The sequence below is a fragment of the Lysobacter sp. ISL-50 genome (assembly GCF_018612875.1).
Classification (GTDB): Bacteria; Pseudomonadota; Gammaproteobacteria; order Xanthomonadales; family Xanthomonadaceae; genus Lysobacter.
This window is the reverse complement of sequence record NZ_JAGGRI010000004.1, coordinates 57,549-172,440: the sequence shown is the minus strand read 5'-3', so window position 1 is coordinate 172,440 and position 114,892 is coordinate 57,549. Positions and strand designations below refer to the sequence as shown.

The window sequence follows — 114,892 nt, the reverse complement described above, 5'->3', positions numbered from 1 at the left end:
CCGCCGGCATTGACCACGATCTGCTTCGCCAGCGACAGGCCCAGGCCGTTGGACAGGCCGTCGTCCGCGTCGGCGTCGTGCAGGCGCACGAACGGCTTGAACAGCTCGCGTTGGCGCGCGAGCGGAATGCCCGGGCCGCGGTCGGCGACGATCAGCTGCCAGAAGCCCGGCGCGCTGTTGCGCGCGGCCAGCAGCAGATCGCTATTGGGCGCGTACTTCATCGCGTTGGTGACCAGGTTCTCGCTGACCTGGCGCAGTACGCGCGGGTCCATCGCGACCTGCGCCGCGCCGTTGGCCGGCGGCTGCACTTCCACGCGGATGCCGCGCGCGTCCAACTGCATTTCGTAGCGGCGCACCAGCCACACCAGGGTCTCGGCCAGATCGGCGCGGCCGGTCTGCTCGGCGCGCTCGCGCGTGCCGGCCTGGCTTTCCAGGTAATGGCGGATGTAGCCCAGCGCGTCGTCGGCGCTTTCGTGGATCATCTGCAGGTAGCGCGGTATGCGCTCGGGCTTGCAGCCGTTGTTGATCAACAGGTCGCTGGCGAACAGCACGCTGGTCAGCGGATTCTTCAGATCGTGCGCGACCAGGTTGACCAGTTCCTCGCGTTCGCGCGCGACCCGCTCCAGGCGGTCGCGGGTCAGCTTCAGGCCGACGTGGGCGTTGACCCGCGCCAGCAGTTCTTCCGGCAGGAACGGCTTGGTGACGTAATCGACCACGCCGGCGTCGAAGGCGCGCAGCAACAGGTCGCGATCGTGCGCCGCAGTGACGAACACCACCGGCACCCGCAGCGGCGAGCCGGCGCGCAGCGCGGCCATGACTTCGAAGCCGTCCATGCCCGGCATCATCACGTCGAGCAGGATCAGGTCCGGCGGCGCGGCGGCGTACAGCTCCAGGGCCTCGTCGCCGGTCGAAGCGGACACCACTTCGTAGCCCTGGCGGGACAATAGGGCGGTCACCACGCGGAGATTTGCGGCCTGATCGTCGACGACGAGGATGCGGCCGGTGGATGTCGCGGGTGTACTCATACGTCCTGTAGGTCCCCGTTGAGGCGCTGGATCGCTACGAATTTCACGTCAATTTCGCATACGTGAACCGCGTGGAAATCGTGTGGAAAGTTAACAGAAACCTTCACGCAAAGGCGGGACGGTCTCCGAAAAAGCTGAATCGTTCACGCCTGTGTGACGACCTGCCGCAGTCAGCAAGGCAACGTTGCAATTTCGGTGTGACTGGCGCTTTTGCGGCGGCGCATCATGACCGCCCCGGCATTAAGGAAACCGCAATGAATCCGCGTCCCCGCGGTCGTTCCTTCCAGTACATGGCGTCGCTGACCTGCGCAGGCAACGGGTTCGGCTGCAGTGCCGCCCGCTTCGCCCTGCTCGATGCCTTCACCGGGGCCGGGTTTTCGCTGGTCGATACCGCCGAGGTGTACTCGGCCCCGGGGACCGGGCAACCGGGGCGGCGCGCCGGAAACCCTGGCCGGGCGCCGGCCGGCGGCGCGCGGGTTCTGTACGGGTCGATTACGCCGTCAACTGACGCTGTATCCATGCCACCGCACCGCCTAGGCTGTGCCTACCCGAACCTGCCATCGCCATGAACACCGCGAACACCGCGACCTGCGCCCCCGCTTCCGCCACCGCATCCAACGCCCGCCGCGCCGGCATGGCGATGGCCGCGGCCGGCGCGATCCTGTTTTCGGCCAAGGCCATCCTGGCCAAGCTGCAATACCGCTACGGTGTGGATTCGCTGCAGGTGCTGGCCCTGCGCATGGCGTTTTCGCTGCCGCTGTTCGCCGCGCTCGGCATCCGCGAGACCCATCGCGCCCGCGCCCGCAAGGCGCTGCCGTCGCGGCGCGATCTGGGCTGGATCGTGATCCTCGGCGTGCTGGGCTATTACCTGTCGAGCCTGCTCGACTTCTGGGGCCTGGAGTACGTGCCGGTGTCGCTGGAGCGGTTGATCCTGTTCCTCAATCCGACCATCGTGCTGCTGATCGGCTTGTTCGCGTTCAAGCGCAAGGTCGCGGGGAAGGAATGGATCGCGCTGGCGGTGAGCTACGCCGGCGTGGTGCTGGTGATGGTCGAGAACCTGCGCGTGCAGGGCGATCACGTCCTGTTCGGCAGCGCGCTGGTGCTGGGCGCGGCGATCAGCTACGCGCTGTACCTGGCGATGTCGGGCGAGTTGATCAAGCGCCTGGGCACGATGCAGCTGGTCGCCTACGCGATGATCGTCTCCACCGCGGCGGTGATGACCCATTACCTGATCGCGCGCGATCCGGCCGCGCTGTTCGGCCTGCCCTGGCAGGTGTACGCGCTGGCCGCGGCCAACGCGGTGTTCTGCACGTTCCTGCCGGTCACCTTCACCATGGCCGCGGTGGCGCGCCTGGGCGCCGGCACCGCCGCGCAGTTCTCGGTGATCGGGCCGGTGTCGCTGGTGTTCCTGGGCGCCTGGGTGCTCGGGGAAAAGATCACCCTCATCCAATTGATCGGCACCGCCGTGGTGCTGGGCGGCGTGGTGTTGCTGAGCCGGCCGGGCGCGAACTCGGTGCCGTTGCCGCCGCCGGCGTCGAAATAGTCCGCGACAAAAAAGGGAGACGCCCGCAGGCGTCTCCCTCGGATCCCCCTGGACCGGTACGGCTCAGTCGGTCGCCAGCAGCGGCTGGAAGTTGGCTTCCTGGAACACGCCGCTGGTCCGGCACAGGCTGCTTTGCAAGGTGGACAGATCGCCCTGGCGGCGCAGCAGATCGCCGTAGGTGCGCGGGGTGGCGGCGACGATCGGATCGGCCATGGTGAAGGTGGTCGGGGCCGCCAGCGTGCCGTTGCCGAGCAGGAACCGCGACAACGCCGCCTGCGCGCCGGACGCGCGCGGCGCCACGTGCAGGAAACTGGTGGTCAGGGTTTCGCGGCCGTGGCAGGCGTCGCAGGTGTTGAGCGAGAACTTGTTGCGGGCGTTGTTGTTGACGATGCCCGGCGCGCGCCACACCTGCTGCGGGCTGGGATTGAGCACCGATCCGGTCAGGAACGGCGTGCCCAGATAGCTCAGCGGCACGCTGTAGGTTCCGGCCAGGATCTGCGCCTGATTGGTGTTGATGTAGTTGGCCAGCAGCGCGGTGTTGTTGTGGGTGTGATGCGGGGTCTGCTTGGCCGGCACGATCGACAACTGGGTGTTGCCGCGCACGATGTTGAACTCGCGCAGTTCCCACGGGTTCTGCAGGAACTCGTTGGTGCGGATCTGGTTGATCGCGCTGCGGTTGGGTTTGTTCGGCGCGGCGTTGGCGTTGGTGAACTGGTCGGTGATGGCCTGCAGCGAAGCGTTGTAGGTCGGTGAGCCCAGCACCAGGGTGCCGAGGTTGCCCCATTGCTGGGCGTAGCTGCGCACCGCCGGGCAGGTGCTGATCGGCACCCCGTATTCCAGGATCACGGTGAAGCGATGCACGGTGCAGGTGCCGGTGCTGCTGCGGCGGATCACGCCGAACACGAAGCGGCCTTCGCCGGCACTGCCGCCGCCGTAGGCGGTGTTGGTGCGCAGATCGACGCGGTTGACGATCGCCAGTAGGCGCATCGGCGAACGGGTCAGGTCGAGCTTGCCGGTGGACAGGCGCGGCCAGGTGTTGAGCACTTGCGTGATCACCGGCGAGCGCGCCGGCACCGGGAAGGTGTTGATGGTGGTCGAGGTGCCCCAGGTGCGCATCCAGTTCTCGACGAAATCGGACGGGTCCACGCCGGTGAGCGGCTGGTTGGCCATGTTGGTCATGAGCCGGTTGAAGGTCCACGCGCCGTTCGGGTTGCCGGTGTTGGTGCAGGCGTCGAAGGTGCGGATCGGGTCTTCGACCACCAGCGGATCGGTGACCATCAGCGAGCGCTCCGGGCGCACCGCCAGCGACGGCCACGGCAGCACCACGCCGGGAATGCGGATGGCGACGCGGGAGGCGATCTGCTCGCGCAGCTTGTTCGGCTCCAGGAACTGCACGGTCTCCTCGCCGAGGAATTCGCGGCCGTCGAACAGCGGCACCGTCGCCTTTTGCTCGGCCAGTTTCTGCCGCTGCTCCTGTTCCTTGACGAAGCCGTCGAAGTCGAACCCGATCGTGGCCGTGTACAGCTGCGGGTCCTTGTCGTCGCGCTTGAGCAGCACCGGCTTGTCGCCGACGTTGAAGCTGAGCTCGGCCGGCAGGTCCTGGCCCTTGGCGTAGGTCAGCTGCAGCAGGGCGTTGGCGTCCGGGTCCTGGCCGGTGGCGGTGATGTGGATGTCTTCGACCACCGGCGGAATGCGCTCGAAGTCGGATGGCTCTTCGGCGGCGGCGCGCACGGTGGCGCTGTCGGCGGTGGCGGGGAACAGCAGATAGGCGGCGCCGACACTGAGGACAGCGCTGATGCCGAGGGAAAGCGAACGCAGGGTGGACATGGTCGGGCTCCTCCGATGAGCAGACCGCGGTGGCGTAGCGCCAGGCGCGTAGCTAACCGACGACGCTAGAGCCCGCGCGCGGTGGCCGCCAGCGCGAGTACGGGATCAAACCGGGACGATTTCTCAAAGACGGCGGCGATTGGCGGCGCTCCTGCGATGGGCGTCGCAGATGGTGCGTGCAGGCCGGCGCAACTCGATTTAGCCGCGATCGCGGGCGTCGTCGAGCACGGCGCGAATGCCGCGTTGCGGGCGGGTGCCGGCGTGTTTCAGCCGTGCATCAATCCGTCCGGCGCGGTGCGTCCGGCGATGGCGTGAGCCGACGACGAAACGGGCCGGCGTGCGCGCCGCGGCCGGATCAAAGCGGCCGCCATTGTCCCGGTTGCAGATCGTCCAGCCGGTACGGCCCGATCGCCGCGCGCACCAGGCGCAGGGTCGGCAGTCCGACCGCCGCGGTCATGCGCCGGACCTGACGGTTGCGGCCTTCGCCGATGGTGATCGCCAGCCAGGCGTCGGGCACGGTCTTGCGAAAGCGCACCGGCGGGTCGCGCGGCCACAGCGCCGGCGGGTCGATGCGCTCGGCCTGCGCGGGCAGGGTCGGGCCGTCGTTGAGCTCGACGCCGCGACGCAGCGCCTGCAACTGGTCGTCCCGCGGCTCGCCTTCGACCTGCACCCAATAGGTCTTGGGTTGCTTGTGCTTCGGATCGGTGAGCCGATGGGCGAGATCGCCGTCGTCGGTCAGCAGCAGCAGGCCTTCGCTGTCGTGGTCCAGGCGGCCGGCGGCGTAGACGTTCTTCGGCAGGCCGAAGCCGGCCAGGGTCGGCTTCGGCGGCACGCTGCGATCGGTGAACTGCGACAGCACGCCGTAGGGCTTGTTCAAGGCGATCAGCATGTGCGCTCGACAGCGGATGCGGGTGAGGCGGGGCCGGCGTCATGCGTGGCGACCCAGGTGCGAAGGCTTCGGCGCTTCGCACGCGGCCGCGGCGACCACGAAGCGCCGGGCGTGCCCGGCGCTTCGCGGAATTCATCGCATCAACGCGGCTTGCGGAAGCGCAGGGTCATGCGGTCGCTTTCGCCGATGGCCTGGTACTTGGCGTCGTCGGCCGCGTCGTGCTTGTTGACCGGCGGCAAGGTCCATACCCCGTTCGGGTAGTCCTTGCTGTCGCGCGGGTTGGCGTTGATCTCGCTCTTGCCGTCGAGCTTGAAGCCGGCCGCTTCGGCCAGCGCGATCACCTGCGCGGTGCCCACATAACCGGACTTGTCGTCGGCCGGCACGTCGGTCTTGGCGCGATGCTCGACCACGCCGAGCACGCCGCCGGGCTTGAGCACGTCAAAGAAGCCCTTGAACATCACCTCGGCCTGTCCGGCCGAACGCCAGTTGTGCACGTTGCGGAAGGTCAGCACCAGGTCGGCCGAGTCGGCCGTGCCGAACGCCGGCTTGTACGTGTCGTAGGCGGCGACGGCGACCTTGCCGTACTGCGCCGGCGAGGCGGCGAACTTCTGTTCCAGCGAGGTCTTGGCCTTGGCGTAGTACTTGCGCGAGCCGTCCTGGGTCTGGGTGTCGGGATCGACCACCGCGGCGACGTAGCGGCCCTTGTCGGCCAGATACGGGGCGAGGATTTCCGAGTACCAGCCGCCGCCCGGCGTGATCTCGACCACGGTCTGGTCCGGACGCAAGCCGAAGAAGGTCAGCGTTTCCAGCGGATGGCGATAGCCGTCGCGGGCGACGTTCTTCGGGTCGCGCCAGCTGCCGGCGATGACGGTCTTGAGCGCGCTGGAACCGGCGGCTTCGCGCGCGGCGGGCGCGGCCTTGCCCTTGGCGCTTTTGGCGGATTTGGCCGCGGGCTTGACGGCTTCGGCGGCCGGCTTGGCGGCGTCGGCGGGTTCGGGTTTTTCCTGTGCGTAGGCGGTCACGGCCAGGCTGGGCAGCAGCGCGGCGAGCAGCAGTCGGGCAAGACGTTGTCGTTCCATGCAACGAACTCCGGAGGCATTCGGGGAGGCCGTCAGCCTACCGCAAGCGTTCAGTTTGGGGGGTGCCGTGGCTGTGCCGGTCGCGGTGCATTCAGCGCCGCTTACGCCGCGGCTTGGCGACGGCGGGCGCATCGGGCAGGCCGCAGGCGCCGTCGTCGGTGACGGCGACTTCGCGTGTGGCCAGGTCCGATTCCATCTGGTCGATGTAGGCGCGCGCCTGCTGGTGCAGCCAGGTGCGGAAGGATTCCAGTCCGCCGTGATCGACCGAGCGCTGCGGATAGACCAGGTAATGGCCCCAGTCGATCTTCAGCCGACCCTGGCTCAGCGGCACCAGCTGGCCGCTGCGGATCAGCAGGCGGGTGCGCGCCAACCGCCCCAGCGCCACGCCCAGGCCTTCGACCGCGGCGCGGTGCATGGTTTCGGAATCGTCGAAGTGGGCGACGAAGCGGGTCGGGCGCTTGCCGCCGCCGTAGCGGTCGAACCAGTCCTGCCAATACGTGGACAGATCGCCGAGCAGGGGCCAGCGGTGCAGGTCGTCCTGCGCCGGCAGCCCGCCCATGCGCTCGACCAGGGCGGGGCTGGCGACCGGCACCAGGGTTTCGTCGAACAGATGCTCGATCACCAGCCCGGGCCAGCGGCCGTAGCCGCCGCGCATGGCCGCGTCGATGCCGGGCTCGCGATCGAAATCGACCAGCGCCGCGCTGGAGAACAGGTTGAGTTCCAACTGCGGATACAGGGCGACGAAGCTGCCCAGCCGCGGCACCAGCCAGGACGAGGCCATCGACGCCATCAGGCTCAGGGTCAGCACGTCGTCGCGGCGCGGGCTGTACGGGCGCAGGGCGTGGTCGAGCGCGTCCAGGTGCGGGGCGACCACCGACAGCAGGCGCTCGCCGTCGGCGGTCAGGCTGACCCCGCGCGGCCCGCGTTCGAACAGGCGCCGGCCCAGGCGTTCTTCCAGGGTGCGGATCTGGTGGCTGAGCGCGCTGACGGTCAGGTGCATCTGCTCGGCGGCGCGGGTCAGGTTGCTGGTGCGCGCGGCGGTGGCGAAACCCAGCAGGGCGTGCAGCGGCGGTCGGTTCATCGCGAAGGGTCCAAGACGGCGGCTACCGGGACGGAGTCGGATCGACAGCAGTGTTTAACCTGATTCAACCCTGGCTTGCAAACGTGTCGCTTTTTTGCCGATTCTGGCGAGCGTAACTTGCGAATCACTCAATAGGCCAGCCCCGCCCCTCTGCGTGGCCCGGCCCGATTCGCAAGGAGATGAGGCCATGAATATCTACAAGAATCTGATGTTCCTGCACGGCCATTTCGTCGATCCGCGCGAGGCCGACGACGAAACCGCCGCCCCGGCCGTTGCGCGGACCCCGGCGCAGATTCCGGCGCGTGTCGCGGCCGGCGCCGTTTCCAGCCGCGCTCAAGCCTCGCGCCCTCGCGCCAGCGGCTGGCGTACCTGGTTGCAGCTGTGGCCGCGCGAGACGGCGAAGGTGGAAGTGGATTGCGATGCGCGTGGGTGTGTTTGAGGGTTCGGCTTTGGTGTGATCCCTCCAGGCCGTCATTCCCGCGAATGCGGGAATCCAGAAACTTCAGCGCCATCTTTCCAGGCCGTCATTCCCGCGAATGCGGGAATCCAGAGCCTTCAGCGCCATCCTTCCAGGCCGTCATTCCCGAAGGCGGGAATCCAGTGACTTCAGCGCCATCCTTCCAGCCCGTCATTCCCGCGAAGGCGGGAATCCAGTGACTTCAAGCGTTCTCGCACGAAAGGCCCTGGATATTCGGCTCCGCCGAAGTAAAGCGGAGCCCGCGTTCGCGGGAATGACGAGCGAAAAAAGCGAAGCATCCCGAACACGACCCACGCCAACTCGTGCCCGCCGCGCCCAGCGCCCATCCCTCAAGGCAACCGCCGCTGCGACGGATACGGCGCCACATCGTTGCGCTGCCCGCTCGCCAGCCCCGCCTGCACCTGCTGCCACCACTCCATGCGGAAGATGTCGCCGTGCGCGTGCATCAACGCGCCCAGCAACGGCGGCGACAAACCCAGAAAACGCGGGAACTGCTCCGGGAACACGTCGTTGCCGTGAGCGTAGAACCACGCGCCCGATTCCATCTCTTCCTCGTGATTGCGCGGCGCCGGCACCGCGCGGAAGCGGCAGTCGGTGACCAGACACAGCTCGTCGTAGTCGTAGAAGATCGCGCGCCCGTGCCGCGACACGCCGAAGTTCTTCAACAGCAAATCGCCCGGAAAAATATTGCTCAACGCCAGATCGCGGATCGCCTGACCGTAATCGATCACCGTCGCGCGCGCCGCCTCGGCCGGCTGTTCGCGCACATACAGATTCAACGGCCGCAGACGCCGCTCGACATAGCACAGGTGCAATACCAAATCGTCGCCGTCCTGACTGATGCTGCCCGCGCAGGTACTCAGCAACTCATCGAGCAGATCCGGTTCGAATCGCGAGCGCGGAAAACGCAGGAACCGGAACGGCTGCGCATCCACCAGCCGGCCGACGCGATCGTGATGGAACACCAGCGAGTACTTGGCCTCGACCTCCTCGCGCGCGACTTCCTTCGGATAAGCGAAACGATCGCGGATGATCTTGAACACCAGCGCGTAACTGGGCAGCGTGAACACCGCCATGACCATGCCGCGTTCGCCGTCGGCGCGCACCAGACGCTCGCCGGGCTGGGCGGCGAACTGGCGGAAGAAGGTGCGGTAGCGCTCGGTCTTGCCCTGCTTGGCGCGGCCGAGCACGGTGTAGAGCTCGTCGATCGGCTTGCCCGGCAGCAGCGTGCGCAGGAACACCACCGCATCGCCGACCGTGCCCAGGTCGGCATGGAAATAACTGCGCGAGTAACTGAACAACTGCACGACTTCGCTGCGCAAGGTCAGCACCGCATCGACCTTGAGCGCGCCGCCCTCGTTGACCAGGGCGATCACGCACGGCGAGAACGCGCGTTCGCCGAACACGCGGCCGATCAGATACGCGCGCTGCTCGCGATAGAACACGGTGTTGAGCAATTCCACCGCGCGCACCGGATGCGGCCCCCAATGCTGCAAGTCCTCCTGCAGCCGCACCGCGATTCCCGCCGCGCAGCGGGTGCGGTGCGCGTACGGCACCGCGAACGGATAGTCGTCGAGCACCCGCATGAAGGTTTCGACCAGGCGATCTTCCGACACCGCATAGCTGTGGCGCGCGACCGGATGGGTGATCGCATCGGTCGGCTCGATGTCGAGCGCGACGAATTCCATCGCCGGATCGACGCCGCGGGTCTTGAAGAAACGCCGCGTAAGCGTGTTGAAGAAGGTCTTGTACAGCTCGCCGTCGAGCAAGGGCGCGACCGCCTGCGCATAGGCCGTATGCACCTGCGACCAGAACGCGCGATCGCGCGCCTGCTCGCCCAGCCGCGCTTCCAGCGCGGCGCTGGCTTCGGCGATGCAACGGTCGTACAGCTCGATGCGTTCGACCGCGTCGTCGCGCGCGCCGTTCCAGTCGCAGCGCTCGAAGCGGCCTTGCGCGCGGCGGGTGATCGCGGCGAAGCGGGCGTGGTAATCGGCGAAGGCGTCGCGGATCTGGCCGGCGACGGCAACGGCTTCGGCGAGGGCGGCGGAGTCGGCGGACATGGCCGCAGTGTACGGCGGCGGCGTGGGGCGTCCAGCGGGTGCAAGCGGTCGCGCAGTGGCGATGCGCCAAAACGATGCCGCGCGCGCGACTATCGCGTTACCATCCGGCCGAAGGTGCAAGGACGCAACCCGCGCCGACAGGAACGGCCCGATGGGGACATATCCGGCCGCCATGGCCCGGACCGCATCGCCGAGGCCAGTCGTCGCGCGTGTCTTTGCGCTCGCAGCCGGGGCCGCTGTCCCGCGTCAGTCCAGACCAGAGCCATTCCATGCTGCAGAAGATCCTCATCGGCATTCTGGCCGCGGCCCTGATCTCGGTCTGTTCGATCTGGGGCTACACGATCTGGCAACGAACCCAGGCGCCGCCCACGGCTGTCGTGGCGCAGCCCAAGCCGGTCGATCTCGCCAAAGCGGACCCCGTGATCGCCCCGGTCGCGGCGACGATGCCGTTCGAACCAGCCGACGGCACTCACTTCACCTACAGCTACCAGCCGCCGCGCGATCCCGATCTGCTGGCGATGTACGACATGGCGCGCAAGATCGACGTGCTGCGGCAACTGCCCGAGATCGATCAGCTCGACGGTTGGCTGATGCTGCCGCGTCCGGTCAACTACGTCGCCGCGCAATGCGACACGGTCAACATCTTCTACGACCGCGACAAGGGCGATATCGTCCTGTGCTACGAAATGCTGGAACTGCTGGTGCGCCAGGGCCTGGCGATCGCCCAGGCCAACGGCGGCAGCGCCCGCGACCAGCTCGATTACCTGCTGGCGAACCTGCGCTTCCTGCTGCTGCACGAAACCGGCCACGCCCTGGTCGATCTGCTCGACCTGCCCACGACCGGACGCGAGGAAGACGCGGTGGACCAGCTGGCGACCACGCTGATGCTGTCGTTCGTCAGCACCGACGAATCGCGGGGCGACATCGCGCGGAAGCTGCAGCTGGCGTCGAATTTCTTCCTGATCACCGACGACGGCCAGCACGACATGGCCCGTTACGCCGACGAGCATTCGGTCGGCGCGCAGCGTTTCTTCAACCTGCAGTGCATGGTCTACGGCAGCGACCCGGGCAAGTACCCGAGCATCGTCGCCAGCGGCCGCCTGCCCGCGGCGCGCGCGCTGCGGTGCGCGCAAGAAAGCCGGCGGATCACCCGCAACTGGATGCGCCTGATCGAGCCGCACATCGCGCCCAGGCACCGCATGAGCGCGGAGGAAGAGCAGGCCAGGATCGAGGAGATCGAACGCAAGCAGGCGCAGAATCGGAACGCGGCCGATGCGCGCTGAGCGATGCTTCGCCGGACTGCATCGGTGACGTAAGCTTCGCGCCGCCGCGGTCTGAATCCGGACGCCGCGGCCCCCGCACCTTGGAGTAGAGAATGAACTATCGCTCGATCGTATTCGCGGCCGCGGCGCTTGCGCTCACCGCGTGTTCCCAGCCGCCGCCGCCGTCCGCGCAGGACGCCAAGGCCGCGTTCCTGCGCGCCTGCGAGCGGCGCCTGCAAAACCGGACGAACCTCAGCGCTCGGCAGATCGCGTCTTTCTGCCCCTGCTTCGCCAGCGCCGCTTCGGCCAAGCACGATATGAACCGGCTCAATGCCGAAATGGAATCCGGCAGCGACGACATTTTCAAATCGACCTTGCAGGCCGAATTCGATCAGTGCAAACGCACCATGTGACCGGGGCGGTGTCGATCGGGTCGTGACGGCGCCGCATCGCCGCAAAAAACAAAGGGCGCCGAAGCGCCCTTTGTTTTGTCTCGATCGTCCAGCGCCCGGTTACAGGTGCTTGATGATCTCGTCGGCGAACTCCGAGCACTTGACCTCGGTCGCGCCGTCCATCAGACGGGCGAAATCGTAAGTCACGCGCTTGCTGGCGATGGCCTTGTCCATCGCGGCGATGATCGCATCGGCCGCTTCGGTCCAGCCCAGGTAACGCAGCATCATCTCGCCCGACAGGATCACCGAACCCGGGTTGACCTTGTCCAGATCGGCGTACTTCGGCGCGGTGCCGTGGGTCGCCTCGAACACGGCGTGGCCGGTCACGTAGTTGATGTTCGCGCCCGGCGCGATGCCGATGCCGCCGACCTGCGCGGCGAGCGCGTCGGACAGGTAGTCGCCGTTGAGGTTCAAGGTCGCCGAGACGTCGTATTCCTTCGGGCGCAGCAGGATCTGCTGCAGGAAGGCGTCGGCGATGGCGTCCTTGATGATCAGGCCCGCGCCCGGCTTGCCTTCCGGAATCACGTGCCACGGGCCGCCGTCGAGCTCGACCGCGCCGAAGGCTTCGCGCGCGACCTGGTAACCCCAGTCGCGGAAGCCGCCTTCGGTGTACTTCATGATGTTGCCCTTGTGCACCAGGGTCACCGACTTACGCTTGTTCTCGATCGCGTATTCGATGGCCGCGTGCACCAGGCGCGTGGTGCCCAGGAAGGAAACCGGCTTGATGCCGATGCCGACCTCGACGCCCAGCTCGCGGCGCGGCGCGCCGACTTCGACCAGCGCGTCCTGCCAGGCGTCGATCTTGGCCTGGGTGCCGAAGCGGATCTTGTCGAACGCCTGCGGGAATTCCTTTTGCAGGAAGTCCAGCACCTTCTTCGAGTCGGCGCTGCCGCCGGCCCATTCGATGCCGGCGTAGATGTCCTCGGTGTTCTCGCGGAAGATCACCATGTCCACGTCGCCCGGCTTCTTGACCGGCGAGGGCACGCCCTCGAACCAGCGCACCGGGCGCAGGCAGACGTACAGGTCCAGCATCTGGCGCAGCGCCACGTTGAGCGAGCGGATGCCGCCGCCGACCGGCGTGGTCAGCGGGCCCTTGATGCTGACGAGGTAATCGCGGCACGCTTGGACGGTGCCGTCCGGCAGCCAGGTGCCGTAGGTGTTGTTGGCTTTCTCGCCGGCATAGACCTCGAGCCACTCGATCTTCTTGGCGCCGCCGTAGGCCTTGGCGACCGCGGCGTCGAGCACGCGCACCGAAGCGCGCCAGATGTCCGGGCCAGTGCCGTCGCCTTCGATGAACGGGATGATCGGGCGATCCGGCACGTTCAGGCCGGTCGGGGTCTTGGTGATCTTGGCGCCGCCTGCGGGCGGCGTCGCTACGAACTCGGTCATTACGATCTCCAGTGGGGCCTCCGGGCGCGGGCGCACGGGGCGGAGCAGGGTCCTTGCGGGACGCGATGGCGCTGCGACCCGGCCCGCCATTGTCGCGGTTCGGACGGGGCGAGGCAAAGACCCGGGCGGTATGAGGCTGGGCGGCGCGGTGGAATGATGAGTTCCGCGCCGAAAGCCATCGAGCCGAGCGCAGATACGTGCGTTGGAGTGGAACCACCCGCGGCGATCAACCGCGACGACGCGATGCGTCTCGTGCAGGCGCCGCCGCGATCAATGCGTTGAGTACCGGCAGCGGCGGTAACCGCTCACCGCGAAGGCGAAGAAGCATTCGGATCGACGCTGCGCTGGCTATGGCTTCAGGTACTTTCCTGATCGTGCATCCGGTCCGGCAAGCGCGCGGCCGCGGCGATCTCAACGGCAGTGCCCGCGTCGCCGCTCAGCGAGTTCCAGACAGCCGGCGTCAACGGCGCCATCCCATGCGCCGCCCGCGCCTTGTCGCACTGCGGACTCGCGGTTCCGTCTTCCCACGCCGGCTTGAGCGCATGGCACGGAGACGGCCGCAGCGCGTAGACGCCGCAATGCGCGTCCACGCCGATGTCGCCGCGCAGTTGCTCGCAGCGCACGCTCTGGCCGCCGTAGGTGCCGCGCATGACCACGCGGTGCGGGTCGAGGGTTTCGGTCAGCGCGCTCGGCGTGATCCCGCCTTCGCAGGCGTCGGTTTCGCTCCAGTGGAAGGCGACGCGGAAGTGGGCGCAGCAGGCGCCGCAGCTCAGGCAGGGATGAGGGGTGGGCATGGCGCGATGGACCGAAGTCGTGGTGTCCGTCGATGCGGCGGCGGTCAGCTTTGTCGCAGGTATTTGACCACCGCGATCGCGCTTATGAACATCGCGAGCAGGCCGAAACGTGCGCGAACCCTACTCGACCGATGTTGCGGCCCGCCAGTGCGCTCAGGCGCCGTGGCACTTCTTGTACTTCTTGCCGCTGCCGCAGGGGCACGGCTCGTTGCGATCGGGCGTGTCGGCGCGGCGCAGCGGTTCGCGCGGAGTCAGCGCTTCGATGCGATGGTGGTGCAGGTCGGCCAGCATCCCGGGCAGGCTGGCGACGATTTCCAGGCGCTCGCGATAGCCGATCGGCGTGGCCGGCGCGGTCGGGTCTTCGGCCAGCACTTCGCCGCTGGCGAGGCGGTCGAACAGGCCGAAGATTTCGTCGATCCAGTCGTTGTCGTCCAGCCACTTGTCCCAGGCCGCTTCGTTCAACTCCACGCCGCGGAAGAAGCCGAAGGCCCAGTCGCGGCCGACGTCGAGTTCGTCGGGCTGTTCGTTGTCGGGTTCTTCCGGCAGCCACAGCAGCGGCGCGAGGTGGTCGGGCAGGTCGTCGTCGCCGTAGCGCACGCGCGCGCTGACCATGTTCCAGTGACCCAGCAGCAGCGCCTGCACCTGCGCGGCTTCGGCTTCGTCGTTCCAGCGCGGCTCCTTGCCGCCCCAGACCGGCGGCTGCCATTGCTCGGGCGCGGGCTGCTGCGGGCCGACCGCCAGGGCCGACAGGTAGCCGTCCAGCGCTTCCAGGTTGAAGCCCTTGTACGGCACGGCGCGTTGGTCGAGCAGGTCGGCCAGGCGTTCGATCTGCTCGTCGTCGAGGTAGGCGGGCGCTTTCATGGCGGGACTCGGGCAGCGGGTGGGGACGCGCATGGTAGTCGCAGCGGCGTGTCTGCGCTGAAAATACCGTCATGAGCGCCCGAACCGATCCGCCCGCCGCCTGTCCCTGCGACCCGTCGCGCCGCTATGCCGCCTGTTGCGGGCGGCTGCATGGCGGGGCGGCGGCGGAGTCGGCCGAGGCCCTGATGCGCTCGCGCTACAGCGCCTATGTCCTGGGCGATGCGGACTATCTGCGGGCCAGCTGGCATCCGCGGACCTGCCCGGCGCAGTTGGATTTCGACCCGGCGGTGCGTTGGCTGGGGTTGCAGGTGAGGGCGCACGGCCTCAGGGCGATGCCGCGGTGGTCGAGTTCGTCGCGCGCTACCGCGTCGGCGGCGGTTCGGCGGTGCGTTTGCATGAGGTCAGCCGGTTCGAGCGGGTCGAGGGGCGATGGCTGTATGTGGACGGAGAGTTTCCGTCGGGGGAGTGACGTGGTCGGGGACGGCGGCGCGCGAACTATGCCCCCTTTGAAAAAGGGGGCGAGCGCCCGGCGCAGGTTTCGTTTCGCGGGGTAAAGCGGAGCGCGGGGGATTTGCTTTGCGGCGAAGCAAAAGCTGAATCCCCCCTGCCCCCCTTTTCCAAAGGGGGGAACTGCCTTGGGGGTTCGGGATGTGCTTGGGTATTGAGCGACGTTGCGGCGCCCGAAACGCAGACAAAAAAAGGGCGCGGCATGTAGCCGCGCCCTGGGCTTGCCCGCCCATAGTGGCGGAGAGAGCCTTACTTCTTGACGTCGAATTCCTTCGTCTGGACGACGTTGCCGTCCTGAGTGATTTCGACCTTGTACTTGCCTTCCGGGAAACCCTTCGGGCTGTTGATGTGGAACTCGGTCACGCCGCCGTTGGTGGCCTGCACGTCGGCGGCCGGGTCTTCGTGAACGGTCTGGCCGTCCTGGAAGGTCCACTTGGCGCCGAGCTTGGTCGGAACGGTTGCGGCCGGATCGGAGGTGCTGGTGGAGACCGAGGCGTAGATCGTGTCCTTCGGCTTGAACGAGGCGGCGGCCGCGGAGACCTTCTTGTCGGCGCCGATCGCGCTGCCCAGGTCCACGCTGGCGACGCTTGCGGTCGCGGCGGGCATCGGAGCGGGCTCGGCCGGGGCGGGCGCCGGAGCCGGGGTTTCGGCGGCGGGCGGCGGCGTGGGAGCCGGCTCTTCCTTCTTCTTGCAGCCGGCCAGCGCCAGCGCGGCGACCAGGGCGGCAGCGACGGCGTAATGCGTGCGATTGCGGATCAGCATGGTGGATCTCCTGAAAAGACGAAGTAGGTGATGTTGAAACGCACGCGCGATCAGTCGCTGGCGGCGGGAATCTTGAGAACCTGGCCGGGCTGGATCTTGTCGGGGTCGTCGAGCTGGTCGCGATTGGCTTCGAAGATCGCGTTCCACTTGCTCGACTTGCCGTAGAACTGCTTGGCGATATGCGAAAGCGTGTCGCCCTTCTCGACCGTGTAGGTCTGCTCGCCACCGCCGGTAATTTCGTCGGTCGAGCTCACGCCGCCTTGCACGTCGCTGAAATCGGCTTTCTCTTTGATCTCGTCCGTGCTCGACGCTCCGCCTTGCACATCGGAAAAATCGGCTTTCTTGTCCGGGGTAGTCATGGGTTGAGGGCTCCTGCCGAAGTGGCGGAACGGAACATGACATGGCGCTTGTTAAAAAGACATAGCGCCCGCGTGAACTTTCATGACGAAACTGAATGAGCGAATTCCGTGAACCGCTCCCTGGCACAAGCCGTGTGCAGGGCCTGTGCGAGCGCGATTACTGCCGTTCGTCGCGACCCGCCGGCGGCGGCGCCAGGCCGTGGCTGCCGCGCCACGGATTGATGTCCAGACCGCCGCGCCGGGTGTAGCGCGCTTCCACCGACAGCCATTGCGGCCGGGCGTGGCGTTGCAGGTCGGAATGGATGCGTTCGACGCATTGTTCGTGGAATTCGGCGTGATCGCGGAACGAGATGAGATAGCGCAGCAGCGCGGCGCGATCCAGGCGCGGGCCGCGGTAGGCGACGATCACGCGGGCCCAGTCGGGCTGGCCGGTGACCGGGCAGTTGGACTTGAGCAGGGCGCTGGTCAGGGTCTCTTCGACGATCGCGCCGGGGTCGGCGCGCAGGTGGCCGGCGTTGGGCGGGCCGTAGTCGTCGATGGCCACGTCGAGCTCGTCGATCGACTCGGCGCCGTCGTTATTTCCGATGGACGGCAGGCCGAAAGCGACCTCGACCGGGGCGCCGGCGGCCGCGGACAGGTCGGCGGCGATGGTCGCGCGCACGATTTCGTCGCTGTCGAAGCGGGTCGAGTTGAACGAGTTGAGGTAGAGCTTGAGCGACTTGGACTCGATCAAGTGCGGCGACCCGGCCGGCACCGTCACCGTCGCGGTGGCCGCGCGCGGCTTGCCGCGGGCATCGAGCCAGCTCAGTTCGTAAGCGTTCCAGCGGTCGAAACCGGTGAACGGCAGGGCGTCGTCGCTCAGGCCGATGTGAGCGCGGCCGAGCGAGCGGGCGATCGGGAACAGCAGCGAGGCGTCGTACTCGCGCGGGTAATCGACGTGGCGGCCGAGGGGGAGGTCATGCGTGGTCATGGGGCGATTTTAGCTGCTTCGGGTGGGGGGATCGGCAAGAGCAAATCCCCCGCGCTCCGATCTAAACCCAGCTGAGCTGGTTCCGCCGGGCAAAGATTCGTGTCCGCCGGCGATTTCCCCGCCGCTGTCGAACAGTTCCCCCCTTTGAAAAAGGGGGGCTAGGGGGGATTTGCTTTTGCGTTCCGATCGCAGCGTGTCACCGCCAAGAGCAAATCCCCCGCGCTCCGATCCAAGTCCAGCTGAGCCGGTTTCGCCGGGCGCTCGCCCCCTTTTCCAAAGGGGGCAAAGATTCGTGTTCGCCGGTGTTCGAGAACGCCAGGCCCTCTCAACCTGCTTTGGACCCATTCAAATAATCCAACGTCACCTGCAGCATCGCCCGCAGCCCCACATCCAGCGAGCTCTCATCGAGCTTGAACTTCGGCGAATGATTGCTGGGCGCCGTGGACGGATCCACGCCCGGCTCGGTCGCGCCGACGAAGAAGAACATCGCCGGCACTTCCTTGGCGTAGTAGGAGAAATCCTCCGCGCCCATCACCAGCGGCATCTCGATTACGTTCTTGTCGCCGGCCACGGCCTTGAGGCTGGGCAGCATGCGCGCGGTCAGCGCCGGATCGTTGTAGGTGACCGGGTTGCCGTCCTGATCGGGCACCTGGCTTTCGGCGTGGGCGCCGTGGGCGAGGCTGACGTGCTCGGCGACGTTCTTGAGGTCCTTGAAGATCGCCTGGCGCATGCCTTCGTCGAAGGTGCGGATGGTGCCGACCATCTCCACTTCGTCGGGAATGATGTTGTAGCGGATGCCGCCCTTGATCGCGCCGAAGGTCACCACCGCCGGCAGCTTGGCGATGTTGGTGCGGCGGCTGACGATGGTCTGCGCGCTGCCGATCACGTCGGCCGCGGCGACGATCGGGTCCACGCCGGCCCACGGCGCCGAGCCGTGGGTCTGGCGGCCCTTGATCTTGATGCTGAAACGATCCGACGCCGCCATCAGCGGCCCCTGGCGCACGCCGAGCTGGCCGGCCGGCAGGGTCGAGAACACGTGCAGGCCGAACATGGCCTCGGGCTTGTAGTCCTTGAACAGCCCGTCCTTGAGCATCAGCGAGGCGCCGCCTTCCTCGTTGGCCGGCGCGCCTTCCTCGGCCGGCTGGAACACCAGCATGACCTGGCCCGGCAGGTCCTTCTTCATCGCCACCAGCGCGTCGGCGATGCCGAGCAGGATGCTGGTGTGGGCGTCGTGGCCGCAGGCGTGCATGACGCCGACGGTTTCGCCGCGAAAGGTCGCGGTGGCCTTGGACGCGAACGGCAGATCGACCTGCTCGGTCACCGGCAGCGCATCCATGTCGGCGCGCAGGGCGATCTTCGGGCCGGGCTTGCCGCCTTCGATGATCGCGACCACGCCGTGGCGGGCGATGCCGGTGCGCGGCTTCAGGCCGAGCTTGCGCAGATGCTCGACGACCTTGGCCGAGGTGCGTTCCTCGCGGTTGGACAGCTCCGGATGCTCGTGGAAGTCGCGGCGCCAGGTGACCACGTCGGCCTTGACCTTGGCCGCGGCCGAGGCGACCTCGGGGCGTTCGCCCGATTGCGCGGCGGCGGCCAGCGGCAGGGCGGCGAGGACGCTGAAACTCAGGGCGCAACGCAACGCGACGGACAGCGGACGCTTCATCGACGGGACTCCGGGCGGGAAAGGTCCGATGCTAGCCGATGGGGGCGGGATGGGGATGCGCGACGTTGGTCGGCTTTGGGGGCTCGCGGCCGGGGCGCGGACACGCGACACGCCCGCTTGCGCCTGCACGATTTGCCGTCCCACCTTTTCCCGCGCCGCCTGAACGCCGTCATTCCCGCGAAGGCGGGAATCCAGAGACTTCAGCGCCATCTTTCCAGGTCGTCATTCCCGCGAAGGCGGGAATCCAGAGACTTCAGCGCCACCTTTCCAGACCGTCATTCCTGCGTTCTCGGGAATGACGGCGGGAGAGAATGTCGGCACACGTCCAACCAACCTCGCCGGCAGCCGCAACCTCAGCCGCAACAGCGCGAATGCAATGGTGGCGGGCGAAGAATTCACATCGCCCACCGCGCCGTCCGCGATGAATGCATCGCGCCACAACGCGGTTTCGTCCCTGCCTCAAGGCCCGTGCAGGTAATCCAGCGCGACCTGCAGCATGCTCCGGGTGCCGACTTCCAGCGCGCCTTCGTCGAGCATGAAGTTCGGCGAATGGTTGATCGGCGCCTTCGCCGCGTCGGTTCCCTTCGCGGTGGAGCCGACGAAGAAATAGAAGCCCGGCACGGTGTTGGCGAACTGCGAGAAGTCCTCGGCCACCGTCACCAGTCCGGACTCGGCGACATTGCTCTCGCCGGCCGCGCGCTGCAGCGAGGGCAGCACGCGCCGGGTCAGCGCCGGGTCGTTGACGGTGGCCGGCGCGTTGTTGACCACCTGCAACTCGGCGGTGGCGCCGGCCGCGTGCGCGTAGTCGTCGGCGGTGCGGCGCAGGCGCGCGATCACGTCCTCGCGCACGCCGGCGTCGAAGGTGCGCAGGGTGCCGACCAGCCGGGCTTCGTCGGGAATGATGTTGAAACGCACGCCGCTGTTGAACTGGCCGGCGGTCAGCACCACCGGCGTCGCGGCGATGTTGACCTGGCGCGCGATCAGGCTCTGGCTGGCGAGCAGGATCTGCGCGCCGACGGTGATCGGGTCCACGCCGTCCCACGGCCGCGAACCGTGGGTCTGCTTGCCGCGCACGGTCAGGCTCCATTCGTCGGCGCTGGCCAGCATCGGCCCGCTGCGATAACCGACCTGGCCGACGTTCAGGCCGGCCCATACGTGCAGGCCGAACACGGCTTCGGGTTTGAAATCCTTGAACACGCCCTCGTCGAGCATCAGCTTGGCGCCGAACGGCTCGCCCGCCGTCGGCGGGCCTTCCTCGGCCGGCTGGAACACGAACATCACCTCGCCCGGCAGCTGATCCTTCTGCGCCGCCAGCGCCGTCGCCACGCCGAGCAGGATCGCCACGTGGGCATCGTGGCCGCAGGCGTGCATGACGCCGACCGGCTGGCCGCGATAGTCGGCGCTGACCTTGGACGCGAACGCCAGCCCGGCCGGTTCGGTCACCGGCAGCGCGTCCATGTCGGCGCGGATGGCGATCCTCGGCCCCGGCTTGCCGCCCTTGAGCACCGCGGTCACGCCGGTGTGGGCGATGCCGGTGCGCGGCTGCAGGCCGAGTTTGCGCAACTGATCGGCGATCAGCTTGGCCGTGCGCACTTCGTGCTGGCCCAGTTCGGGATGCTGGTGAATGTCGCGGCGCCAGGCCACGACCTGCGCCTGCACCTGTTGCGCGGCCTGGGCGGTGCCGGCCGGATCGGCGGCTTGCGCCGACGCGGCCACGGGCAACGCGGCGGCCAGACACAGGGCCAGCACGGACAGCGGGAGCGGCAGACGATCGAACCGGGGCATCACGGACTCCGTGCGGTGAACAAGGCAGTCGATGCTAAGACGTATCGGCGTGGGGCGATATCTCCACAAGGCATGAGCGCATGCAACACATCCCCTGCACGCTCACAGCTACCGCTGTTGCCGTTCCCCCCTTTGAAAAAGGGGGGCAGGGGGGATTCGCTTTTCGCTTCACCGCAAGCAAAAGCAAATCCCCCGCGCTGTCCGCGTCGGTTCGACTTCGTGATGGCGCCGGGCGCCGCCCCCTTTTTCAAAGGGGGCGATCTGACGCGCTTGTTCTGAATTTTTGGCGGTGCAAAAAAACAACGGGCCGGAGCGCTTGCGCTCCGGCCCGCCGAGCGGCGATCAGCGTCCGATCAACGCCATGCCCACTGCGGTGTAACGGTCGCCGGCGATAGCGTCCGGAGCGAACAGCGTGTCCAGCTGCGCCTGTTCCGCCGCCGATAACGACACCGTCAGCGCGCCGAGGTTGTCTTCCAGATACTTGCGCCGCTTGGTGCCCGGGATCGGCACCAGATGCTCGCCCTGCGCCAGCACCCAGGCCAGCGCCAGCTGCGCCGGCGTGCAGCCCTGGTCGGCGGCGATGCGCTTGACCTGCTCGGCCAGCGCCAGGTTCTTCGCGAAGTTGTCGCCCTGGAAGCGCGGCGTGCTCAGGCGGAAATCGTCGCTCTGCAGTTCGCTGGCGCTGGTGATGTTGCCAGTCAGGAAGCCGCGGCCCAGCGGGCTGTAGGGAACGAAGCCGATCCCCAGGCGCTCGCAGACTTCGAATACGCCGTTGTGCTCGGGATCGCGCGTCCACAGCGAATACTCGCTTTGCACCGCGGTGATCGGATGCACGGCGTGCGCGCGCTCCAGGGTCTGCGCCGACGGCTCCGACAGGCCCAGGTAACGCACCTTGCCCTGGCGGACCAGTTCGGCCATCGCGCCGACGGTCTCTTCGATCGGCACCGAGGCGTCCACGCGGTGCTGGTAGTACAAATCGACGTGGTCGGTGCCCAGGCGCTTCAGGCTGCCTTCGATCGAACTGCGCACGTACTCGGGACGGCCGTTGACGCCGCGCGCGCCCGGGTTGGCCGGATCGAAGACGATGCCGAACTTGGTCGCCAGGAACACTCGCTCGCGGCGGCCTTTGAGGGCGCGGCCGAGCAAATCCTCGTTGCTGTACGGGCCATAGATGTCCGCGGTGTCGAGGAAGCTCACGCCCAGTTCCAGCGCGCGGTCCAGGGTCGCCAGCGATTCGGTTTCGTCCGCGGCGCCGTAGGCGAAGCTCATGCCCATGCAGCCCAGGCCCAGGGCGGAGACGGCGGGGCCGTTGCGGCCGAGGCGGCGGGTCGGAAGAGTGCTCATGGTGGGTCTCCTGATCGGAAGGCAGTGCGCGGCCGTGGGGGAGGGGCCGCGGCGCCCGGCGGGGCGTGGTGTGAACTCTAGGCTCGCGCGATTGATCGAAAAACCGGCGTTGTCCGAATGGCTTATGAAGGTTTGCTTCATAATTGGGCCGACTGTCCTGGCTTCGGAGACGTTATGGCCGTCCATCCTCTGCCTGCTGTGTTGGCCTTCGCCCGCGTCGCCCATTTCGGCAGCTTCACCCGTGCCGCGGCCGAGCTGGAGATCTCGCCGTCGGCGCTGTCGCAGACCGTCCGCGGCCTGGAGAGCAAGCTCGGCGTGCGCCTGCTCAACCGCACCACCCGCCAGGTCGGCCTGACCGAGCACGGGGCGCGCTTCCTGGATCAGATCGGCCCGGGGCTGGCGCAGATCGAGGCTGCGTTCGACGACCTCGACGCGGTCCGCCACCGTCCCACCGGCCGCCTGCGCATCAATGTCGGACGCACCGCGGCGAAGGTGCTGGTCGAGCCGCGGCTGCCGGAATTCCTCGCGCGCTATCCCGAACTGGAAGTGGAGTTGTTCGCCGACGACACGCTGGCCGATCTGGTCGCCGGCGGTTTCGACGCCGGCATCCGGCTCGGCGAATGCCTGGCGCGCGACATGATCGCGCTGCCGGTCGGCGGGATGCAGCGGCAGGTGATCGTGGCGACGCCGGCGTACTTCGAGCGTCGCGACAAGCCGCGCACGCCGCAGGAACTGGTCGGCCACGAATGCATCCGCTTGCGCCTGCCGGGCAGCCGGCGTCTGTATCCGTGGGAATTCAGCCGCGACGGCCGCGATTTCGAAGTGGACGTGGAAGGGCGGCTGATCTTCAACGACGGCGTGATGATCCTCAGCGCCGCGCGCGCGGGCCTGGGGATGGCGCAGTTGTTCGAGCCGATCGCGCGCGAGGATGTGCGCGCGGGGCGGCTGGTGCAGGTGCTGGACGATTATCAGCCGCCGTTTCCGGGGTTCTACATCTATTACCCGGCGCGCAAGCAGTTGCCGACGAAGTTGCGGGTGTTCGTGGATTTCATGCGCGAGCTGATGTAAGGGCGCGACGAACCCCCAGCCCCGCGAAACAGTTCCCCCCTTTGAAAAAGGGGGGTTAGGGGGGATTTGCTTTTGACTGCGATGGGCAGCGAAGTTTGGCGGGGCGGTTTATAAGCAAAAGCGAATCCCCCCTGCCCCCCTTTTTCAAAGGGGGGAACGGCAACAGCAACAGCAACGGCAACAACGTCGGCCACTGCGACCCTCGTCGCCTTTGCTGCACCTCACCTCGCCTTTCCCCAGCCGCCATGCGAGGCTGCGGCCGATCCGCCGGGAAGTCGCCATGACCGCATCGCCCGTTCCGTCTCCTCCGCCTTCGGCCCTGCAAGGCGAAGCCGCCCTGGTCCGCGCGCTGGGGCCGTTCCAGCTCGCCGCGTCGATCATCAACATCATCGTCGGCGCCGGCATCTTCATGCTGCCGGCCCTGCTGATGAGCCGCATGGGCGCGAGCGCGCCGCTGGTGTTCGTGGCCGGGGCGATCGCGATCGTGCCGATCGCGCTGTGCTTTTCCGCCGTCGGCAGCCGCGCTTCGGCGACCGGCGGGCCGTACACCTTCGTCGGCGCGGCGTTCGGACCATTCGCGGGATTCCTCGCCGGCGCGCTGATGTGGATCTGCAATACCTCCTCAAGCGCGGGCGTGGCCGCGGCCCTGGCCGAACAGGCCGGCAACGCTTGCAACGTGCTGCGCGAACCGCTGCCGCGCGCGCTCTTCATCGCCGCGACTTATGCGCTGCTGTTCGCCCTCAACGCCTTCGGGGTCAAGCTCGGCGCGCGCATGATCGTGCTGCTGGCCACGCTGAAGCTCACGCCGCTGTTCCTGCTCGCCAGCGTCGGCCTGCTGTTCGTGGACTGGAGTCATGTCGGCTTCGCGCAGCTGCCGCCGTGGAGCGCGCTGGGGCCGTCGATGGTGCTGGTGGTGTTCGCCTATTCCGGCATGGAGACCGCGCTGGTGCCGACCGGCGAGGTGCGCGATCCCTCGCGCCACGTGCCGCGCGCGACGCTGTCGGCGATCGTGGTGGTGGTGCTGCTGTACATCGGCATCCAGATCGCCTGCCAGGGCTTGCTCGGCCCGCGCCTGGACGCCAGCACCGCGCCGGTCGCCGACGCCGCCGGCGCGATCTGGTCGCCCGCGCACGGTCTGCTGCTGATCACCGCCGGCGTGTCGATGACCGGTTTCCTGATGGGCAATCTGTTCTCGTCCTCGCGCCTGTTGTTCGCGCTGGGCCGCGACGGCTATCTGCCGCAGGCCTTCGGCCGCGTCGATGCGCGCTATCACGTGCCGCGGGTGGCCCTGGCCGCGCACGCCGGCATCGCCCTGGCGCTGGCCCTGATCGGTAATTTCGAAACCCTGGCGCTGATCTCCGGCGGTGCTATCTGCCTACTGTTCGCGGCGGTGTCGGTGTCGGCGTGGCGCGCGCAGGCGCTGGATTTGCGCGGCGCCGGCGAACCGTTCCGCCTGCCCGGCGGCAGCTGGCCGATGCCGCTGCTGGCGGTGGCGATCATGATCGCGATCCTGGCGACGATGACGCCGGCGCAATGGGCGGCGATCGTGGTGTCGCTGATCGTGCTGGTGGCCTTGTACGGCGTGCTGACCTTGCGACGTCGCCGCGCGCCGTAGCGGTTTCGCCGCCGTCCTCACGCCGCGAGCACACCGGGCCGCGCATTTCAGCGCGAAACGAACAGCGGACCGACACGCGCGCGCTTGATCCCGGGCCGCCGCCTGTTGCCTACTAGGGCCTGCAAGGGAACAGCGGGAGCCACGCGCCTCGATCATGGCCAGCACCGCCGCCACCGAACCGACCGTTCAAGCGCCCGCCGCCGCGCCGCCGCCGGCCGATGTCGCCCCGCCCGGCCCGCCGCTCGCGCCCACGCCGATGTCGCGTTGGCGCATCGCCGGTTTCGTCTCCATCTCGCTGCTGCTCGGCCTCACGCAAAGCCTGGGCATGAACCTGGTCGCGTCCAACCTGCAGCAGGTGCAGGGCGCGCTCGGCGCCACCAGCGCCGAGGCGACGTGGCTGCTGACCGCGTACTTCGCCACCAATATTCCCGCCAGCCTGCTGCTGACCAAGTTCCGCCTGCATTACGGCCTGCGCCTGTTCGCCGATCTGGGTATCGGCCTGTTCGTGGTCGCCGCGGTCGTGCACCTGCTCGCGAACGATCTGGACTCGGCCATCGCCGCGCGCGCCGCGCTCGGCATCGCCGCCGCGCCGCTGAGCTCGCTGACCATCCTGTACATGGCGGAAGTGTTCACCGGGCCGAAGAAGATCGTCGGCCTGATGTTCGGCTTCGCCGCGCTGCAGACCGGCGCGCCGATCTCGCGCATCGTCGCGGAAACCTTGCTGCTCAACGCGCAGTGGCACGGCATCGTGATGTTCGAACTGGGGCTGGCACTGGCCTGCCTGGCCGCGATCAATCTGCTGCGGGTGACGCCGGTGCCGCGCCAGAACATGTTCGATCGCTGGGACATCGCCAGTTTTCCGCTGTACGCCAGCGCGATCGCGCTGGTGTGCGTGGTGCTTACCCAGGGCCGGTTGCGCTGGTGGCTGGACACGCCGTGGCTGGGGCATTGCCTGGTGGCGGCGGTGCTGTGCGCGGGCGCGTTCGTGATGATCGAGATGAATCGCTCCAGGCCGATGGTCAACATCCGCTGGCTGCTGCACGGCGGCTACATGGTGCGGCTGGGGCTGGCGATCGTGCTGTCGCGCATGGTGCTGTCGGAGCAGTCGGTCGGCGCGGTCGGGCTGCTCAACGTGCTGGGCCTGCTCAACGACCAGATGCATACGCTGTTCTGGCTGGTGCTGATCGGCACCGTCGCCGGCTTCGTGGTGACGCTGCCGTTCTTGCCCAGGCAGCGTTTCGACATGCTCGGGCTGATCGCGGTGGCGATCGTCGGCGTGTGCGCCTACATCGATTCGCACGCCACCAACCTGACCCGGCCGGCGAACTTCTACATCACCCAGACCTTGATCGCGATGGCCGCGTCGATGTTCCTGGCCAGTTCGATCCTGCTCGCGCTGGTGCGCGTGGTCGCCGACGGCGTGCGCAATCTGGTGACCTTCATCGTCTTGTTCAGCACCACCAATGCCCTCGGCGGCCTGCTCGGCTCGGCCGTGCTCGGCACCTATCTGGCCCAGCGCCAGACCGCGCATTACCAGCATCTGATGCAGCAGCTCACCCTCGGCGATCCGCAGGTGGTGCTGCGCACCCAGCAGCTCGGCGGCGCGGTCGCGCGGGTGGTCGGCGATCCGGCCGCGCGCGGCAATCAGGCGCTGACCTCGCTGAGCCAGCAGGTCACGCGCGAGTCGTGGGTGCTGGCTTACAACGACGTGTTCCTGTCGGTGGCGTGGCTGGCGGTCGTGGTGCTGGTCTGGGTGTTGTTGCTGAAATGGCATCTGTGGCGGCGCGGCCACACCGTGGTGAGTTTCGCCGCGCAAGTGCCCGGGCCGTTCGGGCCGCCGGCCGCGGCGGCGCCCGATCCGCCTCGCGACGCGCCTGTGACGGCCGCTCCGCTTCAATCCTCGCCAGCCCCGTCCGCGCCGGCGCTTCCCGCCGCGCCTGTTTCCTGATCCGAAGGACGCCCCAATGCCCTTGAAGACGCCCTTCCAGTCCAAAGCCACGATCCCGGCGATCGTGATCGCCATCGTCGGCGTGCTGCTGATTCTCTACGCCTGGCGGCTGTGGCCGTTCTCCAGCGCGCGCCAGACCACCGAGAACGCCTATGTGCGCGGCAGCGTCACCGTGGTCGCGCCCAAGGTCGATGGCTATGTCGCCCAGGTGCGCGTGCAGGACTACATGCGGGTCAAGGCCGGGCAGGTGCTGGTCGAACTGGACGATCGCAACTATCGCCAGCGCGTCGATCAGGCCCGCGCCAATCTGGCCGCGCAGCAGGCCAACCTGTCCAACTCGACCCAGGCCCGGCGCGTGCGCGAAGCCGCGGTGGCCAACGTCGAGGCGCAGCTCAAGGCCGCGCAGGCCAACCTCGCCCGCGCCCAGGCCGACATGCGCCGCGCCAGCGCGCTGGTCGGCGACGGCTCGCTGTCGCAGCGCGAACGCGACCAGACCCTGGCGACCCTGCGTCAAGCCGAAGCCGGCCTGGGCCAGGCCCAGGCGGCGCGGCGCTCGGCCGACGAGGACGTGCGCTCGGTGATCGTCAACCGCGATGCGCTGACCGCCGCGGTCGCCAACGCCGAAGCCGCCTTGCGTCTGGCCGAGATCGATCTGGCCAACACCCGCATCCACGCGCCGCAGGACGGCCAGCTCGGCGAGATCGGCGTGCGCCTGGGCCAGTACGTCACCCCGGGTACGCAGCTGATGCAACTGGTGCCGCAGCGGGTGTGGGTGGTGGCGAACTTCAAGGAATCGCAGACCGCGCGCATCCGTCCCGGCCAGTCGGCCTCGTTCCGCATCGACGCGCTCGACGGCGCGACCCTGCGCGGCCATGTCGAACGCCTGTCGCCGGCCACCGGTTCGGAATTCAGCGTGATCAAGACCGACAACGCCACCGGCAACTTCACCAAGGTCGCGCAACGGCTGCCGGTGCGCATCTCGATCGATCCCGATCAGGAACCGGCGGCGCGCCTGCGTCCGGGCATGTCGGTGGAAGCCACGGTCGATACCGCCAGCAAGATCGACGAAGAGGCGGTGCGCCGCGACGAACAGGCCTCCGCGGCGAACGCGGCGCGCGATGCGGCGGTGCCGGCGGTAGCGGGCGGCGCGTCGGACGCGCCCGCGCTGCCTGCCGATCCGGGCGACAGGAATCCCCGTCGATGAAGGCATCGCATGCCCGATTCCGGCTCATCGCGTTGGCGGCCGCGGCGAGCCTGCTCGCCGCCTGCGTCAGCATCGCGCCGCCGCCGGACGTGGCCGCGCCGCCGCCGGCCTGGCGCGACGCGCCCGGCGCCGGCGTCGCGGTGCAGCGCGACTGGTGGCGCGGCTACAACGATCCGGTGCTGGCCGAACTGGTCCACACCGCGCTCATCCACAACACCGACCTGCGCCTGGCGGCCTCGCGCGTGGCCGAAGCGCGCGCGTTGCTGGACGCGCAAGGCGCGGCGCAATGGCCGACCCTGGACCTGGGCGCCAGCGCCACGCGTTCGCGCAGCGTCAGCGCCGCCACCGGCCGCGCGAACATTTCCAATGTCAGCCAGCCGCAGTTCCAGGCCGCGTACGAAGTCGATCTGTGGGGCCGGCTCAGCGCACTGACGGATGCGGCGCGCGCCAATCTGCTGGCCAGCGAAACCGGCGCCGACAGCGTGCGCCTGAGCATCGCCGCCGCGGTCGCCTCGGCCTACCTGGGCCTGCGCACCAGCGACGCCCGGCTGGAGGTCGCGCAACGCACGCTGGTGTCGCGCGAGAACGCGCTCAAGCTGGCCCAGCGCCGTTTCGACACCGGCTACACCTCGCGCCTGGAACTGGCCCAGGCCCAGGCCGAATACCGCGCCACCGCGCAGGTCGTGCCGCAGCTGCAGCTGGCGATCCGGCGCCAGGAAGACGCGCTGTCGGTGCTGCTGGGCCGCGCGCCGCAGGCCATCGCCCGCGGCAAGGCGCTGGTGGACATCGCCGCGCCGGCCTTGCCCGCGGCCGGCGTGCCTTCGCAACTGCTGCGCCGCCGTCCCGACATCGCCCAGGCCGAAGCGCAGATCGCCGCCAGCGACGCCACTCTCGCCGCCGCGCGCGCGCAGTTGCTGCCGTCGCTGCGTTTGACCGGTTCGCTGGGCAGTCTGGAATCGAGCCTACTGCACGGCGATCCGATCCGCGTATGGAGCGTCGGCGGCAGCGTGCTGGCGCCGTTGTTCAACCACGGCCGCCTGCGCGCGCAGGCCCAGGCCAGCGCCGCGCGCCGCGATCAGGCCGTGCTCGGTTACCAGAAGACCGTGCTGACCGCATTTTCCGAAGTCGAAGACGCGCTCGCCGCGATCGGTTATCTGCATGAGCAGCGCGATCAGGCGCAGCAGCAACAGCAGGCCCTGGCCGAGGCGTTGCGGATCGCGCGCAACCGCTACAACGAGGGGTATGCCTCGTATCTGGAAGAACTGGATGCGCAGCGCAATCTGTTCAACGCCGAGCTGACGGTGCTGCAGTTGCAGGGCGATGCGCTGACCGCCGAGGTGAATTTGTACAAGGCGCTGGGGGGCGGTTGGGAAGAAACTGCGGTTCGATGAGTCGCTGCGTTGAGCTCCCTCTCCCGCGTGCGGGAGAGGGCTGGGGTGAGGGCGCGCGAAGCGGAAAATTCACCGCGCAACTGACGTACAGCGAGTCTCGTGGACTGTCGGCTGCCGAGCATGCGTAGCGTCTGGCTGCCCTCACCCCAACCCTCTCCCGCAAGCGGGAGAGGGAGCAGAACAGCAGTTCGGCAGAAGCAGAGATACGCAGCAACCTCAACCCCGATCCAACTCCGCCAACGCCTTGCCGATAATCTCCAACTCCTTCCCGCACTCATCCTCGTCGCTGATGAACCACGCCGCCGACAAGCCCTGAAACGCGGCGATCCACTGCAACAGGCGACGCCGCTCGATCCGTCCGTGTTCCACCACCAACGCCAGCCGGCGTTCGAACGTGCCCGGCGCCAGCGCGGTCTCTTCGTCCGGATCGGTGAATAAAATGGCGAAGTCGAACCCGCGCTCGCCGATCACGCGCTTGGGATCGATCGCGATCCAGCCGCGCCCGGGGCCGGCGTCGAGCACGTTTTCATGATGGAGGTCGGCGTGCAGCGGCATCACCTCGCGCGGCTGCGCCAGCAGTTCCTGCGCGATCTGCCAACTGCGCACCAGCACGCCGCCATGGCTGCGCGAATAGGTTTCCAGATCGGCGAACCAGGTCCGCAGCGGCACCAGATCGGCCGGCACCGGCGCGGCGCGCGGCGCATGCAACCGCTCCAGGGTTTCGCACAGGATGCGCGTGGCCTCGTCGTCGCGGCCGTTGCGCGCCATGTGCGCGAGCGACCGCGGGCCGCAGGCGCGTTCGAGCAGCAAGGCTTCCTCGTCGTGCGCGTACACGCGCGCGGCGCCGTCGCCGTTCCACCACCGCATCATCGCGCCGCCATATTTTTCTTCGGCGTCGCGCGGGATCTTCAACATGGCCGGCTGCGCGCCATGGCGGACCGGCAGCAGGTCGCTGCTGTGGGTGCGGATCGGCGCGCCGTCGGCGCGCAGATTCCAAAGCGAGAGGTGGCGATCGAAGGGCGTCATGCGGGGCCGGCGCGAGGGCGATGCCTGTCGATGTCGGGACGCGCGCGCGCAAGGCAAGCGCGCCGGCGCCGGCCGGATGTTTCTTTGTGTAGCTTCGTGCGCCGGCGCGAAACCGATCGCGCGCGCGCCGGCTCAGTCGGCTTCGGCTTCCTGCGCCGCCGCCGATTCCTCGCGCTCCTTGATCACCGGCGCGGCCTCGGCGTCGGCGGCGACGCGATGGCGCAGGGACTTGCAGCGCTCCACGCCGGCGTCGGTCAGCGACAGCGTGTCGCCGTCTTCATCGAGCTGGGCCAGCGCGGCGTCGATCAGGCGATCGCGCAGGTCCGATGCATGACGGCCGGGAGCCTGCCCCTGGTCGATGCGTTGCAGGACATCCAGCAGGGCCAAGTCTTCCAGGCTGATCGGATCCACGACGATGCTCCACGACAACAACGCGCACTATGCCACGCACCGCGACGTCGCAAACCCGGCCGGCAGGCCGGGCCGCGCGGCCGGATGACGCATTCATACTTCATGCAAAGTGTGTGCACCGATCCGGACAAGCGCGGCGCGAGAGCCGGCGCGGATCGGCCTGATTTTCAGGAGTCGCGCGTGCGCTCGGCCGGCTCGATCGCGGCGCCCGAAAAACAGAACGCCGCCCGAAGGCGGCGTCCGCTGCAGCGATGATGCGGCGGGCCAGGCCACGCCGCATCGGCGGTCATCAGGCCGCGGCGTCCTTCAACTTCTTGAGCGGACGGACCTTGACCTTCACCGTGGCCGGCTTGGCGGCGAACCACTGCTCTTCCTTGGTGAACGGGTTGATGCCCTTGCGCTTCGGCTTGGCGGCGACGCTGACGGCGGTGATCTTCAGCAGGCCCGGCAGGGTGAACGCGCCGGCGCCCTTCTTGTTGATCGACGCGTGCACGGCGCCTTCAAGCGCGGCGAGCACCGAGCGGATGTCCTTGGCGACCACGCCGGTGGTCTCGGCCAGGTGCGCAACCAGACCCGACTTGCTCAACACTTCCTTGATGGGCTTCGCAGCAGCCGGCTTGGCGGCGGCCTTCGGAGCGGCCTTCTTCTTTGCAGCGGTTTTTTTCGTAGCCATAGTTTTTTCCGGTAGCACTCGTTGGATGGATGGGTTGCCTGGATAACCCCTCGGCAAGGCGGAATGTAGGGCAAGCTCGACGCGCCGCCAAGAGTTTTGACGCAAAAATATGCGTGTTTTTCAGCCGCACGTGTCCGTTCGTCGGCGCGGCGCTCTGGAAATCCCCGCTGCGGCAGGGTTTTTTCGCCCAATGCCGCGCCGACGCGGCCGTCGCGAGAATCGAAAAAATCCCTGAAAAACCAGGCCGATTGCGATTCCTGCGGCGGCGCAGCGTGAGTTTGCGCGCGCCCGAGCGCTCGCTCGCACGCCGCGCCGATGCCGGCATAGGGGCATTCAGTCGCGGTGCGGCCTGTCGGACGCGCGTATCCGCGAACGGCGGCCGATCGGGGCTGCGATGCGCGGCACGAATGTGCCTGTGGGTGGATAAACACCGTGGTGGCGGTCCGGTGCGTCATCACGCGGCGCATACGCCGCGGGCGGATTCGTCATGGTGCGCGGCGGTGGCATCGGCTTCGCCGCCGCGGCGCGGGCGAACCGGCGGCGCTCAGCCGCGGTGTTCCAGCGCCAGGTACTCGGCCGACTGCATTTCGATCAGGCGCGAGGCGGTGCGCTCGAACGCGCCGCTCAGGCGGTGGCCCTGGTACAGGGCGGTCGGCGCGTCGGCCGCGGTGCACACCAGATTGACGTGGCGGTCGTAGAACTCGTCGATCAGATTGATGAAGCGCCGCGCCGCGTCGTCGTGGATGCCGCCGGGGAAAATCGGAATGCCGCCGAGCAGCACGGTGTGGTATTCGGTGGCGATCTCGATGTAGTCGCCGGCCGCGCGCGGGCCTTCGCACAGCGCGGCGAAGTCGAACCAGGCATGGCCGTCGGCCAGCGCGCGCACCGGGATATCGCGTCCGTCGATGCGCAACGGCCCGGTTTCCGGCGTGCAACCGGCGGCCAGTTCCTTCCAGCGCCCGCTCAGCCAGGCGTCGGAATCGGCGTCCAGCGGCGCGCGATAGACCGGCGAGCGGGTCAGCGCGCGCAGCCGGTAATCCTGCGCGCTGTCGAGCAACAGCACCGCGCAATGGCGCTGGATCAGCTCGATCGCCGGCTTGAAGCGGTCGCGCTGCAGGCCTTCGGCGTACAGATTGGGCGGCGCGGTGTTGGAGGTGGTCACCAGGGTCACGCCCTCGGCGAACAGGCGGTCGAGCAGGCGCCCGAGCAGCATCGCATCGCCGATGTCGATCACGAAGAATTCGTCCAGCACCAGCACGCGCAGCTGATCGCGCCACTGGCGCACGATCTTGGCCAGCGGATCGCTCTCGCCGGCGTGCGCGCGCAGTTGCGCGTGGACCTCGCGCATGAAGCGGTGGAAGTGGGTGCGGCGTTTCTCGGCGATCGGCAGCTGTTCGTAGAACAGGTCGATCAGGAAAGTCTTGCCGCGGCCGACGCCGCCCCACAGATACAGCCCGGGCACGCCTTCGCGCGGCTTGCCGCGCAGGCGGTCGAACAGGCCTTGCGAGGGCGGATCGAGCACGCCGGCATGGATGCGGTCGAGTTCGCGCAGGGCCGGATGCTGCGCCGGATCATCGCTCCAGTCGCCGCGCGCGACGCCGGCGGCGTAGGCCTGCGACGGCGTCAGGGCGGCGTGCTGCGGGGCTGCGCTCACGGTTGGCTCAGCATGCGGCCGCCGGCCGACATCAGCCGCACCGGCACGTGCTCCTGGTAGCCGTCGGACCAGTTGTCGATGGTGGTGGGCAGTTTCGCCGCCCAGGCCGGATCGTTGCTGTAGTAGCGCAGCTCGGGCTTGTCCTGCTTGTTGTCGGCGCGGATCGCGACCCAGAACTTTCCGTCGGCGGTCTGCATCAGCAGCGCGCGCATGGCGTTGGCCAGGCCGCGCACGTAGCCGTTGGTGACGGTGGCGTTGAGGCCTTCCTGGTCGGCGCGGGTATCGATCACGTCCAGGCGCTCGACCAGCGCGGCGTAGTCGTCGCCGAGCAACTTGCGCAGGCGCTCGTCGTTTTCCGGCTTGAGCACCACGCCCAGATCGACCAGATTCCACTGCGTGGTCGCCACCGCCTCGCCGAGGCCGGGCAGGTAGCGGCCGCTGAAATGCACGCCCAGGCCGGCGCCGCAATCGCTGCCGGTGTGCTGCTGCTCGATCTGGATCTGGCGGTGGAAACGGTGGAAGGTCAGCTCGCACTTGGCGTTGGCGTCGCTGCCCTTGTAGACCATCTCATTAGCGCCGTTGGCGCGCGCGCGACCCGACAGCAGGCCGGTGTTGGCGCCGTTGCTGGCCTGCAGTTCCATCTCGAACTTGTCCTTGCCGGCCGCCTTGAGCGACAGCGAGGAGCTGCCATCGACCCGGGTCCAGTCGCCGTTCCAGTCGAACTTGCCGCCGATGGCGCCGGGCTTGAGTTCGGTCAGGCGCTCGACATAGGCGCGGCGCAGGCACGGCACCTGGCCATCGCAGCGGTCGCGTTCCTTGATCCAGGCCAGTTGGTCTTTCTTCAGCTCGCCGCCGTACTGGCTGGCCTTGAGCGCGGCGCGGTAGGCCTGGGCGAGTTCGCCATCGCGGCCGCTCAGCACCGGGTCGGCGCAGATGGCTTGTTCGTTCTTGCTTTTGGCCTTGGCGCAGTCGATGCCGGCCGCGTCGGCGCGGGCCGACCAGGCGAGCGCGGTGAGGCAGGCGCAGGCGTACAGCAGCGCAAAGCTCGGGGCGGGGCGCATCGGGAAAATCCTGTCAGGCCGGAGCGGATTCCGGCGGAAGATGGGGGCGCACGGAGTTCTTGATCGCACCGCGCAGGTCGATCAGCCGGCGATGGAAGAAATGCGAGGTGTCGGGCATGCGCACCAGTTCCGGCGGCTGGCGCAGGCCGCCGATCCAGGCGTAGACCGCCTCGGGATCGACGATTTCGTCCGCCTCGCCCTGGATCACGATCCACGGATAACCCTGCGGCGGGGCGATGCGGTCGAAGTCCCAGCGCCCGGCCGGCGGCGCGATCGAGATCAGCAGCTTGGGCCGCAGTTCGTCGGCCATGCGCAGCGAGACGTAGGCGCCGAAGCTGAAACCGGCCAGCCACAGCTGCGCGTCCGGGCGCGTCGCGCGGACCCAGGCGGCGACCGCGCGCAGGTCGTCGCATTCGCCTTCGCCCTGGTCGAATTCGCCTTCGGAGGCGCCGGTGCCGCGGAAGTTGAAGCGCACCGTCGCCGCGCCCGACTCGCGCAGCGCGCGCGCGGCCATGGTCACGACTTTGTTGTGCATGGTCCCGCCCTCGGTCGGCAGCGGGTGGCAGACGATGGCGACGATCGGCCGCGGCGGCGCTTCGGCGGCCTCGACGATCATCTCGATCGCGCCGGCGGGGCCGGGCAGCGTCAGCGCGGTGGACGCGTCGCTGGGAAAGGCGGGGGTGCTCATGCCGCGCATGATACGTGGCGGGGTGAGAGCGGTGTTATGACGGTGTGTTGCGCGTGGCTGGCGGTTACGCAGGCTTTAGCGGGCGGAGCGGACTTTTGTGGGAGGGGCTTCAGCCCCGATGCTTTTGATACAGGTCGCGATGAAGTTTCACCGTGCCGGAGCGAAAGGCCTCGGGCCTGAAGGCTCTCCCCCAAAAGCCAGCCGCGGCCCGCGAAGTCTGTTGTAGGAGGGGCTTCAGCCCCGATGCTTTTGTTACAGGTCGCGATGAAGTTTCACCGTGTCGGAGCGAAAGGCGTCGGGCCTGAAGGCCCTCCCACAAAAGCCTGCCGCGGCCCGCGAAGTCTGTTGTAGGAGGGGCTTCAGCCCCGATGCTTTTGTTACAGATCGCGGTGGAGTTTCACCGTGTCGGAGCGAAAGGCATCGGGCCTGAAGGCCCTCCCACAGAAGCCCGCCGCGGCCCGCGAAGTCTGTTGTAGGAGGGGCTTCAGCCCCGATGCTTTTGTTACAGGTCGCGGTGAAGTTTCACGGTGTCGGAGCGGAAGGCATCGGGCCTGAAGGCCCTCCCACAAAAGCTGGCCCTCCTACAAAACTCACTCCCACAAAAACTCCCTCCTACAACAGGCTTGAATGCCTCAGCGCGGCATCAGGTCGAAGCCCAGCAACACCGGGTCGTGATCGGAGCTTCGCCACGGGCCGGCGCCGCCGTTGCGGTAACCGGCGCTCTCGGGTTCGTCGGCGTTGGTGTGCCACTCCACCGCGCCGCGCAGCCGCGCGGCCAGCTTCGGCGAGAGCAGGGCGTGGTCGAGGCGGCCGAGTTCGCCCTCGTAGACGTAGCTGTACGGCGATTCGATCTTGGCCACGGCGAACGCGTCCTGCCAGCCACCCGTATACAACTCGCGCAGCGGTTGTTCCTGGGCATGGGCGTTGAGGTCGCCGACGATCATCGTCAGCTCGCCGCCGCTGCCGGTGGGATCGGTCTTGAGCCATGCATCCAGGCGCCGCGACGATTCGCTGCGTGCCGCGTTCCAGCACGAGGCGCCGTCGCCCTGGTCCTTGTCGGCGCCGCTGGCGTTCTTGCCGCAGCCCTTGGACTTGTAGTGATTGGCCACGACCACGAACGCCGGCCCGGGCTTGCGGTCGGCGCCGATCGCGTTGAACGCCTGCGCCATCGGCACCCGCGCCAGCGGCCCGAACGGGCCTTGCTGCAAGGTCGCCGCCGGACCGCGCGCGGCCACGCGCTGGCCGCGATAGATCAGGCCCACGCGGATCTGATCGTCGCCCGGTCCACGCGTCGAAGCGGCGCAGGCGTCCTTGCACGAACCCGCGCCGCGCGGTGGGCAGGTCTGCCGGCACGGCGCCGCGTAGCGCCAATCCTGCGGGCCGCCGCTGGCCGCATCGGCGCGATCCAGCGCGGCGACTAGCTCGGCCAGGGTCGATTCGGGGCCGTAGCCGTCGTTCTCCAATTCCATCAGCGCGGCGACATCGGGATTGAGCGCGTGAATGGTCTCGACCAGTTTGGTTTGCTGCGCCTGATACTCGGCCGGGGTGCGCGCGCCGCGCGGGGTCGGGAATCCGCCGCCGCGGCCGTCGCCGTTGAACAGGTTCTCCAGGTTGAAGGCGGAGATGCGCAGGTCGCCGGCGACGCGCGGCACCGGCGGGCGCGGCGCGGCGTGCAGGTCCGGGGCCGCGCTCAGGCGCAGGCCGTCGTGGCCGGCGACCGGCACCGCCACGCCTTCGACCGCGTCCAGGCGGCTGCCGCTGCGCGCGGCGAAGGCGGCGGCGGGCAGGATCGCGGCGTCGCCGGTCAGCAGCAGGCGGCGGCGTTCGTTGTCGGCGGCGATCGTGCGCGCCTGCTCGCTGCCGGGCGCGGCGAGTTCGGAGGGTTGCCACAGCCGGCCGTCGAAGGACACCGCGATGGTGCGTTGCTCGGGATCGCGCTCGCCCAGGGTCAGCGGCGCGGCGATGCGCACGCGCATGCCTTGCAGCGCGCGCCAGTCGGTGGGGGCGCGTTCGATCGCGACCGGCTGGATCGCCGCCAGCCGTTTGCGCTGCGCGCGCGAGCTGAGCGGGGCGATGCGTTCGGCGTCGATCGCGGTCAGCGAGCGGGCGCGGCCTTTGCGATCGGGTTCGAGCGTGGCTTCGTAGATGCGGCCGCTGACCTGCACCGTCTGCCCGGGCGCGAGTCCCGCCGCGGCGGCGCCGGTGACCCAGATCGCATCGGAGGTGGCCGGATCGCCGTCGCCGGCGTCCTGGATCAGCCAACCCGGGGTCTGGTCCTTGCCGGGCAGCGCGGCGGTGACGATGCCGGCGAGGGTGACCTGGCGCGGGTCGTTGCCGAGGTTGGCGCGTGCCGTGCCGATCGCGGTCACGCCTTGCGCCGATACGTTCGCGCCCGATCGGCCGGCGCGATCGGCATGCGGCGTGGTGACGCAGGCGGCCAGCAGCAGGCAGGGCGCGAAGGCGAGGGCGGGGCGGAATCGCGTCATGGCGGGCTCGGCGGGGCGGTGAACACAGCGGCCATTATCCGCAGCGGTGTTGCGCGCCGTCGTGTGCCGTCTGGCGGGAAGTGCGGTTTCCCCTTTTTGAAGAAGCGCTGCCTCCTCTAGAAGAACGCTATCCCCGAAAGAGAGCTGTTCCCCCCTTTGAAAAGGGGGGAACAGCCAAGGCTCTTGAGGTTGGGAGCGACGGAGCGTCCCACAAACAAAAACGCCGCCCGAAGGCGGCGTTCCGTCAGCGCGATACCCCGCGCTTACTTGATATTGCCCAGCATCCAATCCACGGTCGCGGCGACCTGTTCGTTGGTCAGGGCCGGGTTGCCGCCCTTGGGCGGCATCACGCCGCTGGTGCCGGTGAAGCCGTCCACGGCGTGCTTGTGCAAGGTGTCCTTGCCCTTGGACATGCGCGCCGTCCAATGCGAGGCGTCCAGGGTCGGGGCGCCGCCGGCGCCGGACTTGTGGCAGCCCGCGCACAGGCTGTCGAAGATGACCTTGCCGTCGAGCGTGCCGCCGTAAGCGACCTGCGAGGCCGCCTTGGCCGCCGCCGCGGCGACCGCCGCCTGCTGCGAGGCCGCGCCGGTCGCGCCGGCGTAGACCGCGCCGACCGGACCGATGCGGTTGTCGGTGCGCTGGGCCGCGCGCGGATCGACTTCCTGCGGCAACTGGTGGTGGACGAAGTAGGCCGCGATCATCAGGCCGAGGGTCACCAGCATCAGAAAGCCGATCACCATCGAGAATTTCTTCAGGAATTCGAGGTCGTAATTGCGCACGATCCACCTATTGCGTGCGCCCCGGACCGGGACGCATAGAGCCATCGACGAGGCCGCCACCGGGGATCGGCGCGACCGCTGCACGGACCCGCCGAATAACGGACCCGCCAATCGTCTGCGCCAGGGCAGCGATCGCGGGCCGGGAATGCCGGTCGGGTAGTTCCGCCGGACAGTTTAGCTCAAGCGCGCGCCGCGCGGGCTGGGGCCAGGTCCCAGGTCCGCGGCCGGGCGCGATCGGCGGACGGCACCACGAATGCGCCCACGCCTGCGTTTGCGGCGATCGCCGACCCCTGACTTCCGACCTATACGCCTTGCGCCGGTCCGCGCGCGCCCCTATAACCGTTGCGATCCATGAGCACGGTCACGGACGATGATCGCCGCGCCAAGGACGGGCCCCCGCCCGCGCCCGCGCGCCCCCGCGATCCGGACGCTCCCGCGCCTGTCAGCCTTCACCCTCAAGGACCGCCCTATGTCCCGCTGGACCACGCAAGAACTGTTGACCCGCCTCGCCGTCTCCTTCGGCGCCGACAATGTCGAAGAAGTGCCGACCGCCGACGGCGCGATCCAGGTGACCCTGCCCGACAGCGGCGACCTGGGCATCACCATCGCCCTGACCGATCGCGAGATCTTCGTCTCCACCCCCCTGGTCGAGGCCGCGCAGGTCCGCGACGCGGCCGGCTTCAACGAAGCCTGCCTGCGCCTGAACCCGATCAACCCGCTGTCCAACCTGGGCCTGACCACCATCAACGAACGCGATGTCTACATCGTCTTCGGCGAAATGGCGCCCGACTCCAGCGCCGAGCAGATCGAACTGGAAATCCGCACCCTGGCCGACAACGCGATCGACGCGGTGGAAGCCCTCAAGTCCTATCTGGTGACCGCATGAGCCTGCTGCAGAAAATCCTGACCCTGTTCCGCGGCACCGCCCACGAGGCCGGCCAGGCCGTCGTGGACGCCAACGCGCTGAAGATCCTCGATCAGGAAATCCGCGACGCCGGCAACGAGCTGGTGCGTTCGAAGGAAGAACTGACCAAGGTCATGGCCCAGCGCCAGCTGCAGGCCAACCGCAGCAAGGACCGCTTCGCGAAGAAGGCCGAGTACGAAACCTACATCGCCGGCGCCCTGCGCCAGGGCAACGAGCAGCTGGCGCGCGAAGTCGCCGAGCGCCTGGCCACGGTCGAGACCGACCTGAAGAACGACGAGCAGGCGATCAACAGCTACGACGCCAGCATCAGCCAGCTCAAGACCGCGATCACCGCCACCGAGCGCAAGCTGGCGCGGGTGAAGCAGCAGGTCGATACGGTCAAGGCCACCGAAGCGGTGCAGCGCGCCCAGACCGCGGTCGCCGCGCGCCATTCCGGCGCCACCGGCAAGGTCACCACCGCGCTGGATTCGCTCGAGCGCATCCAGACCCGCCAGGCCGAGCGCGGCGCGCGCCTGCAGGCGGCGGCGCAGCTGGAATCCGAGAGCGGCGACGGCGACCTCAACGCCCGCCTGGCCAACGCCGGCCTGCTGCCGGAATCGACCAGCGTGGACAACATCCTCGAGCGCTTCCGCGAAAAGCCGGTGCAGCAGCTGACCCACGACAACACCCTGGCGCTGCCGGCGGTGGAAGTGAAGGAAACCGATAAGGTCGAGCGCAAGGATTGATGGCGGCTCAAGGTCGGTGAAGGCGGTCGCTCGCCGTCATCGGCCCATTGCGTCGTCGCTGCCGTGCCGACTTTCTCGCTCCGCGCGTGTTGCTGTATCTGCTCGTCGTATGGGTTTTTGCTCGTCATCCCCGCGAAGGCGGGGATCCAGGGCTTTACCGCGACATGACTCTGAAGTCTCTGGATCCCCGCCTTCGCGGGGATGACGGATGGAAAGTTGCGATGGGTTCGAGCACCCGCGCCACCCCGCCGCACACACGGACGTAACCAGGCCCACTCACCGAAATGATCGTAATCGGCAAACTCTTCCGCACCCTGCGCGGCCATCTGCGCCGGGTCAGCTGGGGCGCGGTCGCCGCCGCGCTGGCGCTGCACATGGCCGGGACCTGGCTGCTGATGGCCTGGGCCGGGGAAGAAAAACTGCTCGGCTGGGATTCGTTCGTCTACTACTACGTGACCACGGCCAGCACCATCGGCTATGGCGATCTCTCGCCGGGCAGCGCGGCCGGACGCTGGGCCGCGGCCTTGTTCGTGATGCCCGGCGCGATCGCGCTGTTCGCCTCGGTGCTGGCCAAGACCAGCGCGAGCCTGCTCAATTTCTGGAAGCGCCATCAGGTGGGCAAGATGAGCTACGAAGACATGCACGGCCACACCGTGCTGATCGGCTGGCACGGCCGCGAGTCCGAACGCCTGGTGCAGCTGCTGCTGGCCGACACCCACACCGACGACGAAGGCATCGTGCTGGTCGCCGAAGGCTTGGCCGAGAATCCGCTGCCCGACCAGATCCGCTTCGTCGCCGCGGCCTCCTACGCCGACTGCAACGAGTACCAACGCGCCGCGCTGAGCCGCGCCGCGCGGGTGATCGTGCACACCGACCACGACGACCGCTCGCTCGCCGCGGTGTTCGCGGTAATGGCGCATCCGCACGAAGCGCACGTGGTCGCGCATTTCGAATCCGCCGCGGTCGCGCAACTGGTGCGCAGCCACTACCCGCACGTGGAATGCACGCGGCCGCTGCACGTGGACGTGATCGCACGCGCCGCGCAGGACGCCGGCAGTTCGCTGGTGGCCGGCGAATGGCTCGGCGCCGGCGGCCCGACCCAGTTCAGCCTGCAGGTTCCGGCCGCCGCCGCGCCGGTGCTGGCGGCCAGGCTGGCCGGCGCGTTCCGCGCCCAGTCGGCGTTGTGGATCGGCTATCGCGACGGCCGCAACGCCGCGCCGGTACTCAATCCGCCCGATCATGTCGAGATCGCGCCGGGCACGTTGTTGTATTACCTTGCCGACGCGCGCATCGACAGCGCGCGCGTGCCGTGGGCTTCGCTCGCGGCGCGGTGATCCGGGCCCGGCGCGCGCAGCGAGGCACGACACGATGAGTTGGTTGAAGGGACTATTCGGCGGCGGCGAAAAACCGCCCGAGAAAACGCAGATGCCGTTCGCCCACGAACTGCCGCTGGGCTTGCGCATCAACGGCCGCGTGGCCTTCGACACGATGATGTTCCGCGCCCACCCGCAGGCCTGGACGATGCGCCTGCCCGAAGGCCATCAGGGCATTCCCTGCTACGGCTACATCGATCTGCGCGGCGGCCACGCCCTGCATCGTTTTTATTTGGACGACGACGCTTACCTGCAGGTCAGCACCGCCAGCGGCCAGGTCGAGGGCATCAAGGCCTTCGTTTTCCAGCAGACCGTGAATCCGGCCAATCAGGCCGAATTCAAGCGTTTCATCCACGAACACCCGCACCTGGGAGCGGATTCGATCGAATACGCCGGCCGCGCCTGGTACCGCGAATTCGGCGACCAGAGCGCCGCGGCCAAGGTGCCGCCGGTGGTCTACGACGAAGTGCTGTACCGCCACGATCCGCCGCGCCGCGACGACGATCTGACCCATTACGCCATGCTCTACCGGCGCGAAGTGCCCGAACTCGATCGCGAGGAATTCCTGCTGATCACCGCGGAAGACTACGGCCCGAGCGAATTCGCGATCACCTATGCCATCGGCCTGGACCTGAACACGGCCGACCTCGACGTCACCTGAGCGCACCGCCGCGCCGCCACCGCATCACCACGCAAGGACCTTCCATGGACGCCCCGATCAACGCCCACAGCTTCCTCAACTTCCTCGCCTACGCCGGCACCGGCATCGGCGTGCTGGTGCTCGCCGCCGTGGCGGTGCTGCTGATCACCCCGCATCGCGAGCTGAGCCTGATCCGCGAAGGCAACACCGCCGCGGCCACCGCGTTCTCCGGCACCCTGATCGGCCTGGCGCTGCCGCTGCACTCGGCGATCTCCAACTCGGTCAGCCTGTTCGACGCGGCGATCTGGGGCGCGGTGTCGGTGGTCGTGCAGCTGTTCGCGTTCCTGCTCGCGCGCCTGGTTGCGCCGAAGCTGTCGCAGCAGATCACCAACAACCAGACCGCCGCCGGCATCTTCTCGGCCGGCGTGTCGATCAGCGTCGGCCTGATCAACGCCGCCGCCATGACGCCGTGAGCGATGCCATGACCACGACTCCCAAAACCCAGGACGGCGCGCGCGGCAAGCGCTCGCGCAATCTCAAGCTGGTGCTGATGGCGGTGGCGGTCCCGGCCGTGCTGAGCGGCTGCGACGACGATCCCAGCGGCAAGATCCTGACCTCGCGCGAAGAATGCGCGGTGCAGACCGATATCTCGCGCGAAGAGTGCGAGAAAGCCTATTCCCAGGCCCTGGTCGAGCACGAAAAGATCGCGCCGCGCTTCGAAAGCGAACAGGAGTGCAATCAGCAGTTCGGCGCCTGCCAACCGGTGCCGGCGCAGTACGCCAACGGCAGCCAGCACAGCTTCATGCCGCCGATGACCGGCTTCCTGGTCGGCTACGCGCTGTCTCAGGCGATGAGCGGCGGCCGCAGCTACTACCCCATCGGCGGGGTTTCGCCGCTGTACCGCGATTACCGCAGCGGCGGCTATCTGCGCCCGGACGGAAAGCAGGTCAGCACCTCCAGCGGCACGGTCTACGGCAAATCCGCCGGCAACACCGCGCTGCCGGCGCGCGCGGTGACCGTTTCGCGTTCGGGCTTCGGCTCCAGCGCCGCGGCGCGCGGCGGTTTCGGCGGCAGCAACAGCAGCAGCGGCTCGGGTCGCGGCGGCGGCTGGGGCGGTTGATCGTACCCGCCGGGCCTCGCTTCGTTCTCTCGCGGGCCGCGATCGCCGCGGCCCTCATCATCGGAATCGCATGAAACGCATCGCCGCGAACGAACGCCCCGACTGGCGCGAACAAGCCCAGTCGCTGGGTTTCCATTTCCACACCATCGACGGCGCGCCGTACTGGGACGAGCGCGCCTACTACGCCTTCGGCCTGCGCCAGATCGAAGACGACATCGAGCAGCCGACCCAGGAGCTGCACGACATGTCGATGGCGCTGGTCGATGAAGTCGTCGGTTCGGAAGAACTGCTGACCCGGCTGGCGATTCCCGCCACGCACTGGGACTGGATCGCCGATTCCTGGCGCCGCGGCGAGCCGCATCTGTACGGGCGCATGGATCTGGCCTACGACGGCGCTGGCCCGGCCAAGCTGTACGAACTGAACTACGACACCCCGACTTCGCTGTACGAAGCGGCGTATTTCCAGTGGCTGTGGCTGGAGCAGAACATCCAGCGCGGCGTGTTGGCGCAGGGCAGCGACCAGTACAACCGCATCCAGGAACTGCTGATCGAAACCTTCGGCGCCCTGGCGCTGGACAAGCGCATCGTCACGCCGGTGCATTTCGCCGCGGTCGAGGACTCGGCCGAGGACCGGGGCACGGTGCGCTATCTGCGCGACTGCGCCGAACAGGCCGGCGTCAACACGCTGGAGCTGAGCATCGAGGGCATCGGCATCAGCGCCGAAGGCTGGTTCACCGACGGCGAAGACCGGGTGATCCGCACGCTGTTCAAGCTGTATCCGCTGGAATGGATGTTCGTGGAGGAATACGGCGCCAAGCTCGCCGCCTCGCAGGTGCAATTGATCGAGCCGGCATGGAAGGCGATCCTGAGCAACAAGGGCGTGCTGCCGTTGCTGTGGGAACGCCATCGCGGCCATCGCAATCTGCTCGAAGCGTATTTCGACGATGAAACGCCGGCCGAGCTGAGCGCGGGCTGGGTGCGCAAGCCGCTGTTCTCGCGCGAAGGCGCCAACATCGAGCTGGTCGATGCCAATGGACAGCGCCTGAGCAGCGACGGCCCCTACGCCGGCGGCCCGACCATTCGTCAGGCCCTGCATCCGTTGCCGCGATTCGACGGCGCCGACGGCGCCGCCAACTATCCGCTGATCGGCAGCTGGGTCGTCGCCGACAACGCCGCCGGCATGGGCATCCGCGAAGACGCGGGCCTGATCACCCAGGACACCTCGCGCTTCGTGCCGCACGCGATCGTCGAGGACTGATCGCGTCGCTCGAACGCGGCGGATCGGCATGAGTCGCAAACCAACGGCCCGTTGAACGGGCCGTTCGCGTTCGCGCGGCGACCGCGCGCATACCTGCAACGCGTTCGCACTTGCGCACCATCGCGGATGTATCCCGCGAGCGCCTGTGCGATCCTGCGCGCCAAGCGGCGCCGCGCGCCGACGACGCATCGTTACCGAAGGAACCGGTCATGGCCGACGCCGATCTTTTAACCGCCGACGGCTTTCTCAGCCACGCCGGCGACTTCGACGCGCACAACCATGGCAAGGCGCTGGCCGGCCACGCCTGCCGTTTCGACCTGGGCGCATATCGCGACGAACTGTACCCCCGCCACGGCGTGGACTTTCCGCCGCAGCTGGCGCGCGCGGTGAACAAACGCCGCGGCGAATACCTCGCCGGCCGGGTCTGCGCGCAGCGCGTGCTGCAGCGGTTGGGCATGGCGCCGACGCAGATCGCGATCGGCGCGGCGCGCGAGCCGTTGTGGCCGGCCGGCGCGATGGCCTCGATCTCGCATGCCGGCGACCGCGCCGTCTGCGTCGCCACGCTGGATGCGGACGTGATCGGCCTGGGCATCGACATCGAACGCGGCATCGGCCCGGAACTGGCCGCGGAGATCCGCGGCGTGGTCGTCGATGCCGGCGAAGAGGCGCTGATCCGCGCCGGCTTCGACGATTTTCCGTTCGGCCTGGCGGCGGTGTTCTCGGCCAAGGAAAGCCTGTACAAGGCGCTGTTCGCCCAGGTCCGCAGCTTCTTCGGCTTCGAGGCCATGCGCCTGACCCGGGTCGATCCGCAGCGCCTGGCGTTCGCCGCGGCGCAGACCCTGGCGCCGGGCGTGCGCGCCGGCCAGGGCTTCGCCGTCGATTACCGCCGCGAAGACGACAACGGCGTGCGCAGCATCGCCTGCGTGCTGCGGCCGCCGGCCTGAGCGCCGCGCGGGCGGAGGTTTGTACGACAATAGGTGGATCATGCGCTGCCTGTTGATCGACAACCACGACTCCTTCACCTGGAACCTCGCCGACCAGATCGGCCGGGCGTTCGGCGATGCGCCGCGCGTGGTGCGCAACGACGACTACCGCTGGGACGAGCTGCAAGCCGACGCGCGCTACGACTGCATCGTGATCTCGCCCGGCCCGGGCAGCGTCACCCGCGACGCGGATTTCCACGTCTCGCGCCAGGCCATCGAACGCTCGGCGCTGCCCTTGCTGGGCGTGTGCCTGGGGTTCCAGGGCATCGCCCACGCCTACGGCGGCCGCATCGCGCACGCGCCCGAGCCGGTGCACGGCCGCAGCGCCGCGGTCATGCACGACGGCAGCGACCTGTTCGCCGGCCTGCCGTCGCCGTTGCAGGCGGTGCGCTATCACTCGCTGATCGCCGCCGCGCCCTTGCCGGCGCCGTTGCTCGCCACCGCGCACAGCGACGACGGCCTGATCATGGCGCTGCGCCATCGCCAGCGGCCGCAATGGGGAATGCAGTTCCACCCCGAGTCGATCCTGACCGAACACGGCATCGATCTGATCGCGAACTTCCGCGATCTGGCCCGGCGCCATCACGGCCGCGCCTTCGTCAGCATGAGCGCGCCGGAACCTGCGCCCGCGCCGCTCGCACCGCCGCCGCCGCGCCTGCGCGTGCTGCAGCGGCCGCTGGCCGGCGCGATCGATCCCGAAGCGGTGTTCAGCGGCGTCTACGCGCAGGCGCGCAACAGCTTCTGGCTCGACAGCCAGATCGCCGAGGACGCCGCCGCCTGTTCGTTCATGGGCGCGGTCGAGGACGCGGATCTGCATCGCTATCGCATCGCCGACGACGATGAGGCGATGTCGGCGGGGCAGGCGTTGCTGGCCTTGCTCGAAGGCGAGTTGGAGGCGGATCGGGTTATCGGGGGCGAGGCGCTGCCGTTCGATTTCAGGGGCGGGTTCGTCGGTTATTTTGGCTACGAAATGAAAGCGCTGTTCGACGGCGAGCGCGGCGCCGGGACGACCCTGCCCGACGCGGTGTGGATGCGGGTGCGGCGCTTCGTCGCTTTCGATCACGCCGAACGCCGCGCCTGGGCGGTCGCGATCGTCGAGGACGGACAGGACGACGCGGCACGGCAATGGCTCGACGCGACCTGCGCGCGGATCGAGTCGATGCATCCCGCGTCGGCGCCGTCCGCCGGCGCCGACGCGGCGCTGCGCAGCCTGGACGTCGAAATGGATCTGGGCCGCGCGGACTATCTGGCCGCGATCGACGCCTGCCGCCGCGCCATCGTCGATGGCGAGTCCTATCAGGTCTGCCTGACCAATCATTTCCGTTTCCGCGCCGCGCTCGATCCGCTGGCCCTGTACCGGCAGATGCGGCGCGGCAACGCGGCGCCGTTCGGCGCCTATCTGCGTTGCGGCGACAGCCACGTGCTGAGCACCTCGCCGGAACGCTTCCTGCGCGTGAACCGCGACGGCCGCATCCAGACCAAGCCGATCAAGGGCACGATCCGCCGCTCCAAGGACCCGCAGCGCGACGCGCAATACGCGCAGCGCCTGGCCCACTCGGACAAGGATCGCGCCGAGAACCTGATGATCGTCGATCTGATGCGCAACGACCTCAACCGCGTCGCCGTGCCCGCGACCGTCGAGGTGCCCAAGCTGCGCGAGATCGAGAGCTATCGCACCGTGCACCAGCTGGTCAGCACGGTCGAGGCGCAACTGCGGCCCGACCGCAGCCTGATCGACCTGCTGCGCGCGACCTTCCCCGGTGGCTCGATCAGCGGCGCGCCCAAGCAGCGCACCATGCAGATCATCGATCGCCTGGAACGCAGCGCGCGCGGCGTGTACTGCGGATCGATCGGCTACCTGGGCTACAACCGCGTCGCCGACCTCAACATCGGCATCCGTACCTTGTCCTACGACGGCGACACGGTCGCCTTCGGCGCCGGCGGCGCGATCACCTGGCTGTCGGACGCGCAGGACGAATTCCAGGAAGTGCTGCTCAAGGCCGAAGCGGTGCTGCGGCCGCTGTGGCGCCATCTGGCCGCGAACGAAGGCTTCGCCTATCAGGTCCGTGGCGATCGCCTGCATGTGCACGCGGCGGCGTCTGCGTCCGACGGCTGATCGGCCGCGCCGGCCGCGGGCGACAGCGCCAACCGGCATGACAAAAGCGCAGTAGACTCGCCGCGCCGCCATCGCTTGCACGCGCGGCGATCGCATGGAGAACCTCATGCCCGAGCAACGACAGATTCCCGCCGCGAGCGGCATCGGCCTGCGCCTGAAACGCGGCCAGCGCCTGCGCATCATCGACAACGAGGGCGGCCAGACCGGCGACCTGATGGCGTTCGCGCCCGACGGCAGCGAGCGCCTGAGCAACGGCCGCACCTTCGATTACGGCGGGAAGCTCTTCCTGAGCAGCGGCGACGTGCTGTGGTCCGACCGCAGCCGGCCGATGCTGACCATCCTCGACGACGACGCCGGCCGCCACGATTTCCTGTACTCGGCCTGCAGCGTGGAGATGTACCGCATCCAATACGGCGCAAGCGGCGAGCATCCGAACTGCACCGACAACCTGTCGGCGGCGCTGCGCGAACTCGGGATCGAGCCGGCGCCGCTGCCGACGCCGTTCAATCTGTTCATGCACGTCGATGTCGGCGCCGACGGCGCGCTGAGTTTCCCCGCGCCGGTCGCGCGCGCGGGCCGCTCGATCGTGTTCCGCGCGCAGATGGATCTGGCGATCGCGGTCTCCGCCTGTCCCGGCGCGACCTGCAACGGCGGCGCGCCGCCGCGGCCGCTGGCGTTCGAGCTTCTCGACGATTGATGCGGACGGGCCGGGCGATACGGCGCCGGCTCTTGCCATCGAACCGGACTCGGCGCTTAGTCGTGCTCGCCCGCACCATCGCGCCGCGTCGTCGCCAGCCGCAAGAACGTCTGATGCTGATAGCGGCTCATGCGCAACTGCTGGCCGGTGTCCATCGTGACCACGTGATGGCCGTTGAACCAGGGATGGATGGTCTCGACCCTGCGCACGTTGACGATCGCCGAGCGGTGGATGCGGGCGAAATGGCGCGGGTTCAATCGCTGCGCCAGCGACGCCATGGTGTCGCGCAGCTCGTGCACGCGATCGGCCAGATGGATCTGCACGCTGTTGCCGCTGGCCTTGATCCAGACGATGTCGTCCACGGCGAGGAAGATCACGTGCTCGTCCACGCGCACCGGCAACCGGTCCAGGTAATCCTCGCGTTGGCGCAGCGCCTCCAGCGCCTGCGCGATGCGCGCATCGCCGCCGCCGGCCGCCAGCCGCGTCTTCGCCCGCTGCAGCGTGGCGGCGAAGCGCTCGCGGCTGAACGGCTTGACCAGATAGTCCACGGCGTTGGCTTCGAACGCGCGTACCGCGTACTGCTCGTAAGCGGTGACGAAGACTGTCGCCGGCATGCGCGCCGCGCCGATGGTGGCGACCACGTCCAGGCCGGTCATCGCCGGCATCTGGATGTCCAGGAACACCAGATCCGGCGAGTGTTCGCGGATCGCCGTCACCGCCGACACGCCGTCGCCGCATTCGCCGAGCAGCTCGATCTGCGGGTCTTCGCGCAGCAGCCGCACCACCGCGTGGCGCGCGATCGGCTCATCGTCCACCACCAGCGCGGTGAGGCTCATGCCGGCACGTGCTCGGGCATGTCGTCGTCGTCCTCCAGCTCGCGCAACGGCAGGCGGATGCGGCAGACCACGCCTTCGGGCCAGATCATGTCCAGGCGCAGCTCGGCGGCGTCGCCGTAGAGCTCGCGCAGCCGCAGGCGGGTATTCGACAGGCCGATGCCGTGGCCGGCGGGCGTGCTGTCGCTGTCCAGGCGGCTGTTGCGATTGCGCACCTCGATGCACAGGCTGTCGCCGTCGCGCCGGCTTTCGATCTCGATGCGGTCGGCGCCGACGCGCTGGCCGATGCCGTGACGGATCGCGTTCTCGACGATGGGCTGCAGCAACAGGCTCGGCACCGCGCAATCCAGCGTGTCGGGCGCGACATACACCTGCGTGGTCAGCCGGTCCTTGAAGCGGTTGCGCTGGATGCCCAGGTACAGATCCAGCAGATCCAGCTCGCGACGCAGGCTGATTTCCTGGCCGTCGTAGTCTTCCAGGAAAGCGCGCAGCAACTCGCTCAACCGCAGCAGCATGTCCTCGGCCGAACGCTTGTCCTCGTCGAGCAAGGTCACGATGGCGTGCAAGGTGTTGAACAGGAAATGCGGCTGCAGCTGGGTCTTGAGCACCTGCAGCCGCGACTGCGCCAGCTCGGTGGCCAGCCGGCTCGCCTCGAGCATGCGCTGCGCGCGCTCGGCGCGCAGGCGCAGGGAATTCTGCAGCAACAGCAGCGTCCAATACGTCAGCAATCCGATGGCGACGTGGCGGCCGATGAACTGCAGCATCTGCTCGGCGAACGAACCGGGCTCGAACTGGCTCGACACCGCCGCGCCGATCACGACCGCCGCCAGGGTCACGCCCATGCTCGCCAGCACGTGCGTGAGCAGCGCGCGCAGGCGTCCGGGCGACTGGATCGGATAACGCGCGGCGAGCCGGAACACCAGCGGTGCCAGCGCCGCCCAGGTGTACCACTGGATCATCGACCAGCGCAGGTAGTCGAACGGCGACCACACTTCGGCGAAGAAAACGTCGTGGACGAATCCCTGCATCGCGAACACCACCGCCACCGCCGACCACAGGCCGAGGTAGCGGAACAGGCCGATCTGCGTGTCGCCCAGCTGGATCTTCATCTAGCCCCGCTCGAACAAAGACCCCAGCATCCTAAGCGCGGCCCCGGGCGGCGCAAAGCGTCGTCGCCCGCCACTACGATTGGCGCCGCTGCAACGACGATTCGTCCCAAATCCCTGGCCCGCGCGTTCGCGCGTCGGCTGTGATGAGCGCGCAGACCGGGCCCGATGCGCTCCGGTCGCCCCATCGCCCCGCCGGAGACCTTGCCATGCGCCCGTCGCTCGCCGCCGCTCTCGCCCTTGCCCTGCTTGCCGCCGCCGCCCCCAGCGAGGCGGCGCCGCGCACGCATTATTTCGAATTGATCAATCGCGCCCACGACCGCCTGACCTCGGTCGCGGTCGCCGCTGCCGGCACTCAGGCGTTCGAGGAAAAGCCGCTGGGCGCCGCGCTCGACGGCGGCGGCGATTCGGCCACGCTGCAGATCGCCGGCGACGACTGCCGTTACGATTTCCGTTTCGGGTTCGCCAACGAGCGAGCGGTGATCTATCCGGCCATCGACGTTTGCCGCTATCGCAGTCTGCGCATCCAGCCGTTGCCGGCGCCGGAGCGGCCGCGTTCGGCGAAGACGGAGTAGGGCCTAACCCGCGTCGGGAACCGTCGGCGGCGCAGCGCGAACGCCGTCGATCCACGGCAGCGCCAGAAATCCGCGATGCCCCGAAAAACACACGCGGCCGGCGTCGGCGTAATCGCCGCTGATGTCCATCGTCGCCTCGGGCGACGGCCATCCGCGCAGCGTGGCCACATTGGCGCAGCGGCGGCTCTTGCTCCTCTTCGACACCAGCGTCGCGCAGCCCAGATGACGGGCGCGGACCACATCGACGCAAACCGCCTGCGCGGCCTCGCGGTCGAAGCGGACGTTGACGATCTGGATGAGGTTGAGCCCGGTGTGACCCAGCCACAGCGCGAGCGGAAGCCCGAACCAGATCGCGAGGGTCGCGATCATCGACCGCGACAGCAGCGGGACCAGACCCAACACCATGACCCAGACCAGCAAGGGAATCTGCAGGAGCACGAGTTCGACGCGGGTGCCCAGCGCGGAAAATCCCCACACGCCGCCTTGCACCCCGGCCAGATCGCGCCCGAGCACGGCGCTGCCCATGGCGGTCAGCATCAGCACGGTCAGCAGCGGAATCGCGACCCAGTACAGCGGATCGCGCCCCTTCTTGCGAAAGAATTCCCTGTAGCGCCTGCGCAGCCTGTCTTTGAGCCGGCGCGATCGTGCGATGTGTTTATCCGTCATCAAGAGCCTGCGAAAAAAAATCAACGGGCCCTGGTCGGCGGATCCAACGGCACCACAGCGACAGCCAGCAGACAAGCCAGACGATAGCCTTTTCCAGCGTCCCTGGTCCAAGCATCCCCGCGGCGGCGGCCCCCGCATTTACATCGAAAAAAACACGCCGCCATAAGAAACAAGGCCTTGCCGGAATTTATTCCCGGCTTATACCCGCGACCGCGCTGGAATCCGGATCGCCGCGCGGCCTACTCTGGAGCCTCGCCTCTAGCCCCGGATCGCTCATGTCCCTGTCCCGCGCATTCGTTCCTTGTGCCATCGCCTTGGCTGTCCTGCTCGCATCGCCGCTGGCCGTTCAGGCCCATGAAGTCGTCCCGCCGGACTGGTGCGTCAAGGAGAAGGAAACGCCGATCATCGTCGCCAAGTTCGATTTCGACGGCAAGGAGCTGCGCGAAGTGATGGCCAAGTGCGGGATCGTGGAAAAAGACGACCAGTGGCACACCGCCACCGAAACCATGCTCGCCTATTGCGCCGTCGTCGCGCCGTTGCGGGGCGCGCTGCCGTTCATGACCGGTCCGGACAGCTACCAGTCCAAGGAACATCACAGCCGCTACAAGCTCGACGACGGCGTCAGCGGCGCCTGCGCGGTGTGCCCGCCGAAGCCGGATTGAGGCGCGCTCAGACCAGTGCGTCGCGGCGGGTGTAGGCGAGCACCGCATCCACGCGCGACTGCAGGGCGGCGCGCGTCTGCGCCGGCAGTTCCTCGCCCCGGCCCAGGACGAAATAGGCCGAGCGCAGCACGTCGCGCCAGCGTGGGTTGCGCGGCAGCTTGGACAGGCTGAGGTAGCGCTCCAGCGCACGCGCGCGCAGCCGGCCGTCGTCGATGTTGACCCGCCAGATGCGGCTTTTTTCCGCGAACTCCAGGCGGCCGGTGCCGGTGGCGCGTTCCCAGGCATCGACCGAGGCCAGCATCAGTTCGACCAGGGTGCGGCGGAACGCGTCGCGCATCGAGGATTCGCCGCCGTCGTCGTCGGCTTCGTGGACGTGATCGGCGGTCAGGTCGGTGTCGGCGAAAGTATTCACGGGGGCATCGACGCCGGCGATAACCGGCGCCGCGACGTCTTCGCGATCGAGCGGCGCGAGCAGCACCAGGCCATCGCCGCCCGACCAGGATTCGAGCTTCGCGAGCAGCGGCGCGCCCGCGCGGGCGGCGATCTCCAGCCGCTGCGCCGCGCTGTCTTCCATGCGCTCCAGCGCCGACGACAAGGCCGCGTGCCCGGCCTCGCCGACGAACGCCGACAGCGGTTGCCCGACCAGCGCTTCGTTGCCCGAATACCCGAGCCAGAGCCGGCCGGCCCGGTTCACCGCCAGCAGCTGGCCGTCGGCGTCGAGCAGGCACAGCGCGTCGTCGCGGCTGTCGAGCAGGGCCTGCAGCAGGCTGCGGTCTTCGGCCAGCGCATCGGCTTCGCGACGATAGCGCGCCAGTTCTTCCTCATGGCGGACCCGCCGCGCCTGTTCGCGCAAGCGTTCGCGCTGGCGCCGCCGCTGTTGCAGCAGCCAGAAGCCCAGCATCGCCGCCACCGCCACCGCGATCGCGAACCACAACAGCAGGGTGCGCTGGCGGAACTGCGCGCGGCGCAGGCGGTTCTCGCTTTCCAGCGCGGCGATGGTGCGTTGCTGCTCGGCCGATTCGAAGCGCACCCGCAGCCAGTCCAGCTGGCGATCGTGCTGCGCGTCGGCCAGCGCGATGGCCTTCGCGTGCCCATCGCGCAAGGTGGCGTTGGCCGCGACCGCATCGCCGGCGCGCTCCTGCGCGGTGGCCAACTGTTCCAGCAACGACACCCGCATGGGATCGCCTTCGGGCACCGACGCCAGCGCTTCGCGCAGACGCGTCGCCGCGGCGGCGGTGCGGCCGGACAACTGCGCGGTGCGGGCGATCTGCAATTGCAGCGCGGGCGGCAGCGGCAGTTTCCAGGTGTCGGCCAGGGCCAGCGCGCCGGCGGTCCAGCGCTGGGCCTGGGCGATATCGCCCTGCGCCAGCGCCACCCGGGTCAGACCGTCGTGAACCCGCAATTCGTACACCCGGTTGCCGCCGCTGCGGTACGCGGCCAGCGCCTCCTGCAACCACGCCGAGGCCTGGCGCGCGTCGCCGGTGTCGAGCGCCACCTCGGCCATCGTTTCCAGCACGTGCGCGGCTTCGATCGGCTCGCCCTTGCCGCGGTAGAAGGCCAGCGCGTCGTGGTAGTAGCGCATCGCGGTGTCGGTTTCGCGCAGTTCGCGATACACGTCGGCGATGTTGTTCAGCACCGCGCCGGAGACTTGCCCGGCGCCGCGCTGGATGTCGAGGCTGGCGGTCAGGCTGCGCAGGGCGCCGCGGAAATCGCCGAGCCGGCGCAGCGCCGCGCCGACGTTGCTCAGATCGCGCGCGGTGGCGGCGCGATCGCCGAGCGCGGTGGACAGCGTCACCGCGCATTCGAAGCGCGACAGCGCCTGCGGAATCCATTCGCGGCGGAAATCCAGGATGCCGCGCCGCCGCACCAGTTCGTAGCGCAGTTGCGCGTCGCCGTCCCCGCCGATGACGGCGTCGGCGCAATCGAGCGAGCGCTCGGCTTCTTCCAGATGCCCGGCGTCCAGCTGCGCCTTGGCCCGCGCGAACAGTTCGTTGGGCGCATCAATGCCGGCGGCGATCTTCGCCCGCTGCAGACACAGCGCCGCTTGCGGCAGACCGCGCGCCGGGAGCGACGCGGCGCAGCCGCCGGTTTCGCCGTGCGCCGACGATAGCCCGCCCGCCGCCAGCGCCACCCACAGCGCCCAGACGGCATGTCGCCGCCTCGCGGCGTCGCGGCGAAGAGGCGAAGCAAAACAGAACCAACGCATCAGACCATCCTTATCCGACCCAGGCACAAGTTGAACGGCGGCGGGGTCGCGCGGACGCTGTCGTGCGCACCGGCTTCGGGCATTCGCCGCTCGCGGCCGTGCGATCGCATCGCGCCATGGCGTGGCGCATCGCGTGGAGGCCGGCGGCAAAACCGCGCGCGCTATCCGACCACCGTGATCGCGGTCGCCAAAGGCGCGCAGCTGCGCTCGTGTCCGCCAAGCAAAAGGCCTCGTTCGTTCGGTCGCATGGGCGAGCTTAGCAGTCCCGGCCGCGCTACAGACAGCGGCCGAAAGCGGTCGCGAGTCAGGGTGTACGAGCGGCCTTCGTCGCCGCAGGTAGATGCGGCGCCACGCGCGCAGGTTTAGAGCCGCGGCATCGCGAAGGCGGCGTCATCGCGTTCCGTGCGCGGCGTCGCGAAAACGCAGCTACGTGCCGGGTTCACGTCCGCGCACCGGGCCGGTGCGCGATTTTTATCGATATGCAGGACACGACGTATCGCTGCATGAAGGACTATTCCGCGGGGAGTGCTCGCTGTTGGTGAGCTCAGGCGTCGTCCGTATCCGCCGGTGGATGCAAGTGGATCGCCAACCACAGCGCGCCCTGCGAAACATGGCGCACCGTGTGCGGGGTGCCGGCCGGCAGGAAGACATAGTCGCCAGCGCGCAGCTCGACGCTCTCGCCGGCGACTTCGATCGTCGCCTCGCCTTGCAGCAGGGCGACCCATTCGTCCTGCGGTTGCACATATTCGGTCGGCACCGCCGCGGCGGAACTGATGATGCGTTCCACTACCAGGTTCTTGTGGCTGAGCAGCGCTTCGAAGCGCTCGCCTTCGGCGGGCGCGTCCGCGTCGGTGAACAGGTTTCCGATCTGCATGTGAACGTCGATCTCCGGAATGGGGATGAACTTTTGTATCGGATCGGGGCCGCGGTGTCGCCCGCGCGTCAGCTTAGTCGGTCGTAAGACTCAACAATGACGGCGCGCCGGCGGGATCGCACAAACGCAGGCAGGCATAGGCGATGCCCGACAACCCGACCATGAGACCCAGCGGCCGTTCCTGTACCGAGCGTCCCCCGCAGCGCCACCGCGGATGCGCGCGTCCGGCCCAGGCCGCGCCGAGCGCACGGCATTGCGCGATGGCATCGCCGTCGCCTTGCGTCCGCGAAGATTCCAGTGCGTGCCGCAGCAGCAATTCGAGATTGCCGGCGAGGCCGTGGCACAGGCAATCGCCGCCGCTCAGTCCGTGCGCGCGCGTTCCGGCAACGCAATCCGACAGGTCGCGTTCCCAGTCGGCATCGCGCAACACCGAAGGCAGCAGCAGGCGCGCGAGGCCGACGCCCGGCGCGCCGTGGCACCACGAATAGACGTCTTCGGGCCGATCCTCGCCGTCGGCCGGATCGACATCGGCGAACTGGTCGTACCAGCGCCGGCCGCGGCGTTCGAACGATGCGCGCTCGTAGCGCAGCGCGCGCCGCGCGAGTTGCAACGCAGCGCCGTCGTCGTTGAGTTGCGCGTGGCGCGCCAGCGCGGCGGCGATGCCGGCATTGCCGTGGGCGAAGCCGGTGAGGCCGCGTTCGGGCGAGGCCGGGCACAGCCACCAGGCTTCGTCCGCGCCGCCCTGCGCGTGGGCGGCCAGATGCGCGGCGCAGGCCATGGCCGCGGCGCGCGTGTCGGCGTCGGGGCGGTGACGCTGCAACTGCGTCAGCACCAGCAGGCAGCCGGCGGCGCCGCTGATCAAGTCGAGGTCGCGGTCTTGTTCGATGCGTTCGGCGATCTGCGGCAACCACGCACTGGCTTCGTCGAGCAGCTCCGGGCGCCGCCAGCGCAACCCCAGCACCAGCAGCGCGTAGATCCATCCGCTCAAACCCGACCACGGCCCGATCGCCGCCAGCGCGCGCGGGTCTTCGCGCAGTTGCCGCCGGCACGCGGCTAATGCGGCTTCGGCGGCGCGAGTGAAACGCGCTTGCCCGGTCTGCGCGCCCAGTTCGGCCAGCATCAGCATCGTGCCGGGCACGCCTTCGTACAGCGTCAGCCCCATCGGCGCGATCGACGGCTCGGGGCGATTGCGGTACTCGGGTTGGAACCAGGCGATCTCGCCGCCGCCGCGAAACGCCAGTTGCAGCACCTCATCGCCGAGAGCGACGGCGGTGTCGAGCAGGATCCGGCGGTTCGCGCGGTCGGCATCGTCGTCGATACGCGCGGCGGCATTCGTGCGAGACGACGCAGGCGACGGCGCGGCATCGGCGACGATCGCCGACCACGGCCGGATGCTCTCCAGCGATTGCGCCAAGGCATAGCGCTGCCGATGCAGGTCGCGCGCCGACAGCAGGCGCACACGCCGCCGCACTTCATCGCGGCCGCTGCGCGCGAACACCGCCTCGATGCGATGGCCGTCGCTGTCGTGCACGCCGGTGCCGTCGATGGCGATGTTGAAGCGCGGCACGTCACCACGCAGCAACGCGGCGCGTTCGGCGGCCTGAGTGCGGGCCAGGAACGGCCAGTCGCGGCTGCCCACCTCCAGGCGCGCCAGCACCTGCTCGCGCTCGCCGGCCGAACGCAAATACTGCGGATGCGACAACGCATCGAGCAGCCGCGCATAGATGTGGGTGGAGCGCAGCAGGGCGCGGGTGTCCAGGCCGGCGAAGGCAGCCAATGGGCCGGCGCCGTCGCGCAGCGCCGGTTTCATCCGCGACAGGCCGCGATAGGTTTCATCGAAGCCGTCGAGCACGGCCTGCGTGTGTTCGTGCGGCGCGACGCGGCGGCCGTCGCCGTGCCGCGGCAGGTTGGCGCCGGCCTGGGTGGTCGCTTCGGCCGGCGCCAGGCGCAGTTCATCGCTGCCGGCGCCGGTGGCGCGGCGCGTGCGGTAGCGTTGCTCGGCCCAGGCCAGCGCGCTGACGTCGTGCGCGTCGGGATCGTTGCGATCCGACGGCAGCAACCCGGAAAACAATACCGACGGCGCATACGGCCCGGTCGCGCGACGTTGGCCGCCGCGATTCATCCACGGCTGGAACACGGTTTCCAGATCGATCACCACCGGGTATTCGCCGCCGGCGATCAGGTTCTCCAGGTGCAGATCGGTACAGCCCAGCACGTAGGCGATGGCGACCAGACCGCCGTAGCGGCGGTAGTAACGCGAGGCGGCGCCGTCGTCGGCGAGCGGCGAATGCGCGATCCATTCGGCGTAGCCGTGGCTGCCGCGATCCACGCTCAGAGCGGCGCGCTGGTCCGGCGTTACGCCGTGCGCGCGCAGTTCGGACAACAAGCGCGCATAGGCCGCGTCCATCGCCAGCGAGCGCGGCTTGTACAGCGCGCGGCCGCGTTCGAACTGCAGCCGGATCACGCTGCCGCCGTGATCGTGACGATCGCCGAGTCCGCTGGCGAAACCGTGCAGGCGGCCGGGGTCGCCGGTGGCGGCGAACAGCGGCGTCAGCAACGCACGCTCGTCGAGGTAACGCCGCAGGAATGTATTCAGAACCTCTTCGGTCTGCGCCGCATGCAGAACGATGTCTTCGCTCAGCAGGGGATAGCGCCGATCCAGCGCCTGGCGGCCGGCGGCGCTGTCGATCCAGTCCAGGAATTCGTCGTGCCGCTGCCGCGGCGTCGCGCCGGACAAGGCGCGGTGATGGCGGGCGATGGCCAGTTCCAGCAGCAGGGTGCGGCTGCTCCAGGCCAGGGCCGGTGCGGCGAAGGCGGCGTCGATGCACGGCCGCAGGCGTTCGAAATCCAGGGCATCGCCATGGCGCTGCGCGCTGTCGCGCCATTGCGCCAGGCAACGCGCGCGCAATGGTGCCAGCAGCGGCTCGGCCCAGCGCAGCAACGGCCGCAGCGCCGGGTCGATGCCGTCGTCGTGGCCGGGGAAAATCGCGCTGTCGCCCAAGGCGGGATACCGGGCGGGCCGCGCCTCGCAGCGCAGCCCGCCGGAACAACGATCAGCCGCCCTGACAGTTGTGGCAGCTGGTGTACACGCAGGACAGGCTGAGCAGATTGCTGGACTTGTCCACCAGCTTATCGTCGTGCAGGTCGGGCGAGCCGACGCTTTCGATCAGCAGGCGGGCGAGTACGTCCTGTGAGATTTCCGCATTCATGGGCATGAAGCTCTCCAGTTGCATTGCGTGATGGAACCCCGGCGGCGATGGCCGACGACGATTCCCGTGGCGTGGTGTGGACGGTTCGCGATGCAGCCGTTGCGCGCATCCGTCCGTATGCGCGAACAAGTGGAAGGCGGGTTTTTTTATCACGTTGACGATGTGCGTCCGCGAGCGGCATCACAGATCGCGCGGCGCGGCCGCAGGCGTACAGCCGCGGCTGGATGAATGCGGCGTTCGCGCGCGCAACCGTCCGTCGATGCCGCGACGGCGTGCATGCGGATTCAATGCTTGCCTCTGCGATCGCGCGCAAGGCTGCGCCAGAACGCGACGGCACCGACCGCCGCGACGGTCAGTCCGAGCAGGAACATGACGCGCGCGTTGGCGATTTCCCCGGCCTGTTGCGCCAGCAACTCGGCCGGCGCGTCCTGATATGGAATCGACGCGCCCGAATAGATCGCCGCGCCCAGCAAGGCCACGCCCAAACCCGCCACCACAGCGCCCGCGGCAAAGATGCGCGCCGGCTTCACGGCGATCCCGCGCCGCGATCGGGCGTGGATTTCCCGGCGCCTTTATCCGCGACCGACGACTTCGCCGCGATCGGCACGTACAAGGCGCTGGGCCGCTGCGCATCGTGATACAGCGTCACCGTGACCTTGCGCGCGTCCCGGCCGGACTCGTCCGCGACCACGCCGCCGCTGTTGTAGTTCTTCTGCATGGTCATGCTGTTGAGCGGCGCGATCACCAGGCGCAGGCGGCTGCCCTGGCCCAGGCGCCGGGCGGTGAAGTTGAAGCGGTCGAAGTCGTAGCGTTCCACCGCGCCCGGCGTGACCGGCACCGGCTCGCGCGGGTTGGCGCGATAGCGCGCGCGCTTGAACTCCTGGGTCAGGAACACCGTGCTGCCGTCGGCCTTGACCTCGTAGATCTTCGCGGCGAAATCGGTGTCGGGCTGATCCAGCGCGATGTACGCCGACAGCTTGAAGAAGCCGGCGATGTCGGTGTCGCGCTCCAGCGCCGGCGTGTGATAGACCAGTTGCTTGCCCGACGACAGCTGGGTGCCGCGCTGATCGAGGATGAAGGCATAGGTCGGCGAGAACACTTCCGGCCGGTCCTCGTACTGCAACGCGCTGGTGTCGAGCGGGTCGTAGACGTATCGATCCGGCGTGGCCGAGGCCGAGGGCGTGCTGCGCAGCTGCCCGGCTTCGAACACGTCGTTGACGCGACCGTCGCGCGAATCCAGATACCAGGTCTGGGTGCTCGCGGTGACCGCCGCCAGCGACGGCGCGTAGCGCCAGGCTTCCTCGCCGACCATGTAGAACGCGACCTTGTCTTTCAGGAACTCGGGCTTCTTGCCTTGCTTGAGCGTCCAGTCGTACCACGCGGTGTGCAGCGCGCCCATGTCGAGCACCGAAGCCGGCGCGAACTTCAGCCCGCCCATTTCCGCCTGCGGATTGCCGGTGCCGGCGTGATCCCACGGGCCGATGATCAGGTAATGCGCGGCCTTGGCGCGGGCGCCGGCATAGCGCATGTGTTCCTTGTAGTAATTCATCGCGCCGGGCTGATCGTCGTCGTAATGACCGGTGATGCTCAGGATCGGCAGGGTCATCTTCGCGTACTGCGCGGGCGTGGGCCGATAGCTGTCCCAATACGCGTCCTGGTGCGGATGCCCGATCCAGGTCTGGAAGGTCGGCGAGGGATTGCCGATATAGGCGTCGAGTTCCTTGTACGGCGCATGCGCCAGATACCAGCGCCGGTACTGCGCCGCCCAGAACGCGCCGTCGAAGAAAATCCGGTCCTGCGAGGCGTTGCCGCTGACGAAGGTCAGCCACTGCATGTTGTAGGTGTAGGGAATATTGTTGAGGATCGGAAAGTCGATGCCCGGCCCGACCGAGGCCACCGGAATGATCGTGGCCAGGTGCGGCGGCAATTCCTTCGCCGCGGCCCACTGGCTGTAGCCCAGGTACGAGCCGCCGCTCATCGCGACCTTGCCGTTGCATTCGTTCTGCCGCGCCAGCCATTCGGCCACGTCATGACCGTCACGGGCTTCCTGCAGCAGCGGCGTGAACTCGCCTTCCGAGTTGCCGCGGCCGCGCACGTCCACCGCGTAATAGGTGTAGCCGTGGCTGGCGAAGTACATCGCACGTTCGTGATTGCGCTGCGCCATGTACGGCGTCATCGCGAAAATGCACGGCGTGGCGGCCTTCAGTCCCTGCGGGCGATAGCGGGTCGCGCTGAGGTTCACGCCGTCGCGCAGCGCAATGCGCACGTTCCACTGAAACGCGACCTTGTCCGGCGCGGGTTTTGCTTCTTCCGCGGCGGCCGGCCCGGCCAACCACAGTGCGCTCAATATTCCGATGGCGATGAGGCGTGCGTGCATGAGTCGGCTCCGGTCGTGGAGCAATCCTTGGCGCGGGGCACCCGGCTGTCGAGTGACGGGTGTCATATTCGGGCGCGAATGCGTTTCGCGGTACATGGCATCGGCGCGTGCAAGGCCCGCATGCCGCGCATTCATCGATATAGCGTGACCGCCGTCCATGTCGGGTTCGGCGGTTGGATTACGAACTGTGGCACGCCCGCGACCGAGGCGATGGATTTCCTGAAGGGCTAAGCCGGCCCGCGGGCCGTTCGCACGCGTCCAAATGGCGTGAGTCGCCATTTGGGCGCGGATCGCCGGGCGACCGGCGATGCTCGATATCGTTCACGCCTGCGGCAGATACCAGCGCCGATACCGAAGCAAGGCTTCGACGAAGTAATAGTCCGCATAGGTCAGCGGCACGTCGACTTCGCTCTTGTGCGGGATCGAGCCGACGCTGTGCCGCAGCAGGAAGCCGCCGTTCTCGCCCAGCGCGGCGCGGTAGGGCGGCGCGGACAGCGAGCGCAGCATGACGGTGGCGGTGTCCACGTAGCGGGCGCGCTCGGTGCCCTGCGCGTACTGGCCGAGGCCAGATCCAGCGCATAGTGCGCGAACCCGAGAAAACCGGAGCCCGGCAGCGCGAGCGCCCATACCGACGAAGGGCGCTAACGGGCGCTCGCCGCGATGATCGCGCCTCAGGCGATGGCGTTGAAGGCCTCGAGGAACAGCCAGGCCCCGATGTTGGTGTCCGTGTACTGCCCCAAGCCACTCGGCCCGCGCGGCAGGCGCGCCGCGTACGGCAGCAGTATTCCCACGAGCATCACGATCAGTCGTGCCTTGCGCATCGTCATAACGGCCGCCGGTGAAGATCACCCAGAGGGATGGCACGGATTCCAGACAGGTCGCGAGAGATCCTCAATGGCAGCCGCGGCGCCGGCAGTGTGGGCGGGAAACCGCCACTTCGGATGGGGAACGCGCAACTCGAAAAAACGAAGCCGCCCGAGCGAGGCGGGCGGCTTCGTTCGCGGACGTTGCCGTTACATGATGCAGCCGGCGTACGCCTTCGACTTGGTCGTCACGATGCCCCAGCCCGGATCGCCGCACCCGGCCGGCTGGCGTATGCCGACCACCGTGCCGGCCGCGTCGTAGTAAACCACCGAGCAGTAACAGCCCGCGGCGTTGGCCGTCGTGCCGGCACCGGCGGAAATCGCCAACAAGGTTCCCAGTACGATCAACTTGATGTTGTGCATCGTCATCCTCTCCTTGACTGTCTTGCGATTCATTCCCCCATCCGGGCATGGCCCGATTTGAGGCGCTCACTACGAGGATCTGTCAGGGGTTTCTTGAATTCGCCGATGGAGCGGTTGGAGACAAGAATCGCCTTACAGACGTTGCCGTGCTTCGACGTGTCCAGGAAAACGTATCCACGCGTCCGGTCCCGCGGGCAGCGTTGCTTGGGTTTGCTCAGGCTTTACCGTGCAGCGGTCGCACGGATTGCCCGCGCGATGTGGTGCTGGTTCGATGCCGCTCTCGCGAGCAATGCGCTGCATGCAAACGCAGCGCAGAATACAACACGCGCGTCCTGGCACGATTTCAGGCTCACACGAATTCATAGTCGCATCAAGGGATTTGACGAAGAGATACTTTGACCGCGATCAAGAAACAACCTAAACAGGCGGCTGCGATCGGTAGCGCGAACGCCCCGGGTCCGGGCGCATCGGCATGGCCGGCAGCCGGGCGCATCCTGCATCCTGGCCGATCGCTGGAGGACGCCGGCGGAAAGCGCCCGCGCGACGCCGGTATCAATTGCAACCAGCCACACAAGCCGAGGCGATTCACCAATGAACAGATCGATTCTTATACTCGCAACTGTGCTGATCGCACTCGCGACGGCCGGCGTACAAGCCTCCGAGCGCGCGCGACAGACAAGCCAGCCGCCGGAATCCATGTCGGCGTCGAACCACGACGCCCTGTTGGCGGCCGCGTTGAAGCGCGACGAGCAGATGATCGAAATGGCGGACAAGGCGATCGACGCATTCGGCAAGCTACAGACGCCGCCGGCTGGCGCTCTCGTCTGGCTCGATGCGGACAAAGCGACCTTCGCGGTACGCGAAGGCGCGTCTTTCGCGCTGTGCCGGTATCCGGCGGTGACGGCGCTGTCCGACCACAACAGCGGCGGCAACCGGGTGCAGCTTTCCTCGACGGCTCCATCGCTCGTGCCCAAAGGCGAGCAGAGCTATCGCAAAGCCGTGCCCAACTACGAGCGCGCTTCATTCGGCGACTGCGAAATCGTGGTCACGTCCGTCCCATTGCGCGATCAGGCGTGGTTGGTGTTCGCGGTAGCGCCGGAAGCCGCGGCGCGTCCATGACAACATTGCGATTGCGACAGACACCGCGTGGGCAGAGCGGCAGCGTTTTTACTTTGCTTGGATCGGAACCAACCCTGCATCCTTCATGACCTTCTGTTCGTCGTCATGACTGATGTAGAACACGACTTTCAGCGCGCCGGTCGTGGAAAGGAAGTAGGTGTTGAAGAACTTGAAGTCCGACTGCTTCGCCGATGGGTTATCGAATCTCAGGTGCCAATGCACCTTGACCATCGTGTAGTTGTCGTCGAGCCGGGTGACGTCCTTGCCGATAATCTTCGCGAACTTGAACCCGAGGTTGTGGAACAGCTTCTCCCTCTCGATCGCCGCCTCTCTGAGCTTGGTGTCGTTTCGTATGCAGAAAGTGCTTTTCGGGTCCGCCGACATGAAGCAGTCCGTGTACTGGGAGGCAAGCAGGTCGGGGTCGAAACTGTTCGCGCCTTCTTCGTACTTCGCAAAGAAATCGTCGATGGTATTCATGGCATTGGTCTCGAAGATTCGTTGTCGCGGGCCAAGTCCGGCAGTGGCTTGCAAAACGATTGTCGGCGGAAGCCGTAAATTCGATGTCTACGCCGCATTAACAGAGGTAAGCGCCAAACGGGCTGACATCTCTTCGGGCGATTTTATCCAGGCCTGCGGACGGCCGATCCATGGCACTTATAGGAACCGTTGGCTTCCAGTGGCCGGAGCCGATGATTTTTTGACGTTCGGGCCCCGACGTCATCAAACTAGCCCGACCGTTGAGTCTTCGTCATCGAAAGGATTTCAGTTTGAACGATCAATATCGGCGCTTCGCAGGGATCGCAGCGCTTTGGTTGGGGCTCATGGGCTTCATCGGCTCATCGCAGGCGCAGTTCGGCGCGACCGGCAGCAGCGCGCTGCCGCTGTCCCTCGTGTTCGGGCCCTGGATCATTCTCCTGGCGGGATTGCCGGCGGCGGCGTGGTTGCGTCCGGCCTGGCGGCCGCGGCTTTGCAAGGCGGTGCGCCGTGGCGTGCTCGCCTATCTGTTCGTCGAATTCGTTCCGCTTCTGGTGTGCTTGCTGATAAAGGGCATATTCGGCATCGGACAAGAGGCGGGCTTGATGGCCTGGGCGCTGACGATGATGGGAGTGATCTTTTCCGGACTGGTGCTGCTCACCTTCATCTTGGTGGCGCTGGTGCTGGATTGGGTGGTTCCCCTTTTCCGCGCAGCGCCCTCGGTGAACCAGGGTTGATACGGCATGAGGCTCCCCATCAGAACCACCATCGTCGTCAACGGCGAGGAATGGGACTTCGACCGCGACATCCACACTGCGGCGCTTATCGACGGCACGGTCATCGTGACGTTCTTCCCGCGCGAGGGCCTGCCTTCGATCGTGGCACTGGACATGGATAGACGCACGCTTTGGCGCGACATCGATCTGCCGCATTTTCCGAGGCAGGAAGACCATCTGACCATGTACAGCATCTCGGGCGAGGAGCCGCTGAGCTTCTACATTTCGGAAGGCTACCTGCTCAAGGTAGAGGCGAAAACCGGGCAGTTGTTGGACATGCAATTCGTCAAATGAAGTCCTGAGTTCAGCCCGATCGAAACGCTGCGCGCGTCCGCGATATCTCGACCGCCTCCTCCAACTCGCAGGCGCTTGTTGTCCTGCCGGCCTGCCATGGATTGGATTCGCCTTGTCGCCTCGACTCACTCCCGCACGGATCCGCCGCGGCCGCATCGCCCGGCTTCGCGTCGCCGTCCCCGAGGATGAGGGCCGCTACTGCCTGCACTGGATCGACGAGACCGCCGCAGCCGACGATCCGCCCCGTCCGTTGTACGGCCGCGTGCAGGTACGCGGGCTGGACGTGGCCGGAGAACCGGCGCGCAGCCTGGCCGCGTTTGGGGGCGATGATCGCACTGGCCGCGCCGGCTACCTTGGGCTCGTCGCGACTCGGGGCGACGACGACTGGGTTGATTGGATAGTCGCGGATGGCGGCACCCTGGCCAGACGGCCGCGTCTACCTCGCCCACGGGATCTTCCGCATCCGGTTTTCCGACCGCGCCATGACCACCTTCACCGCACGCTGGCTGCGGGACATGGTGCAAGTGCTGGCCATGCTGGCGCTGATGACGACGGTGCTGCTCGGCGTCATCAGCCTGTTCGTCGGAGCGGATTGGAGTCCGCTGCTGATCTGCGCGGGCGTTTCCGCAATCGGCATTGCAATGGTCGCGCTGTCGTACGCGATCGGCCGCGCGCTGTGGCGGCTGGGGTGGGCTACCCAACGCCAGCATCTGGCTCAACGCGTGTATACGGCGTTTGGGCAGGGGTCGCCGTTAGTGTCGCGCTTGCCGCCTTGGGTTTACGAGGTTTGAGTTTGTTTGGTGTTTGCGCGTTGGTCCGGCAGTGCTAGACCACGCTTCAGATCGTTGCGGAGGATTCCAAATTGCGTCTCCGTCCAGACCGACGGGTACAGACATAAAGCGAAAAGGGCCATTCGAACGAGCCGGAGCTTGGATATTTCCTGGAACGCTTCGCTGCCGTCAGGGTGGAGGCGAACGGATATCGGGCTGATGCATGATCGGATCGCCGTCAGCGCGCGGCCTCAGTCATCCGATATAAAGTGTCGGGATAGCATTCAGACGCTTAGGTAACGATCATAAGCTTCGGCTAGTCTTCCATTCGCTTATATAGACTGGAAAGGGATTAAACCCGTGATCGACCGAGTCCGAAGTTAAAATAAGGGCCACGAGTGGCCCTTATTTTTTCCTCATACTATTTTGCGTAAATATCGAAGTAAAGATCAATATTAAGTTCGGCGCAATGTCTCAGCAATTCCCAGTCAAGAATATCGCCAGAATTCGCTTCGACAAACCAACCAATGAAGTATTGAATATTGCCGCCCTCTTTCACAAGGTTGGTTAGGAATTCTTGATGATCTTTGAGCTTATGGTTGGTGTGTTCAATAGCTGACGATATGTCTTCATGATCATCTACGACGACTTCGTGCAGCCAAAATGAGTTCTTATTCTGTCCGGGGAGTGGATTTCCCTTAGGTGTGCGTCTCTCTTCGCCCTGCTTGTGGCAAACGCTATGGTCGAGAGACAGGGTACGGGTGATCTCAAGCGGATCAATGCTTGGATGGGTAATTCTCAATGAAAGTTGATAGTTCATGGCAGGAAATCCGTGTAAGGCCCATGGTTATACCCTTCTCCATCCACATTAGTCCAAATGTTGCCTTCCCGGTCTATTCCGACCCAGTCTCGTGGCCCAGCACCTATACCAGACCCTGTCTTTTTAATTCGATGAATCTTATCGGTATCTAAACGTGGATCGGCATTAATGGGTACAGTTCCAGTCGGACAGTCATCAGGCCGTTGCTCGCTATCAGGCTTTGCTTGGTCTCTTCCTTTTTTTGCATAATCCCACAGGTTTTGAGCTGCGTTTCCGAGATAGCCACCAACATAGCTACCAACAGCGCAACCTACCGCCCCACCCACTACAGCTCCACCGATGGCTCCTGCACTTCCCGCGCCGACGGAGCAAACAGCTGCTCCCGGACCGCAACCTAATCCCAGGCCAGCACCTATAGTCGCCCCAGCGCTGGCTCCGCCACTGCTTCCGGTGAATCCGCCTACGGCGCAGCCAATAATTTCACCGTTAGTTGCAAGTCCAAATGGATCGACCAAGGCGAGCGGATTTCCTGATACGTAGCCGTAGGTTGATATTCCGCCGTCTAAGCCAATCGGATCGCTTTGAAGATATCTTCCGGTGGAAGTATCGTAGTCACGGAAGTAATTGTGCACTAACGTAGTGGTTACATCGAAACGTTGGCCAGGGAATCTCATATTGAAAACGAAGACAGTGCCATCCAAATCCGAGTCTTGATTGGGCAGGCTGTTACCAAATGCTTCGCTCTTTGCATCCCACGTCCAAATCGCGACGTTGCGTGCAGGATCGATAACAGAACGGGGCGTCCCCAGATGATCGGGCTGCACATACTTCAGTGAAGTGGTCGCGCCTGCACCCACCAACAAGCCCACCGGCGCATCACCCATCCAGACAGCCTGCTGAGTGGCCGTGCCGTTGCTATCGTAATCGCCGACCCAGTGCCCGGCTTCATCGTAAAGCGTATAGGTCGTTACCGATCCAGTATCACCGGTAATCGCGGCGACCCGCTCGCCCTTGGCGTTGTAGCGATACCCCATCTTCACCACGCCGCTTTGCTTGACCTGCTTCATCCGGTCGTTGGCGTTGTAGACGAACTCCTTGGCGGTGCCGCCGATGCTGATGGTATTGCCGACCGCGTCGTAGCCACGGCTGACCGCGCCGACGCCGTTCAGGCGATGGCTGGTGGTCGGGTAGTTATAGGTATCGGTGATCCCGCCGCGCAGCAGGCTGGTGCGGTTGCCAGTGGCGTCGTAGCCGTAGGTCTCCAGCGGGGTGCCGGTCGGGCCGTCGCGGGTGATCTTCAAGCGGCCGACGGTGTCGTAGTCGTACTTGGCTTGGAATGCGCTTTGCAGGCCGTCCTTCAGTTCGGTCAGTTCGCCGACGGTGTTGTAGCCATAGCCCAGCGACAGGCCGCCGCTGGCAGGGTCGAAAACCGTCTTCGGGCGATAGTCTAGGTCGTAGCTGCGGCTCAGGGTGCGGCCGTTGCCGTAGGTCCAACCGGCCACCGGGCCGAACGGTTCATAGGCGGCGTTGTTCAACAGCACCGTGCGCGCAATGCCCGGCGGCTTTACGCCGATTTCCTTGATCCGTGCCTGGGTATCGCGCAGGTAGTCCACCACGACGCCGTCGGGATAAGTCACGGTCCTCAGGTCGCCGGCCAGGGTGTACGCGTAGCGCAGGGTGAAGCTCTTGCTGCTCACCGTCTGTACTTTACGAACCACTTGTCCGAAGCGGTCGTAGCAGTACTTCAGTTCGGTGCCTTCGGCGCGCATGGCGGTTACACGACCCAGGGCGAAGTTTTCGCCGGTGGCGCAGACGCTGTTGACGATGTCGTAGTCGTACTCGACGTCGGCCGGGCCGGCGGCGGTGTAGAAGATCGCCTTCGGACGGTTCAAGGCATCGTAGGTGTAGCGATGCGTCGCGGCGTCGTTGGCGTCCTTCTTGGTCGCCAGCAGGCCGGCGGGGTTGTAGGTGTAGTCGGTGATGCCCGTGTCCGGGCTGGTCAGCTTGGTCTGGTCGCCGAAGCCGTTGTAGGCATAGACGGTATCGAGTCGTTTGGGATCGGTGACCTTGGCGACTTGGTCGAATACGTTGTATTCGAGCTTGGTCTCCACCTTCAAACCGTCGACGTCCTGCAGGGTCGCGCTCAGGCGATTGAGCGAATCGTAGGACTGGTCGGTTTTCCGCAGCAGCGCGTCGGTGACTCGATCGGCATTGCCGTTCTTGTCGTAGCGGAATCCCGTTGCGTTCTGCGAGGCATCCTTGAGCGTTTCCAACTGGCCCAGGATGTTGAAGACGCGTGAAAGGGTCCGCTTGAGCGTGCCGCTGGTGGTCTTGGTGTCTTCCTGCTTGCGGTTGCCTGCCAAGTCCAGGGTGTAGTGGATCGTATTGCCGGCGTTATCGATGACGTCGGTCAACCGCTGAGCCGCATCGTAGGTGTAGCGCGTATACACGCCGCCCGGCAGCGTGACTTTCTTGACCAGGCCGGTGGGCTCGTACTCGATGCGGGTGATGCGGTCGTCGGTTTCCACTGCGTTGTCGGCGCCACGGACCTTCGTAGCGGTCAGCCAGCCGCGCGACTGGTACTCGTAGTCGGTGACCACGCCGTTGGGATCGAGTACCGACAGCGGTCGGCCTTGCGGGTCGTAACCCAGCACTTCCGTGGTACGGCCGAGCGCGTCGATGGTCTTGCGCAGGTCGCCCTTGCGGTAAGTGCATAACGCGGGCTGAGTGGCGCACGTGCTGTCGTCGCTGCCGTAGTACTCGAAGCGCACCACGTCGTTGACGTCGCTGCGCGGGCCGTCAACCGACTTGGGCAGCCCGAGGATCGGGCAGACGCTGTTGCTGGCAGCAACGTCCGCGGCCTCGCAGTAAGCGTAAGTCGAGGTCCGGGTTTCGTTGCTGACGGTGTCGCGCACGGTGACCGTCGCCGGCTGCAGGCGCGCATTGCGGACAATGCGGGTCTCGCGATTGCCGATCGCCGACAAGATCGGACGATTACTGGCGATGTCGAAACGTTGAGTGCTTACGCGTTGCAGCGGCGTGCTGAAGGCCTCGGTGGCGGTCACGGTGCGTGCGAGGGTACCGGTGACCGGATCGTTGGCTTCGGCGTAGGCGTACTTGGTCTCGACGTTCTTGCGATCGATCACGCTGGCCGGACGGCCGCGGAAATCCGCTGCCTCATCGTTATAGATGTGCTTGACCGTGCCGTTCTCGTCTACCACATCGCCAATGCGACGCGGCAATGCGCCGGCACCGCTGGTCAGGCCATAGGCGGTCTGCTGGCCCAATGAATCGGTCACCACGGTTCCGCCTTCAGGCCGGTAACTCAAGGTGATGCCATCGGCACCGCCGCTATGCTGGCTGGAGATCACACGGCCTTTGGCGTCATAGGCGAAGGTGCTGTAGCGCTTATTGTCCTCGACGGTGACGCCGGTCAGATGACGCGGGAAACGGCTGTCCTCGTAGTGGTACTTGCGCTGGCCACCGCCGGAGAAGGTTACGGTATCGACCTGGCGAAGGGGGGTATAGGTATAGCTGGCCAGCGTTGCGCCTTCGGCCGTGATCGAGGTGATCAACGCGTCGCCGGAATCGTCCGCATACACGAACTGGAGCGCACGGCCGGTCGAGTGAGTGACTTTGTCCAGGCGACCCGTCGGGCTATAGCTGTAAGCCAGCGTGGTGCCGTCTTCGGAACGCCATTCGAGCAACCGACCGCTGCCATCGAAGACCACCACGTCACTGTCGCGGTACAGCAGCCATTGCGTCCCGGAAGCAACCACCCGATCGCCGCTGTTATCGGCGGCGACATAAGCATCGCCGACTTTCTGGTAGCGAACTTGGTAGCCATTGCCACCGCTCAGGCCGAGCGTGTCCGGAGCAATGCTCAGGCGAAAGTCCAGCGAGTGAGTCGAGCCGGGACCGAAGCCACCCGAACGAACGGCGGTACCGGAGTGATAGCTGCGAGTGAGCGCGATCCAGCCCAGATCGAAATCAGTCTGATGTTCGACCTTATCGCCGGTCTTGACGTTGCAAGGGTTGCCCCGCTCACCGCCGCATTCAAGAATCTTGTTGGTGATGAGCGTAGCGGTAAAAGCTTCGTTTACGCAGGCTTGGCGGTCGTTGCTCCATTTGGTCCACGTGCTCGGGCATTGCTGCCTTCGATTGCGTTGAGCGATCGATGGCTCGGTCTTCTTCGCGCATGGGAACTCTGGCGTATTCAAACCATCGTAATACTCGGCATTGAACGTCTTTTGTTCGACAAGCCCTTCACCGCCCGGTGCGGTAGCGGCCCAATTGCCTGCGGGAGTGAGCGTTGCCTTGATGGGGCATCGTGTGTAGTCGCGATCATATTGCGCCTTCAGGGACGCGACCATCTGCGCTTCGGTCGTGAAGGTCGCGGGGTTGGTTACATGGCGATACTTCCAGTCCGGGTCCAGCGGCGGCGCCAATCCCATCCAGTAAACGACCTCGGACGTGCCGTCGCCGCGCGGCCCCTGTCCCTTGATCTTGTTGATCTCAAGGAATGGGCTGGGAGCCCCGGGGAACGGGTTGGGCAGCGCCTTGATGGCCTCCTCGGCCTCCAACTGCGTGTTGTGTTCGGTAGGGGGCGGGTTGGTGAACGCGGTGGTTACCCATTTGATCTGGCTCTCTTGGGCGACCGCTCCGGCGCTGCACATCAGCAGGCTCAGGCAAGCGATGCGCCGGAGCCAATCGGGTATTCGTCGCGCACGGATGGAATCAGGTCTGGGCGTCATGTAACGAATCCTTGTGAACATGTTTAATTCCCTGAGTCGGAACGGGGAGTTTCCGGCAATACTCAACGCGCACGGTGAGGCGCCCGGGGCGGGGCGCGCCAGGCATCGGTGAGAGACGAACAGAAAAAGCGATCGCCGGGATCGCTATGGAAAAGTCGTGGGCTTCAAGCGCGTTCCCGCATTGCGAGAACGGCGATACAACCGTCGTCGGCAAATCCATTTGCACGTGCTCCATGTCGGCTCGACCATTGTGATGGTCCGGGGTCGCTCCTGATGCGACACCTCCGGCTTAACGACCGCCGGGTTTTCGCCGCGAGTATCGCATCGCGGCGCTACGCGTCAATGCGAATAAATCGAGGATGTGATCAAAGCCAGCTTGTGACAGGCGGCAAAGACGCCTTCGTTCAGGTGGCGCGCGCGGGCAGCCAATATCGAAGGCGTCCAAGCGCCCGGCTAAATCGCCGGAACCTCATTGGACGCATCCACGATCGCCGCGACCGCATAACCGTTACGCGTAATCGCCTCCACCGTCTGCGCCACTGTCAGCCAGTTTTCGACCCGCACGATCTGCGGGTCGTGTTCGGCGTCTCGTTCGAAATTGATCCGGCTGCCAAGATCGGCACGCAGCACCGCTTCCGTGATCCCGCGCCGGGCCTCCGCGTCCATCGCGCCCTGCAATCGCAGCCTCACGGTACGGCCGCCCGCTTGAATGCGGCGACGTCCGCGGTTTCGGGTGCGTCCGCGTCGCGCCACCACGGCGTCGTCGCCTGCGGGGAATGCAGATCGACGCGTTCGCCCATGCGCGGCGTGGTCAGGGCGATGCCGCGCTCGGTCGCGAGGGCGGACACGCGTTCGAACGGTTCGGTCCACGGATGCATCGCCAGGTCGAAGGTGCCGTTGTGGATCGGCAGCAGCCAGCGGCCGCGAAGATCGATATGCGCCTGCACGGTCTGCTCCGGTTGCATGTGGACGTACGGCCAGTTCGCGTCGTAGGCGCCGGTCTCCAGCATGGTCACATCGAACGGCCCGAAGCGGCGTCCGATCTGCGCGAAGCCGTCGAAGTAGCCGGTGTCGCCGCTGAAGAACAGGCGCAGCGACGGCCCGGTGTGCGGTTCATCGATGACGGTCCACGACGCCCACAGCGTCTTGTCGCTGTCGAACAGGCCGCGGCCGGAAAAGTGTTGCGCCGGCGTCGCGACGAAACGCACGCCGTCGATGGTGGCGCCCTCCCACCAATCGAACTGCCGCACCTTTTCCGCATCGATGCCCCAGGCGATCAGCCGGTCGCCCACGCCCAGCGGGGTGAGGAAGACGTCGGCCGTCTTCGCGAGCTGCAGCACGGTGTCGTAGTCGAGATGATCGAAGTGATCGTGCGACAGGATCACGCCGCGCAACGGCGGCAGGTCGGCGAGCGCGATCGGCGGCGCGTGGAAACGCTTGGGCCCGATCCATTGCACCGGCGAGGCGCGTTCGGCGAACACCGGGTCGGTGATCCACCAGCCGCCGCGCAGCTTGATCAGCATCGTCGAGTGCCCCAGCCGGAACAGGCTGTGGTCCGGCGCCTGCGCCAGATGCTCGGGCGTGAGCGCCAGTACCGGCGGCGCGGCGGCCGGCACGGAGTCGGCCGGCTTGTTCCACAGCGCATCGCCAATGATCCGGAGCAGCTTCAGGAACCCGGTGGCCGGGCGCGGGTCCGGGTTGCGGAAGCGTCCGTCCGCGAACTGCGGCGAGGCGGCGTGCCCGGCGACGGGCAGGTGGGTCTTGGCGGCGGAAAACAGGCAGACGCTCACGATCAGGGCTCCGGTTAGCAGGCTGATTCGGCGTAGGCGGGAGGGTCGAGGCATGGGCCGAACAGGCTGTCTGAATAGTTACACTGCCCAGTGTAGTGTACTTTTTGAAAAAGTAAACCCGCCGGTGTAACCTGTCGCCATGACCGCTCCTGTTCCCCGCCTGACCGATCGCAAGCGCGCCGCCATTCTTGAGGCGGCCGTGGCCGAGTTTCGCCAGGCCGGCTACGACGCCACCAGCATGGACCGCGTCGCGGCCAGCGCCGGCGTCTCCAAGCGCACCGTCTACAACCACTTCCCGAGCAAGGACGCGTTGTTCGCACAAATCCTCCAGCAGTTGCTGGAGCGCAGCGTGGCGTCCCCGGAACTGGCCTACCGGCCGGACCGGCCACTGCGGCCGCAACTGCTCGAACTCGTGCAGCAAAAGCTGCGATTGCTGCACGACGAGGATTTCATCGAGCTGGTGCGCGTGGCCATCGCCGCGATCATTCCTTCGCCCGAACGCGCGCAGGAAATGTTCGCGCGCATGGGCGACAAGGAAGAAGGCCTGACAGTGTGGATTCGCGCGGCGGCGGCGGACGGCCGCCTGAAGACGGACGACCCGCGGTTCGCCTCGATGCTACTGCAGGGCATGGTCAAGGGCTTCGCGTTCTGGCCACAGATCACGATGGGCCAGCCGGTGTTGACGCCGGCCCAGCGCGATCGGGTGGCGAACACCGCCACCGATATGTTTCTGGCGCACTTCGCGGCTGCGTAAGCATCGCAGCCGCGCAAGCGGCCTGAGTCAGGCGGCGATCGTCAGCACGCGCGCCGCCGATATGCGATCAGTAATCCCAGATGATCGGCACCCAGCGAAACGTATCGCCGTCGGCCGCCACGCGACCGATCGACGGGAACGGCAGGTGCGCGGCCACCAGCAGGCCGCGGGTCTCCACAAGTTCCTGGAAAAGACGGATACGAACGCGCGCGGATTCCTCCGGATCGTGCTCGAAGCCGTTGTGCCAGTCGGGATGATCGAATCCGACCGGGAACATGGCGTCGCCGGCGAACATCAGCCGTTCGCCGCCCGACACCAGATCGACCACGCTGTGTCCCGGGGTATGGCCGCCGGTGAGGCGAACCACGACGCCCGGCGCGACTTCGTGCCGATCCTCGAAGATCCGCAGATTGTCGCGGTATTCGTTATAGAAACTGGTGGCGGTCGAGCGCAGCACGCCCGGCACCGGCTTCGGCATGACGGTGTGGGAGAAATCCGGCGAAGTCCAGAACGCGACTTCGGCCGCGGCCACGTGGATGCGCACGTCCGGACGCAGGCGCTGCTTCACGCCATCGGCGAGCAGCCCGCCGACGTGGTCCATGTGCATGTGGGTGATCACCACGTCGGTGACGGACTCCAGCGCGATGCCGGCGGCTTCCAGTCGCTGCGGGAATTGCCCGGCGCGCGGGAAGCCGGAGAACTGGCTTCCCAGTCCCGCGTCGATGAGGATGGTCTGCTCGCCGCTGCGCGCCACCATCACGTTCAACGGCCAGTCGAACGCGTCCGCCGGCATGAACATGTGATCCAGCCAGTTCGCCAGGTCGGCCGGATCGGCGTTGGTGGCCATCGTCGAGGTCGGCAGCGGCAGCACCCCGTCGCTGACCACCAGCGCGTCGATCTCGCCGACGCGCAGCGCGTAACGGGACGGAACCAGTTCGTCGGGCCGCCGGGTGCCGGGGTGCAGGGTGGTATCTACGGTAAACATAGCGAAATCTCCAAAGGACGACGGGATGTGCCGGGCCGGACCGGCCGCGCAGCAGGCGGCAGTCGCCGTTCGGCACGCAAGGTGCCGGGCAGGGCGCGGTGGAAGGCCGGATGCCCTTTATAGGCACGATGCGCGCGAGGCAGTAGGCCGCAAACGGGCCCACCGTGATGCCCGATACGCACCAAACGCGTGAGCGCCGGTCGCGCATGGCGCTGGCCAGTGGCTGCAATCGCGGGCGCCGCGCTCGTATCGCGGCGTCCGGACTTCACTGATGGGTAATGCGGTGTTCGTTACCCCCGTCCATGCATCCGCCGAGGCGACGCCTCGGCGGATGCTTTCGGCTGCGACCTGACGCGCGACATGCGCTCCACGATCCGCACGCCGCGAGCAGTGCCGGATAGGCCGATTTCAGGCATGCAATGGCGTTGCTCAGATTTATATCTGATAAGCAAGGCCGCATGCCGAACGACAAGTTCGATCCATCCGATGATTCACGGCGCGCGCGGATGCCTCATCGGTTGGAGTGCACGTCGAGGATGAACTCACGCATGAGGATCGCGCATTCCTGAGGGTGCGATTCGAGCAACAGATGCGCGGCGTCGTAAAGATGCATGTCGATCCCGTCGAGCTCGCGGGCATAAGCCAGCACTTCCTCGATTTCGAAATACGGGTCGTGCCGGCCCCAGAGCATGAGCGCGGGCGGCTGATATTTGCGGTGATAGGCCGAGATTTCGGCAAAGCGCGCGACGTAGCGGCCGTAGTCCTCGAAGATGCGGAACTGTATATCGACGCGCCCCGGCAGGCTCATGCGCTCCCAGTCGAGATGCCAGCCTTCCGGCGCGAACAGCGGCTTCAACCGATTCGGGATGTCGCCCACATAGGTGTGCCGAACCCCTTCGAAATTCAGCCACGGCACCAGTTTCGCGCGATTCTCCGCGGTGGGATCGGCCCAATAGGCCTTGTTGGCGTCCCAGTCCGGGCCGAGCCCTTCCTCGTGCGCATTGCCGTTCTGGATGATGAGCCCCAGCACGCGCTCCGGCTTCGCGAGCGCGAGGCAGTAGGCGACGGGCGCTCCGAAATCGTGGACGTACAGGAAGAACCGATCGAGCCCGATCTCGCGCGTCAAGGCGTCGATGGTCCGCGCCATGGCGTCGAAGGTGTACGGATAATCGTCCGGCGCTTGCGTGAAGCCGAACCCGGGCAGGTCGGGCGCGACGACCCGCGCCACCTCGGCCAGCGGGCTCATGACTTCGCGGAAGCTGTAGGACGAACTGGGCTGGCCATGGAGCAGCAGCAGGCCGGGCGCGTCGCGACGCCCCGCCTCGCGATAGAACAATTCGACGCCATCCAGTTCGATCGTGTGATGCCGGGTCTTGCGAACCTTCAACATGCGGATTTCCTCCGTCTGTTTGCCGTTGGCGAGGGACGCGTGTCCGTCGCGGGCCGACAGCACCGCAGCTTCATCGCGCAGCGGTAAGCGCGCGTGAAGGCAAGGCAGGTTTGCATTGACAGCGGCGTAGCGCGGCGCCCGGATGATCGGCCGGGCGCCGGCTCTCTAGATGTCGGCGTGTTCAGCCGTGCTTATGGACACGATGTCGAAGCGATCAGCGCGGTATTTCCGGCGCGGGAAAAGCCGGAAGCGAAAACTCGGGCGGCGAAAGCGTCACGCTGACGGGCAGGTTCTTTGTATTTCCCGTGCGCAGGAAATCAAAGATCGCTGTCTTGGCCGCCGGCTGTTCTCTGAGTTGATAGAACGCGCCGTCGTGTCCGCCCCGATGAACCACGATCGCGTGGCCGTTGCGAAAATACGGCAGCAAACCGGTGGTGTTTTCCACCGGCGTGCTCGTGTCCCAATCGCCGTGAACGAACACCACCGGCGTCAGGCTTTCTTCCGGGGTGCGCAGGACGTCGCCGAGGTCGGGGGTCGGCCACGCCGGCGCGGAGGCGATGTCGATCGCGAAGCGCCAGGTGCCGAGCCAATCGACCGCCGGATCGGTCTGCACGCGGTGTCGCCGCGCGTCGCTGATGCCCAGGCTGGTGTCGATCAAGGGCCGTATCAGCGCCATATCGCCGGCGGCGCGCGCCTGGATCGTCTCGCGCGCCCAGGCGTCGTAATGCCGGTGGTAAATCGAGAGTATGAAGGCCGGCCACTCGGCGCCGTCGTTGTCGGTGTGCGAGGTGAGCGCGAGCTGCAAATCCTCCGCGCCGAGCGACACCGTGCGCGGCTCGCCGCCGATTTCAGCGGCGAGCGTGACCCGGATCGGCCCCTTCGCGAATCGCTCATGCACCTCGCGCACCGCGGCCATCATGCCGCCGGGCGGCAGGTAAGCGGCCAATCGCGGATCGCGGTCGGCATCGAACGCCAGGCGCTGTATCGCGGCATAGACCTGCGACGGGATATCGAAGCCGTCGAGCGGCTCCACCGACGACAGCACCGCGCGCGCCACGATGTCCGGATGCCGGCGGATGACGGCCAAGCTCCACTGCGATGCGAAGCTGCCGCCGAACAGCGAGATTTTTTCATAGCCCAGCGCCCGGCGCAGATCGTCGACGTCGGCGGCCAGTTGAACGATGGTGTATCCGGACAAGTCCTTGTCGCGGTGCGTCGCGACGGCGGCCCGCGCCAGCGCGATCATGGCTTCCGAGTCCGCTTTCACGGACGAAGGTTGGTCCAGCGGCGACGCCGGTACCTCGATGCTCAGCATCTCGCCGCGTATCGAATACCCCCGCTGCTCGACCACGACCAGATCGCCGACGGCGCCGTACGAGGCCCACGATTTCAGCCGGCTTCGCGATGCGGCATCCTCGCCGGTGAACGCGCCGAGCACGCTCAGACCGGGACCGCCCGGCAACCAGAACACCGGCGGCGCGCCCGTCGGCTTGGGCGCCTTGATGCGGGCGAAACCCACGCCGATGATCCGGCTATTGGGGGTCTCGCGGTTCTCGGGAACAAACAGCGTCCCGAGTTGATAACGCAGCGGATGACCCTCTACCGTGATTACCGCCTCCGGATCGAGCTGGACCTCGCCCGCGCGATGCGGACCGGCCGCCGCGAACAAGGGCGCGAAGCAGATCGATGCGGTCAGGATGTACGCGCAGGCACTGGCGCGAAGTCCTCCCGAATGGGGCTGCATGTACTGGCGGCTCGGATCGCGCAGGCGCATCGGTTCTCCCCGGCTGAATTTCGACTCGGTCGCAAGCCCGGCCGGCGCTGGATGAGGCGCCGGCGCTATTGAAGACCTTGGCGAGTTTATATTCATATCAAGATACTTGATGGTAAGGTACTTCAGCCATGACCAAGAAACCAAGTAAACAGGCCGCCCCCGATCTCATCGACAGGTTGGTGGCCGATTGGAAGCGCGAGCGTCCGGACCTGGACCCTTCGGCCATGTCGGTGGTCGGACGCATCCTGCATCTGGGCCGCTTGCTGGAGGGCGCCGCCAGCGAAGGCCTGCGCGGCACCGGCATCAACTACACCGACCTGGACGTACTGGCGACCTTGCGTCGCTCCGGCGCGCCGTATCGACTCACGCCGACCGCCTTGCGGAAGTCGGTGCTGCTCACCTCGGGAGCGATGACCGCTTGCTTGAACCGGCTGGAACGCGCCGGACTGATTTCGCGCAATGCCGTCGACGAAGACCGCCGCTCGCTCGCCGCTGCGCTGACCGCCAAGGGTCTGAAGTTGACCGACAAGGCGATCGTCTCCCGGTTCGAACAGGCCCGGCAGGTTGTGGAGGTATTGAGCGCGGGCGAGCGCGCCGAATTGGCGGGCCTGCTGCGCAAACTGCGATCGGGCTTGCCGGACTGACTCGCTGATTCAACGTCAGTTGCGCACGCGTCCTTATCCGGCCGATCGCCGGCACGGCTGACGCCTGTGAATAGAGCCGGGCACTGCCCGGCCGGCTTGTCGGTCGCCGACGCGACGTTCGAAAAGCCGCTTCGACAACGATCCGGAACCGCCGCTGCCCGGCTCAGTCTTCCGAAATGCAGCCTTCCGCCAGCTTGACGTACCAGTAGCCGGTATCGGGCTGCTCTTCCTCGACCAGGATCGTCTGCTCCTGGGTAGAGCGCCCCCAGCTCAGATAGCACTTGCGGCTGGCGTCGTACGACGCCGCCTCGTAGGCCTCGTTGCGGTCGTGTCCGATGCCTTCGCCGATAACCTCGTATCGATGCTGATCCGCGAACACGGCGCCGCTGAAGGCGACCGCGGTGAGGAGGGCCGCGGCGGAAAGCCAACGCTTATTCATGTTCATGCATGCTCCTGTTCAAGTCATGTCCGCACAGTGCCGAACGATAGTGACGCTCGTGTTAAGCCGGTGGCCGATGACGGCCAGTCCGCAGTCCGGTTCGCTGTCCGCGGCCTGTCCGCGAGTCGATGGTACTGCGGGCGCCGCGGCATTGCCGCGATCGCGCCGCCGCTCCGGCGCGCGCAATGCGGATGCGTGCACAACATTCGATACCGGTTGAGGACAATCCGAAAGCGGGAATCCGCGGGAATAATGCGACACGTCTCGCATATCCGAAGCGATATGACAGCCGCCACTATTGCGACCGACGCCTGCCATGTGACTACAGCGCAGGTGGCGGCATCGCCGACACCGCGCTCGGGGAGCGCACTCGACTGTACGCCGGTCCGGCACGGACGCGGCGAGGGTGAGCGCACCGGCGTGCGCACGAAGTGTCCGCATCCCGCAGGGAGCGGGGCATCCCTCTCCATCGTCTGTCACCAGCCGGAATCGAAACGTGGCCATCACTCCGCGACATCCGTTTACCCGCACTGTTCTCGAAATGGCGCGTCGCGCCCTGCCGGCGCTGGTCGTCGCCGCCACCGCCTTCGCCCCGGCCGCGCAAGCGCAGACGCAAGCGCGCTACGCCGCGCAGGGACAGGCGCATACCGGCCTGCTCTGGCCGAGCGCGCCGCCGGCGCAGATCTGCGGCAATACCACGCTGCTGAGCGGCCCGGCGACGGCGCCGGCCGGCGCGGTGGTGGTTCCGGCCGGCGACAACAGCGGCTTCGACTTCAATCGTCCCGGCGCCACCTTCTGGTTCGACACCGGCGTGCATACCTTCGCCGACGACCTGTACGGCCAGATCATCGCCCGCGACAACACCACCTACGTCGGCGCGCCGGGCGCGGTCATCGACGGCCGCAATCTCAATCTTTATGCCTTTACCGGCAGCGCCCAGCACGTCACCGTGCGCTATCTCACCATCGTCAACTTCGGCCGCGGCACCGACAACAACAACGAAGGCGTGGTCAACCACGATGCCGGCGATCATTGGCTGATCGAATACAACACGATCCAGAACAACGACGGCGCCGGCGTCTTCCTCGGCAGCGACAACGTCGTGCAGTACAACTGCCTCAAGGACAACGGCCAATACGGCTTCAGCATGTTCAAGCCGCCGGTCGAGGGCGATTCGGCGATCAAGAACATCGTTCTGGACCATAACGAAATCGCCGGCAACAACACCGACGACTGGGAAACGCGGGAGCCGGGCTGCGGCTGCACCGGCGGCGGCAAGTTCTGGGACGTGCGCGGCGCGCGCGTGACCAACAACTGGGTCCACGACAACAAGAGCGTGGGCTTGTGGGCCGATACCAACAACATGGACTTCCTGTTCGAAGGCAACTACATCGCCGACAACGAAGACGAAGGCATCTGGTACGAAATCAGCTACAACGCCACCATCCGCGGCAACACCTTCCTGCGCAACGCCTGGCGCAAGGGCGCGAGCAACGGCGGCTCGCCGGCGCCGGCGGTCTATCTGTCCGAATCCGGCGGCGACGATCGCCTGCCCAGCACGGTCTCCGGCGCGGCGTTGATCCGCATCAACGACAATTATTTCGAAGACAATTTCTCCGGCGTGTCGATCTACGAGAACGCCAACCGCTTCTGCAACTCCAACGGCAACACCAGCAAGAGCTATTGCACGCCCTTCGTCAGCCCGAACCAGATCCAGGGGCCGTACGATTACGAATACACCCATCCGATCAGCGCCACCCACCCGTGCTACACCCAGGTTGGCGAAGAGCCGTTCTTCACCGATTGCCGCTGGCACTCGCGCAACATCGACGTCAGCTCCAACGAGTTCTACTTCAATCCGGCCGTGGTGCCCTGCGGAACCTCCGGATACTGCGGCGCGCAAGCCTTGATAGCCACCGGCGCCGACAATCTGCCGTGGTCGCCGTACACCGTAGCCGGCATCCAGAACCAGGTGATGTTCGCCGCCAACAACCGCTTCGCCAACAACCACTACTACGGCCCGTGGAAGTTCGCCACGCGCTGGGGCGACCGCATCAGCTTTGCCGCCTGGCAGGCCGCGCCATACAACCAGGACGTCGGCAGCACCACCGACCAGGTCAACAATCCCGAGCCTGAGAACCCGCCCGGCAATGTGATGGATGCCGACACCTCGTTGCTGGAAACGTCGATCGGCAACTGGAGCGCCTGGTACAACGCCGAGGTCGCCCGCGTCGCCGAGCAGGCGCACGGCGGCGCTTACAGCCTGCGGGTGAATGTCGTCGAATCCAACTGGGGCGTGGAAGTCGCCAACTATCCCGGCTACAGCACCGGCGCCGGCGTCAAGCACTTCAGCGCCTGGATCAAGGCCGGCGGCGGCGCGCCGAGCAATGTGCGCGTGGTGATCGAATGGCGCAACGACGGCGGTTCGATCCTCGGCAGCGACACCGTTGCGCTGGCCGTGCCGGCGCAGGCCGACGGCTGGCGGAAGATCGCATCGACCCTGACGGCGCCGGCGACCACGGCCAATGCCCGCATTCTGCTGCTCGGCACCGGTACCGGCGGCGCGTCGTTCTATCTCGACGATGTGCTGTTGGAGAATCCGCAGAACTGAGGCGGCGCCTTCGCAGTGTCCCTCCCTCGCTTGAGGGAGGGACTATCGCGTCAAAGGTGGGCGAAGGCCGACGCGGTCGCGCGCCGGCCCGTTGCGGCCGCCGGCGGCGTCGCGGCTGACGCCCGCGGAGCGCGCTCAAGCCAAGGCGCTCAGCCCTCGCTCTTGCGCAGCAACGCGGAGTACCTGGCGATGCTCCGGTCGATCTGGTCTATGGCGAACCCGGCCGATTCGGCTTCCTGCGCGGCCGCCGCCGCGGCGACGGCCGCGGCCGCGCCCGCGAAGATATCCGTGGCGAGCGTGCCGAGTGCATCTTCCGCGGCCTGCTGCAAGTCCATGGCAGCCAGGTCCTCGGTCTTTTGCTTCAGCAAGATCGCCTGGCTCGCCAACGCGAGCTTGGCGATGCCGTCGAAGTAGGCGGCGGCCGATTGCGCGACCAGATCGGCGGCTCCGGGAGACACCGCACGCAGGGATTCGAGCGCCTGCAGCGCCGTCTCGGCGGCTTGCTCGGTCTTGGCCTGGGTCTGCGTGCCGGCGAAACGCGCGTGGTTCGAACGGTTGTCCATCGGTGAGTCCCCATCCTTCGGCTGGAAAAATGTACGCAATCATCCCCGCATTCCGGCCTGAACGGCTAGTGACAAAACCATCGCCAGTTACGGCGATTCGACTTCGTAGCCTTTGGCCTGCAACTTGGCGACGACGCCGTCCGGCTTGAGCAATTGCGAAATCGGTACGGTCGCGAATACGATCTGATGCTCGCGCAGCGCGCCGTCTACGATCCGATACCACTGGCTGGCGACTTTGGCCTGGATATTCTCGATGCCCAGCCTTTGCGTGAAGCCCGAATCGGTCAGCGCGCTGAGGCAAGCCAGGCTTTGGTCGTCGTAAGGCAATGCGCGCAGGGTGTCGATATCGCCGCCTGCCCAAGCATTGGCGCGAGTTTTCATGACCGCCAGATCGGTCTCGAGCCTGTCGAGGGTTTTGCGGAAACACTGCACGTCGTCGAGCGTGGATGCATTGAATTCCTTGAGCGTTTCCTTTGGATCATCGATCTTGATGGTAAAGGTCGTGGATTGCTTCTCGATATCCGCGGCTTTGACGGCTTTATCCAGTACCGGCCCGATAATGCCTGACTCGACCAAGCCGTTTTTCTCCAATGCGGCCTGATAGAGCTCGTTGGCCGCGAATACGGGGCGCCAGTTCTCGCTGGCCCGGTCGCGGCCGATGTACTTCACTTTCAACGCCTGCCAGCGTGCGTACAAATCCGCTGGCAGCGCTTCCTGCAGCTTGGTCCCGTTCGGGTTTTTCCGAAGTTTGAACAGCGAGGGCAGCAGCGACAGCCGGCCGAACAATCCAATGTCGGCGGTAACGGCCAAACCGGGGCCTTGCAAGGCAACGTCCGATGCCGCTATCGCCGCATTCACATCGTCAGACACCCAGGTGATGTTCTTGGGCAGCGGCGACAGCGTGCCGAAGATCCAGAGAACCCGATCGCCCTTGTGGAACTTCCACAGTCCTGGGCCCGGTTGTACGCCAGTCACCGTGACCGCATCCATATCGACAATGGCCGAAGTGACATCCGCGACGCTCGCAGGCGTTGGCGGCGATCTGGCCGCATCTGCAGTCGACTGCGCTGTCGCCGACCCGGTTATCGTCGCGATCATGAGGCCCGCCAGTAGCTTTCCCTGCATTTTTCGCACTCCACGGTAGACGTTCGCGAACTATCGCCGATCGCCGTGGATCGCATGCCGAGAGAGGAAACGGCGACGACAATCGACAGCATGTCAAAAGTTCTCGCCCAGCAACCGAGAGCTGTTGACCTGGACGGCACATGCAAGCGAGCGCGCCGTTACTCGGCATACCCTATCAAACCGGGCCGCGAAGCGGCGGCTTGGAGTGTCAAGCCGTGTCGTGAGCGACCAGGATCAGGGGCGGCTTGGGGGCGCTGAAACACGCAGTCAGGAGGGATTCGCTGTCGCCGCTTTCCTGCTGCCGCCTGCAGCGGTGCACGGGAAGGATGCGACCCGCACCGGTCAGGTCAAAACGTGCGCGGCAAGGTCGCCTGGAAGCAAGTCACCGCGTCGCCTTCGATGCGCACGCCGCTGGGTTCGCCGCCTTCGACCCGGACGGTCACGTCCATGTGGCCGCCACGGCCGTTGCCGGCTCGCTGGCGTGCGCGAAACCGTGCGACGCCGTCGCGAGCCTCGAGCAAGCCGTGCTTGACCAGGTAGGCGCCGAGCGGGCCGTTGGCGTTGCCGGTGACCGGGTCTTCGGCGATGCCGATGGCCGGCGCGAACATGCGGCCGTGGGTCAGTGCATCGTCGCCGTCTTCGCGGTCCAGGCTGAAGACGAAGAAGCCCTTCGCGCCTGCCTCGGGGCCGAGCGCGATCAGGCGCGCGGCATCCGGCGCCAGCGCCTGCAATTGCCGGCGCTCGCGCAGGCCGATCAGCAACTTGCCGTGGCCGGTCGAGACGAACTGCAGCGGACAGCGCGGGTCGAGGGCGTGAGCGCCGACGCCGAGGGCCGCCGCGACTTCCGCGGCGAGCACGGGCGACAGTTCTGGCTCGAAGCTCGGCCGGTTCTGCTCGATCGCGATACGAAAGCTGTCGCCGCTGCGCAGCGTCTCGATGACCTGGATGCCGGCGCCGGTCAACTGGCGACAGGGCTTCGCCGGCAATCCGCGCTCCAGGGCGAGGACGAAATGGGCGGCGACGGTGGCATGCCCGCAGACCGGCACTTCGGTGGTCGGAGTGAAGAAGCGCACGCGCACGTCGTGGTCGGCCGCTTCGGCGGGCAGGATGAAGGCGGTCTCGGAATTGTTGAGTTCGCGCGCGATCAACTGCATGTGTTCGTCGCTGAGCCCTTCGGCATCGGCGACCACCCCGGCCGGGTTGCCCTGGTAGCGCTGCCGGGTGAAGGCGTCGATCTGATACACACGCAAGTCGGTCATGGCGGGCTCGGCTCCGGTAGCGGACTGCGCATCCTAAGCGAGGTCCGCGACTGGTTCCATGGCGGCCGCCGAATCGCGGCGTTCCGGCCCGCGTCCGCCGCATCCCGACGCGCTATCGGATGCGTGCGGCGCTCATTGCGCCTGCGGTAGCCGTGGCCAACCAGACGTGCGTCAGCGCGCCATCCCGCAAAATGCATCGCGCAAATTAACGGTCACCTGCCTATGCGCCGACAGGATCGGCAAAAATTATTCGGCGTACAGATAAAGGGGGCGCAGTGCGGACTCTGATCGCCTGCGACGTGCAGCCATTCGTCGCCGGGTGGCTTGGCACATCCGAATAGAATGGTTACGGCAGCTTTCACCGTTTCAATCGTGATCTGCTTTTCCGAATCGGCCAGGAACGCTTTGACCCTTCCCCAGCGGGTTTCGTCGCCGATCGCCTCGATGAAGTCGTGTCCTGCCCAGGTCAAGCGCGTCAACATGACCGCCGTCGGAACTTCGACGGCACGGTTCGAGTCGTTTACGAAGCAGCCATCCACCAGGCCTTCGTTGATGAGCAGAAGTTGGTGATAGCGCAACTGATCTTGCGAGTATCCGTCGATGAGGCGATGCGGGATGCACGCCTCCACGGCCAGCAGCACTTTGCGAATCAACTCCATGTCTCGGCGCATTGTGACTCCGTCTGGTGGTTGCGCGGGAGCGGTCGCGTTCTGCCGATGCGTTGCTCCCTGCGCATCCATCGCATCGAGAGGTTAAGGAACATTCGTTCGGGCACGACATGATGCGGCGGCCATCATCGATCCCTGTCGCCCTTTGCGCATCGGCAGGACTGCGCTTCATCGACGATACTCAGGCCGAACAGGCGAAACCCGCACTTTTGTCACCTTTCCCTCGCGGCCGCGCGGAAATGCGAACGTGTCGATGTTCTCGACACACACAGCGTCATGGTGCGCAGACGAAATACCGAGCCGAGTCAGTCCGCATTTGCGCTCCTGGGCGGCCACGGACGCCTAAGCGATGGAGCGCGATTGGCGCTCAGATCCGAAGCATCACTCGATGTCGCTTAACGTAGCCAACTGTTCCCCGACGCGAAGAGATTGGCGAGAACCCAGCCGCCGCGGGCACGCCAATTGCCAGCGGCGAACCCTCTGCGCTCTCCGCGCGCCCCTTCGAAAGCTCCGGTTCCGGCGGCCTGCGAGGGGCGTTTGGTTCGGGCTGCGGCAGAAACAGCGAACTGTGTCCGGCAGGTTAGTTTGCGTTATTTACGGTGAGCGAAGAACGGTGACTGGGGTCGCTTCGGTACTGCCTAGTTCTGGTTATCGTCGCGACGCCGTAGCCCAGCACTTCCTGGCCCTCGCCGTTGGGAGCATCGAATATGGAAGTTCAACCGGAGGACACGCTGGTTCTCGTGGACGGCGACGACCAGCAGGTCGGTACCGCCGGGAAGATCCAGGTTCACCTCAACGGCTGGCTGCATCGCGCCTTCTCGATTTTCGTCTTCAATCCGAATGGCGAAATGCTGCTGCAGCAGCGCGCCCGCGGCAAATACCATTCTCCCGGGCTGTGGAGCAACACCTGCTGCGGCCATCCGCGCGCCGGCGAGGATCTGGAAACCGCGGCGCACCGGCGCTTGCACGAAGAAATGGGGTTCGATTGCCCGCTAAGCAGAGCTTTCAGCTTTGTCTATCGCGAGCGAGTGTCCGAGAACATGGTCGAACATGAGCTCGACCACGTCCTGCTTGGCGGGTTCGATCGCCGCCCTTCGCCCAACCCTCATGAGGTAGCGGAATGGCGCTGGATCGATGTTCCTTCCCTGGTCCAATCGCTGGCCGTGCAGCCTGATCTGTTCACCGTGTGGCTAAGGCACATCGTGCTGATAACCGGCGAAGCAGAACTGCTTCGCCTCGCGCGACATGGCTACAGCACGTAGCGAATTATCGTGGCCGGTCAGCGCGCGCGAATTGAAGACCGCCGCCAAGATGGCAATCGCATTGACGCATCGCGGAGTGTGCACATGGAAGATCTCAAGCGTACAGCGGATAGTCCCCAACGGATGGCCATCACGGCGATCCACGGCGCCTGTGTCAACGAGTACCAGGCCAAGGTCGAATACACCTACCAAGACGACCCGCAGGATTGGCGCAAAGTCATCGGCAACAGCCTTCTGTTCCAGTTCGGCGTCTACGACGACCCCGTCTTGCCGCAACCGGCTTCGCTCGACGAGTCGGGCGTTCGATATTTCGATCGGCAGCTGAAATTGGCCGGCTTCGATCGAGGCCATGCGCCCATCAGGCGCATTCTCGACATCGGCTGCGGCTGGGGTTCGGTCCTGACGCATCTGGCTTATCGCTTTACCGAGTGCCAGTGCCTGGACGGCATCAATGTCAGCCGCCCTCAGTTGGAGCATGGCGCCCAGGCTCATGCTGATCTGGGCCTGTCAGGCCGCATCAACCTGTATCAATGCAACGCGAAGGATATCGACCTGCTGCCGGACGCCGACACGCCATACGACCTCGTCGTCATGCGCGGGGTCATCTCCCATTTTCCCGACGATCTTTACGAAACGGTCATGGAGAAACTGCGGCGGCGAGTGCATTCGGAAAGCACCGTAATTGTTTCGGACAATCTCTATAACATCGACCTTGAAAAATACAGGTCCGACACTCCCGACATCGTCGACAGACTGGCTTGCAAGTATCGGAAGACGCCGAAGTATTTTTCCGAAGTCGTGGAGCGAAGCGGATTCGGCATCCAGGATATGCGCGTACTGCCCAGCAACGCCGACGCGATACGTTGGCTTCTGGATATAAGGGCAAACATAGAGAGCCACTTCCCCGCCGGCGCCAACGGGCCCCTGGAAGAACTGCATGTGATGACCGAAAGCCTGGCGGTGGCGATAGTGAAGAGGCAAATCTCAATCTACAGCGCCATCCTGAAGCCGCGTTGAGAAGCGACCCGGGTCGCGGGCTGAAACGCAGAACATTTCATAACGAGAGGGTCGGGGATGATCAAGGCGCCCAACTTCGTCCGCAACCTGGCCGGTCTGCCGAAGGCCGGAGAGAAAATACATCATCCCGACTTCCACCTGACCCTGAAACCGATGTGGCATCCGGATCACGAGGAAGCCGAGCGGCTGGTCGCGCTCAGCGACAGTCGCTACATCCTGGCTCACTACGGAAGCCAGAAGGCCGTCGACCACTATCTGTCCATGAGCATGCCGTCCTATGGCGGCCTGGCTTATCCGCATACCAAGAGGGACCGGATCTATTACCTGGAACGGATGATGAGCATCACCACGCTCATAGACGACACCACCACCAATCCGGATGTCCTCGGCGATGCACGGCGGCAGTCGGAGCTGCGCGGATACTACTTCGATGCGATAGCGGGCATTCGGCCTCCCGCATCGGCGCCCATCGCGCAGTTGCTTTATGAAGGCTTGATCCCGATCAAGGCGCAGTTGGCCTCCAAGCCGCGCGTCTGGAAACGCCTTGAAGAGTCGCTGCATACCATGATCCTCAGGCAGACCGATTCGCTGGCGCTTCAGATGGACACCTTGAGCTTCGATCGCTACCTGGAGCTGCGGCGCGTCGACAACTATGGCGAGTGGGCCGCCATGATGACCGAGTATGCGATCGATGTAGACATGACGGACGCGCTGGCCGCCGATGAGTCTCTCGTCGCGGTCAGAACGGCGGCCATCGACTCGATCACCCTGGTGAACGATCCCTATTCGTTTCGCAAGGAAATCTACATCGCCGACTCGGTCAATTCCGTTTGGCTGTTGATGCACCTGGAAGGGCTCACGCTTCAGGGCGCGCTGGACAAACTGGCGGTGCTCGTATCCGACAATGAGCGCAGGCTGATCGCGGCGCGCGACAGGGTGCTGGCGGGGCCGCTCGGAAAGGACAGCGAAGTGCGCGACTACCTGACGGAACTGGAGCATCTGGCGTCGGGCAACGCGGAATTTCATGCCATCAGCACGCGCTACCACGGCAAGGACTTCAAGGGAAAGCGATTCATCTCCGGCGAGGTCACCATCATCCCGCTGCCGTCTACCGATGAAGTCGCTGCCGCGGATATCGCGCAGACGCGCAGCCCCGATTGAACTGGGCCGGAGATGTCCGCGTACCTGGGCGGTCCAGGGGCGATGACGCGCATTACGATGCAGCTTGCTTCGACGCCGCGATTGCGATTCAAGCCAGCATGGGCCCGCTCAAGCGGGCTTTGAGCAGTGGAGTGGCCGTGTGCAGTTCAGGCGCCGTTGGGGAAGCTGGGAATGCGTTCGACCCGGCGTGTTGTCGGAAAGTCAGAGCTGACGAATCGATCGAGGCCGCAGACATTGACCTGTCTGTGGCTATGGGCTTTAACCCTGGCCAGCCAGCCGTAACCCCTGCTTCACGCCGGACTGCACGGGCGCTTAGCAAGTCGATCGCCAAAATAGCGGCAACAGTGACCCGTTGCCATGACGTAACAGGATACAAACCGGCCTGCGGCCGGCTGCGAGCGTTTGCGATTACGGCTAGCCATGACTTCGCGCTCCGCTAACACGGAGTGCCCCAACTTGAACAAGCAATCCCGAAGGCTATGACGAAGGTCGACTCATGGGCCTTCGCAACTTCACCCAGGAGGAGCGACATGATTACGCGCATCGTTGGCTTGGCGGTTTTCGTTGCAGCTATGGCGGGAGTGTCCGCGCTTAACCCCGTGCGTGCCGCCGAAGCCGAGACCAAATGTCACATGACATTCAACACCTCGGGCTGGGCTGCCATCTACAAGCACATCAACGGCACGGGGCGCGTAACCTGCGACAACGGCCAGGCCGCGGCCGTCCGAATTCACATCCGTGGCGCTGGGCTCACTGCAGGAAAGTACAGCATCGACAACGGCAAGGGCGAGTTCACCAAACTGAAAAATATCGACGAAATTTACGGAACCTATGCCACGGCCGGCGCGAATGCGGGCGTCGTCAAAAGCGCGGAAGGCTTGGTCATGACCAAGGGCGAAGTGTCGTTGGCGGTCAACGGCACCGGACGCGGCTTCAACCTCGGCGTCGACGTGAGCGGTTTTGAGATCGAACGCGCGAAGTAAGCTGTCGCCAGCTGAAGCGACTTAAGAACGGGGCGCCGATCAGGCGTCCCGTTTTGTTTTACGTTCTTTTCAAGGCCGCTTCAAACGTCATTCAAGGAGACTCCATGGCCGCTGATGATGAAACCCTCCGGATGGAAGTCCTTCATCAGTCCATCCACATCGCCTGCTTTCCAGCAGGCAAGGTGCTCCTGAAATAGTGCTTTGGTGCGTTCGCTGTGCATGTGTTGATCTCCTCAATTCCGTGCGGCCTTACGCGGCCGAGTCGAATCCGTATCCAGCCGATGCGTGGTATCCACTGTGTTGGCGACTGGTTCGTGTCGCCAACAGTCCGCGCGACATCGGATTCTCGTCGCACCCACCTGGTGGTGGATCCTGATGGGTGCGCCGGAGAACTCGGCGAATGGAGCGTGGATTAATCGGACGCGGCTGGGGTGCGCTGAATCAGATTGAAGTCGCGCAGCGCCACGTAGGGGTCCCAGTATTCGCGAACGTAACCGATCTGTCCGTTCCTTACCTTGACGATGGAGATGAACTTCTGGTTGTACTCTCGGCCGGTAGTCTTGATGATGCCGCGGCTGGTGTACTCGAAGACGTAGGTGCCCGGATCGCTGGTCTTGAGCTTGGTCCAGGTCGCGACCGGGGAATACTCCAGCATTCCCAAGTATTCGCTCATGCTGGTGAAGTAGCGGGTGATGGTGTCGTGGCCTGTGCTGGATCGCGAGAAAATCGGAAAATCATCGGCCGGCGCATAGGCCAGTTCGAACGTCGCGTTGGGGGTGAAATAGCGTGCAAGGTTGTCCGGAGTCTCCGACCAGCCGTTGAGGCTCTCCCAGAAAAATTTCGCGACGTCTTCGGTGTTGTAGCCTGGCGTCAGGTACTTGAGTCCGCCACGCTGAACGATGTGGTCGTGGCCGACCGATGGCGTGGCTGCCGGCGCGCCATTGGCCGCCAATGCGAGCGACACGGCAAGCAGAACGGGATTGAACAGTTTCATGGCCTTACTCCTGTGCGGAAGGGTGATGCATCTGAATGACGGCCTTGATCGTCTCCCCAGAAAGGGAGTCTTCAATGGCCTGATTGATTTCTTCGATCGGATAGAAGCGAACGAGCGCGTCGACCGGAAAACGGCCTTGAACGAACAGTTCGATCAACTGCGGAATGAACGCTTTGGGCGCGGCATCGCCCATGATCGTTCCCTTGATATGGCGGCCGCGCATCACGTGCATCACATCGAGTGGAATGGTCGTATGGTCCTTAACCACGCCGGTCAGTACGCACTGGCCGTTCTCGGCGAGGCAGGCGATGGCCGATTGCATGGCGCCGGTGTTGCCCGCTGCTTCCACCGCATAGTCGGCGCCGCGCCCCTGGGTCAGTTCGGCCAGCAGGGCGGTGAGGTCGCCGGTCATCGGGTTCAGGGCGTGGGTGGCGCCGACTTGTTTCGCCAGTGCGAGGCGCTTTTCCTTGATGTCGACAGCGACGATATGACCGCAGCCGGCCGCGCGCGCCGCCATCACGGCGGCCAGGCCGACGGCGCCGAGTCCGAATACGACCAGCGTGGTTCCCGGGTGAGGGCTCAAGGTGTTCAGCACGGCGCCTGCGCCGGTCATGATCCCGCACGCGAACGGCCCCAGATATTCCAGCGGCGCCTTCGGATCGACCTTGATCGTACTGCTGGCGTTGACGGTCGCGTAATTGGAGAACGACGACTGGCCGAAGAAGTGGCTGTGTACCTCGATGCCATTATCGGCATCGTGCAGACAGGTGGTGCCGTCGGTGCGGCAGGCCGCCCAGTTGAGCGCTGCGTGCGATTCGCAGTACACCGGCAACCCGCTGGCGCATTTTCTGCAGGTTCCGCATGAGGCCAGCGACAGCACGACGTGGTCGCCCGGCTGTAAATGCTCGACGCCGGGACCTACGCGCTCGACGACGCCGGCCCCCTCATGACCGAGAACGACCGGCATCGGCACGTCGATGAGTTTGTCGCGGGTCGCGATGTCCGTGTGGCACAGGCCGGCGGCGACGATACGGACCAGTACCTCATTGAAACCGGGCGGGTCCAGTTCGAGCGTCCGAATCTGGAGAGCGTCGCTGTTGTTCACTGCGACTGCGGAGGTGACTTTCATATGATTTTCCTGGAATTGGAGTGAGCGCGGGGCGATCAGTGCCGTGCGATGTCGATGACCGTTTTGCCGCGGGCGCCGCCCGCCTGGCTCTGGGTCATCGCATCGCAGACGGCCTCCAGCGAGATCCGCCGGCCGATCACCGCGCGCAGCGAGCCATCGAGCAGCCGTTGAGCGAGATCGGAGAGATCGCCGAGGTTCGGCTCCATTTCCAGATTCACCCCGCGAATCCCACGTGCGGCCAAGCCATCCGCCGCCGCCCAGATGGTGCTGAGCGCAGTTCCTCCGGGGGCGATGTAGTCCGCCAATGCCATGAAGGCCGGAGCGGGATTGACGAGATCGATCAGGCCGTTGATGCCGGTGGGGCAATAGGCATACAACTGCTCCAGTACGTTCTCGTGCCGATCGAGCACGTACTCGACCCCCAGCGCCTCCAGCCAGGGGGCGTCATCGCGTGATGCGGTAGCCAGCACCTTGTAACCTTTGGCGTGCGCCAATTGCACGGCGAACGTACCGACACCGCCGCTTGCGCCCGTGACCAACACGACACTGCCTTCGGGCAAAGCCAAGCGCTCGACGGCTTGCAGGGCCGTCACCGCCGCGGTGGGCAGGGCGACGGCTAACTCGGGTGCCAAGCCGGCCGGAATGCGGATCAATGGTGCCGCGGCCGATAGGGCGACATGCTCGGAGAAGCTGCCGTTGCCCACATAGGCGTGCAGGAAGCGGCCGAATACGAAATCGCCGGCGTGGAACTCGCCGACCTGAGCGCCGACGGCCTCGACGACGCCCGCGCCGTCAATACCGAGGACCAATGGGAATCGGTGTTCGATACGGTCCTTGAGAAAGCCTTCGGCGATTCGGCGGTCTATCGGATTCAAGCTGGCATGGGTCATGCGGACCAGAATGTCGCGCGGACCGACGTCAGGTAGGGGGAGATCGATTACGCCCGGCACTGTGCCGAATGCATGAATGGCGACGGATTTCACGGAGCACCTCAAGGTCAGGGGGCCGTGGGTCTGACGAGCCAGCGGCGGTGATGGCTGGAGATGCTAGTCCGTAGACAATTGCGCGATAACCGGGAATAAAATCGACAGACTGTTCGTGAGTGAATGACAATCAGATGTCCAAGGCCGCCCTGCAAGATCTGAACGATCTCTACTATTTCGCCGCGGTGGCCGAGCATGGCGGCTTCTCAGCGGCGGGGAGAGCGTTGGGGGTTCCCAAGTCCAAGCTGAGTCTGCGCATTCTGCAACTCGAGAAACGGTTGGGCGTGCTCCTCTTCCAGCGCACCACACGCAAGATCCAGCTGACCGAAGTGGGGGCGCGCTTTCTTGAGCACTGCCGCGGCATGGTTGCTGAAGCGCAGGCGGCGCAGGATGCGGTCGATGCCTCGTCGTCCGGGCCTGCGGGGTTGGTTCGTGTCAGCTGTCCCGCCGGCGCGGCCGAGATTTATCTGACGCCGTGGCTGTCGCAGTTCATGGCGCGCTATCCGCGCGTGAACATTCAGCTTCGAGCCTCCGACAGAGCCATGGACCTCGTGGCCGAGGGCATCGACATTGCCGTGCGGCTGCGCCCCGAATCGAGGATGGATCCTGAACTGGTGACGCGCCGGTTCGGTACCAGCCGACGAATCCTGGTGGCCAGCCCCGCCTACCTGGAATCGCGAGCGCCAATCGCGTCACCGGATGAACTAAAGCACGCAGACACGATCAGCTTGATCGAGGACGCTCCGAGGCAACGGTGGGAGCTGATCGGTCCCGGAGCCGAAGTGCGCATCATTGAACTCGAGCCCCGCCTGATGACCAGCGTGTGGAGCCTTGCGATTCAAGCAGCCCGCGATGGCCAGGGCATCGCGCTGCTCTCCGCGCTGGGATGTCGTGCGGCACTGGAATGCGGAGAACTCCGCCGGGTGCTGCCAGACTGGGCCGCCGGGGAACTGGTGGCGCATGCCGTGTTTCCAACGCGCCGGGGGATGGTGCCGGCGGTCAGAGCGCTGCTCGACTTCCTGGCCGACAAGCTCCCGCAGATGACCGAGCTGGACAAGTAGCTGACACCTGCCCGCGGATCGATATAGATCGCGGAGTGAGCTACGTAGACTCCATGCCGTCGAAACGCCGCCGCAGCTGCGATCTCTAATGGCAATCCTGTGTTCTCAATCCATCCAACCATTTTTTCCCGCGCATCCTTGTTGCGCATGGCCATGACTGGCTGCTCTCGTTTGAGTGATTATTGTCTAGTCTCATTATGTTGCGATCGCAGGCAAGTCAATGTCGCGCACATCAGCTCCGACGTCGGGCCAAGCTATTAAACCCGTCTAAACCGGCTCCTGCCGGTTGGCCCCGCGCCGACGCATTAGCTTGCGTGCTGTAGGCCGGGCAGTCCTGCCTGGCCAGCGCATGGCGATGCACTTTGTCGCGCAGATCGACTGGGCCGAGAGCTGCCCCGAATCGACCCATTTACGATGCGCCGCGAAGCGGCCAGAGCTTGAATAAATTGCTAGGCAACCAGCCGCAAACGGCGCTGGCATGCTTACTTAGCGGCGAGGCGCGCGAAGCATGGGCGTGACGGGCGGCGCCGCGCCGATTTGGATTTCGCGTATCACCTCAAAACCATAGCGCTGATAGAACGGGATGTTTTGAGGTTTTGACGCTTCAAGGTATGCCAGCGTTTGATCCTCGTCGCAGCGGGCGAGAGCATGCCGCATCAAAGCTGCTCCAATGCCTTTGCCTTGTGCATTCGGGTCGACGCCGATTTGAGGCAAATACCAATGAGCCTCTCGAGGATGCGACTGTTCCATCTTCTCGAACGTAGCAAGCAGGTCGTCAAGGTGTTCGCGCTTTGCGGTGTCGCGGAACATCTTTTCGAGGGTCTCGCCATTGGGCTCTACTCCAGGAGACAGCCAGAGCGCGGTGCCGCAGAAGTCCGCGGACACATAGGCCGTGCCGTGCCTGAAACTGCTGCCGGCGAATTCGCGGGTGGCCAATGGCATGGTCAGGATGTAGTCGAATGGCGAAGGCCAGGCGAATCGCGCGGGCGGGTCTGTGATAAATGCAGCAACGATCGCTGCGACGGCGCGCGGCATCTCATCGACAGTGGCGCTGCGTATATCGGTTGACGGCTGGGTCATTTCGTCCTCCAGTTGGAACCGAGTAGTCGTGGAGCGCTAATTCGCTGCCCGCTGGGCGAGCCGTGGCTAGACCGCATAAAACAGCAAGAGAACGTAAGAGACCGTCAAGAAGGCTTGTTCCCAGGCGCCATGGCTCCCACAGTTGCGCCCAGGGCGTTTCTCTTCCTTCGTTTCCACGCAACCCACAGACTTGGCCAGGCACGGAATACTGTGTTTGGCTACGCGGGATGGACTATGGGGTGTGAGCGGCATGGGTTCTGTTCCCCGAGGCACATATGGCGGATAACCTCCTGCCAGGCTCGAACATCCTGGTCCGGACGCATGGATTGAGGACGACCATTCCACTGGACCGCGTCATCCTCGATCATCGGTATTCCGGGGGCCACCTCGGGCTTCGAATGAGTTCGTTGCGAGCATGGGAAGTCAGTGGACCGGCTTCAGATGACCGACTCAACCGGGTTTTTCAACGGAATAGGCCAGAAGCAGACGTCGCTAGCGGAGCATCCAAGAGCCACGAGGGCCGAGGCGCTTCTGATCCATTGTCGTTCCAGTAACGCGGACTTCACGATCATTAAATCCGTCCCGCGGAAACTGATGGAACTTCCACGCGAGGATCCGTTCATGGGCCTTCCGAACGCCTTGGGCTTGTCTGACGAGAAGGTTCGGGTCAGACACAAGCGAATCGACGTCGACGGAATCAACACGTTCTACCGGGAAGCCGGCGAGGAAGGCAAGCCGGTGCTTTTGTTGCCGCATGGATATCCGTGTTCGTCGTACGAATTCCGGAATTTGATGCCTCAGCTCGCTGATCGATGGCGTCTGCTTGCACCGGATTTTCCCGGCACCGGGTTCAGCGCAACCCCGGAGAACTTTGCGTACGGATTCGATGGCTACGCCAAATTCCTGGATGGATTTGTGCGCAAGCTCGGCGTAACGCGCTTCGCGATCTACCTGCATGATTTCGGTTCGCCCATCGGTGCACGGCTCGCGATGATGGACCCATCGCGAATCGTCGCGCAGGTGATCCAGAACGGAGATATCCCGTACGAGGACGCGTTGGGGCCCAAGTACGCCGACATCGAGAAGACGTGGGAACTGTCGCCGGAGGCGATGCGGGACGCCGTGCGGGAGGCCGTGACCGAAGCGAGCTATCGCGAGGAGTTCCTCAATCATGTACGGCCCGATCTGGCGGAACGCATCCCACCTGATCTGTGGACCTTGCATTGGTCGCTGACAACTCCGCGTCGAGTGGAAGTCGCGGTGGATGTGCTGGTCGGGCTGAAGCAGAATCGGGAGTGGTTCCCCAGGCATCGCGAGTACCTTGCTTCGCGCCGCCCTCCGACCTTGATTGTCTGGGGACCTCAAGACCACTACATGCCGGAGAAATCGGCCAGGGCCTACCTTCGCGACCTGCCTGATGCGGAGCTGCATCTGCTGGATGGCGGGCATTGGCTGCTCGAAACGAACCTGGATGAGGTGGTAGCGCTCATGCGCGATTTCCTGAGCCGTGCGCACATAAACCCGTAAGCCCTGGGAGCTTGATTGTCCGCGACGCGCCGCTACCGAGACGAAGATCGAGCAGGTATTTTCTGACATCTGATCGAGCCGTGCTGCGAAGCGGTTTTGGCTTGAATGAACCATCAAGTGCCCGGCACTGAATTTTCACTTTTTCTTCAAGGAATCATCACGCCTGAGCGTGATCACTATCCCTGCGCTGCGCTTAACAACGGCTGCGAGTTACGTGGTCAAGCACGTCGCGCCCATTACGCAAAGGAGATAGACGCATGGCATCTGTTAGATACATTGCGAGCGAAATCGACAAGTCCGTTGCCTTTTATCGGGACCGCTTGGGTTTTGCAGTCGCGAAGCACAATCCAGGAAAATTCGCTGAACTGGCCCGCGAAGACCTGCATCTTTTTCTTAATGCGCCCGGAGCCGGCAGTGCCGGAAAAGCAGGAGGTTCTCCTCAACCGGGTGGATGGAGCAGGTTCATGATCGTCACTGATGATCTCGATGAAATGATCGGCGAGCTTCGAAAGGCTGGAGAAAGCTTCCGTGGCGACATCGCTGAGGCGGGAGCGGGACGGCAAATCCTGCTTCAGGACCCGTCGGGAAATGTGGTCGAGTTGTTCGAATACGCGAAAAATTAATCGAGCAGCGACATGGATGGAAACGGCCAGCCGCCTGATCTCAGTGCGGCGAGTCCAAGCTCGGCACGAGAAGTCCTCCTGGAGAACACCACTAGTGACTTGAACGAGCCGCGAAGCGGCTTCGGCTGAGGGTATCTCCGGGTAGAAGCACATCGTCTAGATCAAGCAAGGATCGGACGGATTAGAGTTGGGTGCCGCCTGGTGGGCTCATCGTGTTGCAGCAAACAACCCAGTCGTTGCAGTCCCCCGTGGCTCGCTTGCTAGCTCAGGAGAGGAGGCGAATCCGAAGCCGCTCGAGCCGCCGGAACACAGTGCTCGGCCGCCAGCGTATTCCGTCTGGTTCTAACTCGATGTGTTGCTGGCTCATGGCTCGCAAAAAAGCGTGCATCTCCAGTCTCGCTAGGGGAGCGCCAATGCAGTAATGGACGCCGTGAGAGAATGCGACGTGTGCTTTCGAGTCGCGTGCCAGATCCAGTCGATGCGGCTCGGCGAACATGCTCGGGTCGCGATTGGCCGCGGCCGGGCAAAAGGCAATCGTGTCCCCGCGTCGGATTCGTTTTCCACCTATTTCGACGTCTTCCAGCGCCGTACGATAGGTGGTTATCACCGGCCCCTCGTAGCGCAGCATTTCATCCACGGCGTTCTCGGCGAATTCGGGATGCTCACGCAACAAGCTGAGCTGATCGGGGTGACGCAGTAGAGCCAGGGCGGCATTGCCAATCGCGGCCGGAGTGGTTTCCAGGCCGGCGCTGAACATCAGCGTGCAGTTAGCCACGATTTCTTCGTCGCTTAACGGAAGACCGGATTCATCGTGCTGGCTAAGCATGTGAGCGAGCAGATGATCGCCGGCGCCGACGCCGCGTTGTTTCCTGATGTGCTCGGCCAGATAGCTCATGAGCCTGTCGGCGGCGTTGATAATCTGTCCTACCGCTTCGGCGGAGGCAATCGGATAGAACCCGCGGGACAACACGCGTCCCCATTCGACCAGTGTGGGAACGTCCCCGTCGGGGATGCCGAACATGGACGAGAGCAGTCGAACGGGCAGGGCCAAGGCAAGGTCGCGAATCAGTTCCGGATCGCGACGCAAACGCATCTCGGCGACCAAAGCTTCGATGATTTCATCGATGTGGGGCGCCAGATTCTTCATGCTGGACGGATCGAACAGAGGCGCGAAGCACCGCCGCAAGCGAGTATGCGTGGGCGGGTCAAGGAACAACATGTTGTTGTTATAGAATCGGGTCAGCGCGGTGTCGTTCCGTGCGCGGTGTTCCTGGCTGAGCGGCGACCAGTGCTCCTGATCGTTCTGCAACACGGGCAGGTCGCCGGAGGCTTGCGGGCTCCCGTTGCGGCTGTCCACCGAGAAGCGCTTGTCGCGCAGGCCCGCCGAGACATCCGCGTAGCGGGTGATCCACCACGCCGACATGGCTGCGTTCCAATGCACCGGATCGTGCTCGCGCAGCTGATCAAGGAAGGGATGCGGATTCTCGATGAAGGCCTCATGCAGTGGGTCGAACTGAACCCCGCTTTTTCCGATGGAGATCGCCCGTCCTGCATTTGGGGCAGAGGACGCCGTCGACAGCCGGTGTGCTTCGATCGGGACGGAAGCGGGAGGGATGGCACGCCTGATCGCGTCGGCCAAGGCCGCGACATGGGGTGGCTGCACGACCGTGACATGGTCGCCGGGCAAGTCAACGATGCGCAGCGCGGGACAGTGTGGCGCCCAACCCAGCGTGGCGTCGGCGAAGTGCAGGCGCAATTGCCTGTCCGGATGAAGCATGCCTCGCGGCAAGCCGCCGCCGGCGCGGAACAACGTAACTGCTCCGGCATAGACCGACGGACGATAACGGATCATAGCGTCATTGCTCGCCATGAAAGTGGCGAGCAAACTATCCGCGCTCGATCCCGGAAATAGAACCTCCTGTCCGAGCAGAGCCCGAAGCAGCGCGGCTCGTTGCTCCTCAGCGGGCAGGGTCAGCAACGGCATCAGGTCGCGCGGCCGGCCGGCGGCCTGAGATGAAACAACAGCCAGTTCGTAGAGTGCCATCAGTTCCGACAGTGGCGCGTTCGAGTCGTCGCCTGCCACGGCGGAGCTGTCGATCAGGAAGAGCTGGGCGATCCGCTCGCCCTGTTCGCGCAGCTGTCGCGCTATTTCATAGGCAACCAGACCGCCGAACGAATGACCGGCAAGCAGGTACGGACCCGAGGCTTGTATGGCACGGATCGCCGTAAGGTAGTGACGTGCCAACTCTTCGACCGAGCGCATGGGCACCTCGTGGCCGTCCAGGCCGGGCGGCTGCAGCCCAATCAGCGGTTGTGTCTGGCCGAGGGTTCTGGCCAGCGGTAGAAGGTAAGTGACCGGACCGAACATCCCCCCAACGCAGAAGAGGGGCGTCGGTGCATTCAGCGCTTGCAGGTCGATCGCCGAGCGATTGATCGAGGCGGCAGTCGAAGGAACGTCGGCTCGGCGAGCGATCGCCTTCCGCAGCAATGTCAATACTTCGTCGAACGAGGTGGCGGCGAGAAGGCTCGGTATGGGCAAATGGATGTGGAAGTCATGCTCGAGATCCGTCGCGAGCTCGGTGACGGCTAGCGAATCCATTCCCAATCGATCAAGCAGTGAGGTCTCACAGGGGCCAGGCAGGATGGCATCGACAGCAGGGCCGAGCTTGCCCCGAAGATAGGCAGTCAGATCGCCACTGGATTCACCAGTCGTGGATCTTTTCGTGCCGTTGGCAGATGCAGTGGCCGGCAGGCCGAGATGCCAGACGAACTCGCTTTCCAGCTGACCCTGCAGATAACGAATCTTGCAAGCTTGGCGAGCGACTTTTCCGCTGGAGGTTTTGTCGAGATTACGCGCGCCAATCAGAACCAGGCCATGCAGTTGCAAGCCAAGCTGCTCGGCGAGAGCGCCCCGGATCGCGGCCAGGATTTCCAGGCTGGCGGCTTTCTTCTCGGCATCTTCATGCAAGAGGCGGAAATCGATTTCGGCGACGACGATGGGGCATTCGATGCCTTCGCGTTCCACCGCGAAGGCGATCGTGGCGCCGGGGCGAATCCGTGGATGACTGAGTTCGACCGAGAGCTCGATGTCCTGTGGGTAGTAGTTGCGACCGCGGACGATGATCAGATCCTTGAGCCGACCAGTAACGAACAGTTGCCCGTCATGGAGATAGCCCAGGTCGCCGGTGCGCAGCATGCGCCGGCCTGGAGCATCTGCGCGTTCGGCCGCGAAGATTTCGCGGCTGTCCGCCTCGCGCCGCCAATAGCCGAGCGCGACGTTGGGGCCATCGATCCAGATCTCGCCGATAGTGCTCGGAGCAGCAGGCAAGCGGGTATCCGGATCGATGATGGCGACAGTCACGTCGACGCAGGGCTCGCCAGAGGCGATCATCGGCACGGTGGCATTGGCATGATCGGACTCGACTTCCACGAAGCGGTGTCGGGAAAGTTCATCGACATCAACGTAGGTCGTTCGCCAACCGCCACGCGGATTGCAACTCACCCCGGCCACAGCTTCGGCGAGGCCGTAAGCAGGAAACAACGCATTGCGCTTCAGTCCACTTGGACTGAAGCGGTGAGCGAACCGTTCCAAGGTCGCATGGCGCACCGGTTCGGCGGCGACCAGGCAAATCCGTAGGCTGCTGAGATTTAGCGCCCGGCGTTCCTGGTCGCTGATCTTGCGTGAGCACAGGTCGAGGGCGAAGTTGGGAGCATTAGTGTCGGTGCCGCCGTAGCGCTGGATAGCCTGGAGCCAAAGCGCCGGACGACGCAGAAAGTCGAGCGGAGATATCTGCACGACGGGGGCGTCAAGAGCCACTGGCAGAACGACGCCGGCCATCAGTCCCAGGTCATGGTAAGTGGGTGCCCAGGACACGATGACGCGTTCCGTGTTCCACGACGCTACCTGTTGATACATCTGCGCGTTGGCGAGGATATTGTAGTGGCTAACCATGACGCCTTTGGGAGCGGCGGTGGAGCCGGAGGTGTACTGGATCAAGGCGACATCGCCCGGAGCCGGAACGACCGGCCGGTAAGCGGAAGCGTTGCTGGCAATCGGTTCGTTCACGCCGAGCCAGGTAGCTGCGGCCAGCTCCGGAGCGAGCGTCGAAACATGTTTGGCGGCGGCCTGAGTCATGACACTGGTCAACACGATGGCCGGATCAACATCGGCGGCGATCGCCCGCAGGCGGGGAAGCGTGCGATCCAGGCGTGCCGGATCGGGCGGATAGGCTGGGACGGCGATAGCACCGGCATATAGGCACGCGTAGAACGCGACGGTGAAATCCAGGCCTGGAGGGAACAGCAGCACTACGCGCTTCCCTCCCGCGTCGTGGTCTTGAAGCATTGCGGCGATGTGCCGGGCGCGACGATCTAGTTCGGCATAGCTGAGGCTTTCGACCTTGGCCCCATCGAGACCGAGAAATGTGAAGGTCTCCTTGTCCGGCTGGCGCTGTGCGTGTGCTTGCAGTTGTGCCGTCAGAGCCTGGATCGCGATATCCATCAGGTTGCTCTCCACTTCAGTGCGTGGACTCGATGACGGGCTGTATCGCAAGTTCGAACACCATGGGCGCCGCCGCGCGGATACTGACGGTATCGACGCGTTGTGATAATGCGATCCGCGCACTGGGCCTATGCAAGAGGCGCGTCACGGCTGGTTTCGTTGCGATCGATATCGCCGTTTTCTTGTCGCCAAGAACAACGACATGCGGTATCGAGCCCGGAAAGCGCCCCATGAAGCGTCAACGTTGAGCGCTTCGTGGGCATGTATGCGACTGCGACCCGAACGGTACACGCAAAGCTCGTCGTCGCCTTAGAGCAGGAGAATCCAGGTGAATCGATTGATGGAGTTCTGTCGCGCCGTCGTGGCAGGCGGTGATCCCGTGGGCAACCGGCTTGTGCGAGCGCAACGGCGCCGCATACCTGAAAGGCTAGTTGCGTCCATGACTGGGACTCCTGTGCGAAAGTCGTTATTCGACGAGAGGCCGCAGAAACATTGGGCGCGCGTACCCTGTAAATCATCGCTTCCGTGACGATATTGCGCCAATGAAGTGATTAGCGTTTGTGACATAAGGCCGTCTTCTATCGCATCAGACCGCCAGGCGACGTGTTGCACACACTCACCGAGTATCACAATCGTTTAACGCGGTTGCCGGAATCCCCTCTCGCCGCGCGACCCGAAGAACACGTCCCCCATCAACGCTTGGGCCGAGTTGGGAAAGACGCAAGCGGAGCAGAGCGTGCCGGCCACCGCGAGGCCGCCATGTCTTGAGGACGCCAACTTCGCCAAGCGAATGCCGGTGTCGAAGCCACCCTGCGCAATATCCACTGGGGCGACCGTCGCTTGACGAAGCTGAACAAGCGTGCGCTTTTACGCAGGTGCTGCCAAGAACACCCCAGTGACCAGGCGCGACTGTGTCGGTTCAAGGGCATTGCATTGCGAAAAGCGTGGATGCACGATTCAACGGCAGGGGACGAGCACTAGGATGTAGCAACGCACCAGCCGAATTATCCGTGTAGGCGAATAAGGAGCAAGTGCAATGACAAGTCTTGGTCGTAGTTTCTTCTCAGCGGCCAGTCTGGCGCTGATGTCTTTCCCTTGGGGTTCCGCATTAGCGCAAAGCGGCACGGTGACGGTCGAATGCCACTCGGTAAATTACCAATACAGTGAGTGTCGTGCCCCTTTGAGCACGCCTCAATTGATCCATCAAATTTCCGGTAGTTCCTGCATTCTCAATCGCACGTGGGGCTTTGACCGCCGCAGACAGCGGCTATGGGTTGATCAAGGTTGCCAAGGTGTGTTTGCTGACGTCGGAGGCTACCACCACGGCCGTAATGGAACTTTTGACTCTGGCAGTCGCCGATACGACGACCGTGGACGCGACATTGGCATGCTGGTGTTGGGTTCCATAGCGGGTGCCTCGCTTGCCTCCTCCGACCGGCACGAGCATCACTCGAACTACCGCTCCGATACGCACTCATACGCACATGGCGGCTACGACGGTTGTCACGGCGTTGGCTGCTTGGTGGACCCTCCGCCGGACAACAGCAGTGCCGATGTTATCGACACCAGACCCTCTTTCGACAAGCAAGGCAATCCGAACTTCGACACGCAAGGCAACTGGATCGGGTGCCATGGCGTGGGCTGCGACGTCGATCTTCCGTCTGACGAAAAGAACTGAACTGGAGAGCCAACATGCGCAGATTAATCCTCTTCGTAGTCAGCCTCACCCTCGCCAGCGCGGCGCTCGGCCAGCAGAACTCCAACTCCATGAGCCAGAGCTCGCAGAGCAGCAGCGATTCCACAAGTTCAACCACTACCACCAGTTCGGGTTTCGACACTTCTTCGACGGGCGATCCTCCTGAGAACCAAGGCTCTGCTGAGATGACGGAGTGGATCAGAAGTAATTCGGGCAGCAAATCTTCCAGCAGAAACAGCGGTTTCAGTGTTGGCTTCGGTCGTGACAACGATGAGAACGACGACGACCAACCGTCGTGGTCGAAGTCTCATGCCTCTCGGCCCAAACCCGAGCAGATCGACGGCACATACCGCGTCTCCGCGAAAAGCGGACCCTTCCTTTGTACGGTTCGCTTGACCGCCAGCGCCTACTTCGATGGCTACTTCGCGGTCACATCGACAGGTTGTCCCGACTTGTGGCAGGTCAAACGGTGGGACTTCGACGGGCCTTCGATCGTACTTACATCGTCTATCGGCGACGTCTATGCAACGTTCTGGCCGCGTGGCGGTGATGTGTGGGTAGGACGGTCGGCGAGCGGCCAACGCTTGTCGCTCAGTCGTTAGTCGAGCGCAAGGTTTCATTGATGCAAGGCTGCGAGCTTGGGTCGCAATAGCGATGCGACGGCTTTTAAGCACCTGGCCGTAGTCGCCGTCATCAGGGGCGAACGAATCCAAGGCGATCCAAGCGGTCGTTATATCCGGCACGGGCGTACTGCAGGCGCGAGATATGGCCGGCGAGAGCCCGCACGACTATATGTGGCCGTTATCAGCTGAGCCGCCCGCGAGCTGCTGGCCAGATTGAAAGAAACCAGTTTTCTCCAGCGGCAACTCATGCTCCGCACGGGCGCCGGCGCTTCAAGGGCAGGCCATCCCCTTGCAAATCGGTCCATTAGGTGATGCGCTACAGGCACCCAACGATAGGTGCGTTGTGCTCGAATGAACTCCGATCTGGGCTCCCTGAGCACTGGCGGCGCCGTGCTGCGCCAAGTGCTCGACCAATCAGTAGCCGGCGTCGTGTTGCTGGACGCGACGGGCCGGTTGGTTTATGCCAATCCGGCGTTCTTCGCGGCGACAGGTTACGCCACGGACGAATGCAGGGGATGGCTGATCGATCATCTGGTACTTCCCGGCGAGCGGGCGGATTTGCGCCTTGGATTCGCGGCGATCCGCGATGGAGAGGCGACGAGTTATTGCGCCGATCATGGCTGCGTCCGAAAAGACGGAAGTACGATGCATACAATGCTCGATCTGTCGGCGCTGGAAGACGGCGACGGTTCGTCGCCCTATCGCTATTTTTGCCAAATCGTTAACACTGGAATCCAAAAGCAGGTCGACGCCGCGCTGCAAGAGGCGGAATGGCGCTGGAATCAGGCTTTACGTGGCTCGCGTCAGGTCGTCTGGGATTTCCACGTTCCGACCGGCCTGGTCTGGGTCTCGCCCGGATGGAAGGAACTGCTCGATCTGGCGGAAGAGGAGCGGGTCCATCGCATCGAAGACTGGCTCGACAAAATGCATCCGGACGATCGCGAGCGGGTCGCCGAAGCGACCGCACAGGTCAGTGTTTCCGGGGCGACCGATTTTGATTCCGTCTACCGCCTGCGACACCAGACCAGTGGGCGATGGGTCTGGGTGCTAAGTCGGGGAAAGGTGGTCGAATTCGCGCAGGACGGTTCGATCGTGCGCATGATCGGCACGATCGTCGACATCACCTTGGAAAAGGGAATGGAGGAGCGCTTGGCCGCGGTTACCGAGCGGCTGGAGATCGCGCTCGCCGTCGGCGGGATCGGCATCTTCGATCTGGACCTGACCAGCGACGTGCTGACCTGGGACGAGCGCACCTATGCGCTACACGGCACGACGCCGCAGGCCTTCGACCACACCTCCGAGGGATTCTTCCGGCTCTTGCATGCCGGCGATGCGGATCGAATCCGACGCGTTCGGGCGGAAGCTTATCACCAAGGCGTCGACTACCAAGCCGAGTATCGGGTGCCCGATCCGATCTCGGGCGCGGCCCGCTACGTCCGGATGTCGGTGCGTCTGATTCGCGGGTCTACGGGCGAGGTGACCAACAGTATCGGCGTGTGCTGGGACATCACGGAGGATGTCGAGCGCGCCCGCAAGCTCAACGAAACCCTTGCGCTCCTGGAGGCCGTTCTCGTCAGCACACCCGACCTGGTGTTCGCCAAAGACACCGACGGCCGCTATCTGCTGGTGAATCCGGCGGTCGAGCGAGTGATGGGAAGGCCGGCGGAACAGATCGTCGGTCAGCGCGATATCGATATCTTTCCCAGCGAAATCGCGGCACGGCTGATCGAGAACGACCGTCGGGCGCTGGACGATCAATTGCCCTACACGGTTGAGGAGCATGCGACGGTGGGTGGGATCGATCGGGCCTACTCGTCTACTAAGGCGCCCTTGCGCGATGGAAGCGGCGATGTCATCGGGCTGATCGGTATCTCGCGGGATGTGACCGACATCCAGGCAGCCGAATCCGCGTTGCGGCACAGCGAGCTGCGCTGGCAGTTCGCGTTGGACGGTTCCGGCGACGGAATATGGGACTGGGATATCGGCCGGAATCGCGTGTTTTACTCGCGCCAATGGAAGTCCATGCTGGGCTACGCCGATAGCGAGATCGGCGACACCGTTGCTGAGTGGTCCGCGAGGGTGCATCCGGACGATTTGGCCCGTTGCCTGGAAATCATCAACACCCATTTTCAGAACGATACGCCGGACTTCACTCTTGAGCATCGCATGCGGGCGAAAGACGGCAGTTGGCGTTGGATCTACGACCGCGGCAAAGTGATCGAACGCGGCCCGGACGGACATCCGCAGCGCGTGATCGGAACCCATACCGACATTACCGCCAGAAAAGAGAACGAAAGCGCCATTCTGGCCTTGAACCAGCGCCTGCAACTGGCGATCGAAGCAGCGGGCGCCGGCATTTTTGAGGTGGACCTCATCGTCCAGCGCTATAGCTGGGACGAGCGTATGCATCAGCTCTACGGACTTTCCGACCAGGAATACGATGGCACTCTGGAAGGATGGCTTGGTTTCATTCATCCCGGCGACGTGTCGAGGGTGATGGAAGGATACGAGGCCGCGATCGAGGAGACCTCGGTCTTCAGCATGGACTTCCGCATTTGCCGCTACGGGTCGGCCGGCGTCCGTCATATCCGCTCGCTCGCGCGAATCATCCGCGATGGCAAGGGCCGGCCCGAGCGCGCGGTCGGGATGAACTGGGATATCACCGATCACAAGGAACTGGCCGAGACGCTGTTCGAAGAGAAGGAGCGTTTGCGCATCACCCTGCATTCGATCGGCGACGCGGTGCTGTCGACCGATGCCCATGAGCGAGTCACGTTCATGAACCCAATTGCGGAGCAGCTGACCGAATGGTCTGCGGCGGACGCCGTCGGTCACCCGCTCGCCGAGATATTTCCGTTGGTGGACGAAAGCGGCATGACGCTGCCGGACCCGATCGCGACTTGTCTTGAGCAGTCGCTGCCGTTCCACCTCGACAGCAATGTCGTCATGATCAGCCGCGAAGGTCAGCGGCGCCACGTCAGAAGCCTGGCGGCGCCAGTGCGTACCAGCACGGGCGAGGTCATCGGCGCCGTACTCGTATTCCAGGACGTGACCAAGGCCCGGACCTTGCAGCAAGCCCTGGAGCACTCAGCCAACCATGACAATCTGACAGGGCTTCCCAACCGCGCGGCGTTCGAGCGACGCCTGCGTGCGGAAATGGACCATTCGGCCGAAGATCATTTCGAACATACGCTCTGCTTCATCGATCTGGATCGGTTCAAGCTGGTCAATGACAGTGCGGGTCATGCTGCAGGCGATGCGCTATTGCGCGAGATTGCTGCGATCCTGCGCCGGAATTCCCGGCACCTGGACATCGCCGCCAGGCTCGGCGGGGACGAATTCGCATTACTGCTGGTCGATTGTCCGTTGCTGGAGGGAGAGAAGATCGCACGTCGATTCCAGGGCGATGTCGCCCAGTTGCGCTTCAGTTGGGAAGGCGTTCCGTACTACGTCGGCGCGAGTATCGGGCTGACCGCGGTCACCGGCAACTCACGCCGAGCCGACACCTTGCTCAATCAAGCGGATATTGCCTGCTACACCTCCAAAACCTCCGGCCGCAATCAGGTTTCCATCTACGACGACGGGGCGAGCGCAAGCGCCTCCTACCGTCGCGAGGCCGAGGCGGTAGCTGGCATACGCAATGCGATTGAGCAGGGGCGCTTTCGTTTGTACGCGCAGGATACAAAAAGCCTGCGCTATGACGGCGGGGCGGGATACGTCGAAATCTTGTTGCGGATGCTCGACGACGAAGGACTCACGGTGGAGCCGGGTCTTTTTATCCCGGCAGCCGAATCCTACGACCTTATGGGCAATGTCGACCGATGGGTGATCCGGACGGTTCTTCAAGAATATGGAGGACGTCTTCGCGCCGCGCGCGACACTGTTTTTGCTATCAATTTATCCGGAAACTCACTGAATGATCCGTTTCTTTGGCCTTACGTCCAGGAGCAGCTGTCCGCATCCGGCCTACCTGCCAACGCTCTATGTTTCGAGATTACTGAAACGGCGGCCGTCAACAATGTCTCGGCGGCCAGGCAGTTCGTGTCGCTCGCGCGCGCCGCCGGGTGCCTGGTCTATCTCGACGATTTCGGAAAGGGCTACAGCTCTTTCAGCTATCTTCGCCATTTCCCAGTGGATGGAATCAAGATCGATGGCGACTTCGTTCGGAACATGGTCACCAGTCCGGTGGATTACGCGATCGTGGAGTCCATCAATACGATCGCGCATCGCCTGGGCGTGCCAACGATCGCCGAACATATCGAGGACGTCGCAACATTGGAGCTAGCCAGGTCGATGGGCATCGATCGAGCGCAGGGGTTTGCGATAGCTGGGCTGCGACCGCTGGGCGATGCACTGGGTCGCGCGCCGCATTCCGAGTAAGGCAGTGAAAGCCTCTCAGGACATCGATAAAACCGGGGGGGCGTCGGAAGTAAGGGAGAGCCATAGGCCATCCTGGCGTTGGGGACGACAGTTTGACGAACGATCTCAGCCACAGGGGAGTCGGCCAGGGTGTCCTCAAGTCGCGCGCACCCGATGTTCAGCAAGCACTTCGCGAACAAGTAGAAACGGTATGCGTCCCGGAAGTGGACTTAATGACTGCCAGTCGCTGCTGGTGAACTGACACCCTTGGTCTGAGTGAACGATCACGTCCTGGCCCCGCTTGCGGCACCACAACGCCATCATCAGCGCGTCGAGCACCAGGTCGTGCGTCATGGTCGGTTTCATCGACCAGCCGATCACAAAGCAACGTTGTTACAGCACACGGTGAGTCTTGGTGAGCGATACGCCCTATGTGGCGTTCAGCGAACCAGATCGCGGATTCGCGCGGTCGGCCAGGAGTACATCGTTGGTTGAGCCCAACGCTCGCACCTTGAAGCCATCGGAGCCAGTCATGGATTGTAGCCGTTCCTTACATCGCACCGTGTCCACGTGTTTTGCCGTGCTGGTCTTGGGGAGTCCGACACTGGCTTTAGCTCAGTTGGTCGATCTAGGTACCTTGGGCGGTAACGTTTGCACTGCCAGCAACACCAGCGATACAGGCGCGGTGGTCGGCGCCTGCCGTGATGCGGAAGGCGACATCGCCGCGGTGTACTGGCCGCCTGGGATTTCAACTCCGACTCTCTTGAGCACACTGGAACCTGACGGTCCGTGTTCTGTCTTCGACATCAACAACGCGAACGTTGCCGTCGGTGGCTGCGAACAGGGTACGGCGGGAGAGGACTTCCCGGTTCGATGGGTCGCATCCTTGCCTGGCAGCACTCCGCAGCGACTGAAGCCGCTTGCGGGTCACGCCAAGGCGGCGGCCTCGGCGATCAATCACGCAGGCGTCGTCGCGGGCGTGAGCATCGACAACGATGGAGGAGACCATGCCGTTCTCTGGCGCCCTAACCAAACCGGCCCCACGACGCTACCCGAACTCGGTCTACTTCCGCCCCTGATCCCGAGCACAACCGAGTGCCATGTCACCGACATGACCGATACGGATTGGCCCGTCGCGGTAGGTATTTGTCAATTGCGCGATGGCGGCGCCGTCGCGGTGCGCTGGACCTCTGGTCTGCTTGGCTACTCCGCGACTCAACTCCCGCGCCTGCCTGGCGGATCGAACTGTGCGGCAGCGGCGATCAATACGAACCTCGCAGTCGCGGGAACCTGCGAGGATGAGGATGGAGACGCCATCGCGGTGCTATGGGCACCCGACGGCAACTCACTTACTTACCTGGACTACCTGGAAGCCAGCGGGGAATCGCGTCAGCAGTTGGCAGTGATCGATATGAATGAAGCGGGCGTTGTCCTTGGAAATTACTTGACTGACGATGGCCTCGCCCGCGCATTTGTTTGGGTGCCCATCGGCGATCCGGCGCTCGAAGAAGGGTTGGATATTGGATCGCTCGGAGGGGCCTGGACAGCCGGCCGCGATATCGCCGGCAACGGATACGTCGTTGGTACGGCGCAGAACGCGAGCGGACTTGCCGAATCATTCATATGGAAGCCAACGACCGGTATACAAGGGCTAGGAACGCTAGGGGGATTTTCGAGTCAAGCCACCGCGCTCAGCGACGACGGATTGAATCTGGTAGGTAGCAGCCAAGTGGCGTCGGGCCACATGCATGCTTACGCCGCGGGTAACGCAAAGAGGAGCGCTGGCAAAGCAAATTCGATGGATAGCGCCCACGGCGGGCCTGCCTTTCTGCCATGGCACAGGGAGTACCTAAAGAGAATGGAGATTGCACTTCGTGCCTTTGATTCATCGGTCGCGATACCCTATTGGGACTCCACCTTGGATTCCCACTTGCCGAATCCTGCGCAATCCGTGCTTTGGAGAGAGCAATACTTTGATACCGCATATTGATACTTTGCAGATGATGGGCTTCGCGCGAACTGCAAACCCAATTTATGAGGCCGACGCTAGTGGGGTTTTGCGGCTTGGCCAAGAACACGGCGCAAGTGCTGGCGTTGTTTGCGTTGTCGAATTTGTGGATGGCGCGCCGACAGTTGATGCCGATGACGGGATAACTGCGTCCGGCGCACGGGAAAACCCGTGCCAAGGCACTGGAACCTGCTTGTAATTCACTTTGTTGACTCATGCCTGCGACAGGCTCCGGGTTTTATGCTGTTCGGGAGAGTTGTTCAGATATTCCTTAACCCCCTGTTTTGGACCGGCGGTCTCATCGACTCTACGATGCGTAGTGCCGGCGACCATCGGGGATGGTTCGAGTTGGTCGGAGGCGAAAACGTGCTTGATGCAGTCGATAAAGAAAATTTGCTGGCCGCGCTGAAAAAACGCATAGCCGATGACGCCGAGCGCCTGCATGCGGCGCTGGAAGACGATGATCCCGGCGAGCAGCGCCTGCGCTGGTCCAATTACGCCGACAATTTGCGCGCACTTGAGCGCATTACCGATCCGGAGCAGGCGATCGTGCTGGTCGAGCAAGAAGACAGCGAATTCTATGAGGAGCAGCTCGTATCCAGCCGGGTCTACGCCGAACTGGCGGTCAAGGTTCCCAATCCCCTCTCGGGCCGGTTGTTGTTCGAGGGTCACGAGTACGAATTGACCAACCACACCTCGTGGCACGACACCGTAGCGCCCGGCGCGGTATTCAAAGGTGGTGCCCGGCGTGATGAACGTTGGTGGACGCAGCTGACTATCATCGACAAGCGCTGAATTCGCTACACCGCTTGCGCGATATGACTGCTTGAACCGGAAGTGCGTCGTGAGCGACCAGCTCTCTGGCGTGCTGCGCGAAGCGGCTTCGGCTTGCATGCGCGACCTTAGCCTCTCTCTCATTAGCTCGAACTGGCAGTTTGTACGCTGGCGCCGCCCATGATGACTGGCCGCTTGCGAGCCGAACGGTCATCTTGCTGCAACAAAGGAATTCCAATATTTCCTATATTCTGGAAATATGGAAGCATGGATTCACACCAGACCGTCCAAGCACTCCGTGCGCTCGCGCACGGATCCGCCTTGCCGCTTACGCGCCTCGTACAGGCTGGTCCGACCGGCAGGGCGTAGGCCAACTGCACGATCAACTCGATCTGCCGCCTGCAACGCTCACCGCCGACCAGAATCAGTTGCGTGCGGCGGAACGGGTCGCGGATAGGCGTGAGGGCAGGATCATCCGGCTACGTGCGAGCTGCTGTGGCGGGAAGTCCTGCGCCCGGAAGTCCGAAGAAGCTCCGTTGATCCACACCCAAGAGATGTGAAATGACCGACAAGACCTACAACGTACTGTTCCTGTGTACCGGTAACTCTGCGCGCAGCATCATGGCCGAGGCGATCCTGAACGTGCTGGGACAAGGGCGATTCAAGGCCTACAGCGCCGGCAGTCACCCCAGTGGCCAAGTTCAGCCGATGGCGCGGGAACTTGCCGAGGCCATTGGCTATGACGCAAGCCAAGTCCGCAGCAAGAACTGGGATGAATTCGCCGTGGACGGTGCGCCGGAGATGGATATCGTCATCACGGTCTGTGACAACGCCGCGGGCGAAGCCTGCCCAGTCTGGTTCGGTCATCCAGCGCTCGCTCATTGGGGCGTTCCTGATCCGGTGGCCGCCACTGGCGATGAAGGAGATCGTCGCCACGCCTATACCGCAGCGTTCGCCACCCTTCGCCGCCGCATCGAACTGCTGCTCTCGCTCCCGCTTCAAAGCCTTGATCGTTTGGCAGCGCAAGCGAAGCTTGGTGAAATCGGACGCGTCGGCGCCGAATGATTGGGCAGCGTCTGTTTGCCGAGTTCCTGTCGACGAGCTTGCTACTGGTCACGGTGATCGGCTCGGGCATCATGGCCGAGCGCCTGGCCGGCGGTAACGATGCGGTCGCCTTAATCGCGAACACGTTGGCCACCGTCGGTGGCCTGTACATCCTGATCGAAACGTTTGGTCCGGTCAGCGGCGCTCACATGAACCCGGTCGTCAGTGCTGTGATGGCCGTGCGCGGTGAGCTCTCGTGGATGCTGCTGCCGGGCTACATCTTGGTCCAGCTACTGGGTGCCGCGTGTGGCGCGTGGATGGCGAATGCCATGTTCGATCTTCCGCTGCTGGAGTTCTCCGAGAAGGCGCGAACCGGCGCGGGGCAGTGGCTTGGTGAGATCGTCGCGACGGCCGGGCTGCTACTGGTGGTGCTGCGAGCGCCGTCATCCCGCGTTGCCGCGATGGTGGCCGCCTACATCGGTGCTGCTTACTGGTTCACCTCATCCACGTCGTTCGCCAACCCTGCAGCCGCCTTTGGGCGCATGTTCAGCGATAGCTTCGCCGGCATCGCCCCGGGTGATGTGCCGGCCTTCATCGCAGCGCAGGTGCTTGGGGCGGTGCTAGGCGCAACGATCGATAAGCTCCTCGGCACAAAACATGTCTAGCTTCGACTACCTTCGCAACCTTTCGGCCGAGCAGTTCCGCGTGCCCGATGCAGCGCTGCTTTCTGTCCCAACGCGCACCGGCTATCTGGGGGCCGGCCAGCACGACGAGACATCTGACGAGCCCAGATCGCCTAACCTCTCGCAGATACTTTAGTTGATGAGCGCGGTGCAGCCCTGCCTGCCAAAACTAAGGAACAGCGAACGACGCTCCGTCGGCCGTTTGCAATCAAGGATCTCGGCCGATCTCGCGAGCCGAGTGCCAATCGCCATCTGACATTCATTGCTGGCTCCGTGCATGTCCATACCACTTGTCCGGCGTCGTCAGAAGGTCGCTCATGCGCGCTCAGTCAGCTCATCGACGACCGCGTCCACGTGGCCGATTGCGAACCGCACCAACACCATGCGATCGGGAATCGTTCGAGAGCGCGGAAGGTATAGGCGTCTCTCCACGCCAGCCCACCCGGCACCGGCTGGAAACGCTGCCTGGAAAGCGCCACAAAGACGCGTTGCAGCTCCAGCCGTGCCAACGGAGCGCCCAGGCAGTAGTGCGCGCCATTGGAAAACGCAACGTGATGCCTGGCTGGGCGCGCCAGATCGAGCCTGTCCGGATCGGGGAAGGCCGCTGGATCGCGATTGGCCGAGGCGAGCATGAAAGTAATGGAACTCCCGCGCGCAATGCGCTGCCCGGCCACCTCAAGGTCTTCGACCGCGAAGCGCATGACGAACATCACCGGGCAGTCGTAGCGCAACAGCTCCTCCGAAGCGTTCTCGGCCAGCGCCGGGTCGGATCGCAATCGCTCAAGCTGATCGGGATGACGCAGCAATGCCAGCGTGCCGTTGCCAATGCTGTTGGTGGTGGTCTCGAATCCGGCCAGATAGGACATCGCGATATGCGCCACCAATTCGTCCGGTGTGATGCCTTGCGCGATCGCTTCGTTGACGTCCAGGCGCGCGCCGCCTGGCGTGTGCGGCGGCGATTTCCGCAGACGCTGCACGTGACCGTGCAGGTAACGCGTGAACTCCTCGGCGCTCCGCTCCGCCCTGCGCATGGCTTGCAGGGACATCCCGGAGTCCAACCCCGTAGCGAGGTCTCGCGCCCATTGCGTCACCTGGGCCGAGTCCGCATCCGGCACGCCATAGATCAACGAGATCACGCCGACCGGAAGCGGAAGCGCCAGATCGCGCATGAGATCCGGCCGCGGCTTCGCACGCATGTCGGCCATCAATGTCTCGACGCGCTCGTCGATGCAGCCAGCCAAGTGGCGGATGGATTCGTGCGAGAACGATGGCGAGAACACTTTGCGAAGGACCGTATGTCGTGGCGCATCGATGAACAGCAAAAATTTGTTGTAAAGCTGCGCCAACGCCGATGCGTCCTGGTTCCGGAACCAACTGCTGAGCGCGGACGGCTTAGCGCTTTCACTGCCGATGCCCTCGACATGATCGATCGCCCTGGCGTCGACCGAAAGCAATCGGTTGCGCAGGCCGGCCGACACGTCTGCGTGGCGCGTCACCCACCACTGCGACAGGGCATCCTGGAAGATCGGCGTGTGCTCGCGCAACTGGCTCAGGAACGGATACGGATCTTCGCGGAAATCGGGGTGATGCGGATCGAAGTGGACACGCGCCCCATCCACCCGCAGGGCACGTCCGACCTTAGTCACCACCGTAGCAGGTCGCAGACGGTCGAAGTCGATAAGCATGTCCGCCGCCGTATTCAGCGGCTCCTGCATGGCGGCACCTAACTCGGCAGAATGCGGCGGCATGACCATGCTGAAGTGGTCGCCCGGGGTTTCCACGATACGCAAGTCAGCGCACAGCCCACCCCACCCCAAGGTCGATGAGTCGAATTGGGAACGCACACGTCGCTCGGGATGCATGGCCTCAGCCGGAAAACCTTCCGCCGAACGGAACAGAATCACCGGTCCGCCGTAGGGACGCGGGCGATAGCGCGTCATCGCAACGAAACCTTTACGATAAGTCGCGATCACGTGAGCCGCGGTCGGATAGGAAGCCAGCAACGACCACAGGAGTTGTAGCTGCTCATCTACGGGCAGCCCACTCAAACGCTCGGCGCGAATCGGCTTGAGGGGACGCTCGGAGAAGCGGCAGTAGACACCGATCACCTCGAACAACGCCATGACCTCGTCATCCTGAAGAGCCCCATCCTCCGATTCGCTGTTAGGTGAATCCAACAGCATCAACGGCGCCACCTGCTGACCTTGTTCGGCCAGCATCTGCGCCATTTCGTAGGCGACCACCCCACCGAAAGAATGACCGGCGATGGCATAGGGACCGTGCGGCTGGATCGCGCGCATCTCTTCCACGTGGCGGCGCGCGATTTCCTCGATCGATCCCAGCGGGGGTTCCAGCCCATCGACACCCGGCATCTGAAAGGCGATGCAAGCCCGATTCGTATGCAAAGCCTTGCACAGGGACGACAAATAATAGGTCGTACCGTTGAGCCCAGGAATCAGAAACAGTGGCGCAGCGATCCGCCAGTCGCGTAACAAGGTCGCTCGTGCTTTGCGGTCCCAGGTCCGTGGGCGCAGCAACTCAGTCGAGTGGATCTCGCCGTCCACAGCTCCAGCACTTCCCTGGAATTGCTCTATCTTCGTCACCAGTTCGTCGAAGCTCGTCGATCCCAGCAAGGTGCTGATAGGGATCGCGACACCAAACTTCCGCTCAATG

98 protein-coding genes and 3 pseudogenes (2 of these 101 only partly in view) are annotated in these 114,892 nt (G+C 65.4%); 45 read left to right on the top strand and 56 right to left on the bottom strand.

From position 1 onward, the window contains the following. Positions 1-1,025: the 5' portion of a hybrid sensor histidine kinase/response regulator gene (locus J7J50_RS03260; protein ID WP_215055173.1), read on the bottom strand. 76 nt of this gene lie to the left of the window's left edge; only the first 1,025 of its 1,101 coding nucleotides appear in the window; its start codon is at positions 1,023-1,025; its stop codon lies off the left edge, out of view. 290 nt (positions 1,026-1,315) lie between these two features. On the opposite strand from J7J50_RS03260, the pseudogene J7J50_RS03255 reads away from it, so the two are divergent. After that, positions 1,316-1,484, top strand: a pseudogene (locus J7J50_RS03255) (aldo/keto reductase); the annotation flags it as partial. A gap of 106 nt (positions 1,485-1,590) precedes the next feature. Continuing rightward, on the top strand, positions 1,591-2,568 hold the full coding sequence (locus tag J7J50_RS03250; protein WP_215055175.1) for a DMT family transporter: 978 nt from the start codon (positions 1,591-1,593) through the stop codon (positions 2,566-2,568). A 63-nt stretch (positions 2,569-2,631) separates the two neighbouring features. On the opposite strand, the gene J7J50_RS03245 is transcribed toward J7J50_RS03250, so the two are convergent. Then, positions 2,632-4,395 (bottom strand): hypothetical protein, encoded by a 1,764-nt coding sequence (locus J7J50_RS03245; RefSeq protein ID WP_215055177.1) that lies wholly within the window; start codon positions 4,393-4,395, stop codon positions 2,632-2,634. 156 nt (positions 4,396-4,551) lie between these two features. Here J7J50_RS03245 and J7J50_RS03240 point away from each other — a divergent pair, with 156 nt between their 5' ends. Next, the gene (locus J7J50_RS03240) at positions 4,552-4,710 is read left to right on the top strand and encodes a hypothetical protein (RefSeq protein ID WP_215097455.1); all 159 of its coding nucleotides are present in this window, start codon (positions 4,552-4,554) and stop codon (positions 4,708-4,710) included. Positions 4,711-4,750: 40 nt separating this feature from the next. Here J7J50_RS03240 and J7J50_RS03235 read toward each other — a convergent pair whose 3' ends face one another. The 3 genes from J7J50_RS03235 to J7J50_RS03225 form a co-directional block, all read right to left on the bottom strand. After that, on the bottom strand, positions 4,751-5,284 hold the full coding sequence (locus J7J50_RS03235; RefSeq protein WP_215055179.1) for a pseudouridine synthase: 534 nt from the start codon (positions 5,282-5,284) through the stop codon (positions 4,751-4,753). A gap of 140 nt (positions 5,285-5,424) precedes the next feature. Next, complete coding sequence (locus J7J50_RS03230) at positions 5,425-6,363, bottom strand: methyltransferase (protein ID WP_251044461.1); 939 nt, start codon at positions 6,361-6,363, stop codon at positions 5,425-5,427. Between the two features lie 91 nt (positions 6,364-6,454). Then, positions 6,455-7,444 carry a LysR substrate-binding domain-containing protein gene (locus J7J50_RS03225; protein ID WP_215055181.1) on the bottom strand — a complete coding sequence of 330 codons (990 nt, stop codon included), beginning with the start codon at positions 7,442-7,444 and terminating at the stop codon, positions 6,455-6,457. 187 nt (positions 7,445-7,631) lie between these two features. On the opposite strand from J7J50_RS03225, the gene J7J50_RS03220 reads away from it, so the two are divergent. Continuing rightward, entirely contained in the window at positions 7,632-7,883 is a 252-nt protein-coding gene (locus tag J7J50_RS03220; protein WP_215055183.1) for a hypothetical protein, read from the top strand. Positions 7,884-8,251: 368 nt separating this feature from the next. Here the strand turns inward: J7J50_RS03220 and aceK are convergent, their stop codons facing one another. Further along, entirely contained in the window at positions 8,252-9,982 is a 1,731-nt protein-coding gene (aceK, locus tag J7J50_RS03215; RefSeq protein WP_215055186.1) for a bifunctional isocitrate dehydrogenase kinase/phosphatase, read from the bottom strand. Positions 9,983-10,251: 269 nt separating this feature from the next. Between aceK and J7J50_RS03210 the strand changes: the two genes are divergently transcribed. Further along, complete coding sequence (locus tag J7J50_RS03210; RefSeq protein WP_215055188.1) at positions 10,252-11,265, top strand: DUF4344 domain-containing metallopeptidase; 1,014 nt, start codon at positions 10,252-10,254, stop codon at positions 11,263-11,265. 92 nt (positions 11,266-11,357) lie between these two features. Beyond that, positions 11,358-11,657 (top strand): hypothetical protein, encoded by a 300-nt coding sequence (locus J7J50_RS03205; RefSeq protein ID WP_215055190.1) that lies wholly within the window; start codon positions 11,358-11,360, stop codon positions 11,655-11,657. A 99-nt stretch (positions 11,658-11,756) separates the two neighbouring features. Here J7J50_RS03205 and icd read toward each other — a convergent pair whose 3' ends face one another. The 3 genes from icd to J7J50_RS03190 form a co-directional block, all read right to left on the bottom strand. After that, positions 11,757-13,085: an isocitrate dehydrogenase (NADP(+)) gene (gene icd, locus J7J50_RS03200; RefSeq protein WP_215055192.1), complete on the bottom strand. Its 1,329-nt coding sequence runs from the start codon at positions 13,083-13,085 to the stop codon at positions 11,757-11,759. A 356-nt stretch (positions 13,086-13,441) separates the two neighbouring features. Then, complete coding sequence (locus J7J50_RS03195) at positions 13,442-13,879, bottom strand: YkgJ family cysteine cluster protein (RefSeq protein ID WP_215055194.1); 438 nt, start codon at positions 13,877-13,879, stop codon at positions 13,442-13,444. A gap of 153 nt (positions 13,880-14,032) precedes the next feature. Further along, positions 14,033-14,740 carry a UPF0149 family protein gene (locus J7J50_RS03190; RefSeq protein WP_215055196.1) on the bottom strand — a complete coding sequence of 236 codons (708 nt, stop codon included), beginning with the start codon at positions 14,738-14,740 and terminating at the stop codon, positions 14,033-14,035. Between the two features lie 71 nt (positions 14,741-14,811). Between J7J50_RS03190 and J7J50_RS03185 the strand changes: the two are divergent. After that, a pseudogene (locus tag J7J50_RS03185) lies at positions 14,812-15,209 on the top strand (YchJ family metal-binding protein). A gap of 287 nt (positions 15,210-15,496) precedes the next feature. On the opposite strand, the gene J7J50_RS03180 reads toward J7J50_RS03185, so the two are convergent. From J7J50_RS03180 to J7J50_RS03155, 6 genes are all read right to left on the bottom strand, one after another. Then, positions 15,497-16,009, bottom strand: a complete 513-nt coding sequence (locus J7J50_RS03180; protein ID WP_215055198.1) for a hypothetical protein — start codon at positions 16,007-16,009, stop codon at positions 15,497-15,499. Positions 16,010-16,059: 50 nt separating this feature from the next. After that, positions 16,060-16,368 (bottom strand): LysM peptidoglycan-binding domain-containing protein, encoded by a 309-nt coding sequence (locus tag J7J50_RS03175; protein WP_215055200.1) that lies wholly within the window; start codon positions 16,366-16,368, stop codon positions 16,060-16,062. Between the two features lie 157 nt (positions 16,369-16,525). Continuing rightward, complete coding sequence (gene queF, locus J7J50_RS03170) at positions 16,526-17,338, bottom strand: NADPH-dependent 7-cyano-7-deazaguanine reductase QueF (protein ID WP_215055202.1); 813 nt, start codon at positions 17,336-17,338, stop codon at positions 16,526-16,528. 325 nt (positions 17,339-17,663) lie between these two features. Then, entirely contained in the window at positions 17,664-18,998 is a 1,335-nt protein-coding gene (locus J7J50_RS03165) for a M20 family metallopeptidase (RefSeq protein ID WP_215055204.1), read from the bottom strand. Between the two features lie 459 nt (positions 18,999-19,457). Then, complete coding sequence (locus J7J50_RS03160) at positions 19,458-20,783, bottom strand: amidohydrolase (RefSeq protein WP_215055206.1); 1,326 nt, start codon at positions 20,781-20,783, stop codon at positions 19,458-19,460. Between the two features lie 342 nt (positions 20,784-21,125). After that, the gene (locus J7J50_RS03155; protein ID WP_215055208.1) at positions 21,126-22,127 is read right to left on the bottom strand and encodes an aldo/keto reductase; all 1,002 of its coding nucleotides are present in this window, start codon (positions 22,125-22,127) and stop codon (positions 21,126-21,128) included. A 174-nt stretch (positions 22,128-22,301) separates the two neighbouring features. Here J7J50_RS03155 and J7J50_RS03150 point away from each other — a divergent pair, with 174 nt between their 5' ends. From J7J50_RS03150 to J7J50_RS03130, 5 genes are all read left to right on the top strand, one after another. Beyond that, positions 22,302-23,195: a LysR family transcriptional regulator gene (locus J7J50_RS03150; RefSeq protein WP_215055210.1), complete on the top strand. Its 894-nt coding sequence runs from the start codon at positions 22,302-22,304 to the stop codon at positions 23,193-23,195. Between the two features lie 280 nt (positions 23,196-23,475). Then, complete coding sequence (locus J7J50_RS03145; protein WP_215055212.1) at positions 23,476-24,810, top strand: APC family permease; 1,335 nt, start codon at positions 23,476-23,478, stop codon at positions 24,808-24,810. A 154-nt stretch (positions 24,811-24,964) separates the two neighbouring features. Continuing rightward, positions 24,965-26,758, top strand: a complete 1,794-nt coding sequence (locus J7J50_RS03140) for an MFS transporter (protein WP_215055214.1) — start codon at positions 24,965-24,967, stop codon at positions 26,756-26,758. Positions 26,759-26,774: 16 nt separating this feature from the next. Then, positions 26,775-27,962 (top strand): HlyD family secretion protein, encoded by a 1,188-nt coding sequence (locus J7J50_RS03135; RefSeq protein ID WP_215055216.1) that lies wholly within the window; start codon positions 26,775-26,777, stop codon positions 27,960-27,962. Next, entirely contained in the window at positions 27,959-29,353 is a 1,395-nt protein-coding gene (locus J7J50_RS03130) for an efflux transporter outer membrane subunit (RefSeq protein WP_215055217.1), read from the top strand. The genes J7J50_RS03135 and J7J50_RS03130 overlap by 4 nt, the downstream gene beginning before the upstream one ends. A 216-nt stretch (positions 29,354-29,569) precedes the next feature. Here the strand turns inward: J7J50_RS03130 and J7J50_RS03125 are convergent, their stop codons facing one another. The 8 genes from J7J50_RS03125 to J7J50_RS03090 all read right to left on the bottom strand — a co-directional run bounded on the left by J7J50_RS03125 (position 29,570) and on the right by J7J50_RS03090 (position 38,131). Continuing rightward, positions 29,570-30,379, bottom strand: coding sequence for an aminoglycoside phosphotransferase family protein (locus J7J50_RS03125; RefSeq protein ID WP_215055219.1), 810 nt, complete (start codon positions 30,377-30,379; stop codon positions 29,570-29,572). A 132-nt stretch (positions 30,380-30,511) separates the two neighbouring features. Continuing rightward, complete coding sequence (locus J7J50_RS03120; RefSeq protein ID WP_215055221.1) at positions 30,512-30,790, bottom strand: hypothetical protein; 279 nt, start codon at positions 30,788-30,790, stop codon at positions 30,512-30,514. Between the two features lie 289 nt (positions 30,791-31,079). Then, positions 31,080-31,463: an HU family DNA-binding protein gene (locus tag J7J50_RS03115; RefSeq protein ID WP_057945111.1), complete on the bottom strand. Its 384-nt coding sequence runs from the start codon at positions 31,461-31,463 to the stop codon at positions 31,080-31,082. A gap of 544 nt (positions 31,464-32,007) precedes the next feature. Continuing rightward, entirely contained in the window at positions 32,008-33,090 is a 1,083-nt protein-coding gene (gene zapE / locus J7J50_RS03110; RefSeq protein WP_215055448.1) for a cell division protein ZapE, read from the bottom strand. A 23-nt stretch (positions 33,091-33,113) separates the two neighbouring features. Beyond that, positions 33,114-34,178, bottom strand: coding sequence for a lysozyme inhibitor LprI family protein (locus J7J50_RS03105; protein ID WP_215055223.1), 1,065 nt, complete (start codon positions 34,176-34,178; stop codon positions 33,114-33,116). Between the two features lie 13 nt (positions 34,179-34,191). After that, the gene (locus tag J7J50_RS03100; protein ID WP_215055225.1) at positions 34,192-34,866 is read right to left on the bottom strand and encodes an alpha/beta fold hydrolase; all 675 of its coding nucleotides are present in this window, start codon (positions 34,864-34,866) and stop codon (positions 34,192-34,194) included. 632 nt (positions 34,867-35,498) lie between these two features. After that, positions 35,499-37,352, bottom strand: coding sequence for an ExeM/NucH family extracellular endonuclease (locus J7J50_RS03095; protein WP_215055227.1), 1,854 nt, complete (start codon positions 37,350-37,352; stop codon positions 35,499-35,501). A gap of 263 nt (positions 37,353-37,615) precedes the next feature. Then, positions 37,616-38,131, bottom strand: a complete 516-nt coding sequence (locus J7J50_RS03090; RefSeq protein WP_215055229.1) for a c-type cytochrome — start codon at positions 38,129-38,131, stop codon at positions 37,616-37,618. A 469-nt stretch (positions 38,132-38,600) separates the two neighbouring features. Between J7J50_RS03090 and J7J50_RS03085 the strand changes: the two genes are divergently transcribed. From J7J50_RS03085 to J7J50_RS03040, 10 genes are all read left to right on the top strand, one after another. Continuing rightward, positions 38,601-39,017 carry a DUF2170 family protein gene (locus J7J50_RS03085; protein ID WP_057945106.1) on the top strand — a complete coding sequence of 139 codons (417 nt, stop codon included), beginning with the start codon at positions 38,601-38,603 and terminating at the stop codon, positions 39,015-39,017. After that, positions 39,014-39,781, top strand: a complete 768-nt coding sequence (locus J7J50_RS03080; protein ID WP_215055231.1) for a PspA/IM30 family protein — start codon at positions 39,014-39,016, stop codon at positions 39,779-39,781. Before J7J50_RS03085 ends, J7J50_RS03080 begins: the two co-directional genes overlap by 4 nt. Before the next feature lie 284 nt (positions 39,782-40,065). Next, the gene (locus J7J50_RS03075; protein ID WP_215055233.1) at positions 40,066-41,115 is read left to right on the top strand and encodes a potassium channel family protein; all 1,050 of its coding nucleotides are present in this window, start codon (positions 40,066-40,068) and stop codon (positions 41,113-41,115) included. Positions 41,116-41,149: 34 nt separating this feature from the next. Next, positions 41,150-41,815, top strand: a complete 666-nt coding sequence (locus J7J50_RS03070) for a DUF2491 family protein (protein ID WP_215055235.1) — start codon at positions 41,150-41,152, stop codon at positions 41,813-41,815. A gap of 44 nt (positions 41,816-41,859) precedes the next feature. Further along, positions 41,860-42,267 carry a DUF350 domain-containing protein gene (locus J7J50_RS03065; RefSeq protein WP_057945102.1) on the top strand — a complete coding sequence of 136 codons (408 nt, stop codon included), beginning with the start codon at positions 41,860-41,862 and terminating at the stop codon, positions 42,265-42,267. Between the two features lie 8 nt (positions 42,268-42,275). After that, the gene (locus tag J7J50_RS03060; protein ID WP_215055237.1) at positions 42,276-42,914 is read left to right on the top strand and encodes a DUF1190 domain-containing protein; all 639 of its coding nucleotides are present in this window, start codon (positions 42,276-42,278) and stop codon (positions 42,912-42,914) included. Positions 42,915-42,984: 70 nt separating this feature from the next. Beyond that, on the top strand, positions 42,985-44,172 hold the full coding sequence (locus J7J50_RS03055; RefSeq protein ID WP_215055239.1) for a glutathionylspermidine synthase family protein: 1,188 nt from the start codon (positions 42,985-42,987) through the stop codon (positions 44,170-44,172). Positions 44,173-44,381: 209 nt separating this feature from the next. Continuing rightward, positions 44,382-45,116, top strand: coding sequence for a 4'-phosphopantetheinyl transferase superfamily protein (locus tag J7J50_RS03050; RefSeq protein ID WP_215055241.1), 735 nt, complete (start codon positions 44,382-44,384; stop codon positions 45,114-45,116). A 40-nt stretch (positions 45,117-45,156) separates the two neighbouring features. Further along, positions 45,157-47,271: an aminodeoxychorismate synthase component I gene (gene pabB / locus J7J50_RS03045; RefSeq protein ID WP_215055244.1), complete on the top strand. Its 2,115-nt coding sequence runs from the start codon at positions 45,157-45,159 to the stop codon at positions 47,269-47,271. A gap of 106 nt (positions 47,272-47,377) precedes the next feature. Further along, a complete protein-coding gene (locus tag J7J50_RS03040; RefSeq protein ID WP_215055246.1) occupies positions 47,378-47,968 on the top strand; it encodes an urea carboxylase-associated family protein in 591 nt (196 codons plus the stop codon). Positions 47,969-48,024: 56 nt separating this feature from the next. Here J7J50_RS03040 and J7J50_RS03035 read toward each other — a convergent pair whose 3' ends face one another. Next, entirely contained in the window at positions 48,025-48,804 is a 780-nt protein-coding gene (locus tag J7J50_RS03035) for a LytTR family DNA-binding domain-containing protein (protein ID WP_215055248.1), read from the bottom strand. After that, on the bottom strand, positions 48,801-49,910 hold the full coding sequence (locus J7J50_RS03030; protein ID WP_215055250.1) for a histidine kinase: 1,110 nt from the start codon (positions 49,908-49,910) through the stop codon (positions 48,801-48,803). Before J7J50_RS03030 ends, J7J50_RS03035 begins: the two co-directional genes overlap by 4 nt. A 143-nt stretch (positions 49,911-50,053) precedes the next feature. On the opposite strand from J7J50_RS03030, the gene J7J50_RS03025 reads away from it, so the two are divergent. Continuing rightward, a complete protein-coding gene (locus J7J50_RS03025) occupies positions 50,054-50,482 on the top strand; it encodes a hypothetical protein (RefSeq protein WP_215055253.1) in 429 nt (142 codons plus the stop codon). Positions 50,483-50,485: 3 nt separating this feature from the next. On the opposite strand, the gene J7J50_RS03020 is transcribed toward J7J50_RS03025, so the two are convergent. Beyond that, a complete protein-coding gene (locus J7J50_RS03020) occupies positions 50,486-51,172 on the bottom strand; it encodes a hypothetical protein (RefSeq protein WP_215055255.1) in 687 nt (228 codons plus the stop codon). Between the two features lie 251 nt (positions 51,173-51,423). On the opposite strand from J7J50_RS03020, the gene J7J50_RS03015 reads away from it, so the two are divergent. After that, the gene (locus J7J50_RS03015) at positions 51,424-51,810 is read left to right on the top strand and encodes a hypothetical protein (protein WP_215055257.1); all 387 of its coding nucleotides are present in this window, start codon (positions 51,424-51,426) and stop codon (positions 51,808-51,810) included. 7 nt (positions 51,811-51,817) lie between these two features. Here the strand turns inward: J7J50_RS03015 and J7J50_RS03010 are convergent, their stop codons facing one another. The 9 genes from J7J50_RS03010 to J7J50_RS02970 all read right to left on the bottom strand — a co-directional run bounded on the left by J7J50_RS03010 (position 51,818) and on the right by J7J50_RS02970 (position 61,735). Continuing rightward, positions 51,818-54,016, bottom strand: a complete 2,199-nt coding sequence (locus J7J50_RS03010; RefSeq protein ID WP_215055259.1) for a PAS domain-containing protein — start codon at positions 54,014-54,016, stop codon at positions 51,818-51,820. Between the two features lie 544 nt (positions 54,017-54,560). Continuing rightward, positions 54,561-54,890, bottom strand: a complete 330-nt coding sequence (locus tag J7J50_RS03005) for a cupin domain-containing protein (RefSeq protein WP_215055261.1) — start codon at positions 54,888-54,890, stop codon at positions 54,561-54,563. A gap of 73 nt (positions 54,891-54,963) precedes the next feature. Next, positions 54,964-57,891 carry a type 2 lanthipeptide synthetase LanM family protein gene (locus J7J50_RS03000; protein ID WP_215055263.1) on the bottom strand — a complete coding sequence of 976 codons (2,928 nt, stop codon included), beginning with the start codon at positions 57,889-57,891 and terminating at the stop codon, positions 54,964-54,966. A gap of 52 nt (positions 57,892-57,943) precedes the next feature. Further along, positions 57,944-58,105, bottom strand: a complete 162-nt coding sequence (locus J7J50_RS02995; protein ID WP_215055265.1) for a hypothetical protein — start codon at positions 58,103-58,105, stop codon at positions 57,944-57,946. Positions 58,106-58,383: 278 nt separating this feature from the next. Beyond that, positions 58,384-58,629, bottom strand: a complete 246-nt coding sequence (locus J7J50_RS02990) for a hypothetical protein (RefSeq protein WP_215055267.1) — start codon at positions 58,627-58,629, stop codon at positions 58,384-58,386. Further along, positions 58,626-60,476 (bottom strand): CocE/NonD family hydrolase, encoded by a 1,851-nt coding sequence (locus tag J7J50_RS02985; protein ID WP_215055269.1) that lies wholly within the window; start codon positions 60,474-60,476, stop codon positions 58,626-58,628. The genes J7J50_RS02990 and J7J50_RS02985 overlap by 4 nt, the downstream gene beginning before the upstream one ends. 321 nt (positions 60,477-60,797) lie before the next feature. Further along, on the bottom strand, positions 60,798-61,001 hold the full coding sequence (locus J7J50_RS02980; RefSeq protein WP_215055271.1) for a hypothetical protein: 204 nt from the start codon (positions 60,999-61,001) through the stop codon (positions 60,798-60,800). Positions 61,002-61,147: 146 nt separating this feature from the next. Next, a complete protein-coding gene (locus J7J50_RS02975; protein WP_215055273.1) occupies positions 61,148-61,303 on the bottom strand; it encodes a hypothetical protein in 156 nt (51 codons plus the stop codon). A gap of 186 nt (positions 61,304-61,489) precedes the next feature. Next, complete coding sequence (locus J7J50_RS02970; RefSeq protein WP_215055275.1) at positions 61,490-61,735, bottom strand: DUF6289 family protein; 246 nt, start codon at positions 61,733-61,735, stop codon at positions 61,490-61,492. Positions 61,736-62,293: 558 nt separating this feature from the next. On the opposite strand from J7J50_RS02970, the gene J7J50_RS02965 reads away from it, so the two are divergent. Further along, on the top strand, positions 62,294-62,821 hold the full coding sequence (locus tag J7J50_RS02965; protein WP_215055277.1) for a hypothetical protein: 528 nt from the start codon (positions 62,294-62,296) through the stop codon (positions 62,819-62,821). A gap of 48 nt (positions 62,822-62,869) precedes the next feature. Here J7J50_RS02965 and J7J50_RS02960 read toward each other — a convergent pair whose 3' ends face one another. Continuing rightward, positions 62,870-63,298, bottom strand: a complete 429-nt coding sequence (locus J7J50_RS02960; RefSeq protein WP_215055279.1) for a hypothetical protein — start codon at positions 63,296-63,298, stop codon at positions 62,870-62,872. Positions 63,299-63,588: 290 nt separating this feature from the next. Between J7J50_RS02960 and J7J50_RS02955 the strand changes: the two genes are divergently transcribed. The 3 genes from J7J50_RS02955 to J7J50_RS02945 all read left to right on the top strand — a co-directional run bounded on the left by J7J50_RS02955 (position 63,589) and on the right by J7J50_RS02945 (position 65,156). After that, the gene (locus tag J7J50_RS02955) at positions 63,589-64,032 is read left to right on the top strand and encodes a hypothetical protein (RefSeq protein ID WP_215055281.1); all 444 of its coding nucleotides are present in this window, start codon (positions 63,589-63,591) and stop codon (positions 64,030-64,032) included. A gap of 6 nt (positions 64,033-64,038) precedes the next feature. After that, complete coding sequence (locus tag J7J50_RS02950) at positions 64,039-64,365, top strand: hypothetical protein (protein ID WP_215055283.1); 327 nt, start codon at positions 64,039-64,041, stop codon at positions 64,363-64,365. 407 nt (positions 64,366-64,772) lie between these two features. After that, positions 64,773-65,156, top strand: coding sequence for a hypothetical protein (locus J7J50_RS02945; protein WP_215055286.1), 384 nt, complete (start codon positions 64,773-64,775; stop codon positions 65,154-65,156). A 400-nt stretch (positions 65,157-65,556) separates the two neighbouring features. Here the strand turns inward: J7J50_RS02945 and J7J50_RS02940 are convergent, their stop codons facing one another. From J7J50_RS02940 to J7J50_RS02925, 4 genes are all read right to left on the bottom strand, one after another. Then, positions 65,557-65,955 (bottom strand): DUF4279 domain-containing protein, encoded by a 399-nt coding sequence (locus tag J7J50_RS02940; RefSeq protein WP_215055289.1) that lies wholly within the window; start codon positions 65,953-65,955, stop codon positions 65,557-65,559. Then, entirely contained in the window at positions 65,952-70,730 is a 4,779-nt protein-coding gene (locus J7J50_RS02935; RefSeq protein WP_215055292.1) for an RHS repeat-associated core domain-containing protein, read from the bottom strand. Before J7J50_RS02935 ends, J7J50_RS02940 begins: the two co-directional genes overlap by 4 nt. A gap of 432 nt (positions 70,731-71,162) precedes the next feature. Beyond that, the gene (locus J7J50_RS02930) at positions 71,163-71,375 is read right to left on the bottom strand and encodes a hypothetical protein (RefSeq protein WP_215055295.1); all 213 of its coding nucleotides are present in this window, start codon (positions 71,373-71,375) and stop codon (positions 71,163-71,165) included. Positions 71,376-71,395: 20 nt separating this feature from the next. Further along, positions 71,396-72,499 (bottom strand): MBL fold metallo-hydrolase, encoded by a 1,104-nt coding sequence (locus J7J50_RS02925; protein ID WP_343222424.1) that lies wholly within the window; start codon positions 72,497-72,499, stop codon positions 71,396-71,398. Positions 72,500-72,638: 139 nt separating this feature from the next. On the opposite strand from J7J50_RS02925, the gene J7J50_RS02920 reads away from it, so the two are divergent. Next, entirely contained in the window at positions 72,639-73,253 is a 615-nt protein-coding gene (locus tag J7J50_RS02920; RefSeq protein WP_215055300.1) for a TetR/AcrR family transcriptional regulator, read from the top strand. A 67-nt stretch (positions 73,254-73,320) separates the two neighbouring features. Here the strand turns inward: J7J50_RS02920 and J7J50_RS02915 are convergent, their stop codons facing one another. The 3 genes from J7J50_RS02915 to J7J50_RS02905 form a co-directional block, all read right to left on the bottom strand. Further along, a complete protein-coding gene (locus J7J50_RS02915) occupies positions 73,321-74,238 on the bottom strand; it encodes an MBL fold metallo-hydrolase (RefSeq protein ID WP_215055302.1) in 918 nt (305 codons plus the stop codon). Positions 74,239-74,749: 511 nt separating this feature from the next. After that, entirely contained in the window at positions 74,750-75,691 is a 942-nt protein-coding gene (locus tag J7J50_RS02910; protein ID WP_215055304.1) for an alpha/beta hydrolase, read from the bottom strand. 151 nt (positions 75,692-75,842) lie between these two features. Further along, a complete protein-coding gene (locus tag J7J50_RS02905) occupies positions 75,843-77,402 on the bottom strand; it encodes an alpha/beta hydrolase (protein ID WP_215055306.1) in 1,560 nt (519 codons plus the stop codon). Between the two features lie 128 nt (positions 77,403-77,530). Here J7J50_RS02905 and J7J50_RS02900 point away from each other — a divergent pair, with 128 nt between their 5' ends. Then, on the top strand, positions 77,531-78,046 hold the full coding sequence (locus J7J50_RS02900) for a MarR family transcriptional regulator (RefSeq protein ID WP_215097452.1): 516 nt from the start codon (positions 77,531-77,533) through the stop codon (positions 78,044-78,046). A 163-nt stretch (positions 78,047-78,209) separates the two neighbouring features. Here the strand turns inward: J7J50_RS02900 and J7J50_RS02895 are convergent, their stop codons facing one another. Further along, positions 78,210-78,485 carry a hypothetical protein gene (locus tag J7J50_RS02895; protein ID WP_215055308.1) on the bottom strand — a complete coding sequence of 92 codons (276 nt, stop codon included), beginning with the start codon at positions 78,483-78,485 and terminating at the stop codon, positions 78,210-78,212. 541 nt (positions 78,486-79,026) lie between these two features. On the opposite strand from J7J50_RS02895, the gene J7J50_RS02890 reads away from it, so the two are divergent. Beyond that, positions 79,027-81,096, top strand: a complete 2,070-nt coding sequence (locus J7J50_RS02890; protein WP_215055310.1) for a right-handed parallel beta-helix repeat-containing protein — start codon at positions 79,027-79,029, stop codon at positions 81,094-81,096. A gap of 149 nt (positions 81,097-81,245) precedes the next feature. Here J7J50_RS02890 and J7J50_RS02885 read toward each other — a convergent pair whose 3' ends face one another. The 4 genes from J7J50_RS02885 to J7J50_RS02870 form a co-directional block, all read right to left on the bottom strand. Further along, positions 81,246-81,659 carry a hypothetical protein gene (locus J7J50_RS02885; RefSeq protein ID WP_215055313.1) on the bottom strand — a complete coding sequence of 138 codons (414 nt, stop codon included), beginning with the start codon at positions 81,657-81,659 and terminating at the stop codon, positions 81,246-81,248. 87 nt (positions 81,660-81,746) lie between these two features. Then, a complete protein-coding gene (locus tag J7J50_RS02880) occupies positions 81,747-82,757 on the bottom strand; it encodes a TraB/GumN family protein (RefSeq protein ID WP_215055315.1) in 1,011 nt (336 codons plus the stop codon). A gap of 374 nt (positions 82,758-83,131) precedes the next feature. Then, positions 83,132-84,043: a PhzF family phenazine biosynthesis isomerase gene (locus J7J50_RS02875; RefSeq protein ID WP_215055317.1), complete on the bottom strand. Its 912-nt coding sequence runs from the start codon at positions 84,041-84,043 to the stop codon at positions 83,132-83,134. 212 nt (positions 84,044-84,255) lie between these two features. Further along, positions 84,256-84,702, bottom strand: a complete 447-nt coding sequence (locus J7J50_RS02870) for a DUF2513 domain-containing protein (protein WP_215055319.1) — start codon at positions 84,700-84,702, stop codon at positions 84,256-84,258. 716 nt (positions 84,703-85,418) lie between these two features. On the opposite strand from J7J50_RS02870, the gene idi reads away from it, so the two are divergent. The 4 genes from idi (at position 85,419) to J7J50_RS02850 (ending at position 89,134) form a co-directional block, all read left to right on the top strand. Continuing rightward, a complete protein-coding gene (gene idi / locus J7J50_RS02865) occupies positions 85,419-85,973 on the top strand; it encodes an isopentenyl-diphosphate Delta-isomerase (protein WP_215055321.1) in 555 nt (184 codons plus the stop codon). A gap of 84 nt (positions 85,974-86,057) precedes the next feature. Continuing rightward, positions 86,058-86,990, top strand: a complete 933-nt coding sequence (locus tag J7J50_RS02860) for a class I SAM-dependent methyltransferase (RefSeq protein WP_215055323.1) — start codon at positions 86,058-86,060, stop codon at positions 86,988-86,990. Between the two features lie 57 nt (positions 86,991-87,047). Then, the gene (locus tag J7J50_RS02855; RefSeq protein ID WP_215055325.1) at positions 87,048-88,151 is read left to right on the top strand and encodes a terpene synthase family protein; all 1,104 of its coding nucleotides are present in this window, start codon (positions 87,048-87,050) and stop codon (positions 88,149-88,151) included. 530 nt (positions 88,152-88,681) lie between these two features. After that, positions 88,682-89,134, top strand: a complete 453-nt coding sequence (locus J7J50_RS02850) for a hypothetical protein (RefSeq protein ID WP_215055327.1) — start codon at positions 88,682-88,684, stop codon at positions 89,132-89,134. An 80-nt stretch (positions 89,135-89,214) separates the two neighbouring features. On the opposite strand, the gene J7J50_RS02845 is transcribed toward J7J50_RS02850, so the two are convergent. The 4 genes from J7J50_RS02845 to J7J50_RS02830 all read right to left on the bottom strand — a co-directional run bounded on the left by J7J50_RS02845 (position 89,215) and on the right by J7J50_RS02830 (position 92,240). Then, the gene (locus J7J50_RS02845) at positions 89,215-89,355 is read right to left on the bottom strand and encodes a hypothetical protein (protein WP_215055329.1); all 141 of its coding nucleotides are present in this window, start codon (positions 89,353-89,355) and stop codon (positions 89,215-89,217) included. A 191-nt stretch (positions 89,356-89,546) separates the two neighbouring features. Then, on the bottom strand, positions 89,547-90,128 hold the full coding sequence (locus J7J50_RS02840) for a nuclear transport factor 2 family protein (protein ID WP_215055331.1): 582 nt from the start codon (positions 90,126-90,128) through the stop codon (positions 89,547-89,549). A gap of 4 nt (positions 90,129-90,132) precedes the next feature. Beyond that, the gene (locus J7J50_RS02835; protein WP_215055334.1) at positions 90,133-91,257 is read right to left on the bottom strand and encodes an NAD(P)-dependent alcohol dehydrogenase; all 1,125 of its coding nucleotides are present in this window, start codon (positions 91,255-91,257) and stop codon (positions 90,133-90,135) included. A 35-nt stretch (positions 91,258-91,292) separates the two neighbouring features. Then, the gene (locus J7J50_RS02830) at positions 91,293-92,240 is read right to left on the bottom strand and encodes an NADP-dependent oxidoreductase (RefSeq protein WP_215055336.1); all 948 of its coding nucleotides are present in this window, start codon (positions 92,238-92,240) and stop codon (positions 91,293-91,295) included. A 134-nt stretch (positions 92,241-92,374) separates the two neighbouring features. Here J7J50_RS02830 and J7J50_RS02825 point away from each other — a divergent pair, with 134 nt between their 5' ends. Continuing rightward, a complete protein-coding gene (locus J7J50_RS02825) occupies positions 92,375-93,301 on the top strand; it encodes a LysR family transcriptional regulator (protein WP_215055338.1) in 927 nt (308 codons plus the stop codon). A gap of 486 nt (positions 93,302-93,787) precedes the next feature. Here the strand turns inward: J7J50_RS02825 and J7J50_RS02820 are convergent, their stop codons facing one another. Then, positions 93,788-94,381, bottom strand: a complete 594-nt coding sequence (locus J7J50_RS02820; protein WP_215055340.1) for a GNAT family N-acetyltransferase — start codon at positions 94,379-94,381, stop codon at positions 93,788-93,790. 441 nt (positions 94,382-94,822) lie between these two features. Here J7J50_RS02820 and J7J50_RS02815 point away from each other — a divergent pair, with 441 nt between their 5' ends. Next, positions 94,823-95,908, top strand: coding sequence for an alpha/beta hydrolase (locus J7J50_RS02815; protein WP_215055342.1), 1,086 nt, complete (start codon positions 94,823-94,825; stop codon positions 95,906-95,908). A 257-nt stretch (positions 95,909-96,165) separates the two neighbouring features. After that, complete coding sequence (locus tag J7J50_RS02810; protein ID WP_215055344.1) at positions 96,166-96,531, top strand: VOC family protein; 366 nt, start codon at positions 96,166-96,168, stop codon at positions 96,529-96,531. A gap of 265 nt (positions 96,532-96,796) precedes the next feature. Here J7J50_RS02810 and J7J50_RS02805 read toward each other — a convergent pair whose 3' ends face one another. After that, complete coding sequence (locus J7J50_RS02805; RefSeq protein WP_215055346.1) at positions 96,797-101,032, bottom strand: cytochrome P450; 4,236 nt, start codon at positions 101,030-101,032, stop codon at positions 96,797-96,799. A 1,036-nt stretch (positions 101,033-102,068) separates the two neighbouring features. Between J7J50_RS02805 and J7J50_RS02800 the strand changes: the two genes are divergently transcribed. The 3 genes from J7J50_RS02800 to J7J50_RS02790 all read left to right on the top strand — a co-directional run bounded on the left by J7J50_RS02800 (position 102,069) and on the right by J7J50_RS02790 (position 107,731). Continuing rightward, positions 102,069-102,710, top strand: a complete 642-nt coding sequence (locus J7J50_RS02800) for a DUF3011 domain-containing protein (RefSeq protein WP_215055348.1) — start codon at positions 102,069-102,071, stop codon at positions 102,708-102,710. A gap of 14 nt (positions 102,711-102,724) precedes the next feature. Beyond that, positions 102,725-103,330, top strand: coding sequence for an AprI/Inh family metalloprotease inhibitor (locus J7J50_RS02795; protein ID WP_215055350.1), 606 nt, complete (start codon positions 102,725-102,727; stop codon positions 103,328-103,330). 372 nt (positions 103,331-103,702) lie between these two features. Next, positions 103,703-107,731: a bifunctional diguanylate cyclase/phosphodiesterase gene (locus J7J50_RS02790; protein ID WP_215055352.1), complete on the top strand. Its 4,029-nt coding sequence runs from the start codon at positions 103,703-103,705 to the stop codon at positions 107,729-107,731. A gap of 213 nt (positions 107,732-107,944) precedes the next feature. Here J7J50_RS02790 and J7J50_RS24655 read toward each other — a convergent pair. Continuing rightward, a pseudogene (locus J7J50_RS24655) lies at positions 107,945-108,091 on the bottom strand (IS3 family transposase); the annotation flags it as partial. 151 nt (positions 108,092-108,242) lie between these two features. Here J7J50_RS24655 and J7J50_RS02780 point away from each other — a divergent pair. The 4 genes from J7J50_RS02780 (at position 108,243) to J7J50_RS02760 (ending at position 112,201) form a co-directional block, all read left to right on the top strand. Then, a complete protein-coding gene (locus J7J50_RS02780; protein WP_215055356.1) occupies positions 108,243-109,700 on the top strand; it encodes a tyrosinase family protein in 1,458 nt (485 codons plus the stop codon). Positions 109,701-110,030: 330 nt separating this feature from the next. Beyond that, positions 110,031-110,513, top strand: a complete 483-nt coding sequence (locus tag J7J50_RS02770; RefSeq protein ID WP_215055358.1) for a hypothetical protein — start codon at positions 110,031-110,033, stop codon at positions 110,511-110,513. A gap of 540 nt (positions 110,514-111,053) precedes the next feature. Then, a complete protein-coding gene (locus tag J7J50_RS02765; RefSeq protein WP_215055360.1) occupies positions 111,054-111,557 on the top strand; it encodes an arsenate reductase ArsC in 504 nt (167 codons plus the stop codon). Next, a complete protein-coding gene (locus J7J50_RS02760; protein ID WP_215055362.1) occupies positions 111,554-112,201 on the top strand; it encodes an MIP/aquaporin family protein in 648 nt (215 codons plus the stop codon). The genes J7J50_RS02765 and J7J50_RS02760 overlap by 4 nt, the downstream gene beginning before the upstream one ends. A gap of 347 nt (positions 112,202-112,548) precedes the next feature. Here the strand turns inward: J7J50_RS02760 and J7J50_RS02755 are convergent, their stop codons facing one another. Then, a protein-coding gene (locus tag J7J50_RS02755) for a cytochrome P450 (RefSeq protein ID WP_215055364.1) crosses the window boundary here: on the bottom strand, positions 112,549-114,892 show its 3' portion. It continues 233 nt past the right edge of the window; 2,344 of the gene's 2,577 nt are visible here — the last part of the coding sequence; its start codon lies off the right edge, out of view; it ends in the stop codon at positions 112,549-112,551.

Coding starts and splice junctions, on each gene's coding strand:
- J7J50_RS03250 (WP_215055175.1), top strand. CDS start 1,591: ATGAACACCGCGAACACCGCGACCTGCGCCCCCGCTTCCGCCACCGCA.
- J7J50_RS03245 (WP_215055177.1), bottom strand. CDS start 4,395: ATGTCCACCCTGCGTTCGCTTTCCCTCGGCATCAGCGCTGTCCTCAGT.
- J7J50_RS03240 (WP_215097455.1), top strand. CDS start 4,552: ATGGGCGTCGCAGATGGTGCGTGCAGGCCGGCGCAACTCGATTTAGCC.
- J7J50_RS03235 (WP_215055179.1), bottom strand. CDS start 5,284: ATGCTGATCGCCTTGAACAAGCCCTACGGCGTGCTGTCGCAGTTCACC.
- J7J50_RS03230 (WP_251044461.1), bottom strand. CDS start 6,363: ATGGAACGACAACGTCTTGCCCGACTGCTGCTCGCCGCGCTGCTGCCC.
- J7J50_RS03225 (WP_215055181.1), bottom strand. CDS start 7,444: ATGAACCGACCGCCGCTGCACGCCCTGCTGGGTTTCGCCACCGCCGCG.
- J7J50_RS03220 (WP_215055183.1), top strand. CDS start 7,632: ATGAATATCTACAAGAATCTGATGTTCCTGCACGGCCATTTCGTCGAT.
- aceK (WP_215055186.1), bottom strand. CDS start 9,982: ATGTCCGCCGACTCCGCCGCCCTCGCCGAAGCCGTTGCCGTCGCCGGC.
- J7J50_RS03210 (WP_215055188.1), top strand. CDS start 10,252: ATGCTGCAGAAGATCCTCATCGGCATTCTGGCCGCGGCCCTGATCTCG.
- J7J50_RS03205 (WP_215055190.1), top strand. CDS start 11,358: ATGAACTATCGCTCGATCGTATTCGCGGCCGCGGCGCTTGCGCTCACC.
- icd (WP_215055192.1), bottom strand. CDS start 13,085: ATGACCGAGTTCGTAGCGACGCCGCCCGCAGGCGGCGCCAAGATCACC.
- J7J50_RS03195 (WP_215055194.1), bottom strand. CDS start 13,879: ATGCCCACCCCTCATCCCTGCCTGAGCTGCGGCGCCTGCTGCGCCCAC.
- J7J50_RS03190 (WP_215055196.1), bottom strand. CDS start 14,740: ATGAAAGCGCCCGCCTACCTCGACGACGAGCAGATCGAACGCCTGGCC.
- J7J50_RS03180 (WP_215055198.1), bottom strand. CDS start 16,009: ATGCTGATCCGCAATCGCACGCATTACGCCGTCGCTGCCGCCCTGGTC.
- J7J50_RS03175 (WP_215055200.1), bottom strand. CDS start 16,368: ATGACTACCCCGGACAAGAAAGCCGATTTTTCCGATGTGCAAGGCGGA.
- queF (WP_215055202.1), bottom strand. CDS start 17,338: ATGACCACGCATGACCTCCCCCTCGGCCGCCACGTCGATTACCCGCGC.
- J7J50_RS03165 (WP_215055204.1), bottom strand. CDS start 18,998: ATGAAGCGTCCGCTGTCCGTCGCGTTGCGTTGCGCCCTGAGTTTCAGC.
- J7J50_RS03160 (WP_215055206.1), bottom strand. CDS start 20,783: ATGCCCCGGTTCGATCGTCTGCCGCTCCCGCTGTCCGTGCTGGCCCTG.
- J7J50_RS03155 (WP_215055208.1), bottom strand. CDS start 22,127: ATGAGCACTCTTCCGACCCGCCGCCTCGGCCGCAACGGCCCCGCCGTC.
- J7J50_RS03150 (WP_215055210.1), top strand. CDS start 22,302: ATGGCCGTCCATCCTCTGCCTGCTGTGTTGGCCTTCGCCCGCGTCGCC.
- J7J50_RS03145 (WP_215055212.1), top strand. CDS start 23,476: ATGACCGCATCGCCCGTTCCGTCTCCTCCGCCTTCGGCCCTGCAAGGC.
- J7J50_RS03140 (WP_215055214.1), top strand. CDS start 24,965: ATGGCCAGCACCGCCGCCACCGAACCGACCGTTCAAGCGCCCGCCGCC.
- J7J50_RS03135 (WP_215055216.1), top strand. CDS start 26,775: ATGCCCTTGAAGACGCCCTTCCAGTCCAAAGCCACGATCCCGGCGATC.
- J7J50_RS03130 (WP_215055217.1), top strand. CDS start 27,959: ATGAAGGCATCGCATGCCCGATTCCGGCTCATCGCGTTGGCGGCCGCG.
- J7J50_RS03125 (WP_215055219.1), bottom strand. CDS start 30,379: ATGACGCCCTTCGATCGCCACCTCTCGCTTTGGAATCTGCGCGCCGAC.
- J7J50_RS03115 (WP_057945111.1), bottom strand. CDS start 31,463: ATGGCTACGAAAAAAACCGCTGCAAAGAAGAAGGCCGCTCCGAAGGCC.
- J7J50_RS03105 (WP_215055223.1), bottom strand. CDS start 34,178: ATGCGCCCCGCCCCGAGCTTTGCGCTGCTGTACGCCTGCGCCTGCCTC.
- J7J50_RS03100 (WP_215055225.1), bottom strand. CDS start 34,866: ATGAGCACCCCCGCCTTTCCCAGCGACGCGTCCACCGCGCTGACGCTG.
- J7J50_RS03095 (WP_215055227.1), bottom strand. CDS start 37,352: ATGACGCGATTCCGCCCCGCCCTCGCCTTCGCGCCCTGCCTGCTGCTG.
- J7J50_RS03085 (WP_057945106.1), top strand. CDS start 38,601: ATGTCCCGCTGGACCACGCAAGAACTGTTGACCCGCCTCGCCGTCTCC.
- J7J50_RS03080 (WP_215055231.1), top strand. CDS start 39,014: ATGAGCCTGCTGCAGAAAATCCTGACCCTGTTCCGCGGCACCGCCCAC.
- J7J50_RS03075 (WP_215055233.1), top strand. CDS start 40,066: ATGATCGTAATCGGCAAACTCTTCCGCACCCTGCGCGGCCATCTGCGC.
- J7J50_RS03070 (WP_215055235.1), top strand. CDS start 41,150: ATGAGTTGGTTGAAGGGACTATTCGGCGGCGGCGAAAAACCGCCCGAG.
- J7J50_RS03065 (WP_057945102.1), top strand. CDS start 41,860: ATGGACGCCCCGATCAACGCCCACAGCTTCCTCAACTTCCTCGCCTAC.
- J7J50_RS03060 (WP_215055237.1), top strand. CDS start 42,276: ATGACCACGACTCCCAAAACCCAGGACGGCGCGCGCGGCAAGCGCTCG.
- J7J50_RS03055 (WP_215055239.1), top strand. CDS start 42,985: ATGAAACGCATCGCCGCGAACGAACGCCCCGACTGGCGCGAACAAGCC.
- J7J50_RS03050 (WP_215055241.1), top strand. CDS start 44,382: ATGGCCGACGCCGATCTTTTAACCGCCGACGGCTTTCTCAGCCACGCC.
- pabB (WP_215055244.1), top strand. CDS start 45,157: ATGCGCTGCCTGTTGATCGACAACCACGACTCCTTCACCTGGAACCTC.
- J7J50_RS03040 (WP_215055246.1), top strand. CDS start 47,378: ATGCCCGAGCAACGACAGATTCCCGCCGCGAGCGGCATCGGCCTGCGC.
- J7J50_RS03035 (WP_215055248.1), bottom strand. CDS start 48,804: ATGAGCCTCACCGCGCTGGTGGTGGACGATGAGCCGATCGCGCGCCAC.
- J7J50_RS03030 (WP_215055250.1), bottom strand. CDS start 49,910: ATGAAGATCCAGCTGGGCGACACGCAGATCGGCCTGTTCCGCTACCTC.
- J7J50_RS03025 (WP_215055253.1), top strand. CDS start 50,054: ATGAGCGCGCAGACCGGGCCCGATGCGCTCCGGTCGCCCCATCGCCCC.
- J7J50_RS03015 (WP_215055257.1), top strand. CDS start 51,424: ATGTCCCTGTCCCGCGCATTCGTTCCTTGTGCCATCGCCTTGGCTGTC.
- J7J50_RS03010 (WP_215055259.1), bottom strand. CDS start 54,016: ATGCGTTGGTTCTGTTTTGCTTCGCCTCTTCGCCGCGACGCCGCGAGG.
- J7J50_RS03005 (WP_215055261.1), bottom strand. CDS start 54,890: ATGCAGATCGGAAACCTGTTCACCGACGCGGACGCGCCCGCCGAAGGC.
- J7J50_RS02995 (WP_215055265.1), bottom strand. CDS start 58,105: ATGCCCATGAATGCGGAAATCTCACAGGACGTACTCGCCCGCCTGCTG.
- J7J50_RS02985 (WP_215055269.1), bottom strand. CDS start 60,476: ATGCACGCACGCCTCATCGCCATCGGAATATTGAGCGCACTGTGGTTG.
- J7J50_RS02975 (WP_215055273.1), bottom strand. CDS start 61,303: ATGACGATGCGCAAGGCACGACTGATCGTGATGCTCGTGGGAATACTG.
- J7J50_RS02970 (WP_215055275.1), bottom strand. CDS start 61,735: ATGAATCGCAAGACAGTCAAGGAGAGGATGACGATGCACAACATCAAG.
- J7J50_RS02965 (WP_215055277.1), top strand. CDS start 62,294: ATGAACAGATCGATTCTTATACTCGCAACTGTGCTGATCGCACTCGCG.
- J7J50_RS02960 (WP_215055279.1), bottom strand. CDS start 63,298: ATGAATACCATCGACGATTTCTTTGCGAAGTACGAAGAAGGCGCGAAC.
- J7J50_RS02950 (WP_215055283.1), top strand. CDS start 64,039: ATGAGGCTCCCCATCAGAACCACCATCGTCGTCAACGGCGAGGAATGG.
- J7J50_RS02945 (WP_215055286.1), top strand. CDS start 64,773: ATGGCGGCACCCTGGCCAGACGGCCGCGTCTACCTCGCCCACGGGATC.
- J7J50_RS02940 (WP_215055289.1), bottom strand. CDS start 65,955: ATGAACTATCAACTTTCATTGAGAATTACCCATCCAAGCATTGATCCG.
- J7J50_RS02935 (WP_215055292.1), bottom strand. CDS start 70,730: ATGTTCACAAGGATTCGTTACATGACGCCCAGACCTGATTCCATCCGT.
- J7J50_RS02930 (WP_215055295.1), bottom strand. CDS start 71,375: ATGGACGCGGAGGCCCGGCGCGGGATCACGGAAGCGGTGCTGCGTGCC.
- J7J50_RS02920 (WP_215055300.1), top strand. CDS start 72,639: ATGACCGCTCCTGTTCCCCGCCTGACCGATCGCAAGCGCGCCGCCATT.
- J7J50_RS02915 (WP_215055302.1), bottom strand. CDS start 74,238: ATGTTTACCGTAGATACCACCCTGCACCCCGGCACCCGGCGGCCCGAC.
- J7J50_RS02905 (WP_215055306.1), bottom strand. CDS start 77,402: ATGCGCCTGCGCGATCCGAGCCGCCAGTACATGCAGCCCCATTCGGGA.
- J7J50_RS02900 (WP_215097452.1), top strand. CDS start 77,531: ATGACCAAGAAACCAAGTAAACAGGCCGCCCCCGATCTCATCGACAGG.
- J7J50_RS02895 (WP_215055308.1), bottom strand. CDS start 78,485: ATGAATAAGCGTTGGCTTTCCGCCGCGGCCCTCCTCACCGCGGTCGCC.
- J7J50_RS02890 (WP_215055310.1), top strand. CDS start 79,027: ATGGCGCGTCGCGCCCTGCCGGCGCTGGTCGTCGCCGCCACCGCCTTC.
- J7J50_RS02885 (WP_215055313.1), bottom strand. CDS start 81,659: ATGGACAACCGTTCGAACCACGCGCGTTTCGCCGGCACGCAGACCCAG.
- J7J50_RS02880 (WP_215055315.1), bottom strand. CDS start 82,757: ATGATCGCGACGATAACCGGGTCGGCGACAGCGCAGTCGACTGCAGAT.
- J7J50_RS02875 (WP_215055317.1), bottom strand. CDS start 84,043: ATGACCGACTTGCGTGTGTATCAGATCGACGCCTTCACCCGGCAGCGC.
- J7J50_RS02870 (WP_215055319.1), bottom strand. CDS start 84,702: ATGGAGTTGATTCGCAAAGTGCTGCTGGCCGTGGAGGCGTGCATCCCG.
- idi (WP_215055321.1), top strand. CDS start 85,419: ATGGAAGTTCAACCGGAGGACACGCTGGTTCTCGTGGACGGCGACGAC.
- J7J50_RS02860 (WP_215055323.1), top strand. CDS start 86,058: ATGGAAGATCTCAAGCGTACAGCGGATAGTCCCCAACGGATGGCCATC.
- J7J50_RS02855 (WP_215055325.1), top strand. CDS start 87,048: ATGATCAAGGCGCCCAACTTCGTCCGCAACCTGGCCGGTCTGCCGAAG.
- J7J50_RS02850 (WP_215055327.1), top strand. CDS start 88,682: ATGATTACGCGCATCGTTGGCTTGGCGGTTTTCGTTGCAGCTATGGCG.
- J7J50_RS02845 (WP_215055329.1), bottom strand. CDS start 89,355: ATGCACAGCGAACGCACCAAAGCACTATTTCAGGAGCACCTTGCCTGC.
- J7J50_RS02840 (WP_215055331.1), bottom strand. CDS start 90,128: ATGAAACTGTTCAATCCCGTTCTGCTTGCCGTGTCGCTCGCATTGGCG.
- J7J50_RS02835 (WP_215055334.1), bottom strand. CDS start 91,257: ATGAAAGTCACCTCCGCAGTCGCAGTGAACAACAGCGACGCTCTCCAG.
- J7J50_RS02825 (WP_215055338.1), top strand. CDS start 92,375: ATGTCCAAGGCCGCCCTGCAAGATCTGAACGATCTCTACTATTTCGCC.
- J7J50_RS02820 (WP_215055340.1), bottom strand. CDS start 94,381: ATGACCCAGCCGTCAACCGATATACGCAGCGCCACTGTCGATGAGATG.
- J7J50_RS02815 (WP_215055342.1), top strand. CDS start 94,823: ATGACCGACTCAACCGGGTTTTTCAACGGAATAGGCCAGAAGCAGACG.
- J7J50_RS02810 (WP_215055344.1), top strand. CDS start 96,166: ATGGCATCTGTTAGATACATTGCGAGCGAAATCGACAAGTCCGTTGCC.
- J7J50_RS02805 (WP_215055346.1), bottom strand. CDS start 101,032: ATGGATATCGCGATCCAGGCTCTGACGGCACAACTGCAAGCACACGCA.
- J7J50_RS02800 (WP_215055348.1), top strand. CDS start 102,069: ATGACAAGTCTTGGTCGTAGTTTCTTCTCAGCGGCCAGTCTGGCGCTG.
- J7J50_RS02795 (WP_215055350.1), top strand. CDS start 102,725: ATGCGCAGATTAATCCTCTTCGTAGTCAGCCTCACCCTCGCCAGCGCG.
- J7J50_RS02790 (WP_215055352.1), top strand. CDS start 103,703: ATGAACTCCGATCTGGGCTCCCTGAGCACTGGCGGCGCCGTGCTGCGC.
- J7J50_RS02780 (WP_215055356.1), top strand. CDS start 108,243: ATGGATTGTAGCCGTTCCTTACATCGCACCGTGTCCACGTGTTTTGCC.
- J7J50_RS02770 (WP_215055358.1), top strand. CDS start 110,031: ATGCGTAGTGCCGGCGACCATCGGGGATGGTTCGAGTTGGTCGGAGGC.
- J7J50_RS02765 (WP_215055360.1), top strand. CDS start 111,054: ATGACCGACAAGACCTACAACGTACTGTTCCTGTGTACCGGTAACTCT.
- J7J50_RS02760 (WP_215055362.1), top strand. CDS start 111,554: ATGATTGGGCAGCGTCTGTTTGCCGAGTTCCTGTCGACGAGCTTGCTA.